Consider the following 114,520-nt stretch of genomic DNA (forward strand, 5'->3'; position numbering starts at 1 on the left):
CCGTCTACGGCGCGCTGTCCTGGCTGCAGGAGTCGCTGCTGGCTGTGATGCTCGCCGCACCCGACGGTGGCGGAGCGGGCCGGGGTCGGTCCGGCGGCTAGTCTCGGTCGGGTGAGCGACGCGCCCATCGGCATCTTCGACTCCGGTGTCGGCGGCCTGACCGTGGCGCGGTCGATCCTCGACCAGCTGCCGCACGAGTCCACGCTGTACATCGGGGACACCCTCAACGCGCCGTACGGCCCCAAGCCGCTGGCGGCCGTCCGCGCCCACGCGCTCGAGATCATGGACGACCTCGTCGACGCGGGCGTGAAGATGCTGGTCATCGCCTGCAACAGCGCGTCGGCCGCGGTGCTGCGCGACGCGCGCGAGCGGTACACGCTGCGCCGCGGGCTGCCGGTCGTCGAGGTCGTGCTCCCGGCGGCCCGCCGGGCCGTCGCGGCGACGCGCAACGGGCGCATCGGCGTCATCGGGACGCGCGCCACGATCGACTCCCGCGCCTACGACGACGCGTTCGCGGTCGCCGGCGTGGACCTGACGTCGCGCGCGTGCCCGCGGTTCGTCGAGCTCGTGGAGGCGGGCGTGACCTCCGGGCCCGACGCGCTGGCCACCGCCCACGAGTACCTCGACCCCGTCCGCGCCGCGGGTGTCGACACGCTCGTCCTGGGCTGCACGCACTACCCGTTGCTCACGGGTGTCATCTCCTACGTCATGGGGGAGCAGGTCACGCTCGTGTCGAGCGCCGAGGAGACCGCCAAGGACGTGTACCGGACGCTGGTGGCGCACGACCTCGAGCGTGACCCGGCGGCCGGCCCGGCGGCGCACCGGTTCCTGGCGACAGGGGACCCGGGGTCGTTCGCCACGCTGGCGCGGCGCTTCCTCGGGCCGGAGGTCGAGTCGGTCGAGACGCGGGGGGCGTTGCGATGAGGGTGGTCGTGCTGGGGTGTGCAGGGTCGTTCCCGGGGCCGGGGTCGGCCGCGTCGTCCTACCTCGTGCAGGCCGACGACGCGGACGGGCGCACCTGGTCCGCGCTGCTGGACCTGGGCAACGGGGCGCTCGGGGCGCTGCAGCGCTGGGGCGACCCGGCGGCGCTGGACGTCGTCGCCCTGTCGCACCTGCACGCCGACCACGTCGCCGACATGGCGGTCCTCGGCGTCTACCGCCGGTACCGGCCCGGCGGTGCCCTGCCGCAGATCGCGGTCCACGGCCCGCAGGGCACCGCGGAGCGTCTGGCCCACCTGTCCGGCCACGACCCCGCCACGGACACCGGCGAGCAGTTCGACGTCCGCACGTGGCAGGTCGGACGGCCCGTGGTCGTCGGCCCGCTGACGATCGAGGCGGTGCCCGTCGAGCACCCCGTCCCGGCGTTCGGCCTGCGGGTCGTCGGGCCGTCGGAGCACGACCCGGGGCGTCGGACGACGCTGGCCTACAGCGGGGACACCGACGCGTGCGCGGGCCTGGACGACCTGGCCACCGGCGCCGACCTGCTGCTGGCCGAGGCCGCGTTCGTCGAGGGCCGCGACGACCACGTGCGCGGCGTCCACCTGACGGGCCGCCGAGCGGGTCAGGCCGCGGCCCGGGGCGGCAGCCGCGCCCTCGTCCTCACCCACGTCCCGGCGTGGAACGACCCGCAGGTCGCCCTCGCGGAGGCGCGCGACGTGTACGACGGCCCGATCACGCTCGCCATCCCGGGCGCCACGTACCCGCTGTAGCCCCGCGCGCCCCGGCCCGGGGACGGTTCGGCCCAGGGGTGGGTGCCCACGTAGGGTCGGGGGCATGGTGAGTGCCGGTGGGTCGGGTGCAGGTGCAGGTGGCGGAGCGACCGCGGGCGGTGCGTCCGCCGGGCCGCGGGTCGACGGGCGGCGGGTGGACGAGCTGCGGCCCGTGACGATCACCCGGCGCTTCCTCGATGCCGGCGAGGGCTCCGTCCTGGTCGAGTTCGGGGGGACGAAGGTGCTGTGCGTCGCCTCGTTCACCGAGGGCGTGCCGCGCTGGCGCAAGGGATCGGGCGAGGGCTGGGTCACGGCCGAGTACGCGATGCTGCCGCGCGCCACGGACAGCCGGTCGGACCGCGAGTCCGTCCGCGGCAAGATCGGCGGCAGGACGCACGAGATCTCGCGGCTCATCGGCCGTTCGCTGCGGGCCGTGATCGACGTCGCGGCGCTCGGGGAGAACACGATCGTGCTCGACTGCGACGTGCTGCAGGCCGACGGCGGCACGCGCACGGCCGCGATCACCGGGGCCTACGTCGCGCTGGCGGACGCGGTCGCGTGGGCGACCGCGAAGCGGCTGGTGAAGCCGGGACGCCAGGTCCTGCGCGACTCGGTGGCCGCCGTGAGCGTCGGCATCGTCGACGGCGTCGCCGTCCTCGACCTGCCGTACGAGGAGGACGTCCGCGCGCAGACCGACATGAACGTCGTCACCACCGGCGCGGGCACGTTCGTCGAGGTCCAGGGCACCGCGGAGCACGCACCCTTCGACCGGGCCGAGCTCGACGCGCTGCTCGACCTCGCCGTGGCCGGCACCGCGCGGCTCGCCGCGCTGCAGGCCGAGGTCCTGGCCGTGCCGGCCGGCGAGGGCCCGACGTCGCGGTCGACCGCCGCCGGCGAGGTGGGCGCGTGACCCCCTCGGGTCCCGGGTCCGGCGCGCGCGCCGTGGTGCCGGCGGGCGCCCGCCTCGTCCTGGCGACGCACAACGCCCGCAAGGTCGCCGAGCTGCGGGCGATCCTCGCCCCCGGGCTGCCCGGGCTGGACCCGGCCGCGGTGCTCGGCGCGCGGGACGTGCACGCGCCGGAGCCGGTCGAGGACGGGGTCACGTTCGAGGAGAACGCCCTGATCAAGGCCCGGGCGCTCGCGGCCGCGACGGGCCTGCCCGCCGTCGCCGACGACTCGGGGCTCAGCGTCGACGTGCTCGGCGGTGCGCCGGGGATCTTCTCGGCGCGGTGGGCGGGCCGCCACGGCGACGACGCCGCCAACCTGGACCTGCTGCTCGCCCAGCTCGCCGACATCGCGCCCGCCCACCGCGGAGCGCGGTTCGTGTGCGCGGCGGCACTCGTCACGCCCGACGGCGCCGAGCACGTCGAGGTCGGCACGCTCGAGGGCACCCTCGCCACCGCGCCGCGGGGCACCGGCGGCTTCGGCTACGACCCCGTCCTGGTGCCCCGGGGGGACTCGCGCACGTGCGCCGAGCTCACGCCGGAGCAGAAGAACGCGATCAGCCACCGCGGGCAGGCGTTCCGCGCGCTCGTGCCGCACCTCGTGGCGGCACTGCGGGCATGAGCACCCCCGGGACGCCCCGGCCCGGCGACGTGCAGCTGGTCGCGCAGGGTGTGACGTTCGGCTACCCGGGACGGCCCGTCGTGGACGGGCTCGACCTCGCCGTCGGACCGGGCGACCGGATCGGGCTCGTCGGGGAGAACGGCGCCGGCAAGTCGACCCTGCTCGGTCTGCTGGCGGGCCGGCTGCACCCGCGCAGCGGCAGCGTGCGGCGGCACGGCACGCTGGCCGTCGTCGAGCAGGACCTGGCGGTCACCGACGAGGACACCGTCGGCACGCTCGTCGCCGCGACCGGCAGCGCGACACGGGCGGCCGCGGACGACCTGCAGGCGGCGATCGACGGGTTCGACCACGCGGGCGGGGACGTGGCGGCGCTGTCGGCGGCGATCGCCCGCTACGAGCACCTCGCGGCCTGGGACGTCGACCGGCGCGTCGACGAGGGCCTGTCGCGGCTGCACGCCCCCCGCGACCTCGACCGTCGCCTCGCCGAGCTCAGCGTCGGGGAGCGGTACCGCGTGCGCCTGGCGTGCCGGCTCGCGGAGCGGGCCGACCTGCTGCTGCTCGACGAGCCGACGAACCACCTCGACGCCGGTGGCGTCGCGCACCTCACCGCGCAGCTGCGGGCGTGGGCGGGCGGGCTCGTCATCGTCACGCACGACCGGCGGCTGCTGGACGACGTCATGACGGCGGTCCTGGACCTGGACCCGTCCATGGACGGGCGCCCCGTGCTGTACGGAGCGGCGCGCTACACCGACTACCGGTTCGCGCGCGACCAGATGCTGCGCCGGTGGCGGGCGCGCTACCGCGCCGAGCGCAAGCGTGCCCGCGTCCTCGCGGAGCGGCTCGACGCGTCCTACGAGGGCCTGTCCGACGAGTGGCGCCCGCCGAAGGGGTCGGACCCGCACCGGCGCGCCACCCGCGCGCGGCAGCACGTCAAGGCCGCCGACCGGCTGATCGAGCGGCTCGAGGCGCAGGCGGTGGACGTGCCCGTGCCGCCGCCGGCCCTGCAGTTCCCCGACCTGCCGTCGGTGCCGCCGGGCTACGCCGGTGGCCCGCTCCTCGAGGTGCGCGGCCCGCGCGTCACCGGGCGCCTGGACCTGCCGGGTCGCCGGGTCGAGGTCATGCCGGCCGGACGGCTGCTCGTCACGGGGGCCAACGGCGCGGGCAAGTCCACGCTGCTGGCAGCCCTCGTGGGCGTCGTCGGGCTCGACCGCGGCACGCGGGACGTCGCCGCCGGCGTGCGGTGCGGCGTGCTGGCGCAGGAGGGCCCGGCGGAGCGGGTGCAGGCCCCCGACGGTGCGGCACCGACGGCCTTCGACGCGTACGCGCGCCATGCGCTGGACCTGCTCGCGGCCGGCGCGCTGGACCCGGACGCGCTCGTCCCGGTCGCCGCCCTGGGGCTGCTGTCCGAGGCGGACCTGGAACGTCCCCTGCGGGAGCTGTCGCTGGGGCAGCGTCGGCGGTTCGACCTGGCGTGCGCGCTGCTCGCGGCCCCGCACGTGCTGGTGCTCGACGAGCCGACCAACCACCTGTCGGTCGGGCTGGTCGACGAGCTCACGGCGGCGCTGCGCGCGACGTCGGCGGCCGTGGTCGTGGCGACGCACGACCGGCAGCTGCGCGCCGACCTCGCGGACTGGCCGCACCTCGACCTGGGCGGCAGCGACCGCCCGGCCTGAGCCGACGGTCCGGTCCCGACGGTCGCGACGGTCCCGACGGAGGGGTCAGGGCAGGCGGCCGGCCCAGGCCATCGCCTGGCGCAGGAGCAGCCCCTGCCCGCCGTTCATCTCGACCTGGACGGCCTCGGCGCACGCCTCCTCGGGGGTGAGCCACGCGAGGTCCAGCGCGTCCTGCTGGGGCCGGCAGTCGCCGGTGACGGGCACGACGTAGGCGAGCGAGACCGCGTGCTGGCGCGGGTCGTGGTACGGCGTGACGCCGGGTGTCGGGAAGTACTCGGCAACGGTGAACGGCTGCGGCGACGCGGGCACCTGCGGCAGGGCCACGGGCCCGAGGTCCTTCTCGATGTGCCGCAGCAGCGCGTCGCGGATGCGCTCGTGGTACATGACGCGCCCCGACACCAGGGCGCGCGACATCACGCCCTCGCGGGTCACGCGCAGCAGCAGGCCGACGGCCACCACGTCGCCCGACTCGTCGACCCGCACGGGGACCGCGTCCACGTAGAGGATCGGGAGCTGGGTGCGCGCGGTGGCGATCTGCTCGGCGGACAGCCAGCCTGCGGGGCGCTCGGGGCCTGGGGGGAACTCGGCGGACGCGGTCACCGTGCAGTTCTACCTCGTCTGCGCGCCTGGGGCCGCATCGCCTCGCGGGGACGGACGGGGTGCGAGGGAATAGTCGCGCGGGGGTGGGTGCTGTAGCGCTCGAACCCCTGCAGGATGGAGACAGACCATGGCCACCACCACGCTGACCGCCGACACCATCGCCGAGACGATCAAGGACAACGAGATCGTCCTGGTCGACTTCTGGGCCGCCTGGTGCGGTCCGTGCCGCCAGTTCGGCCCGGTGTTCGAGGCCTCGAGCGAGCAGCACCCGGACATCGTGCACGCGAAGGTCGACACGGAGGCCGAGCAGCAGCTCGCCGCCGAGCTGCAGATCACGTCGATCCCGACGCTCATGGCGTTCCGCGACGGCGTCCTGGTGTTCAACCAGGCCGGTGCCCTGCCGGCGCCGTCCCTCGAGCAGGTCGTCACGGCCGTCAAGGAGCTCGACATGGAGGACGTCCGCGCGAAGATCGCGGAGCGCCAGGCGTAGTCCCGCCCCACCGCGAGCAGGCGACGGGAGACCCGACGGGGTCTCCCGTCGTCCCTGAGTTGACGCGTGTCAACGCGGTGTTACCGTGGTGTTCAGATCGCACTCATCGCAGCGCGGCCAACGGGGGTCGTGCGGGGAGCGTCGCGGTGCGCGGCAATGGCGCAGTGCACCGTTCACACAGGGCAGCGGCCCACGTGCGCAACGCGCGGGCGCGCCGCCTGGGGGCATCACACCATGTCAACAACGTTCTGGACCCCTCGGGGGTCCCTGTCCCAGCCTGCCCGGGCAGCGGCAGCGGCACCACGGTCACGTGGTCGGGTGGCGGCAGGCGCCGCGCTCGCCCTGACCGTCGCGGCCGCGCTCGTCGTCGTCCCGGGCGACGACTCGATGGCCGCCGACGGCATCGTCGACGTCGGCGCCGGCAGCTACTCCGCGACGCCTGTCGGTCCCACGCCGGAGGGGTGCGCCTCGATCGAGGCGGACCCCCGTGCGCACGTGACCGCCGACGCGCCGCAGGGTCCGCTGCCGACCAACGACTGGTGGTCGTCGCTGCTGTACAAGCGGCTCGACTGCCGCATGAGCGAGCCGTTGCACGCCCACCCGGTGTCGTACCAGCCGACGCCCGCGGGTCTCGGCCTGTCGACACCCCGCGAGGCGACGCTGTTCGGGACCCCGGGCGGCATCGGTGAGTTCCACTTCGTCTACGTCCAGGACGTCGTCGTCGGCGTCGCCGGGCTCGACGCGCCGACCGTGCAGGTCGCCGACTGGACCGACTGGACGGTGACCCCCGCCTGGTCCGACGGCACCCGCAGCCTCCGCGCGACGATCGGCCACGGCCTGCCGACGTCCTGGTACCACCTCGAGGGGGGCGACGCGCTGCTGACCTCCACGCACGACGTGCGCGTGTGGGCGCAGGACGGCGGGACGCTCGGCTTCACCGCGAACGGTCACGACTACGCCGCGTTCGCGCCGACCGGCGCCACGTGGCAGGTCTCGGGGTCGACGCTGCGGTCCTCGCTCGCGGGTGCGGGCTACCTCGCCGTCACGGCGCTCGCGACGTCCGCCGACGCGACCGACAGCGACCGTGCCGCCGCGCTCGAGGCGGTCGCCGGCTCGGCGTTCGCCGAGGTCACGGGCACGACCGTCGACTACACCTACGACGCCGAGAACGCCGTCGTCCACACGACGTACCAGTTCGAGACGACACCGCTCGAGGGCTACGACGACGGCACAGTCGTCGCGCTGTACCCGCACCAGCAGCGGTACCTCGAGAGCGTCGAGGGCGACGAGCTCGACACGACCTACCCGAGCCCGCGCGGGGCGATGGCGGCGTACACCGACGCGACGTCGTTCACGACGACGACCCCGTTCACGGGCATCCTGCCGGAGATCCCTGCCGTCGCGACGTCGACGGGCTCCGAGCGGGAGACGCTCGACCGGCTGCTCGCCGAGGCGGCGGCGGACCCGCTGCCGATCCTGCGGGCCGACACCTACTGGACCGGCAAGGCCCTGGGCCGCGCCACCCGGATCGTCGAGATCGCCGACCAGCTCGGTGAGACCACGGTGCGCGACGAGACCCTCGCGCTCGTGCGCGACACCCTCACCGAGTGGTTCACCGCGACCCCGGGCAAGTCCGAGCAGGTCTTCGCGTACGACGAGCGCTGGGGCACCCTCATCGGGTACCCCGCGTCCTACGGCTCGGACACCGAGCTCAACGACCACCACTTCCACTACGGCTACTTCATCGCGGCCGCAGCCACGCTCGCCCGGTTCGACCCGCAGTGGGCGTCCGACGAGCAGTACGGCGGCATGGTCGACCTGCTGATCCGCGACGCCAACGGGTACGACCGGTCCGAGACCCGCTTCCCGTACCTGCGGGACTTCGACATCTACGCCGGCCACGACTGGGCGTCGGGGCACGGGGCGTTCGCCGCCGGCAACAACCAGGAGTCCAGCTCCGAGGGCCAGAACTTCGCCGGGGCGCTCGTCCAGTGGGGCGAGGCGACCGGTGACACCGCGGTGCGGGACGCCGGTGCGTACCTGTACGCGACCCAGGCCGCCGCGATCCAGGAGTACTGGTTCGACCAGGCCGAGGCGATCCCCGAGGGCTTCGGTCACACGACCCTCGGCATGGTCTGGGGCTCCGGCGGCACGTACTCGACGTGGTTCTCCGGGGAGCCGGAGATGATCCAGGGCATCAACACGCTGCCGATCACCGGCTCGCACCTGTACCTGGGGATGCGTCCGGACGACGTGGTGTCCAACTACGCCGAGCTCGTCCGGGCGAACAACGGACCGCCGACGGTGTGGCAGGACATCCTGTGGAGCTACCTCGCGCTCGGCGACGGTGAGGAGGCGCTGCGGCTGCTGCAGGCGGACCCGGACTACCCGGTGGAGGAGGGCGAGTCCCGGGCACACACGTACCACTGGATCGCCAACCTCGCGGCCCTGGGGACGTTGGACACGACCGTGCGCGGGTCGAGCCCGCTGTCGGCCGTGTTCGTCAAGGACGGCGAGCGCACCTACGTGGCCGCGAACGTGACGTCCACCGCACGCACCGTGCGGTTCAGCGACGGGACCACCGTCGAGGTGCCCGCCGGCAGGACCGTCACGACGGGGGCGCACACGTGGTCCGGCGGCGGCGCCGTCGGCGGACCGGGGGCCACTCCGACCCCGACGCCGACGGGGAGCCCGACGCCGACGCCGACGGTGACCCCGACGCCGACGCCGTCCCCGACGGTGACGCCGACGCCGACGCCGTCCCCGACGGTGACGCCGACGCCGACCCCGTCCCCGACGGTGACCCCGACGCCGACCCCGTCCCCGACGCCGACGACCACGCCGGACCCGTCGGCCGGCCTCGTGCTGGCCCTCGGGACGGACGGGTCCCTCGTCCGGGCGCCGGGCGCACCGGGCTCGATCGAGATCGCGCCGGCCCGCGGGGTCGACACGGCCTCCGAGCCGCACGACGCGGTGGTGCTGCTGGCCACCGGCGTGACGGCCGACGCGACGGGCGGGGCGACCGCCTTCGACCTGGGCCTCGACGCCGGTCAGCGCATCGGCAACGGGACGCGGGTGTCCGTCCAGTACGACCTGACGGGTGACGGGACGTGGGACCGGGTCGAGGTGTACCGGTACTTCGCGACGGACCCGGTCCCCGGCGCGGAGCGCTACACGCAGGCCGTCGGCCTGGACCGCGCGACGGGGGCGCTGGGTGACCTGCGCGGCGGGACCGTGCGCGTCGCGCTGTGGAACGCCATCGGCAGCGGACCGTCGACCGTGAGCACGGGCGACTCCGTGCTGGCGCTGCCGTTCCGCTGACAGGTGCCGCGCGACGGGGCCGGGACGTGCGCGTCCCGGCCCCGTCGTCGTGCGGGAGACGGGAGTCGAACCCGCACGCCCTTGCGGGCACCAGGACCTAAACCTGGCGTGGCTGCCGTTTCACCACTCCCGCGTGCGTCCCGAGTCTGGCACGCGAGCCGCGCCCGGGTCCCGCGGTCAGTCGATGCCGAGGTCGCGGCGCAGCTTGGCGACGTGGCCGGTGGCGCGCACGTTGTACTGGGCGAGGGTCACCGTGCCGTCGGGGCCGACCACGACCGTCGACCGGATGACCCCGGTCGTCGTGCGGCCGTACATCGTCTTCTCGCCCCACGCGCCCCAGGCCTCGAGGGTCCCGTGGTCCGGGTCGGACAGCAGGGGGAACGTCAGCGCCTCGTCCTGCGCGAACTTCGCGAGCGCGTCCACGGGGTCCGGCGAGACGCCGAGCACGGTGTACCCGGCGGCGGTCAACGACGCGAGGGAGTCGCGGAAGTCGCACGCCTGCTTGGTGCAGCCGGGGGTGCCGGCCGCCGGGTAGAAGTACACGACGACCGAGCGGCCGCGCAGGTCCTGCAGGGAGACCCGGTCCCCGGTGGTGCTCTCCAGGGCGAGCTCGGGTGCGGGGTCTCCGACGGCGAGGCGGGGCATGGTCACTCCTGCGGGTCGGGGGTGGGGACGACGTGCGCCAGCCTAGATCGCCGGGGGGTAGCGTCGGCGACGTGAGTGCACTCAGCGAGACCCCGCGGGCGGACGCGGGCCGGGACCTGCCCCTGCGCATGCTCAACGACCGGCTCCTGGTGGAGCTGGACGCCGACGCCGCCGAGCGTCGCACCGGCGGCGGGATCCTCATCCCGGCCACGGCGGCGATGGGCAAGCGGCTCGCCTGGGCGGCCGTCGTCGCGGCGGGCGAGCACGTGCGTCAGGTCCAGGTGGGCGATCGCGTGCTCTTCGACCCCGAGGACCGCGCCGAGGTCGAGCTGTCCGGCCGCACGTACCTGCTGCTGCGGGAGAAGGACGTGCACGGCGTCGCGGACCCGCGTGCCGCGGGCGAGGGGACCGGCCTGTACCTGTGACGGACGGCACGTCCGGGAGACCTCGTGCGAGGCACGTGTCGGCGTGTACGTCGCCCGTCGATGTGGTCCGATGTTCAGGTAGGTGCCGCGATCCGGATCCCGCGCGAGACGAGGTCGACGATGGACGAGCGCAACGTGCCGGACGACTCTGGTCAGCGGGCGCCGCAGGACCCGCCGGGTGCGGGCGGTGACCCGCCCGAGGACGGCGAGCCCGTGGTGGTGCTCGGCGTGGACGCCGCGCAGCACGCCCAGGAGCTGCTCGCGGAGCACGTGCCGCTGACCCTGCTGGCGGACCTCCTGAGCCCCACGGGTGAGACCTCGGCGGAGCTGCTGGACGAGGAGGGGCTGCCGGAGGAGGAGTGGTGGCGGCCGCCGGTCGACCCGGAGGCGCCCGGCGCGTGAGCGTCGTCACAGACGGCGTCGACGGGCCCGATCCGGTTCGACCCCTGCCCCGGGATCCTGCTAATCTCTTCGAGCCGCGCGCCTCTAGCTCAACTGGCAGAGCAGCTGACTCTTAATCAGCGGGTTCCGGGTTCGAGTCCCGGGGGGCGTACCAGCCACGCAGCCCCGTCAGGTCGCCCTGACGGGGCTGCGTCGTTCCCGCAGATCGGTTCTGGCGCGTTCGTCGCGCACGCGCTCCTCACCCGCGCCACGATGGGCGCAACGGACCCGGGTGAGCGGAGGCACGATGACCGAGGAGTCGGACGAGTTCGACGTGGTGGTGCTGGGCGCCGGTGCCGTCGGTGAGAACGTCGCCGACCGGGCGTCCCGGACCGGTCTGAGCGTCGCGGTCGTGGAGCACGCGCTGGTCGGGGGAGAGTGCTCGTACTGGGCGTGCATGCCGTCGAAGGCGCTGCTGCGCCCGGGTGACGCGCGCGCCGCGGCCCGCGCCGTCCCCGGCATCGGCGCCGTCGGGCAGCTCGACGTGGCCGCTGTGCTCGCGCGCCGCGACGAGGTCGCGGCGCACTGGGACGACGCCGGCCAGGTCGCGTGGGTCGAGGGCGCCGGTCTGACGCTGCTGCGGGGACGCGCGCGGTTCACCGGGCCGCGTGCGCTCGCCGTGGAGGCCGCCGACGGCACCGTGCGGGCCGTCACCGCCCGCCGTGCGGTGGTCGTGGCGACGGGGTCGGTCGCGGTCGTGCCCGAGGTGTTCGCCGGCGTGCGCGCGTGGACGAGCCGTGAGTCGACGTCCGCGCACCGCGTGCCCGCGCGGCTCGCGGTCGTCGGCGGTGGCGTGGTGGCCACCGAGCTCGCGACGGCGTTCTCCGACCTCGGCAGCGAGGTGACCGTCCTGGTGCGCGGCGATCGCCTGCTGGCGTCGGCGGAGCCGTTCGCGGGAGAGGCGGTCGCCCGCGGCCTGGCCGCCGCCGGCGTGCGCGTCGCGTTCGGGGCCTCGGTGACCTCGGCCTCGCGGGACGACGACGGGGTGCACCTCGTCGTGGAGCAGCGGCCCGTGTCGGGGCAGGGCGGGCAGGGGGAGACGGGCGTGGCCCTGCCGGGTCGGTTGACGGTCGACGAGGTGCTGGTCGCCACGGGACGTCGTCCAGCCACGGACGACCTCGGCCTCGAGGTGCTGGGGCTGCGGCCCGGGGACGCGCTCGAGGTCGACGACCGCCTCCAGGTGCAGGGGGTCGGCGGCGGGTGGTTGTTCGCGGCCGGTGACGTCACGGGCCGCACGGCGACCACGCACCAGGGCAAGTACGACGCCCGCGTCGTCGGGGACGTCCTCGCGGCCCGGTTCGACCCGCGCCCCGCGGCCGAGGCGGCGGACGGGGCTGTGCCGCACGGGTTGTCGCGGCAGGGTGAGGCGGACGCTGCGCCCTGGTCCCGCTACCGCGCGACGGCCGACTCGTCGGCCGTGCCGCAGGTGGTCTTCACCCGGCCGCAGGTCGCCTGGGTCGGGCCGACGGCGCAGGGGGCCCGCGACGGCGGGACGGCGGTCGAGGTGTACGCGTACGAGCTGGGCGACCTCGCGGCCGCGAGCGTCACCGCGGCGGACTACGCGGGGCGGGCGCAGATCGTCGTGGACACGTCGCGCGACGTCGTCGTCGGGGCGACGTTCGTCGGGCCCGACGTGGCCGACATGCTCCATGCCGCCACGGTGGCCGTGGTGGGCGAGGTGCCGCTGTCACGGCTGTGGCACGCGGTGCCGTCGTACCCCACGCTCAGCGAGGTGTGGCTGCGCCTGCTGGAGGCGGCGGGCCGCTGAGCCCGCCGCCTCCGCGAGGCGGTGCGTCGGTCAGTCGCCGGTGGACAGCGAGCCGTCCGAGGACGTCACCAGGCCGACGGCGGCGTCGCCCTGGCGCACCGCCTGACCGATGAGCGCGAAGTCGTAGGACTTGAACTCGCCGACCTCCAGACCGTAGGTCTCCTCGAGGCCGATCTGGCAGAACGGCCGCTCCGGGCACTCGGGCGGGCCGGCGAGAACGACGCCCCCGCAGCTGGCCGCCAGGTCCGAGAGCGTCGTCAGGTCGTGCTCGGCCGCGAACTCCGCGGTCACCGCGAAGGCGTTCTGGTCCTGCGCCGCGGACGCGACGCCCACGACGAGCCCGCTCTGCTCGGCGAGCGGGACGAGCGCGGCGACGGTCTCGTCGACGTCGCTGGACGCCACCGAGGGCGCGTCGGCCCCGTTGGCCTGGGCGTTGAGGTACGTCACGAGCGTGGCGGCGTACTCCGGGACGACCGCGATCTCGCCTGACTGCAGAGCCGGCAGGTACGTCTCGCGCGCGCCGATCGTCTGGGCCTGCGCGTCGAAGCCTGCGCTGCGCAGGACCTGCGCATAGATCTCGGCGAGCGTGATGCTCTCGGAGAAGTTGGCCGCGCCGACCGTCAGGCTGGTGCCCGTGCCCACCGCCGGGTCAGGGGACTCCAGCGACTCGTCGGTGACGAACTCCGCGGCCACCTCGCTGGAGGTGCGACGGTCGACGTCGACGGCCCGGTTGAGCTGGATGAGACGGTCGGTGTCGAGGGCCTCGGAGACGGCGTCGAGCAGCTCGACGACCTGGGGGTGGTCGGACGCGACCTGCGCGTTGACCGCGGGGATCACGTTGTCGGCGTTCTGCAGGCCCTGGTCGTCCTCGAGGACGACGAGGGTCTCGCCGGCCACGGGCTCGCAGGCGGGCAGGCCCGACGCGCTGGTGGGGTCGGACTCGGCCTGCCCGCCGCCGGACCCGGGCGTGCCGCACGCGCTGAGCGCGAGGACGGCGGCGGCCAGGACGCCGAGCGTGCGGGTGCGCGGGCTGGTGCGCATCAAGATCTCCTTCATCGGTGCGACGCGGGGTGCGACGTGGTCGTGCGGTGGGTCGGGTCGACCCGGCCGATCGGGGCGGGCCCGCCGGTCAGGGCGGCGTCGCGGGATCATTCGAACCGCGCGCGGCCGCGACGGCAACCGGAGCGGGACGCGTGCGGCGCGTGCGTGTGCGGCCCTCGCCCGCGGCGTCGCGGGACCGGCGACGCAGGCCGGGCGGCGTCACCACGCGCTCGAGCACCGCCAGCAGGCCCTCGACCAGCAGGCACAGGCCGGCCACCAGGATGCCGCCCGCGAGCGCCTTGCCGTACCGCTGGGTCGCAAACCCGCTCACGACGACCGTGCCGAGGCTGGTGCCACCGACGAGCGCGGCGAGCGGCACGGTGGCCAGGACCTGGACGGCCCCGGTACGGATCCCGGCGGCGATCAGGGGGATCGCGAGCGGCACCTCGACGCTCCACAGCACGCGCGCGCCGGACATCCCCAGACCGCGAGCTGCGTCGCGGGCGTCGGGGTCCACGCCGCCGACGCCCGTGACGGCGTTGGCGAGGATCGGGGGGACCGCGAAGACGGCGCACGCCAGGGCGGTGGCCGTGTTGCCGAACCAGCCGGTCGCGGCGAGGAGCGTCAGCAGGGCGAGCGTCGGCAGCGCGCGCGTGGTGTTGGCGACGACGACGCCGACGGTCGCACCGCGGCCGCGGTGGCCCAACCACAGCCCGAGGGGCAGGGCGACGACCAGCGCGATGGCGACGGCAGCGGCCGAGACCTCCAGGTGGGTGCGGGTCAGCGCGAGCACCCCCTGCCGGCCGGTCCAGTTGAGGGGGTCGTTGAGCCAGAGCAGCGCCTCGGTCAGGACGTCCACGCGGCCTCCCCGGGGTGGTCCGCGCCGGTGGTTCGGACGCGGGAGGACCGCCGCCACGGGGTCAGGAGGCGCCCGAGCAGCGCGAGCGCGAGGTCCGCGACCAGCGCGAGGACCAGGCACAGGACCGTGGCCGTCATGACCTCGGCGTGGTAGTTGCTGCGGAAGCCGCGGAACATCAGCTGTCCCAGCCCGCCGTAGCCCACGACGACCCCCACGGTGACGAGGGCGACCGTGCTGACGGTCGCCAGCCGCAGGCCCGCGACGATCGCCGGGACGGCCTGCGGGAGCTCGACGCGCACGAGCAGGCGCAGCCGTCCGTAGCCCATGCCCCGGGCGGCGTCCCGGACGGCCGGGTCGACGCCCTGCAGGCCGACCAGCACGTTGCGCACGAGCACGAGCAGCGCGTACACCACCAGCCCGATGAGGACGGTGGTGCGACCGATGCCGGTGACCGGTGCCAGGACCGCGAACAGGGCCAGGGACGGGATCGTGTACAGGACACCGGTCGTGGCCAGCACGGGGCCCGCCAGCCGCGGGCGGGCGTGCGCGAGCGCCGCGAGCGGCAGCGCGACCACGAACGCGATGAGCACCGCCTGGGCCGTGAGGGACGCGTGCTGCTGCGTGTGGCGCAGCACGTCGGCCCCGTTGCGCTCGAGGTAGTCCCACGAGAACCACGGGTTGGCGGCGGCCGCGACGACCGGACCGGACAGCATGGGCTCGAAACTACTGACGACCTCCGACACGCGCGCGGCGGACGGCGCCGCGCGCGCCGGCCCGGCCTCCGGCGCGCGGCTGTCGGCGGCTTTCGCTAGCGTCGCTGACCGTGACGAGGTCCGTGGCGGGAGCCGAGCAGACGACCACGGGTCGCGACGGCGGGGGAGCCGTCGCGATCCGCTTCGACGCCGTGCGCAAGGAGTACGCGGGCTCGGTCGCCGTCGACGACCTGTCGCTCGCGGTGCGTGAGCACGAGCTGCTGGTGCTGGTCGGGCCGTCGGGGTGCGGCAAGTCGACCACGCTGCGGATGGCCAACCGCCTGGTCGAGCCGACGGCCGGCCGCATCGTGCTGGGCGAGGAGGACGTCACCGACGTCGACCCCGTCGCGCTGCGCCGCCGCATCGGCTACGTCATCCAGAACGTCGGGCTGTTCCCGCACCGCACCGTCGCCCAGAACGTCGCCACCGTGCCCTCCCTGCTGGGGTGGGACCGTCGCCGGACCCGCGACCGCGTGGCCGAGCTGCTCACGCTCGTCGGCCTCGACCCGGCGCGGTACGCGACGCGCTGGCCGCACGAGCTCTCGGGCGGGGAGCGCCAGCGCGTCGGCGTCGCCCGTGCCCTGGCGACCGACCCGCCGGTCCTGCTGATGGACGAGCCGTTCGGCGCGGTGGACCCGGTGGGCCGCGCCCGGCTGCAGCAGGAGTTCATCCGCCTCCAGCGGGACCTGGGCACGACGGTGATGATGGTCACGCACGACATCGACGAGGCCGTGCGCATGGCCGACCGCGTCGTCGTGCTCAGCCACGGCGCGCGCGTCGAGCAGCTGGCCCCGCCGCTGGAGGTCGTCGCGCGCCCGGCGTCGCCGGCGGTCGCCGACCTCGTCGGACGGGGGCGTACCGCGCGCCTGCTCGCGCTCGGCCGGCTGGAGCGCGTCGACCTGGACGACGCGCCGTTCCGGTTCGACGCGTCGTCGCCCGCTGCCGGCCCGACCGTCCGCCTGGGCGCCGAGCTCGGCGACGTCGTCGCCGCGCTGACCGACGCCGTCGCCGGACCCGGCGACGGCAGCCTGGTGGTGCTCGACGAGACGGGCGGCGTCGTGGGCGCGGCGTCGGCCGGGAGCATCGTGCGTGCCCTGCACCGCCTCACCGCGGCGGACTCCGGGGCGGCCTGACCTCGTCGTCGCGGGGGCCTCGGCGCCGTCCACGGCCGCCCTCGCCGCGCCTGGGCGTCACACGCCCGGAGCGTGGACGTCACACGGCGTGGGTACAGTGCCTGACGTGAGCGAACCCACCGCACGCCTTGCCCTCGCCACGTGCGCCCAGCTGCCGCAGCTCGACCCCGACGACCTGCCGCTGCGGGCGGCGCTGTCCGAGCGCGGCGTGCCCACGGACGTCGTCGTGTGGGACGACCCGACCGTGGACTGGTCGGCGTACCCGCACGTGCTCATCCGCTCGACCTGGGACTACACGGACCGGCCCACGCAGTTCGCCGACTGGACCCGCCGCGTGGAGCGCACGTCGACCCTGCTCAACCCGGCCGACGTCGTGGCCTGGAACATCGACAAGACGTACCTGCGCGACCTCGAGCAGCGGGGCATCCCCATCGTCCCGACCATCTGGCTCGACCCGGAGCGCAACCTCAACGCGCGCGCCATCCACACGCGGTTCCCGGCGTTCGGCGACTTCGTCATCAAGCCGACCGTCAGCGCGGGCTCGCGGGACACCGGGCGGTACGACGCCGGGCAGACACCCTCGCGGTCCCTGGCGATCACGCACACCAAGAACCTGCTCGCCGTCGGGCGGCGCGTCATGCTGCAGCGCTACCTCACCCAGGTCGACACGCACGGCGAGAGCGCGCTCGTCTACGTCGACGGCCAGTTCAGCCACGCCGTGCGCAAGGAGCCGCTGCTCGAGGGCCCGTACCGCGCGGGGGAGACCGAGGGCGTGATGTTCCGCGAGCGCGTCCTGGCGGCGCGGGACGTCAGCGAGCAGGAGCGCGCCCTGGGGGACCTCGTCGTCGCCGAGCTCGCGCAGGTGTTCCCCGACCGGGCGCCGCTGCTGTACACCCGCGTCGACCTCATCCCCGACGACGAGGGACGCCCGGTCGTCCTGGAGGTCGAGCTCGCGGAGCCGTCGCTGTTCTTCGAGCACGCGCCGGGGGCCGCGGAGAGGTTCGCGGACGCGGTCGCCGCCCGGCTGTGACGCGTCTCGCACACCGACCACGGCCCGCGGGGGCCCTTGCGTGACGAAGGTCGGCGCAGCACCCGCTACACTCGTCGTCGGCCCGGCGCTCGCGTCGGTCCAGGTGCTGTGCGACCTGCTCCTCCGGGAGGCGGTCCTCCGGCACCGTGGTGGCTATAGCTCAGCCTGGTAGAGCACCTGGTTGTGGTCCAGGGGGTCGCGGGTTCAAGTCCCGTTAGCCACCCAGCAGCGCAGGGCGTCGACCTCACGGTCGGCGCCCTGCGGCGTTCCCGGCATCAGGAGCCGGGCAGCAGCCCCCGCTTGACGCTCGTCGCGACGACCTCGGCGGCGATCCTGCGCGCCTGGCCGGAGTCGGGGCCCGGGGCGGCCGGCAGCAGCGCCGCGCGGTAGTAGCGCAGCTCGTCGATGCTCTCGAGGATGTCGGCGAGCGCCCGGTGCCCGCCGTTCTTCTCCGGCGCGGCGAAGTACACGCGGGGGTACCAGCGGCGCGCGAGCTCCTTGATCGAGGAGACGTCGACGATCCGGTAGTGCAGGTGCCCGACCAGCTCGGGCATGTCGCGGTCGAGGAAGGCCTTGTCGGTGCCGACCGAGTTGCCCGCGAGCGGTGCCCTGCCCGGGTCGGGGACCCACGTGCGGATGTAGTCGAGCACCTGGGCCTGCGCGTCGGCGAGGCTGACGCCGTGCTCGAGCTCGGGCAGCAGCCCCGAGGTCGTGTGCATCGTGCGCACGTAGTCGCCCATCTGCGCCAGCGCCTCGGGCGGCGGTGCGACGACCACGTCGACCCCCTCGCCGAGCACGTTGAGCTCGGAGTCGGTGACCACGGCCGCGACCTCGACGAGGGCGTCGTGGACCAGGTCGAGCCCGGTCATCTCGCAGTCCACCCACACGATGCGGTCGGCGCTGGAGTGGCCACCACCGGAGGGGGCGGCAGGGGTCGGTGCGTCGTCGGCGGTGCTCGTCACGCCGACAGACTAGGACGCCGGTGCGTCAGCGGTCGTCGCGGGGCTCGGTGCGGCGCGTCCCCGGACCGTCCTGGACGGCGGGTGGTGCGGGCTCCGGGACCGCGGGCAGCGTCCCTGCGAGCGCGCTCGCCACGACGACGAGCACGGCGGCCGCGCCACCGAGCGCCCGGGCGGCCTCCCAGGAGGTCCCGGCCCAGAGCGTCGCCGCGAGCACCACGCCGCCGGCGAACGCGCCGAGGAGCAGGCGACCCGACCACCGCGCGACGGCCCGCCCGAGCCGTACGTACCCGCGGGCTGCCGGCTCCGCCGCCCGTCCGTCGTGGCGGCCCATCACGCGCGACGCCCGCCCGCAGCGGGGACGCGGCGGGCGGGCGTGAGCACGAGGTCATGGTGCCACGTGCCAGGCCGCGGGGGACCACGACGCCGCGACGGACGCGCGGGGACGGGGCCTGGCACGCCGCGGATCCGGTGGTCGACCGCGGGCGTCGTCACGTGGTCCGGCGACGCGCTCGCGCTCGCGCAGCAGGGCGGCCCGGCGCAGCAGGTCGGCCTGCTCCTGGCGGTGGACCTCGAAGGTGGTGAGGGGATGCATGGTGTGCTCCTCGGGGCATGACGGTGCGCACCCCGGGAAGGGGTGTGCGCCGTGGTGGGTGGGTGGTGCCAGCGCACCAGAACCGCGGGGGTGGTGTCACCACATTTCCGGCGTCGGGGCCCGCGTGGCAGGATTCCTGGCGTCCACCGGTGGGTCGCCCGCCGACGCATCCCGCTGGAGGTGACGTGACGACGCGAGAGCCTGCGCCCGCGGTCGAGGTGGACGACGAGGTCCCGCCGGCGGCTCCGGACGAGAGCGCGACCACCGCAGCGCCCGACGACGCAGCGCCCGACGACCGGCAGGCGACCCGCGGCGCGCGTGCCCGCGCGGTCGCGCAGGTCTGGGTGCTGCCTGCCGGGGTCGGGCTGCTGGTCGCGGGGCTCTTCACGGTCTACTCGGTCGCCCAGTGGCAGGCGTTCGTGGTGCGGTCGTGGGACCTGGGGATCTTCACGCAGCTGGCGTCGCGCTACGCCGCCCTCGAGGCGCCGATCGTCCACATCAAGGGCCCCGACTACCACCTGCTGGGCGACCACTTCCACCCCCTGCTCGTGCTCCTCGGCCCGGTGTACGCCGTCTTCCCGCACGCGCTCACGCTGCTCGTGGTGCAGAACGTGCTGTTCGGGATCACGGCCGCGGTCGTCGCGCGCGCCGCCGTGCCGCTGCTGGGGCGTGTGGTCGGTGGCCTCGTCGGCGTGGCGTGCGGCCTCAGCTGGGGCCTGCAGTACGCCGTCGAGGCGCAGTTCCACGAGATCGCGTTCGCCGTGCCGCTGCTGGCGGTCGCCCTGACGGCGACGCTGCGCGAGCGGTGGCGCACCGCCGTCGTCGCCGGCGCCCTGCTCGTGCTCGTCAAGGAGGACCTGGGGCTGACGACCGCGGTCCTGGGGCTCGTCCTCGCGTGGCGGGCGCGCCGGCCCGCGCTGCTGTGGCTGTCGGCGTGGGGTGTCGGGGGGTTCGTCCTGGCGACGCGCGTCGTCCTGCCGGCGCTCAACCCCGACGGTGCGTGGGCGTACGGGTCGCGGCTCGACCTGGCGGCCGCGCTGGCGGACCCGCTCGCGCTGTACGCCCCGGCGAAGGGCTACACGCTCTGGCTGCTCGTCGTCGTCACCGGGGCGATCGCGCTGCGCTCGCCGTTCGTGCTCGTCGCCGCCCCGACGCTGGGCTGGCGCTTCCTGTCGGCCGAGCCCGGGTACTGGGAGCCGACGTGGCACTACAGCGCCGTGCTCATGCCGATCGCCTTCGTGGCGATGCTCGACGGCATCGACCGCGCGCGGCGCGGACGGGTGCGGTGGCTGCGCAGGTACAGCAGGTACGCGCCCGTGGTGGGGCTGACGGCCTCCCTCATGCTGCTGCCGCAGCTGCCGCTGTGGCAGCTGACCGACCCGGGCACGCACTTCGCGGCGCCCCGCGCCCAGGCGGCCCGGGACACGCTGGCGGTGATCCCCGACGGCGTCGTCGTGGAGACGGACGTCGGGCTGATGTCGTACCTCGTGGACCGCACCGACGTGTACTACCTGGGCAACACCAACCCCGTGCCGGACTACCTGCTGATCGACCGGCAGGCGGGCGGCACGCCGCAGGAGTGGGGCGACGTGCTGCAGGTCGCCCAGCTGCTGCATCCCGGTGTGCCGTTCGAGGTGGTGCACGTGCAGGACGGCTACGAGGTGGCCCGCCACGTCGGCGATGGCTGACGACGACGCCGCCACGCGCGCGCCCGCCGTCGTGGTGCCCGCCGCGTGCGCGGTGTGGCTCGCGCTGTGGTGGCTGACGCCCGGGCTCCACGCCCGTGGGCTCGGGCGGCTCGTCACCGACGACGACGGGACGTCCGTGCTGGTCGAGAGCGCCGTGGCGCTCGTCGTCCTGGCGGTGCTCCTGGCTGCGCACCGTGACCTGGCGCGGTCGCTGGTGGCGCCCTCGCGCGCCTGCTGGGTCTACGTCCTGCCGGCCGCGCTCGCCGTGGCCCTGCCGTTCCACTACGGCCTGGGCCTGCCCGTGGGGGTCTACATGGCGTGGATGGCGGCGTCGGTGCTGTGGCAGGACGTCCTGACGTTCGGCCTCCTCCAGCACCACGTCGGACGGCGGCTGTCCACGCCGTGGGCGGTCGGGGTCGTGGCGGTGACGTTCTGGGCGGGTCACGCGTGGGTGCTGCCCGACAGGTTCGGCCTCGACCGGCCGGTCGCCTCGCTCGCGATGCTGGCGCTGGGAGCGGTGCTCGCGGTGGTGCGTGCCCGCCTGGGCACCCTGCACGTGCTGCTCGCGCTGCACCTGGCCTTCTACCTCGCGTTCGCGTGACGCGGTCGGCCCACGCGGTCGGCATATGCGGTCGGCGCCCCCGGCAGGACTCGAACCTGCAACCTACGGATTAGAAGGCCGTTGCTCTATCCATTGAGCTACGGAGGCCAGTGGCGTCCAGCGTAGTGGGACCCCGCCGGAGGGGCCGAGCACGGCCCGGGCGGGCCGTCCGTCGGCAGACCCGCGGCGTGTCACCCGCGCGCCGCGTTTGGCCTGGTCAGATGTGGCACCGACAATGGTCCTGTGAGTGCGCAGCCCGGAACCGTGCCTGCGCAGACGACCGTGCCTGCGCCGGGCCACCTCGACGAGCCGTCGGCGGCTGCCCAGATCCTGGCGCGGCCGCTCGCGCAGACGTCGCTCCTCGACGCCGTGCGCGACCTGCGGCGCGACGTGGAGGCGACGACCTTCCCGCTCGAGATCGCAGGCGTCGAGGAGGCGCGCGCGTCCCGCGCGCGGCTGGTCGACCAGCTCGACGAGCACCTCGTGCCGCGCCTGACGGAGCTGTCCGCGCCGGCCGTCGTCGTGGTCGCCGGGTCCACGGGCGCCGGCAAGTCGACCCTGGTGAACTCGCTCGTGGGACGCGAGGTGAGCGCGGCGGGCGTGCTGCGCCCGACGACGCGCGAGCCGGTGCTGGTGCACCACCCGCTCGACGCCGACCTGCTGTCGCACCACCCGGTGCTGGACGAGGTCGAGGCCGTCGCGGCGGACACGGTGCCGCGGGGGATCGCGATCCTCGACGCCCCCGACCTGGACTCCGTGCTGGACTCCAACCGCGACACCGCCCACCGCCTGCTCGAGGCCGCCGACCTGTGGCTGTTCGTCACCACGGCCTCCCGGTACGGCGACGCGCTGCCGTGGCAGGTGCTGCGGTCCGCGGTCGAGCGCAGCACGTCGGTCGCGATGGTGCTCAACCGGGTGCCCGCGGCCTCGATGACCACCGTGCGCGGGGACCTGCTCGACCGGCTGCGCACGCACGGGCTGGCGGGGTCGCCGCTGTTCGTCATCCCGGACGTCGGCCCGCACTCGGGCCCGCTGACCACGGCCGTCGTCGCCCCGGTCCTGCGCTGGCTGACGATGCTCGCCGGCCCGGACCGCGCCCGGACCGTCGTGGCCCGCACGCTGCGCGGCGCGCTCGCGGCGCTGCGACCGTGGGTCGACGAGCTCGCGGAGGCGGTGCAGGACCAGGCCGACGCGGCGGAGCGCATCGGGTCGGTGCTCGACGACGCGACGGGCGACCCGGGCGACGCGGCCGCGGCCACGATCCGGTCGGGCGCGGTGGCCGACGGCGCGGTGCGGGCCCGGTGGGCCGAGCTGGTCGCCAAGGGGGCGCCGTTCTCGCGTCTGGTGGGCCGGTCGGGCCGCGTGCGGGGGTCGGCGCGCACCGCCCGGGCGCGCGGTGCTGCGGTCGTGCCGCTCGTCGGCGACCTCACGGAGTCGACCACCGCGGTGCTCACGGCCGTCGGGCAGCGGGGGAGCGACGCGCTGCGCGGCGCCCTCACCGGGCCGTCGGCCCCGCCCGGGGCGGCCTCGGTGCTCGCGCGCTGGCCGGACGGCGACGCCTCGCGGGTCGCGGCGGCCGAACGGGCCGCGCGGGCGTGGACGGGTGAGGGAGCCCGCGTCGTGCGCGTCGCGCTCGCGGGCAGCGGCGCCGACGCCCGCCGCCGCGCGCAGGTCGGCAGGGCGGTCGGCGAGGAGGGTCTCGCCGCGCTCGCGCTGGCCGCCGCCGCCGGCGTCGACGAGGCGGCGGTCGCGATGCGGACGCTCCTCGGTGCGGCCGGCGACGACGTCGTGACGACGTTGCGCGACGACCTGGAGCGTCGTGCGCGGGCCCAGGTGGACCTGGAGCGGACCATCGCCGGTCGCACGCTGGACGACCCCGACCTCGCGGCCGACGCGTCGTCGCGGCTCCGCCTGCGCCTGGCCGTCCTCAAGGGGCTGACGTGAGCGACGACCCGACGAGCACGTCGACCCTGCCCGCCGTCCCGGACGACGCGGGCGCGGCACGGCCCGCCCCGGTCGCGGCACCGGCGCCCGGCGACGGTGCGGTGCGCGGCGCCACCACGGCCGCGCTCGACGAGCGGGTCGACGCCCTCGACGGCGCGCTGGCCGTCGGCGGGACCCGGTTCGACCCGGCCGTCGTGCAGCGCGTGGGGGCCACCATCGACCGCGTCCGCGAGCGGCTCGCGCTGGGGGTCGACCACACCGTCGTCGCCCTGGCCGGGGGGACCGGCTCGGGCAAGTCGAGCCTGTTCAACGCCGTCAGCGGCCTGCAGTTCGCCGACGTGGGGGTGCGCCGGCCCACCACGTCGCGGGTGACCGCGTGCGTGTGGGGCGCCGACGGCGGCCCGCTGCTCGACTGGATCGGTGTGGAGCCGGAGCACCGCATCGAGCGCGAGAGCCTGCTCGACGGCGACCGCGAGGCGTCCCTGCGGGGTCTGGTGCTGCTGGACCTTCCGGACCACGACTCGATCGCGCCCGAGCACCGCGAGGTGGTGGACCGGGTGCTGCCGCAGGTCGACCTCCTCGTCTGGGTCGTCGACCCGCAGAAGTACGCCGACGACGCGCTGCACTCCGGCTACCTGCGCCGCATGACCGGGCGGGACGCGTCGATGCTGCTCGTCCTCAACCAGGTCGACACCGTCCCGCCCGCGGTGCGTGGCGACCTCGCGGCGGACGTCCGTCGCCTCCTCGTGGAGGACGGCCTGCCGGACGTCCTCGTCCACGAGGTCTCGGCCGTGACCGGCGAGGGGGTCACCGGGTTGCGCGACGCGCTGTCCGACGCGGTCGCGCGCCGGTCGGTCGCGGCCGTGCACGCGGACGCCGAGATCGCGGACGCCGCCCGGCTGGTGCAGGCGCAGGTCGCGCCGCGCGAGCCCGCGCCGAGCGCGCTCGCGATCGGCGTGGTCGTCGACCGGCTGTCCGCGGCCGCCGGCCTGTCCGCCGTCGGGGCCGCTGTCGCGGCGGCCGTCCGCGGGGGCGCCGGGTCGCCGCCGCAGCTCGGTGAGGTGCACGCGGACGGCGTCGGCCTGGCGCGGGCGTCGTGGGTCGCGAGCGTGACCCAGGGGCTCCCGCAGCGCTGGGCCGCGGACCTGCGCGAGCGCATCGCCACGACCGGCGAGCTGCGACTGGCCGTGACGGACGCGCTCGCCCACGTGCCCGTGGCCGCGCGCCGCTCGCGCGCCGCGACGGTGCTGCTGGCGCTCGCGGCCGTCGCCGGGGTCGGTGGACTGGCCGGTGCGGGCGTGCTGCTGGCGGACCGCCTGGGGGCGTCGGCCCCGTGGCTGCCGTCGACGGTCCTCGTGGCCGGCGTGCTCGCGCTGAGCCTGCTGCTCCTGGGGGTGTCGACGGGTGTGCGTCGTCGAGCGGCCCGCGTGCGCGGCGCACGGGTCGTCGCCGACGGGCGGGCGGCGATCGAGTCGGCCGCGCGCGGCCGGCTGCTCGCGCCGACGCAGGACGTCCTGGCGGAGCACCGGCACGCGCGCGAGCTGGCGCTGCGTGCCCTCGGCGACGCCTGAGACCTCGTCAGCGGTCCCGGTCGGGCGTCGCCGAGCCGACCACAGCCCCCGACCTCCGTACGCCGGTCCACCGACGTGCGCTCCCGCCCCCGTCCCGGTACCGCGGCCGTCGACGATGGCGGCTCGTCGCCCTGCGGACGTGGGGCACTGGAGACAGGGGACCACGATGGGAACGCACACCCAGGACGTCACGGTCGTCGGATGGGTCGGCTCCGACCTGCGCACCTACCACCTCGACGGGGTCGGCGGGGTGCCGTACACGCAGTTCCGCCTCGCCTCGACGCGGCGCGTGCTCGACCGGCAGTCGGGCGCCTTCCGTGACGGGCCGACGCTGTGGTTCACGGTCAAGGCGTGGCGCACCGCGGCGGTGAACCTCGAGGCGTCGCTCGCCAAGGGGGACCCCGTCGTGGTCGTCGGCAGGCTCGGGCAGTCCGAGTGGGTCGCGCAGGACGGGTCACCGCGCTCGGAGCTGGTCCTCGAGGCGCTGGCCGTCGGCCACGACCTGGGGTACGGCACGACCAAGTTCCGTCGCACGCTGGCCGGTCCGCGCCGCGGACGTGAGGAGGTCCCGGCAGCGGCCGCGCCGACAGCGGCGCCCGGGTCGCAGACGTCGGTGCCGCCGGTCGGCGCCTTCGCCGACGACCCGTGGGCGTCGGTGCCGGACGAGCCGGGCCCGGGCGACGAGCCCGCGGCGGACGAGCCGGACGTCCTGGACGGCGAGGTGCCCGGTACCGACGAGCACGGGATCACCGACGAGGTGGACCCGGGCGCCGAGGCGACGCGTGCCGGCCTGGCGATGGCCGGACGCGGGTGATCGCCTAGGCTGGTGGATCGGCACCCGGCGCCGGTGGCCGGGCGGTGACGGACCGACCCCCTGCACGCACCTCGGGTGCGTCCGGGGGCCGCGTCCCCGCCCTGCGGCGCCACCAGAACCTACGAGGAGCGGACGAGCACTCAGTGGCTGAGTTCATCTACACCATGTACAAGGCGCGCAAGGCGCACGGCGACAAGGTCATCCTCGACGACGTCTCCCTCAACTTCCTGCCCGGCGCGAAGATCGGCGTCGTCGGCCCCAACGGCGCCGGCAAGTCGACGATCCTCAAGATCATGGCCGGTCTGGACCAGCCGTCGAACGGCGAGGCGCGGCTGTCCCCGGGGTTCACCGTGGGCATCCTCCAGCAGGAGCCCCCGCTGAACGAGGAGAAGACGGTCCTCGGCAACGTCGAGGAGGGCGTCGCCGAGATCAAGGGCAAGCTCGACCGCTACAACGAGATCTCCGAGCTGATGGCCCAGCCGGACGCGGACTTCGACGCGCTCCTGGCCGAGATGGGCGTGCTGCAGGAGGCCATCGACGCGGCCGACGCGTGGGACCTCGACACCCAGCTCGACCAGGCGATGGACGCGCTGCGCTGCCCGCCGCCGGACGCCGACGTGAGCGTCCTGTCGGGCGGTGAGCGCCGCCGCGTCGCCCTGTGCAAGCTGCTCCTGGAGAAGCCGGACCTGCTGCTCCTGGACGAGCCCACCAACCACCTCGACGCCGAGAGCGTGCTGTGGCTCGAGGCGCACCTCAAGGACTACCCGGGCGCGATCCTCGCCGTCACCCACGACCGGTACTTCCTCGACCACGTCGCGGAGTGGATCTGCGAGGTCGACCGCGGCCGCCTGTACCCCTACGAGGGCAACTACTCGACGTACCTGGAGAAGAAGGGCGAGCGTCTGGCGATCCAGGGCAAGAAGGACGCCAAGCTCGCCAAGCGCCTCAAGGACGAGCTCGAGTGGGTGCGGTCCAACGCCAAGGGCCGTCAGACCAAGTCGAAGTCGCGCCTGGCGCGCTACGAGGAGATGGCCGCCGAGGCGGACCGCACGAGGAAGCTGGACTTCGAGGAGATCCAGATCCCGCCGGGCCCGCGTCTGGGCTCGATCGTGCTCGAGGCGAAGAACCTGCAGAAGGGCTTCGACGGTCGCACCCTCATCGACGGACTGAGCTTCACGCTGCCGCGCAACGGCATCGTCGGCGTCATCGGCCCCAACGGTGTCGGCAAGACGACGCTGTTCAAGTCGATCGTCGGGCTCGAGCCGCTCGACGGGGGCGACCTGAAGATCGGGGAGACCGTCTCGATCTCCTACGTCGACCAGTCGCGCGGCGGCATCGACCCGAAGAAGACGCTGTTCGAGGTCGTGTCCGACGGGCTCGACTTCCTCAAGGTCGGCAACGTCGAGATGCCGTCGCGGGCCTACGTGGCGGCGTTCGGGTTCAAGGGGCCGGACCAGCAGAAGCCTGCCGGCGTGCTGTCCGGCGGTGAGCGCAACCGCCTCAACCTGGCGCTGACCCTCAAGCAGGGCGGCAACCTGCTGCTGCTCGACGAGCCCACCAACGACCTGGACGTCGAGACGCTCGGCTCGCTGGAGAACGCGCTCCTGGAGTTCCCGGGCTGCGCCGTCGTCGTGTCCCACGACCGGTGGTTCCTCGACCGCGTGGCCACGCACATCCTGGCCTACGAGGGCACCGAGGAGAACCCGGCGAACTGGTACTGGTTCGAGGGCAACTTCGCCTCCTACGAGGAGAACAAGGTGCAGCGCCTCGGTGCGGACGCCGCGCGCCCGCACCGCGTGACCTACCGCAAGCTGCGCCGCGACTGACAGCGACGCCGCACCTGCCCACGACGGCCCGGACGACCTCGTCCGGGCCGTCGTGCGTCACACCCGGGACGGTCGACGGGTGGTCCGCGGGGGTCTCGGGCAGACTGACCGCATGACGGAGCCCGAGGTCAGCGGCCCCGCCGCGTCCGCCGACCGGGCAGCGGGCGGCCTGCTCGACGCGCTCGAGCACCTCCAGCAGCGGCTCGCCACGCTCGCGCTGCCGCTCGACGCACCCGGTGCCGACGCGGCACGCCGCGACCGTGCCGCCGCGCTCGCGCAGCTGGACGACTACCTCCTGCCGCGGCTGCGGGCACGGTCCGCGCCGCTGCTCGTGGTCGTCGGCGGGTCGACGGGCGCCGGCAAGTCCACCCTGGTGAACTCGCTGCTGGGGCAGCAGGTCTCGGCACCCGGGGTGCTGCGCCCGACGACCCGCGCCCCCGTCCTGGTGCACCACCCCCTCGACGAGCGCTGGTACTCGACCGACCGCGTGCTGCCCGGCCTGGCGCGTCTCAGCGCCGGCCACGGGTCGCCCGCCGCACCCGCGGAGGCCACCGCGGATCCCGCACGGGCACTGCGGCTCGTCGCCTCGGACTCCCTGCCCCGCGGGCTGGCGCTGCTCGACGCCCCCGACGTCGACTCCGTCGACGTCGGCAACCGGCGCCTCGCCGTGCAGCTGCTGGACGCGGCCGACCTGTGGCTGTTCGTCACGACCGCGGCGCGGTACGCCGACGCCGTGCCGTGGGACCTGCTGCACCGCGCCGCGCAGCGGCACGCGCAGGTCGCGCTCGTCGTCGACCGCGTCGACCCGGGCACCGAGGAGGTCGCGGCGGACCTGCGGCGCATGATGGACGAGAACGGCCTGCCCGACGCCCGGCTGTTCCTCGTGCCCGAGTCGCCCCTCGTCGAGGGCCTGCTGCCGGAGACGGCGGTCGCCGACGTCGCGACGTGGCTCACCGCCCTGGGCGCCGACGCCCCGGCGCGGGAGGCGGTCGCGCTCGCGACCCGCGACGGGGTCGTCGACGACCTGGGACGCCGGGCACAGGTGCTCGCCGACGCCGCGGAGGCGCAGGTCGCGACCGACGCGCGGCTCCGGCGCGTCGTGGCCGCCGCGTACGCCGACGCCGGGGCCCACGTGCGGCTCGCGACGTCGGACGGCGCGATGCTCCGCGGGGAGGTCCTGGCCCGGTGGCAGGAGTTCGTCGGCACCGGTGAGCTGCTGCGCTCGGTCGAGCAGGGCGTGGGACGGGTGCGCGACGCCGTCACCGCGTTCTTCCGTGGCACCCCGGTGCAGGCGCCGCGGGTCGAGCAGGCGATCGCCCACGGGCTCACGGCCGTCGTGCTCGACGCCGCGGACGCCGCGGCCGAGCGCACGCACGCCGCGTGGCGGGACGACGCCGCAGGGGCCGCCCTGCTGACCGGGCTCGACCTCGCGCGGGCGTCGACGACGCTGCGTGCCGAGGTCGACGCGCAGGTCCGCGGGTGGCAGGGCGACGTGCTGGAGCTGGTGCGCGAGCAGGGCGCGTCGCGGCGGGGGACCGCGCGCTACCTGTCGTTCGGCGTCAACGCGGCCGGCGTGAGCCTCATGGTGCTGGCGTTCGCGTCCACCGGTGGCCTGACGGGCGTCGAGGTCGGCATCGCCGGCGGCACGGCCGTGGTGGCGCAGAAGCTCCTGGAGGCGGTGTTCGGCGACGACGCGGTCCGGCGGCTGACGGCCGACGCGCGGGACCGGCTCGACACCCGGGTGGCCGGGGTGCTGGCCCGTGAGGCCGAGCGCTACACCGCGCAGCTCGACGCGCTCGGCGCCGCCGACGTCGACGGTGCCGCGCTGCGCGCCGCCGGCCGCGACGTGGAGCGCGCTGCCGGCACCGAGCGGTCGGCGCGACCGGCCGTCACGCCGGCCCGGGCAGCACCCGCGGCAGCGGGCCACGCGCTGCGCGGTGCCGGGGTGCGGTCGTCGGGACCGTCCCGCCGGGAGCGCGGGGACGCGCCCGGCAGCGCCGACCCCGACCTCGCGGACCGGCCCCGGCCCGGCTTCTGGCGACGCCTCCTCGGCGGAGCCGGGCGGGACGGCGCATGAGCCTGCGTCTGGACGAGCGCCTCGCGGCGCTCGACGCCGCGCTGGACGCGGGCGACGGTCGGCTGCCCGGGCCGCTGGTCGCCGACGCGCGCACGGTGCTCGCCCGGGTGCGGGAGCGCGCGGGCCTGTCCGCCGAGCACACCGTGGTCGCGCTCGCGGGGGCCACCGGCTCCGGCAAGTCCTCGCTGTTCAACGCCCTCGTCGGTGCGGACCTCGCCGCCACCGGGGTCCAGCGGCCCACGACGTCGCACCCCCTGGCCGTCGTCGTCGGCGCGGACCCCGACGCGGACGGCCCGACGCGGCTGCTCGACTGGCTCGAGGTGGGGCGGCGCCACGCCCTGCCCGCCGGTCCCGTGGGCCCGCCGGAGGCGCGCGCGGGCTCCCCGGGGCGTAGGGCGCTCCTCGCCGACGGGCTGGTGCTCCTCGACCTGCCCGACCACGACTCCGTCGTCACCGAGCACCGCGGACGGGCGGAGCGTCTCGTCGCCCGTGCCGACCTGCTCGTGTGGGTCGTCGACCCGCAGAAGTACGCCGACGCGGCCCTGCACGAGCGCTACCTGGTCCCCCTGGCGGGGCACGACGACGTCGTCGTGCTCGTCCTCAACCAGGCCGACCGGCTGGCCGCGGGGGAGGTCGACGCCGTCCTGCAGGACCTGCGCCGGCTCGCGCGCTCCGACGGTCTCGACCGCGCCCGCGTCGTCGCGGCCTCGGCACGCACCGGCGCGGGCGTGGACGACCTGCGCGACCTCGTCGGGCGAGCCGTCCAGCGGCGCGAGGCGACCAACCAGCGGTTCGGCGCCGACCTGCGCACGGTGGCGCGGGACGTCGTCGAGACCTGCGGCCCCGCGCCGCAGGGGCGTCGGCGGGACGTCGACGCCGACCGGCTGATCGACGCCCTCGAGGACGCCGCCGGGGTGCCCACGGTCGTCCAGGCCGTGCGCCGCTCGGCGGTGCGTCGCGCCGGCGCGCACACGGGTTGGCCGCCCGTCCGGTGGATCTCCCGGCTGCGACCCGACCCGCTGCGGCGCCTGCACCTCGCACCGGGTCCCGCCGCCGCGGCCGACGTCACGCGCACCTCACTGCCGCCGGCCGGTCCCGCGCAGCGGGCGACCGCCGTGACCGCCGTGCGCGACCACACGGACGCCGCGCTCGCGGGCGCGCCCGACGCCTGGGTCCTGGCAGCGCGCTCACGCCTCGACACCGCAGCCCTGCCGGACGCGCTCGACCACGCGGTCGCGCGCACCCACCTGCTGCCGGAGCGGCCGGTGTGGTGGTGGCGGGCCGTCGGCGCCCTGCAGTGGCTGCTGCTCGCGGCCGCCGTGACCGGAGGGCTGTGGCTCGCCGGGATCGCGGTGCTCGCGTACCTGCAGCTGCCCGACCCGGTCACCCCGGTGTGGGGGCCCGCGCCCGCGCCGACGGTCCTGCTGGTCGGTGGCGTGCTCGCCGGTCTGCTCGTGGCGACCGTCGGTGCGCTCGCCGGCCGGCTGGGTGCCCGCGCGCGGGCCCGGGCTGCGCGGCGGCGCCTGCGGGCGTCCGTCGCCGAGGTGGCCGGGCGCCTCGTGCTGACCCCGCTGGCCGCGGAGACCGACGCGTGGGCCACGTGCCGGGCGCAGGCGGCACGCGCCGCCGGTCGGTGAGCGCCGGCGGCACCTGCCGCGGGGTCAGTCCGCGCGCCGCTGCCAGCCGGCGCCGATGCCGGCGGGCCGGTACCCGAGCGCCACGTTGACGGCGAGCATGTGCGCGTTCTCCTGGGCGTTCCAGGTGTGCAGCCGCCGCACTCCCGGCCGCCGGGCGGCGTAGGCGTCGAGGTTGATCGCCTTGACGAGCATGCCGAGGCGGCGCCCGCGGTGGTCGCGCAGCACGAGCGTGTCCTCCTGGAAGGCGAAGGGCACGTCGGTCGCGGGAACGACCAGTACCGTGAACGCCGCCAGCGTGCCCGTCGGCACGTGCTCGGCGGCGGTCAGCAGCGCCCGCAGGTGCTGCTGCTGGTGCTGTCGGAGGTGGTGGCGCACGCGGGCGGCGTCCCACCGGTCCTCGCCGATGTCGTAGTCCGCGCTGGGCGCGTCGGTGCTCATGCGCGTCCACAGCACGGCCAGGGCATCGAGCCACCCGTCGGGGACGTCGTCCCACCAGGTGTGCGTGCGGTAGTCCGGACCGGCGTGCGCCCGTGCGTCGGCGAGCAGGTCCGCGCGCGCGGCCGGGTCGCCCGGCAGCGCCAGGACGGAGTGCCGGGCGACCTGCTCCAGGCGGAACCCGTGCCGGAGCGCGAACCGCACGGCGGGCGCGTCGGCGGGCACCCGACCGGCCCCCGTGGGGGCGTCCAGCACTCCGGGACCGGGCGGCGGCTCCGGTGCGTGCCCGGACCACGCGGCGGCGGTGTGCCGCCCGTGGCGGACCATCACCTGCTCGGCACGTCGCAGCAGCGCCGTCCCGATGCCCTGACGCTCGTGCCCGGGCCGCACCTGCAGCTGGACGTACGCGAGGTGCGTGTTGTCGTGGCGGGGCATCACGACCGTGACGGCACCCAGGACGTCGTCCGCGCCGGGGGAGTCGGGGCCGTCGTCCGCGAGGGCGACCGCGAGGTGCTGGACCGCGTACTCCTGGTCGACGTAGCGGGGGAGCCGCACCGGCAGCGGCGCCCACAGGTCCGTCCAGCCGTACCGCGCGAGCTCGTGCGCGTGGTCGATGTCGCAGACCGCCTGGTAGGCCCAGACGTCGGGATGGTCGAGGTCGGTGGGTGCGGGTGGGGCGTCGACCACCCGCCAGTCCGTCGTGGTGCCCATCGCCCCACCGTGGCCCTGCCGGGTCGTCGTGCGCGAGCGGATTTCGCCGCACGCGCGTGCCGCGCGAGGATGCTGCGGGCGCCGGGACGGGGCGTCCACCCCGGGACGGAGGACGCATGGCCAGGATCGTGGTGCCGGTGCAGCTGCGCTGGTCCGACATGGACGCGTACGCGCACGTCAACAACGTCGAGATGCTCCGGCTCCTGGAGGAGGCGCGCATCGAGGTGTTCTGGCGCCACCCCGAGGCGCCGGACGGGACGGCTCCCGACGGCGCACGCCCCACGGCCGTGCTCGACGCCGGCCCGGGCGCGCTCACCTCCACGCTGGTCGCCCGCCAGGAGATCCAGTACGTGCGGCCGCTGCCGTACCGGCGCGCACCGGTCGTCGTCGAGCTCTGGATCGGGCACCTCGGCGGGGCGAGCCTCGACGTCTGCTACGAGGTACGCGACGCGCCGTCGACGGTGGAGGGCTCGGTCGCGTTCGCCGTCGCGACGACGACGATCGTGCTGGTCGACACCGCGACCGGGGCGCCGCGCCGCCTGACCGCGGACGAGCGCGCCGTGTGGACGCCGTTCGTGGAGGCTCCGGTCGTCATCCGCCGTCGCGCCTGAGGTCGGAGCGGGCGCGCTCGGCGCGCTCGGCGGCGCGGGCGACGTTGCGCTGCATGCCACCGAACACGACGCCGTGGAACGGGTACACCGCCCACCAGTAGAGCTGCCCCGCGAGCCCGTGGGGGTGGAACAGCGCGCGCTGGGCGAAGACCACGGGCGCTCGCCGCCACGCGGCGGGGTCCCACGTCGCGTCGTCGCCGCTGCCCACCCGGTCGTCCCTCGTGTCCGCGTCGACGTCCTCGACGGGCTCGACGCGCAGCTCGAGCCACGCCAGGCCGGGCAGCCGCATCTCGGCGCGCAGCCGCAGGACCCGTCCGGGCTCGATCTGCTCGACCCGCCAGAAGTCCACGGCGTCGTCGATGAGCAGGCGTGCGGGGTCCCGGCGGCCCCGCCGCAGGCCGGGCCCGCCCACGACGCGGTCGACCAGCCCACGCGCCCGCCAGGCCAGCTCCCAGGAGTACCAGCCGCGCTCACCGCCCACGGCCTCGACGACGCGCCACAGCGCAGCGGGCGAGGCGTCGACCAGGACCCGCCGCTCGTCGACGTACAGCGAGCCGCCCGCCCACTCCGGGTCCGACGGCAGGGGGTCGCTGGGTGCGCCCGGGGCGGCGGCGGACGACCAGCGGGTGCTGACGCTGGCGCCCTGGACGCGGGCCAGCGCGAGCCGGACCGCACGGTCGAACCCGACGAGGCCGCCGGGCGGGTCGGGCACGAGGGCGGCCACGTCGTGCTCGTCGCAGACGACCTCGTGGACGAGGGACTCGACCAGCGGCCGCGCGAGCCCGCCGGGGACCGGCGTCACCAGCGAGACCCACAGGCTCGACAGGCGGGGCGAGAGCACCGGCACGGGCACGATGATCCGCCGCGGCAGGCCGGCGATGCGGGCGTAGCGCTGCATCATCTCCCGGTACGTCAGGACGTCGGGGCCGCCGATGTCGAAGGCGCGGGACACGTCCGGCGGCATGGCGGCCGAGCCGACGAGGTAGCGCAGCACGTCCCGGATCGCGATCGGCTGGATGCGGTTGGACACCCACTTCGGCACGGTCATGGCCGGCAGCCGCTCGGTGAGGTAGCGCATCATCTCGAACGACGCCGACCCGGACCCGAGGATCACCGCCGCGCGCAGCACCGTGGTCGGCACGCCCGACGCGAGCAGGATCTCGCCGACCTCGGTGCGTGAGGCCAGGTGCGGCGAGAGCGTCTCACCCTGCGGGGAGAGCCCGCCCAGGTAGACGATCCGCCCGACGCCCGTCGCGCGCGCGGCGTCCGCGAAGGTCTGCGCGGTGTGCCGGTCACGCTCCTCGAAGGTGCGGCCCGTGCCGAGCGAGTGGATGAGGTAGTACGCGACGTCGGTCCCGGCGAGCGCCGCACGGATCTGCTCGGGCTCGGCGGCGTCGGCCGCGACCACCTCGACGTCGTCGTACCAGGGCCGGCCGCGCAGCCGGTCGGGGTGACGCGCCAGGGCCCGCACGCGGTACCCCGCGGCGAGCAGCTCGGGCACCAGCCGACCCCCGACGTAGCCGGTGACTCCGGTGACGGCGACGAGCGGGGCGTCCGGTCGCGGCCGGCCGTCGGGTCCGAGCCCCGGCACGAGGCCGTCGAGGGTGCGGGCGACGGGCTCGGGGGCCAGGTCCGGCTCCGGCGCGGTGCCCGGCGGCACGTCGGTGCTGTCGCTCATCCGGGAAGTCTGCGGCCGCCACGGGCGGGCCGCACGTCGTGGCGGGATCAGGACGTCAGCAGGGCCAGGGTGCGCTTCTCGGCGACCTGCTGGGAGCGGGTCGGGGCGATGGTCTCGCCGCGTTCCCACAGGTCGATCACCCGGGGGTCGATGTAGGAGCCGCGCGCGACGGTCGGGGTGTTGCCGAGCTCCTCGGCGACGTCCTTGACGACGGCCGTGAGCACGCGGCGCCGTGCCCGCTCGCTGCGTGGGGCGGGACCGGCCGCGGCCAGACCGCGTGCGGCCAGGACGGTGGCGTGCCACGTGCGGAAGTCCTTGGGCGTCGCCTCCCCGAGGCGGTCGCGCACGTAGCGGCCGACGTCCGCGCTCGTGACGTCGTGCCAGCCCGCCGCGTCCCGCCACGCGAGCAGCTCGGGGCTGTCGTCGCGGCGGCGCAGCAGCACCCGGACGAGCTCGGCGACGACCTCGTCGTCGACGACCGTGTCCCGCACCTGCCCGGACTTGGCGGGGAAGAGCAGGTGCACGGCCCCCGGTGCGCCGTCCGCGTCGGGCAGCACCCGCACGTGCTCGCGCCGCAGGGTCGCGAGCCCGAACGACCCGTGGCGGCGGGTGTAGCCCTCGGTGCCGACGCGCAGGTAGGCGCGGTCGAGCAGGCGGAACGCGAGCGCCAGCGCCTTGTCCCGCGGCATCCCGTCGAGCGCCAGGTCGGCCCGGACGCGCCGGCGGGCGGCGGGCAGCCGGCGGGCCACGTCCAGCACGTGCTCGTGCTTCAGCCGCGCGCGCCGCGCGTGCCACTGCAGGTGGTAGAGGTACTGGCGGCGCTCGGCGTCGTCCAGCCCGGCCGCCTGGATGTGACCGTGGGGCCACGGGCTGATCCACACCTCGCGCCAGGCCGGGGGGATCGCCAGACCCCGGATGCGCTCGAGGTGCTCGATCTCCTCGATGCGACGACGGTCGTGGTCGAGGTACACGAATCCCGCACCCGCGCGGCGCCGGGTCCACCCGGGCTGGTCGATGCGTACCCTGCGGAGCCGAGCCATGCCGGAATCCTCACCCGGGGTGCCGCGCCGCGCACGGCGGGTGCGGGTGAGGCGGCGGCGTCAGTCCGGGACCCGGACCATGCCCTCCTGGGCGATGGAGGCGACGAGCGCGCCGGCGCGGTCGAACACGCGCGCGGCACCGAGCCCGCGACCGCCCTGCGCGCTCGGCGTCGACTGGGAGAACAGCAGCCACTCGTCGACGCGCACGTCGCGGTGCCACCACATCGCGTGGTCGAGGCTCGCCATGGACAGCCCCGGGGTCGCCCACGGGCGGCCCGCGCGGCGCAGCACCGGCTCGAGCATGATCTGGTCGCACGCGTAGGCGAGCAGCGCGCGGTGCAGCAGCTGGTCGTCCGGCACGGGTCCGCGGGCGCGGGCCCACACGCACTGGCGCCCCAGCGGGGACTCGGCGTCCGCACGCAGGTAGATCGGCCCGTCGACGTGCCGCAGGTCGAACGCCGACTCCTGCGCCCAGAAGCGGGCCATGGGGTGGTCGACGTCCCCGAGGGCGTCCAGCGCCGAGCCCACGTCCTCGGGGTCCGGCACCTCGGGCGCGTCCTCGGCGTACTCGATGCCGGGTTGCTGCTCCTGGAACGACGCGATCATCGACAGGATCGGTGACCCTCCCTGCTGCGCGTGGGTGCGCCGGGCGGAGAAGGACCGGCCGTCGCGCAGCCGCTCGACGGCGAACCCGATGGGCGCGGCGTCGTCGCCGGGTCGCAGGAAGTACCCGTGCAGCGAGTGCGGCAGGCGCCCGTCCGGGACGGTGCGTCCCGCGGCGAGCAGCGCCTGCGCGAGCACCTGACCGCCGAACACGCGGCCCTGCGGCTGCGGCAGGCTCAGGCCCTCGAACGTGTCGGGCTGCTGCGGGTCGGGCGTCAGGTCGAGGGCGCGCAGGACGGCCCGGACGGGGTCGTGGCTCGCGGCGGGCAGCGTCATCGTCAGTCCTCGAAGGTGTTGAGCATCGAGTGGGCCGCGCGTTCCAGGTAGTCCCAGAGCTCGGCGCGGTGCAGGGGGGCGAGGTCCAGGGAGTCGACGGCGGTGCGCATGTGGCGCAGCCACCGGTCCCGGGCGTCGGGGTTCACCTTGTACGGGGCGTGCCGCATGCGCAGCCGCGGGTGCCCGCGCTGCTCCGAGTAGGTCGTGGGGCCGCCCCAGTACTGCTCGAGGAAGAGCGTGAGCCGCTCCGCTGCGGGGCCGAGGTCCTCCTCGGGGTACATCGGCTGGAGCACCGGGTCCGCCGCGACGCCCCGGTAGAACTCGTCGACCAGCCGCACGAACGTCTCGTGCCCACCCACGGCGGCGTAGAACGAGTCGTCTCTCACGCCGTCCATCCTCACACGCAGGGACGTGCGGTCCCGCGGGCCGCGGGTGTGGGCCGCGCCACGCCGCCGACCGGCGCGACGCGGCTCACAGGCCCAGCTCCTCCAGGACCGGCAGGCCGGCGCGGACCGCGGCGCGCGCGTCGGCGGCGCTCGAGGAGTCGGCGGCGCGGCGTGCGAGCACGCGGCACGTCGCGAGGTCGGTGGCCGCGAGGACGGCGGCGACGTCCGGCAGGGCGCGCGGCGTCATCGACAGCGAGGTCACGCCCAGGCCGACGAGCACGACGGCCAGCGCCGGGTCGGCCGCGGCCTCGCCGCACACCCCGACCGGTCGCGCCTGCGCGGCGCCGCCCAGCGCCGTCGCCTCGACCAGGCGCAGCACCGCCGGCTGCCACGCGTCCGACAGCCCGGCCACCGCCCCGAGCAGCCGGTCGGCCGCCATCGTGTACTGCGTGAGGTCGTTGGTGCCGATGCTCGCGAACTGCGCGTGCGCCAGCAGCGGGCCGGCGAGCAGGGCCGCGCTCGGCACCTCCACCATGATCCCCGCCGTCGTCAGGCCGTGCCGGGCGCACGCGGCGACGAACCGCTCGGTCTCGTCGACGGTCGCGACCATCGGCGCCATCACCCAGGTGGTCGTGCCGGGGTGCGCGGCGGCGGCGCGTGCGATGGCCGTGAGCTGGTCCTCGAGGACCTCGGGCCGCTCCTGCGCGACGCGCAGTCCGCGCACGCCGAGCGCGGGGTTGGTCTCGGGGGCCGCGTGCAGGAACGGCAGCGGCTTGTCGGCCCCCGCGTCGAGCGTGCGCACGACGACCTTGCGGCCCGTGAACGCGGACAGGACCCGGCCGTACGCGGCGGTCTGCTCGTCGACGTCGGGCGCCTGCGTGCGGTCGAGGAAGGCGAACTCGGTCCGGAACAGGCCCACGCCCTGCGCGCCGGCGTCCGCGGCGGCCTGGGCGTCGGACGGGTCGCCGACGTTCGCGAGCAGCTCGACGCGGTGCCCGTCGGCGGTGCGCCCGTCGCCGTCGAACGTCCGGGTCGCGCCCGCCAGCGCGCGCACGCGGCGCACCGCGTCGTCCGACGGGTCGGGGGTGACGGTGCCCGTCGCGCCGTCGACCAGCAGCAGGGTGCCCTCGGCGAGGTCGAGGACGCCCCCGGCCGCCACGACCGCGGGGATGCCGCGCGACCGCGCGAGGATCGCGGTGTGCGACGTCGGTCCGCCGGCGGCCGTGACGACGGCCACCACGCGCTGGGGGTCGAGCGTCGCGGTGAGCGCCGGGGCGAGGTCGTGCGCGACGAGCACGTAGGGGTGCGCCCGCACGGGGATCCCGGGCGCCTGCTGACCGGTGAGGTGGGCGACCAGCCGGTCGCGGACGTCGACGACGTCGCGCACGCGCTCGGCCATGTAGCCCCCGAGTGCCTCGAGCTGTGCCGAGACCGCCTCGGCGGCCTCCCAGACGGCGCGCTCGGGCACCAGGTGCTCGTCGTGCACGCGCTGCTGCGCGTCGGCGACGAGGGAGGGGTCGGCCGCCATCGCGGCGGCGGCGTGCAGCAGCGCCGCGCTGTCGCCCTCCGCGGCGAGCGCGGCGGCCTCGAGCTCGTCCTGCACGGCCTGCGCCGAGCGGGCGACGCGTTCCGCGGCGGCCTGCCGGTCGGCACCCGGTGGCAGGCGTCGCCCGGCGGGCGGCTCGGCGACGGCGTCGGGCAGGCGGACGGCAGGGCCGACCGCACGCCCCGGGCTCACGCCGATGCCGACGACGCGCGTGGTGCCCACCCGGACCTCCTCGGTGACCGCCGGCGGGAGGAGCGGGTGCGGGTGCCTCCGCCGTCGTCGCCGTGCCCCCGCAGTCTGTCGCGTGCGCTCACGCCGGGCCAACGACGACACGCGCGCGTGGCGCGCGGCGCCACCCCGGCGGGGCGCGGGGGCGCCGCCCGCCGGGACGGCGGTAGCCTGGGACCGAGACGACGACACCCGGGGAGAGCCATTGAGCAAGGCACAGCAGATCCTGGCCGCACTGGGTGGGGAGGCGAACGTCGTCGACCTCGAGCCGTGCATCACGCGGCTGCGGGTCGAGGTCGGTGACGCGCAGCTCGTGGACGAGGCGGCGCTGAAGGCGAGCGGGGCGTTCGGCGTCGTGCGCTCGGGCCGCATCGTGCAGGTCATCGTCGGCCCCGAGGCCGACAACCTGGCCGCCGAGCTCGACCACCTGCGCTGATCGCGACGCCCGCGTGAGCGTGCTGCGGCTCACGAGCCCCGTGCCCGGCGTCGTGCGCCCGCTGGCGGACGTCCCGGACCCCGTGTTCGCCGAGCAGATGGTCGGCCCGGGGGTCGCGGTGGAGCCGGACCGCACGGGCCGGCAGGACGTCCTCGCTCCCTGCGACGGCGTCGTGGGTGCGCTGCACCCCCACGCGTTCGCCCTCGAGCTCGACGACGGCCGGGCGGTGCTCGTGCACGTCGGGATCGACACCGTCACCCTCGCCGGCCTCGGGTTCGACCTGCACGTCGAGCGCGGTCGACGCGTGCGGGCGGGCGACCGCGTCCTCAGCTGGTCGCCGGTCGACGTCGCCGCTGCCGGCCTGTCGACGGTGTGCCCGGTGATCGCGCTGCAGGCGGACGCCGCGGACCTGACGTCCCTGGTCGCCCACGGTGCGCACGTCGCGGCCGGGCACGACCTCCTGGGGTGGGCCGGGCCCTGACGACCGGTCAGGCCGACGTGGTCCGCGGCGGGTCGCCCGGCTCGACGGCCTCGTGGACGGGGGTGTCGTGGGGGTCCCGCGGCGGCGCGGAATCGGTGGGCTCGTCGGTGGGGACCGCGGCGTCGTCCGCCGAGGGTGCGGCGTCCGCGTCTGCGTCCGTGGGTGAGTCCGCGGTCGTCGTCGGCCCGCCCCCCGTGCGCTCGCGGTGCGCCGTGAGCGCGTCGCGCTGACCCGCCAGGGGCACCCCGGCGCGCTCCAGCGTGCGGCGCACGGCGACCCGCAGGTGCCGGGCGACCTCCCACTGCATCGCCGGCGCGGTGCGCACGGACAGCCGCAGGCCGACGGCGTCCGCCGCCAGCTTCTCCGCGCCCGTGACCGTCGGTTCGCCCTGCAGGTAGGCGCCGACCAGCGGGTCGCCGGCCACGTCGCGGGCGGCCTCCTCCAGCAGGCCGCGCGCCTCGTCCAGGTCGACGAAGTAGTCGACGTCGACCTCGACCACGGCCGTGCTGAAGCCCTGCGTCTTGTTGCCCACGCGGATCATCGAGCCGTTCGGCACGTACCAGAGGGTGCCGTCGCCGTCGCGCAGCTTGGTCACGCGCAGCCCGACGGCCTCGACGGTGCCCGTCGCCGGGCCCACGTCGACCACGTCGCCGACGCCGTACTGGTCCTCGAGCAGCATGAACAGCCCGGACAGGAAGTCCTTGACCAGGCTCTGCGCGCCGAAGCCGACGGCGACGCCGACGATGCCGGCGGACGCGATGAACGGCGCGAGGTTCACCCCGAGCGCGTCGAGCACGAGGATCGCGGCGATCGACCCGACCACGATCGAGGAGGTCGAGCGCAGCACCGAGCCGATGGTGCGGGCGCGCTGCGCGCGCCGCGCACTGGCCAGCGGGTTCGCCTTGAGCAGCACGGAGCCGACCTCGGAGCGGCCCAGCGGGCGCAGCACGCCGCGCTCCGTGACCGGGTCGCCCTCCGCCACGTGCTTGGTGATGCCCGCGATGGCGCGGCGCAGCACGAGCAGCACGATCGCGCTGACGACGACGATGAGGACGATGCGCAGGGGGACGCCGACGAACCACTCGCCCCAGGAACCGGCCCAGTCTCCCCAGCTCTCCCCCTTCTCCGGGCTGACTCCCGGCGGTGTCGGGGAGCTCGTGGCCACCGCCGGGTCCGTCGCGAGGAAGGCCGTGAGCAGCGCCGCGGTGCTCACCGCGCCACCGCCGCGAGCAGCCCCGTCCGGTCGGCGACGAACTGCAGCTGCTCGACCGACAGCCCGATCGTGCGCGACAGCGCGCGCGCCCCGTGCCCGACGCCGATCTCCCGCCGGACCAGCACAGGTCGCTCGTCGGGGTCCGACGTGGTCGCGGCCTGCAGGGCCGCCGCCAGCTTGCGGGCGTGCAGCGGGTCGACGCGCGAGTCGCCCTCGAACACCGTGAACAGCACGGCGGGGTACGCGGTGCCGTCGACGACCCGGTGGTAGGGGGAGTAGCCGAGCAGCCAGCCCAGCTCCTCGGGGTCGTCCGCGTCCCCGTACTCCTCGGTCCACGTCACACCGAGCCCGAAGCGCTGGTAGCGGACCATGTCCAGCAGCGGCGCGGAGCACACGGCCGCCGCCCACAGGTCGGGTCGCTGCGTCACGGCCGCACCGACGAGCAGGCCGCCGTTGGACCCGCCCCAGCACGCGAGCATGTCCGTGGTCGTCCAGCCCTCGGCCACGAGGTGCTCGGCGACCGCGTGGAAGTCGTCGAACACGTTCTGCTTGTGCGCGCGCATGCCCGCGCGGTGCCAGTCCTCGCCCTCCTCGCCGCCGCCGCGCAGGTTCGCCACGACGTACACGCCACCGGCCGCGACCCACGCCAGGGCCGTGGCGGAGAACGCCGGGTCGAGGCTGATCTGGAAGCCGCCGTAGCCGTACAGCACGGTCGGGGACGCGGCCAGCGGCCGTCCCGCGGCGTCGACCAGGTCGGCGCGCGCGAGCACGAAGGCGCGCACGGTCGTGCCGTCGGTGCTCGTGACCTCGATCTGCTGCGTGCGGACGGCCGGCAGGTCGGGCAGCGCCCCGGGGGGCGCGGCCCACAGGGTGACCGCGCCCGTCGTCGCGTCGTACCGGTGCACGTGCGGCACCGTCACGTGGTCCGTGTAGGAGAACCAGACGTCCGGGCCGCCCTCGGGGCGGGTGACCAGCCCGGACACCGAGCCCAGCCCGGGCAGCGGCACCTCGCCCGTGCGGGCGCCGGTGCGCGGGTCGTGGACGGTGACCTCGCTGACCGTGTGGCGGCGCCACGCCGCGAGCAGGGCTGTCGGGCGCGTCGGGTCGCCGTCGTCGACCAGGGCGACGTCCTCGAGCACCGCGACGTCGTCCTGGGCGAGCAGCGTCACCCAGTGCTCGACACCCGGTGCCGCGGGGTCCGTCACGGCGAGCCGACCGCGGGGCGCGTCGAGGTCGGTGTGCACGTACAGCCGGCCGTCGCGGCCCACCCACGCGCCGACCTCGGCGTCCAGCCCCACCGCGACCTCGACGAACGCCGGCGCCTCGTGCGCGCCGGGGGCGGTGAGGTCCGCGATCCAGACGTCCGTGCGGGGCGCGGTGCCGGCGGCGGCGGACACGAGCAGCCAGCGCCCGTCGCGGCTCACCTGCACGCCGTAGTAGTTCGTCATCGCGAGCCCGGCGCCGAACACCTCGACGTCCTGCTCCGCCGGGGTGCCGACGCGGTGCAGCCACACCCGGCGGTGGTACTGCTGCTCGTCGGCCGGCACCAGGTCCGCCGCGAGGCGGCGCACGTAGTAGAACGCCTCGCCGCCCGGCAGCCAGGCCACGGGGGAGTAGCGCGCGCGGTCGATCGGCCCGTCGACGAGCGCACCGGTCGCGACGTCCAGCACGTGCAGGACGCTCTCCTCGGTGCCGCCGTGCGACACCTGGTACGCGAGCAGGTCGCCCTCCTTGGAGGGCTGCCAGGCGTCCAGCGTCGTCGTGCCCGTCGCGTCGAGGCCGAGCGGGTCGATCAGCACCCGCTCGTGCGGCGTCCCGTCGTCACCCGGCTCGGCGACGACGACGACCGCGTGCTCCTGGTCGCCGGTGCGCCGGGAGAAGAACCGCCGGTCGCCGCGCCACGCGGGGGCCCCGACGAACCCCGCACCGAGCAGCGCCCGCAGGTGGGCGGGCAGCGCGTCGTCGGCGAGCGGGGTGCCGGCGACCCGTGCGGACAGGCCGGTGCGGTACGCGGCGTACAGGTCGTCCTGCGCGGCCGACCAGCGGCGGGTGCGCTCGTCGTCGGAGTCCTCGAGGGCCCGGTACGGGTCGGCCACGCGGTGGCCGTGCAGGTCCTCGACGAGGTCGGTGCGCGGTGCCGGGGGGTAGGCGGCGGCCGTCGGTACAGGACTCGGGGTGGTACGGGGAGCAGGCTCGGTCGTCACGACGCCCCAGGCTACGTGGATCCGCGGTGCCGCAGCGCGCGCACCCGCGGCGTGCTCCCTCGACGCGGCGCGTCAGCGGGAGATCGGGACGGGCAGGTCCGTGACCTCGTCCTGGGCGACGTCCTGCAGGGCGCCGGTCGCGCTCACCGCGACCGTGTGCCGCCGGATCGTCCCGCCGTCCTGGACCCAGGCGACCACGTCGAAGCCGTCGGCCGTGGGCGTGGCCGTCGTCGCGGCGATCCGGCCCTCGAGCGTGGCACGGGCGGCGTCGACCGCTGCCTGCGCGTCGGTGTCGAGCCGGGGGCGCAGCTGCACGTCATCGAAGGACGCGATGCGCTGCGACCACTGCCGGAACGACCGCGTCGCGTCCAGGTACGTGTCGACGACCGCGACCGCGGTCGTGGCGTCCTCGACGCGCACGTCGGCCTGCGCGAGGAGGTCGCGGAACGCCTCCGGTGCCCCTGCGAGCACCAGGGCCTCGTCCTCGTCCGACAGCGCGACGTACGCCCGGGACCCGTGCGACCCGTCGCGTGCCAGCACGTCCAGCACCTGCCAGCCCGCCAGCCACGGGGTGTCGAGCGGCGTGAGGGTCGTCCCCGCGGCCGCCACCAGGTCCGCGAGGGCGGGGTCGTCCGTGCGCAACGCGTCGGCCAGTCGGGTGCTCACATCGCCCTCCGGGGGGCCGTCGGTGGTGGGGGAGGCGCCGGTGGACGCGGCGGTCGTCGGTGTCGCCGTCGGTGCCGTGGCGCCCGCGTCGCACGCGCCCAGCGCCAGCAGCGCGCCGAGCGCGACGGCCGTCCCGGCCGTCGCACGGTGGTGGATGGTGCGTCGCACGCCTGCTCCTCGTCCCGTCGTCCGTCGCGTCACGCTAGTCCCTGCCTCAGTGCCTGTCGTCCCACGCGGAGCCGTAGTAGTCCTCGTAGGTGTCGCCGGTGGTGGACGTGACGAACGTGCCGTCGGTGAACAGGTCGCGGACCGCGGCGAACGCCGCGTCACGGGCCTGCTGCTCGCTGCGACCGGCCGTCACCGCCGCGTCGTACGCGTCCCAGTAGGTGTCGTCCGAGATGTCGGTGGGCATGCTCACGCCCTGGTCCTCGAGCTCGCGTGCCGCGACGATCTCGTCGACCACGCCTCGCGTCTCCTCGTCGAGCATGCCGTTGACGTAGTCGTCCCGGCTGTCGCCGTGGACGTCCGGGCTGCTGCCGTCGGCGTCGCTGCGCGCGTGGTTCGCCTCGTGGACGAGGGTGCGCACCGTCTCCAGCGGCGTGTTGCCCGTGTCGACGTACACGTGCTGCCCGTCCCAGTAGGACCCGCTGCTGCTGTCGCGGACCTCGATGCCGTTGTCCGCGAGCCACTGCAGCATCTCCCGGCCGCGCTCGGTCAGCAGCAGGGTCCGCACCGTCTCCGAGTCGGGGTCCAGACCCTCGGGGATCGTGACGCCGTCCACGACGGGCAGGCCGTTGGCGGGGTCCGTCGGGTGCCCCGTCGGGGTGGCCGTGGGGGTGGACGTGGGCTCCTCGGTGGGCTCGTCGGGGCAGAACCAGCCGAGCGTGGAGCACCACCAGCCCGGCTCGTCGTCCTGCTCCTGCTCGTCCTCGTCCTCGTCCTCGTCGTCCGAGCAGAACCACCCGACGTTCGTGCACCACCAGCCGGGCTCGTCGCCGTCGGGGGCCCGGCCGTCGGGGGCGCCCGGAGTCCCGGCGCCGCAGTCGGCCTGCCCCATCGAGGTGATCTCGCAGACGAGTCGGGCCACGAGCGCGCGCCCCACGGGGCTCACGGCCAGCACCAGGGCCGCGACCAGCGCGACGACGACGAGCACGACGCCGAGGTACTCCGTCGTCGCCTGCCCGAGGTCGCGCGGCGGCACGCCGTCCGGCCGGCCGGCGGCAGGGCGTTCCCTCCGCGCCCCGTCCGCCGGCCGTCCGGACGCCCCCGGGGCGCTCCTCACCGTCATGGCACCAGCCTGCGCGCCACCGACGCGCGCGCCCAGGGTCCGGGGGCACGCGTCCGCCCGGCACGACGTGGGCCCCCGGGCCCTGCGTCCAGCCGCGCGGCGCACCCTCTGGCAGGATCGAGCCGTGCCCCAGACGACCACTCACGATGACCTGTGGCGGCTCGCCGCTGCCTACGACGTCGTGCCCGGGTACCGGGGGCACGACGGGCAGGACCACGAGGCCAGCGACGAGACGGTCGTGCGCGTGCTCGCGGCCCTCGGTGTCGACGCCTCGTCGCCGCAGCGGATCGCGCTGGCGCTCGCGAACGTCGAGCACATGCCGTGGCGCCGCGTGCTGCCGCCGGTCGTCGTGGTGCGGCAGGGCGCGTCGGCGCACGTGCCGGTGCACGTGACGCACGGCGACCCCGTCGACGTGTGGGTCGAGCTCGACCCGGAGGCGGGCGGGGGTCGGCGCGACCTCACGCAGGTCGACGTCGTCGTGGAGCCGCGCACCGTCGACGGCCGCCTCGTGGGTCGCGCCACGTTCGCCCTGCCGGACGACCTGCCGCTCGGGTGGCACGAGGTCCGGGCGGACGGACCCAGCGCGCACGCCCACAGCCCGCTGGTGGTCACCCCGCAGCGGCTCGAGCTGCCCGAGCGCGTGCGCCGGGGCGGCGTCTGGGGGCTCATGGCGCAGCTGTACTCGGTGCGCTCGCGCACGTCGTGGGGCGTGGGGGACCTCGCCGACCTCGCCGAGCTCGGCTGGCTCGCGGCCCACCGCTGGGGCGCGGACTTCGTGCTCGTCAACCCCCTGCACGCGGCCGAGCCCGTCGAGCCGCTGACGCCCAGCCCGTACCTGCCGACGACGCGGCGCTTCGTCAACCCGCTGTACGTGCGGGTGGAGGACGTGCGCGAGACCGCGTACCTGTCGGCGGCGGACCGCGCGCTCGTCGAGTGGGCGGCGGAGCCGGTGCTCGCCCTCGACGCCGATCCCGGCCCCCTCGACCGCGACGCCGTCTGGGCTGCCAAGCGGGCGGCGCTCGAGGTCGTGCACGCGCATCCCCGCTCGGCGGCCCGGCAGGCGGCGTTCGACGCGTTCGTCGAGGAGGAGGGCGAAGGGCTGCGCGAGTTCGCGCTGTGGTGCGCGCTCGTGGAGCGCCACGGCCCCGCGGACGGCTGGCCCGCGGACCTGCACGACCCGCTGTCCGACGCGGTCGCCGCCGCCGCTGTCGAGCTGGCCGACCGGGTGGTCTTCTGGTCGTGGCTGCAGTGGGTCGCCGACGAGCAGCTCGAGCGTGCCCAGCGCGTCGTGCGCGAGGGCGGCATGGCGCTGGGGATCATGCACGACCTGGCCGTGGGGGTGCACCCCGAGGGCGCGGACGCGTGGGCGCTGCGCGACGTCCTGGCGACCGGGGCGTCGGTGGGCGCGCCGCCCGACATGTACAACCAGCAGGGCCAGGACTGGTCGCAGCCGCCGTGGCACCCCGAGGCCCTGGCCCGTGCGGCCTACCGTCCGTACCGGGACATGCTCCGCACGGTGCTGCGGCACGCGGGGGCCATCCGCATCGACCACGTCATCGGCCTGTTCCGGCTGTGGTGGGTGCCCGTGGGCAACAGCGCCAAGGACGGCGCCTACGTGCGGTACGACCACGACGCGCTCATCGGGATCCTCGCGCTGGAGGCCCACCGGGCGGGTGCCGTCGTCATCGGGGAGGACCTGGGCACGGTCGAGCCGTGGGTGCGGGACTACCTGTCCGAGCGGGGGATCCTCGGGACGTCCGTGCTGTGGTTCGAGCAGGAGCACGACGGCCGTCCCCGCCCGCCGGAGACGTACCGCGAGCTGACGCTGGCGACGGTGACGACGCACGACCTGCCCCCGACTGCCGGGTACCTCGCGGGGGAGCACGTCACCCTGCGCGACCGGCTGGGTCTGCTGTCCGAGCCGGTGGCCACCGTCCGTGCGCACGCCGCCGCCGAGCGCGACCGCATGCTCGACGCGCTGCGCGAGCGTGGGCTGCTGGGCCACGACCCCTCGGAGCGCGAGGTGGTGGAGGCCCTGCACCGCTGGATCCGTGCCACGCCGTCCGTGCTGCTGGGTGTCTCGCTGGTCGACGCGGTCGGGGAGCGCCGCGCGCAGAACCAGCCCGGCACCGACCAGGAGTACCCCAACTGGAAGGTGCCGCTCGCCGACGGCACCGGACGGCTGGTGCTCCTCGACGACCTGTTCACCCACGCGCGCGCACAGTCGCTCGCCGACGCGATGGGCGAGTGAGCCGGCCCCTGCACCGCGTGCGGGTGGTCGGGACGTCCGGCGCGGGCAAGACGACGTTCGCACGTCGCCTGGCACGTGCGCTGGACGCCCCGCACGTCGAGCTCGACGAGGTGTTCTGGGGACCCGGCTGGGTCAAGCGCGACGCCGAAGAGGCGCGTGCCGAGCTGCGGGCACGGACCGCCGGGCCCCGCTGGGTCGTCGACGGCAACTGGGACTCCCGCCTCGACGGCGCGCTGGACCACGCGGACACGATCGTCTGGCTGGACCACCCGCGGCGCACCGTCATGGCCCGTGTCGTGCGCCGCACGCTCTGGCGCGGTCTGACGCGGCGCGAGCTGTGGCACGGCAACCGGGAGACGCTCGCGAACCTGCGCAGTGCCGACCCGCACCGCAACATCGTCCTGTGGGCGTGGCACCACCACCCGGTCGTCACGGAGCGGTACGCGGCCCGGGCGCAGGCCCCGGGGTCGGACGTCGTCCGGCTGCGTGGCCCGCGCGCGGCGGAACGGTGGCTGCGCGCGCTGGAGACGGGCGCCCGCCGGCGCTCCTGAGGGCCCGGGCCCGCCGCCGGCACCCACCGACCGTGCCCGCCGGCCGGAGGGACGACGACGGCCGGGCGCGAGCGCACCCGGCCGTCGTGACCCGTCAGGCGCGGCGGCGGTCGGCCTCCTGCGCGGCGAGCGCCCGGCGCACGCCGTCGCGGGACTCCACCACGAGGCGGCGCAGCGCCGCGGGTGCGTCCGGGTGCGACGCGAGCCAGGCGTCGGTGGCCCCCAGGACGTCGACGCGCGGGTCGTCCGCCAGGGGCGTCGGGTAGAGCCCGAGCACCACGTTCTGCGCCATCTCGTTCGTCTTGTCGGCCCAGACCCGCTCGAGGTCCGCGAAGTACGCCTCGACCCACGGCACGAGCAGCGTCGTGTCGTGCACGCGCGTGAACCCGCCGATCGTCGCGGCCTGCAGCGCGTTCGGCAGGTCGTCGCCCGTGACGACGGCAGCCCAGGCGCGCTCCTTGGCCTCGGCCGTCGGGACGGCGGCACGCGCGGCCGCCGCGGCGCGCTGCCCCGTGGCCGTCGGGTCGGCGGCCTGCTGGGCCGCGACGTCGGCGTCGCCGGCGCGTCCGCCCGCGACGAGCGCCGTCAGCAGCTCCCAGCGCAGGTCGGTGTCGACCGTCAGGCCCTCGAGGGTGCGCCGGCCGTCGAGGAGCTCGGTGACCGCGTCGAGCTGGGCGGCGGTGCGCGACCGGGCCGCGAACGCCTTGACGAGCTGCAGCTGCTGGTCGGAGCCGGCCGTGGCCGCCTGCGCCAGCTCGAGCAGCCGGTCGGCCGCCGCGGTCACGGTGGCCTCGCGGTGCTCGGGCGCCACGTACAGGTCCAGCGTCGTCGCGAGCTGGCGCAGCAGCACCAGGATCACGGACGAGTCGGTCTCGTGGGCGATGTTGCCGAGGACGAGGTCCACGAAGTCGCGGCCGGGTGTCTCCCCGTCCCGCGTGGCGTCCCACGCCGCGTTCCAGACCAGCGTCCGCGGCAGCGAGTCGGTGAACCGGTCGAGGTGGGCCACGGCCGTCGCCAGCGAGCGGGGGTCGAGGCGGACCTTGGCGTACGCGAGGTCGTCGTCGTTCACCAGCAGCAGCGCGGGGCGCCGCACACCGACCAGCTCGGGGACCTCGGTGCGAGGGCCGTCGACGTCGAGCTCGACGTGCACCGTGCGGACCAGCCGCGCGTCGTCGCCGTCCCCGACCAGGTCGTAGCCGCCGACCGCGAGCCGGTGCGGGCGCTGCACCGGGTGCTCGTCCGGGACCTCCTGCAGGACGGCGAAGGACGTGACGACGTCGTCCGCGTCGACCTCGACGTCCGGGCGCAGCAGGGTGACGCCCGCCTGCTCGAGCCACAGGGCCGACCACGCGGACAGGTCGCGGCCGCTCGTGGTCTCCAGCTCGGTCAGGAGGTCGTGCAGCTGGGTGTTGCCCCAGGCGTGACGCGCGAAGTAGGCGCGCACCCCCGCGAAGAACTGCTCCTGGCCGACCCACGCGACCAGCTGCTTGAGCACCGACGCGCCCTTGGCGTACGTGATGCCGTCGAAGTTGACCTCCACGTCCTCCAGGTCGCGCATGTCCGCCACGATGGGGTGCGTCGAGGGCAGCTGGTCCTGGCGGTAGGCCCAGGACTTCTCGAGCGAGGAGAACGTGGTCCACGCGCTGGTCCACGGCGTGGCCTCGGCCGTCGCGAGCGTCGAGACGTACTCGGCGAACGACTCGTTGAGCCACAGGTCGTCCCACCAGCGCATCGTCACGAGGTCGCCGAACCACATGTGCGCCAGCTCGTGCAGGATCGTCACCGCGCGCCGCTCGACCGTGGCGTCGGGCACCTTGGAACGGAACACGTACGACTCGAGGAACGTGACCGCGCCGGCGTTCTCCATCGCACCCGCGTTGAACTCCGGCACGAACAGCTGGTCGTACTTGGCGAACGGGTACGGGTGACCGAAGCGCTCCTCGTAGAACGCGAAGCCCGCCCGGGTGATGTCGAGGATGTTGTCGGTGTCCAGGTGCTGGGCGAGCGACGACCGGCAGTAGACCCCGAGCGGGATCGTGCGCCCGTCGCTGCTCGTCAGCTCGCCGTGCTCGCCGTGGTACGGGCCCGCGACGACCGCGGTGATGTACGACGAGATGCGCGGGGTCGTCTCGAAGCGCCAGGTCGCGGTGCCCTCGTCGCGGCCGCCGTTGAGGTTGCGCCCGCCCTCCACGCGCTGCGGCATGCCGAGCTGCGGGTAGTTCGAGACCACGGTCCAGTGCGCGGGCGCGGTCACCGTGAACGTGAAGGTCGCCTTGAGGTCCGGCTGCTCGAAGACCGCGAACACCCGGCGGGAGTCGGCGACCTCGAACTGGCTGTACAGGTACACCTCGTCGTCGACGGGGTCGACGAACCGGTGCAGGCCCTCACCGGTGTTCATGTACGCGCACTGCGCGACGACCGTCAGCTCGTTCTCGTCCGCGAGCCCGGCCAGCTCGATCCGGGAGTCTGCCACCACCTGCGCGGGGTCCAGGCTCCGGCCGTTGAGGACCACCTCGTGCACCGTGGGCGCGATCAGGTCGATGAACGTGCTCGACCCGGCCGTCGCCGAGAACCGCACCGTGGTGCGCGACGCGAACGTCGTGGGCCCGGTGCTGAGGTCGAGCTCGACGTCGTACGCGTGGGTGCGCACGAGCGCGGCGCGCTCGGCCGCCTCGGCACGGGTGAGGTTCTCTCCGGGCACGGATGCTCTCCGATCGTTCAGCGGCGGTGGCCACGGTGGGCGGTGGCGGCACCCGGGCGGTCGGCGACGACCGGGGGTCGGGTCGGCCGTGGCGGGGCGCTGCCGTGTCGCACGTGCGCGACCGCACGATCATGCCACGGGGGTCCTCGGCGGCGCGTGGACCTGGGGAGATGTGCGCGGCCGCGTCGGACCAGGCACACTCGGGCTCGTCCTGACAGCGAGAGGAGACCGGTGTGCCCGTCGTCGACTTCTGGTTCGACCCCGCCTGCCCGTGGGCGTGGATGACGTCCCGCTGGATGCTCGAGGTCGAGGCCGTCCGCGACGTCGAGGTCCGGTGGCACGTCATGAGCCTGTCCGTCCTCAACGAGGGCCGCGACCTCGACGACGACTACCGCCGCCTCATGGACGGGGCGTGGGGCCCGGTGCGGGTGCTGGTCGCCGCGGCACGCGACCACGGGGACGAGGTCCTCGAGCCGCTGTACACCGCGATGGGCACGCGACGGCACCCGGGCGGGCGCACCGACACCGACGCGATCGTCGCGGAGTCGCTGGCCGAGGTCGGGCTGCCGGCCGCGCTCGCGGACGTGGCCGCCGGGCAGGAGGTCGACGACCTGCTGCGCGCCTCGCACGCCCGCGCGATGGACCTGGTGGGTGACGAGGTCGGCACGCCGGTCGTCGCGATCGACGGTGTCGGCTTCTTCGGTCCCGTGATCACGCCGGCACCGCGTGGTGACGCGGCCGGTCGGCTGTTCGACGGGCTGGCGCTGGTGACGGGCGTGCCGGGGTTCTACGAGCTCAAGCGCACACGGACGCAGGGACCGGTGTTCGACACCGCAGCCCTGCCGCACGCGTGAGCGGGGCGGGGCCCCTGCAGGGCCTGAGCAGGGGCATGCAGGTCTTCGTGCTCGTCGACGTGCTGCTCCTGGTGATCCTCGTCGTCCTCGTGGCCCAGCTGCCCTCGCGGATGCGGGCGGACGCGGGACCGGTGTCGACGCCCGCCCCGTCCGCGCCCGCCGCGACCGCGACTGCCGGGGGCGGCGACGGGACGGATCCCGTCGCGTTCTCGCTGCCCAGCGGCAACATCACGTGCGAGATGAGCGCCGAGGGCGTCCTGTGCACGATCGGCAGCTTCACCTACGCAGCGCCGCAGGTCACCGGGTGCGAGGCCGAGACCGGGCACGTCGTGCGCCTCGACGACGACGGCTTCCGGTTCGAGTGCGAGGACGACGGCGTGCCGTCCGTGCCGCAGGGCGCCGAGCTCGCCTACGGCTCGCGCGAGAGCGTCGGGGCGTACACCTGCGCGTCGGGGACCGACGGCGTGACGTGCCTCGACGACGCCGGTGTCGGGTTCCGGCTCGCCCGCGCGCAGTGGACCACGCTGCCCTGAGGCGCCACGGGCGCGGCTCTCGAACCGGCAAGCCGCGGCCTCACTCCGGCTCCGCAACGACCGGGCCTGTGGATCGGAGCCCGGATCAGCGACTGCCAGACGTCTAGGTTATCTCCGGCGTCCCAGCACTGGGTCTTTGCTTGACATTGGCGCTGCCAGGATGTGCCGGACCCGCTGCTGAGAGCGCTTTGCCGGCAGCCATATCGTTTCTCGACCTGATCGTGAGGGAATCAAGAGGCCTTCGCTCTGCAGGTGCGTCAAGGCGGGCCCAACGAGTTGCTGCAATTGCGTTGGCAGGCCACGGACTAAAGCACTTTCTCGACGTCCACGGCCGCGCTGCAGGTACACCTTTTTTAGAATAGTCAAGTAAACGCGAGTCTCGTCGGGAAGGCGAAGTTCAAGAATCGCTGAAGTGGTAGAGGCGCTGTCGCCGTACTCACCTACGGAACACTTCTCGAAACGTCCTCCCGGAAGGTCCGTGTAGGCTGTCGCGCCATCGACGGTCTCAAAGTGGACCCGAGTAAACAAGGGGACGCTCGACGCAGAGTAGTCCTCTTCCAACTCTAGTCGTTGCACGATGCAATCTCTCAGAACGGTGGCGCCCGCGTCCGCATGAGACGAGACTCGAATACTCGGTATCACGAAGTCAGCGATGTCTGGTGCCGCCCGTCCCACCGAACATCCCGTCGCGAGTACAGCACGCACGAGCTCGACCACGAGGCCCGAGTTGGCATGCTGCCGGGTGGCCAACTCCAGAGAAGCGGAGACGGCTGCCTGTCCGACTCCGCTCTGATCGATGCGATGCAGCAAGACTTCAATTCCGAGATCCTCAAGGAGAAAATCCCAGTCGCGAAGATCCTCTCCTGCAATACTGGACGTTCTGGGAGATATCACATACTCAAACACGTCGCCAGCGCGCGCCGTGTCGGTGAGGTCCTCATCGACAAACTCCCGTGGAAGGTTGGACGACTGATCGTCGGTAGACTCCGAGACGCCCAGGCCCGGAAGCCGGTCGAGGATGACACGCGAGCCCTCATCCGGCTGGTAGCCGCAAACTTCACGAAACGCGTCGCTCAGATCGTCAAATCGAAGTGGGCCTCGTCCAGAGGTTGTTCGACGTGCCCGCGATGCGAGCCGCTCAACTATTCGCCGGATAGTAGGCCCGTCTAGGCCGACGTCGATCTGCGCCTCCCTCTCGCAGATTCGCGAGAGAAGGAGATCCCATCCGGCTGCAGGGCTCTCCGTGTTCCCTGAGGCTTGAGCCGAGAGAAGTCCCATGCTTGCTAGGTAACCTACGAGAAGAGGACGACTCGGTATCCAGTACGGTAGAACACCCTCGAGACCATTAGTTCGCAGGTAGTCGGCAATCTGCTTATCGGAAAAGTCGCTCGCACTGAGGTGGGTGTAGGCGGCCGAGAGGCCGAGCGAACGTGCCATCTCAGCCTCGGTGTCAAAGAAATGCGATCGACCTGCAACAAGAATTCCAGTATCTAAGGGACTCTCTTCGCAAAACTTGCGAATGAGGGCAACGTTTCTCCGTCGTACATCCGGGAGGCCCTTCGCATTTCCAGTCCAACCCGGGAAGGTGATCTCGTCGAATCCATCTAGGATCAGGACCGTCTGATCGGACCTCCAAGCTCGAACAAGATCTGCCGAGTTTGCGAAGCCGATTCGTTTCGCGTGCCGATGCAGTGCCTCAGACGGGTCGTCCTGGCCCTGGTGGTCACGTAAATTTAGGTGGATTGGTATGCGGCTGGTCGAGTCTTTCTGCCATTTGGTACCTAAGGTCAACCATGCCTCTCGGAGTGACATGGACTTGCCAATTCCATAATCGCCTGTGAGTGCGAGGGTGTGACCATCGGAAAGTGCGTCGCTAATTCTCTGTATCGCCCATGCCTCGGTGAGCAACGGACGCTCCAGCAGATCAAGACCTATATATTTCGTGCTTACGTTCGAACTATTTGTTCTCGGGTCTCGCGCGCTCCCGAACGCGTAGTCACTCCGTGCAGCGATGTATGCTGCCGCGTCAAAAAGCTCTTTCCTCAGGGCCCTGATGCTCAGTGGTGTGACAAATGGGCCCCCGTGACGTCGCACCGCATCGCGCTGGTCTGCACCAGGCTCTTCTGCTGTGATAAAGAACCCTCGAACGGCCTTTGTCGGGTGCTCGCGAGCCAATCTTTCTGTCAACCTAGACAGCTTCTTCGCGTCCTTTTCTGCTTTATCCATCTTTCGCGAACGGGTTGCCTCTATGGCAACGACGACCTCGCGTCCGACAAGCACGGCGTCTCGTTCCAAGCCGTCGATCTTGGTAGGCCCTCCGAGGCTCCCTGGATAGATCATCCGGGCAATTCGGAGGACCTCTTCTTCGAAGAGTCGATCTTGCTCGAAATCGTCGTTGCTCCGCCCAGGCATGCTTCACCCTAGCGATGAAACGGATCCCTGACGAGAGCGTCCTGCGACCAGCGCATCCCGGGTATTGGTCGGCCGGGTGGAACTGAAGGCCCGGCGACCCCCGGCGGCGTCACCAGATCCGCACGCGCTCCTGCGGGTCCAGCCAGAGCGCGTCGGACGGCTGCACGTCCCACGCCGTGTAGAACTCGTCGATGTTGCGCACCACGCCGTTGCACCGGAACTCGTCCGGGGAGTGCGGGTCCACCGCGAGGCGCCGGATGACCTCCTCGTCACGGCCCTTGGTCCGCCACGAGTGCGCCCACCCCACGAAGAGGCGCTGCAGACCGGTGTGCCCGTCGAGCACGGGTGTCTGGTCGAGCGGGTGGCCGAGCGCGATCTCGTAGGCGCGGACCGCGATGGCCAGGCCCCCCAGGTCGCCGATGTTCTCGCCGATCGTCAGCTCGCCGTTGACCTTGTGGCTGCCACCGAGCTGGCGCGGCGAGTACTGCGAGTACTGCGCGACGAGCGAGGCCGTCCGGCGCTCGAACTCGGTCCGGTCCTCGGCCGTCCACCAGTCGACGAGCCGCCCGTCACCGTCGTACTTCGACCCCTGGTCGTCGAACCCGTGCCCGATCTCGTGGCCGATCACCGCGCCGATACCGCCGTAGTTCACGGCGTCGTCGGCCTCGGCGTCGAAGAACGGCGGCTGCAGGATCGCCGCAGGGAAGACGATCTCGTTCATGCCCGGGTTGTAGTAGGCGTTGACCGTCTGCGGCGTCATGAACCACTCGTCGCGGTCGATCGGCCGGCCGATCTTGCGCAGCTCACGGTCCAGCTCGAACGCGCTCGACCGGCGCACGTTGCCGAGCAGGTCGTCCGCCCGCACCTCGAGCGCCGTGTAGTCGCGCCAGCGCACCGGGTACCCGATCTTCGGCGTGAACTTCTCGAGCTTGTCCAGCGCCCGCTTGCGGGTCTCCTCGCCCATCCACTCCAGGGTCGTGATCGACTCGCGGTACGCCTGCACCAGGTGGGCGACGAGCGTGTCCATGCGCTCCTTGTGCGACGGCGGGAAGTGCCGCTCGACGTACACCTTGCCGACGGCCTCCCCGAGCGCCCCCTGGACCAGGGACACGCCGCGCTTCCACCGCTCGCGCACCTGCGGCGCGCCCGACAGCGTCCGACCGTAGAAGTCGAAGTTCGCCTCGACCAGCTCGTCGGTCAGGTACGGCGCCCGTGCGGTGACCACGTGGTAGGTCGCCCACGCCTGCCAGTCGCCCAGCGGCACCTCGCCCCACAGCGCGGCGAGCCCGTGCGCGAAGGGTGGTTCGCGCACCACGAGGTGGTCGAACGTGCCCTGCGGCGCCCCGAGCGCGACGGCCCACGCGCGCCAGTCGAACCCCGGTGCGGACTCGGCGAGCTCCTCGAGCGTCATCGCGTTGTAGGTCAGCTCCGCGTCGCGGTCCGTGACGACGTCCCAGTGGTGCGCTGCCAGCCGGGACTCCAGCGCGACGACCCGTGCCGCCAGGTCGTCGACGTCACCCGCGGCGACGACGCCCGAGACGGGTGCGGCCAGCCGCAGCATCCGCGCCACGTGCGGCAGGTACTTCTCGCGGACGCCGGCGTGCTGCTCCTCGCGGTAGTACGCCTCGTCCGGCAGCCCCAGGCCGCCCTGCACGAGGTGCACGACGTAGGTGTCGGGGGCCTTCGCGTCGTTGTCGACGTACAGGTCGACCACCGACGCGGCCCCGGAGCGCTGCAGCGCGCCCAGCGCCGCGGTCAGGTCGGCGAGCGAGGCCGCCGCGTCCACGGCCGCCAGGTCCGCGCGCAGCGGCTCGACACCGGCCGCAGCGACCGCGTCGGCGTCCATGAAGCTCGCGTACAGTGCGCCGATCTTGGCCTCGACGCCGTGCGCGTCCCCGTCGGTCGCGGCCGCCGCGGCGTCGGTGATGATCGCCAGGACCTGGCGCTCGGCCTCGTCGTACAGCGCGCGGAAGGGCCCGTCCATCGACCGGTCCGGTGGGATGACGTAGCTCGCCGCCCACCGTCCGTTGACGTAGGCGTCGAGGTCGTCCTGGGGCCGGACGGCCGGGTCGAGGTCGTCCAGGGGGAGTCCGCTGCGCGTCATGCGCGACAGCCTACGAACTCGCGGGGACATCCGGGTGACGGACCGCGCTGCGGACCGCGTCGCGGACTGCGGCAGGATGTGCGCATGCGCATCCACGTCGCCGCCGACCACGCCGGGTACGAGCTCAAGGTCGCGCTCGCGGAGCACCTGCGGGCCGCCGACCACGAGGTCGTCGACCACGGGGCCTTCGAGTACGACGCCCAGGACGACTACCCGTCGTTCTGCTTCGCCGCGGGACAGGCCGTCGTGGCCGAGCCCGGATCGCTGGGCGTCGTCATCGGCGGCTCCGGCAACGGGGAGCAGATCGCGGCGAACAAGGTCACCGGGGTACGCGCCGCGCTCGCGTGGAACGTCGAGACCGCGCGCCTCGGGCGCCAGCACAACGACGCGAACGTCATCGCGATCGGGGCGCGTCAGCACTCGGTGGCCGAGGCGCTGGCCCTGGTCGACGCGTTCGTCGCCGAGGCCTTCAGCGGCGACCCGCGCCACCAGCGCCGCATCGACCAGCTCGCCGCGTACGAGGCCGCGCGCCCCTGAGGCTGAGACGGCGACGGCCCGGCCGCCGCGCGGCCGGACCGTCCCCGTCGTCGAGCCCGGGGTCAGAACACCCAGGGGCACACCGGCGCGAGCGGCGATGCGAGCGCGGTCGTGAGCCGGTCGAGGGCGGCCGCCTCACCCTGCACGAGCCCGGCGGCACCGAACGCGGTCGCCGAGCGCCCACCCAGGTAGAGCGCGCCGAGCTCGCGCACGTCGAGGCGCACGTCGGCCGGCTCCGAGGTCCGTGACACCTCGAGCACGCCGTCGTCGTCCGCGACCAGGCGCCAGGTGCCGGCGTTGGCGGGCAGCAGCGTGTCCGTCACGTCGAGCACGACGTCCAGCGCGCGGGCGGTCCGCCGTGCCGTCAGGGCGGCCGGCAGGTCGAGCAGCCGGACCCAGACGTTGTCGCTCACGCGTCGCCGCGTCGGGCGCAGGTCGACCAGGAGGTGCAGCAGCGGGTCGTCGACCGCCAGCATCGGCGACTCGACCTTGGTGGTCAGGTCCAGGTCGAGCAGGAAGGACCACAGCCGGTGCGCCGCCGGTGCGTCGAGCGCCGACGCCCAGCGCACCTTGGCCGTGTACTCGGGTCCGGCCTCCCCCCAGGCGTCCTTGCGCGCGAACGCCGCGATCGCGCGGACGTCGTCGCCGTCGCGCACCGTGACCAGCAGCGCCGCCTCGTAGCCCTGCCGCCACGCCGGCGGGTCGCCGACGAGGCGCGCGCGCAGCTCGGGCGTCGTGCGGGGCATCCACCCCGGACGTCGGCGCCCCGCGCGGCGGTGCAGGTCCTCGACGAGGTCGGCGTAGGACGCCTCGAGCCGCTCGACGTGCACCGTGAGCGCGTCGGAGCCGGCCACGGGCCGCAGCGCCGCCCGCCGCGGCAGGGTGAGCCGGACGTCGTCCGCCGCGGAGCCGTAGCCGAACCGCCCGTAGATCGCGGGCTCGGCGGCGAACAGCGCGGACACCGGCTCGCCGCGCTCGAGGCAGCGCTCGACGTGCGTGCGGACCATCGAGGTGAGCAGCCCGCGGCGGCGCTGGTCCGGACGGACGCCGACCCACGTCAACCCGCCGCACGGCACCTGGCCGCCGGGGACCGGCAGGTCGAGCTGGTACGAACCGTGGACGGCAGCCAGGCGCCCGTCGGGGCCCTCGACCGCCACCATGCGCCCGTCGGGCACGGGGAACGGCATGACCTTCTCGACCTCGGGATCGTGGGTCACGGCGAACGCGAGGTCGTCGACCTCACGGAACTCGTCGCGGCGTTCGGGCGGGACGACGACGGTGCGGTACCCGTCGGGCAGGGTGCTCATGCACGACATCCTGCTGCCGCGCGGCGCCAGGACGCACGCCCATTGCGCTCGGGACTCGGGTGGGGCTGGATCGACCTCTGGCGGTGAGGGGGCGATCGAGCACGGGGTGGGGTGGGGCTGGATCGACCTCTGGCGGTGAGGGGGCGATCGAGCACGGGGGGGTGGGGAGGCGTCGGTGGGTGGGTGCGAGCGGGTCGCGCGTCGGGCAGGCCCGCCGGCCCTACGCTCGGATGGTGAGCACCTCCCCGTTCGGCCCGCGCGGTGGGTGGGCGTGGCGTCTGCTGGCGGGCTGGGCAGTGGGTCCGCAGCCGCGGGCCGCGGGCGTGCTCGCCGTGCTCGTCGGCCTGTACGCCGTCGGAGCGGTGCGGCAGCCCGACTGGTTCGCCCTCACGGGTTTCGTGCTGCTGCTGCTCGTCGGGGCGTTCGTCCTGCGGTGGCGCTACCTGGTCGCGCTCGTCGTCCTCGTCGCGGCGCTCACGGTGGTGTGCGCCGCGATCCGCCCCACGGTCCCCACACCGGGCCCGCTGGCGGTGGTCGCCCTGGCCTGCGGCGCGGTCCTGGTGTTCGGGCGCGAGCGCGACCAGCTGGGCCTGCAGGGTGCTCCCGGGGCGCTCATGCTCGTCGACCTGCGCGACCGGCTCGCGGTCGGCGGTCGGCTGCCCACCCTGCCGGTGGGGTGGCAGGTCGACGCGGTGGTCCGCTCGGCGCACGGTGCCGGGTTCTCCGGCGACTTCCTGGTGTCCGCGGTGTCCGACGACCTGCTCGAGATCGTCCTGGTCGACGTGTCCGGCAAGGGACAGGCCGCGGGGGTGCGTGCGCTGCAGCTGCAGGGTGCGCTCGGCGGCCTGCTGGGCGCCCTGCCCGCGGACCGGTTCCTGCCCGCGGCGAACTCCTACCTGCTGGGGCAGGTGTGGGACGAGGGCTTCGCGACGGCCGTGCACCTGGCGGTCGACCTGCGTACCGGGCGGTACCGCGTGGCGACGGCGGGCCACCCGCCGCCCGCGGTGCTGCACGCCGGGTCCGGCCGGGTGGAGGCGCTGGGAGCCGTCGGCGGGGTCGCACTCGGCGTGCTGCCGGACGTGCCGCCCGGTGTCGACAGCGGGGTGCTGGGCCACGGGGACGCGATCGTGCTGTACACCGACGGGCTCGTGGACGCACCGGGACGCGACGTCGACCAGGGCATCGACCGGTTGCTGGGCGTCGTCGAGGTGGCCGTGGCGGCCGGGGCCGGGAGCGCGCGCGAGGTGCTGGCGGGCGTGCGCGCGGCGGACGACGACGACCGCGGCGTCGTGGTCCTGCGGCGACGCTGAGCGTGGCGACCGCGGCGGACGACGCCTACGTCGAGCAGGTGCACGACCTGGTCGGGCAGATCCCGCCCGGGCGGGTGATGACGTACGGGCTGATCGCCGAGGTCCTGGCGGACCGCGCCCGGGCCGCGGGACGTGCGCCGCAGGGCGGGCCGCGCCAGGTGGGACGGGCCATGGCCGCCGGTGGGGACGTGCCGTGGTGGCGGGTGGTCGACGCGGCCGGCAACCCGCCCGCGCAGCACCGCACGCGTGCGCTGACCGACCTGCGGGCGGAGGGCGCGCCGCTGACCCCCGACGGCGGGCGGGTGCGCGTCCGCGCGGCGGTGTGGTTCCCGGAGCAGTGAGACGTGCGGGCCACCCGCCCCCGGGTGACCCGCACGTCGGCTCGTGGGGTCGGGCCGTCAGCCCAGCGCGCGCCGCGAGGAGATCACGCCCGTGTCGAACCCGGCCAGGTGCAGGCCGCCGTGGAACCGCGCGTGCTCGATCTTCACGCACCGGTCCATGACGACGTCCAGCTCGGCCTCCTCTCCGCGGCGGGCGACGTCCTCGTGCCACGAGCCGAGCTGCAGCCACAGGGTCCTCGCCCCGACCGCGAGCGTCTCGTCGAGGACGGTCGGCAGGTCGTCGTGGCGGCGGAAGACGTCGACCAGGTCCGGGACGACGGGCAGCGCGTCGAGCGAGGGGTAGACCGGCCGGCCGAGGATCTCGTCGGCGCGCGGGTTGACGAAGTACACGTCGTACGGGGAGCTCGACAGCAGGTACGTCGCGACGAAGTACGACGCGCGCGCGGGGTTGGTCGACGCGCCGACGATCGCGATCGAGCGTGTCGCGCGCAGGATCGCCAGCCGCTCCGGTGCGCTCGGGCCGAGCCAGGTGCGGGCGCTCATCGTGCCTCCTCGCGGGTCGTGCCGGTCGCAGTGGTGAGCGCCTGGTCGAGGTCCCACAGGATGTCCACGGCGTCCTCGATGCCGACGCTGAGGCGCACCAGGTCCTCGGGGACGCCGGCAGCCTGCAGCTGCTCGGCCGAGAGCTGCTGGTGCGTCGTCGAGGCGGGGTGGATGACCAGCGTGCGGGCGTCCCCGACGTTGGCGAGGTGGCTCGCGAGCTGCAGGGCCTCGATGAAGCGGCGGCCGATCTCCCGGCCGGTCAGCCCCGGCGCGTCGGCGAGCCGGAACGCGAACACCGACCCCGGACCCAGCGGCAGGTACCGCTGCGCGCGCTCGTGGTGCGGGTGCGACTCCAGGCCCGCCCAGAGCACCGAGGCGATGCGGGGGTCGGACTCGAGCCACGTCGCGACCTCGCGCGCGTTCGCCAGGTGCGCGTCGAGCCGCTGGGGGAGCGTCTCGACGCCCTGCAGCAGCTGGAACGCCGACATCGGGGACAGCGCGGGCCCGATGTCGCGCAGCTGCTCGGAGCGCAGCTTGGTGAGGAACCCGTACTCGCCGAAGTTCTCCCACCAGCGCACCCCGCCGTACGACGCGACCGGCTCGGTCATCGTCGGGAAGCGGCCGTTGCCCCAGTCGAACCGGCCGGACTCGACGACCACGCCGCCGAGGGTCGTGCCGTGCCCGCCCAGGAACTTGGTCGCGGAGTGGATCACGATGTCCGCGCCGTGCTCGATGGGCCGCACCAGGTACGGCGTCGAGAGGGTGGAGTCGACGACGAGCGGCACGCCGGCGGCGTGCGCGACCTCGGCCAGCCCGGCCAGGTCGGCGATCTCGCCCGACGGGTTCGCGATCACCTCGGTGTAGACGGCCTTGGTCTCGGGGCGGATCGCCGCCGCGTAGTCGGCGGGGTCGGTCCCGGGCACGAACGTCGTCTCGACGCCGAAGCGCCGCAGCGTGACGTCGAGCTGCGTGACCGTGCCGCCGTACAGCTGCGCCGAGGCCACCAGGTGGTCGCCCGCGCCGGCCAGCGCGGCGAACACGAGGAACTCCGCGCTCATGCCCGACGCCGTGGCGACCGCGCCGATGCCGCCCTCGAGGGACGCGAGACGCTCCTCGAACGCAGCGACCGTCGGGTTGCCGATGCGCGAGTAGATGTTGCCGTACTTCTGCAGCGCGAAGAGGTTGGCGGCGTCGGCGGTGTCGTCGAAGACGAACGACGTCGTCTGGTAGATCGGCACGGCACGTGCGCCCGTGGTGGCGTCGGGGATGCCACCGGCGTGCAGCGCACGGGTGCGGAAGCCGAAGCGGTGCTCGCTCACGGTGCTCCTGTCGGGGACTCGGTCGGTCGGGGGAGGGGTGTGACGGTCAGGAGGTCGGCCGCGGCAGGCCCGCGGCGACCAGGACGCCCACCTGCTCGACCGCCCACGGGTTCTGCAGGGACGTCGTGTCACCGAGCGTGGTGCCCTCGACGAGCTGCGCGAGCAGCCTGCGCATGATCTTGCCCGACCGCGTCTTGGGGACCTCGGGGACGACCAGCACGTGGCGCGGGCGGGCGACGGGGCCGATCTCGCGGGTGACGTGCGCGCGCAGCTCGTCGCGCAGGGCGTGGGTCGCGGCCAGCCACGCCTCGACGTCCTCGACAGGTCCGGGTGCGGTGCTCGGCACGACGAACGCCGCGATGGCCTGCCCGGTCACCGGGTCGGCGACCCCCGCGACACCGGCCTCGCCGACCGCGGGGTGCGCGACGAGCGCCGACTCGACCTCGATGGTCGACAGCCGGTGCCCGGACACGTTGATGACGTCGTCGATGCGCCCGAGCAGCCAGATGTCCCGGTCCTCGTCGTACGACGCACCGTCGCCGGCGAGGAAGTACCCCCCGGCCGGGCCGTGCCCGGCGAACCGGCGCCAGTACGCGTCGAGGTACCGCTGGGGGTCACGCCACACCGTGCGCGCCATGCCCGGCCACGGGCGCTCGACGACGAGGAACCCGCCCTGGCCGGGCTGCACCTCGACCCCGTCGTCGCCGACGACCTTCGCGGCGATCCCGGGCAGCGGACGAGTCGCCGAGCCGGGCTTGAGGGTCGTGACGCCGGGGACGGGTGCGATCATCGCCGCCCCGGTCTCGGACTGCCACCACGTGTCCACGACGGGTACCTCGTCGCGCCCGAACGTGCGGCGGAACCACACCCACGCCTCGGGGTTGATGGCCTCGCCGACCGTGCCCAGCAGCCGGATGCTCGACAGGTCGTGCCCGCCGGGCAGCGCGTCGCCGAACCAGGTCATGAACGTCCGGATGAGCGTGGGCGCCGTGTAGTACGTCGTGACGCCGTAGCGCTCGATGACCTCGAGGTGGCGCTCGCGGTGCGGGGTGTCCGGCGTGCCCTCGTAGATGACCTGCGTGAGGCCGTTGGCGAGCGGCCCGTAGATCTCGTAGGTGTGGGCCGTGACCCACGCCAGGTCGGCGGTGCACCAGTGGACGTCGTCGTCCTTGACGTCGAACACGGCCCAGTGCGACCACGCGGCGTGCGTGAGGTACCCGCCGGAGGTGTGGACCAGGCCCTTGGGCTTGCCCGTGGTGCCGGAGGTGTAGATGACGAACAGCGGGTGCTCGGCGTCGAACGCCTGCGCCTCGTGCACGTCGGGCTGGGTGTCGACCACGTCGTGCCACCAGACGTCCCGCCCGGGCGTCCACGCGACGTCCTGGCCGGTGCGGCGCACGACGAGGACGTGCTCGACGTGCTCGAGCCCGGCGACCGCCTCGTCCGCCGCGGACTTGACCTCGACGGCCTGCCCGCGGCGGAACTGCCCGTCGCTGGTGACCAGCACCTTCGCCTCGGTGTCCTGCACACGGAACCGGACGGCCTCGGCCGAGAACCCGCCGAACACCAGCGAGTGCACGGCACCGATGCGGGCGATCGCGAGCGTCACGACGACGGTCTCGGCGATCACCGGCAGGTACACCACGACGCGGTCGCCGGGGCCCACCCCGAGCGCGGTGAGCGCGTGCGCGGCCTGCGCGACCTCGCGCTGCAGCTGGGCGTAGGTGATCGAGCGGCGGTCCCCGCGCTCGCCCTCGACGTGCAGCGCGACCTTGTCGCCGCGGCCGGCCGCGACGTGCCGGTCGACGCAGTTCACGGCCACGTTGAGCCGCCCGCCGACGAACCACTGCGCCGCGGGGACGGTGAGCTCGTCCGGCTCGCCGTCGGCGACGGGCGCCGGCGGGGACCACGTGTGCGCGGTGTGCCACGGCGTGTCCCACTCCAGGCGCCGCGCGGCCTCCTCCCAGAACGCGACGGGGTCGGCGGCGGCCCGCGCCCAGTCCTGCGGGCGGACGTTGGACGTCGCCGCGAGGTCGGCCGGTGCCGGGTAGGTGCGGGTCTCGGACTGCAGGGTGTCGAGCGTGGTCATGCGAACCTCCGCAGCAGCTGCTTCTCGGCCAGGGCGACGACCGAGTCGGTGAGCTTGGCGATGAGCGCGAGCAGCACGATCGCCAGCAGGATGCGGTCGACCCGGCCGTTGTTCTGCGAGTCGGTGAGCAGGAACCCCAGACCCATCGACGACGCGATGAGCTCGGCGGCCACGAGGAAGAGCCACGCCTGCGCGAGCCCCAGCCGCAGGCCCGACATGACGGTGGGCAGCACGGCCGGCAGCTGCACGGACTGGAACAGCCGCGCGCCGCGCAGGCCGAAGGCGCGCCCCGCCTCGACCAGGTGCGGGTCGACGTGCCGCAGCGCGGCGGCGACCGTCGTGTAGACGGGGAAGAACGCGCCGATCGCGACGAGCGTGATCTTGGAGTCCTCGCCGATCTTCATCCACAGGATGAGCAGCGGCACCCAGGCGAGCGACGGCACGGCGCGCACGGCGGCGAGCGTGGGGGCCAGCAGGACGTCGCCGGCGCGCGACAGGCCGACCACGGCGGCGACCACGAGGGCGATCGCCGCACCGGTCGCGAACCCGAGCAGGACCCGCTGCACCGAGATCGCGATGTACGGGACCAGCACGCCGCGCTGCTGCAGGTCGACGCCGGCCTCCCAGACGGAGGCCGGGGTGGGCAGCTGGTACGGCGGCACCAGGCCGCCGGTCGTGACGAGGTGCCAGGCGCCGAGCAGCAGCAGCGGCAGCAGCGCACCGCCGATCACGCGCGTGCTGCGGCGTGCCCAGAACGACGACGACGGGGGCCGGGCCGGGCCGGCGTCGTGCGGGTTCAGCGCACGCAGCGGGCGGCCGTCGGCGTCGGTCACGGGACCGGTGCCGGGGGTGCCGAGGACGTCGGCCATGGCGGTCTCTCCTGGGGGCGGGGGAGGGGGGCGGGTCGGTGCCCCGCCACGGGGGCGGCGGGGCACCGGGTGATCAGTCCGCGACGTTCGCGGCGTCGGCCTGCTCGGCGAACGTCGGCTCGAACAGCTCGGCCAGCGCCTTGTCGATCGCCGCCTGGTCCGTCACGTCACCGGACTCGACGAAGATCGGGCCGACGACCTCGAGGACCTCGCGCTGCGCGTCGCCGGGGACCGGGTCGACGCCGAGGTTGGTGCGCTCGACGATGACCTTCTCCGCCACGGCGGCGTCGATGCCGGCGACCTCGGCGAGGATCGCGACGACCTCCTCGGGGTTCTCCTGCGCCCACGCGCGTGCCTTCTCGTACGCGTCGACGACGACCTGCGCCAGGTCGGGGCTCTGCTCGAGGAAGTCCTCGGTGGCGTTGAGGAACCCGTACGTGTTGAAGTCGATGTTGCGGTAGACCAGCTCGAGGCCGGACTCGGCCTCGCCCGCGGCCATGATCGGGTCGAGACCCGACCACGCGGCCACCGACCCCTGCTCGAGGGCCGTGCGGCCGTCGGCGTGCTGCAGGTTCTGGACCTCGACGTCCGTGAGCGGGACGCCGGCCTCCTCGAGCGACTGCAGGAGGAAGAAGTACGGGTCGGTGCCCTTGGTCGCGGCGACGGACTTCCCGGCGAGGTCGGCCACCGAGGTGATGTCCGACCCGGAGGGCACGACGATCGCGGCCCACTCGGGCTGGGAGTAGATGCCGATCGTGCGGATCGGGGACCCGTTGGCACGGGCGAGCAGCGCGGCGGAGCCCGCCGTGGAGCCCACGTCGATCGCGCCGGCGCGCAGCGCCTCGTTGGCCTTGTTGGAGCCCGCCGACTGCACCCAGGTGACGGCGACGTCGTCGCCGAGGGTCTCCTCGAGCCACCCCTGGTCCTTGATGACCAGGCTCAGCGGGTTGTAGGTCGCGAAGTCGAGCTCGAGGGTGTCGGCGCTCCACGTGACCTCGCCGTCGGCGGCGGCCGAGGGGTCGGCCGCGGCGGGCGGGGCGTCCTCACCGGCGGCGCAGCCGGTCAGCGCCAGGGCGGTCACGAGGGCCAGCGCGGTGGCGGACACGGCGGTGCGGATCGTCATCGTCGGTTCTCATCTCAGGGGAACGGGGCCTGCGGCCCGGGGTGGGTGCGGGCGCGGGTGTGCGCCGGGGAGGGGGTGGTCAGATGGAGTGGTGCAGGTCCGGGTCGAGCGCCGGGACGTGGTGCGTCGCGACCCCGAGCCCCTCGAGCAGCTCGGCGCGCAGCTCCGCGAGCTGGTGGTCGGCGCGGTCGCGCGGCCGTGCACCGGGGACGTCGATGACGCGGGCGACGGTCGGTGTGCCCTCCGGGCAGCGCGCGAGGTTGCGCAGCAGCAGGACGCGGTCGGCGAGGTACAGCGCCTCCTCGACGTCGTGCGTCACGAGCAGCACGGTCGTCGGCTCGGCCGCGTGCACGTCGAGCAGCAGGTCCTGCATGCGCAGCCGGGTGAGTGCGTCGAGCGCGCCGAACGGCTCGTCGAGCAGGAGCACGCCGGGGTTGCGGGCCAGGGCCCGGGCCAGGGAGGCGCGCTGCGCCATGCCGCCCGACACCTGGCGGGGGCGCAGGCCCGCGGACTCCTCGAGGCCGACGAGGTGCAGGAGCTCGGCGACGCGGTCGCGTCCCGCCTGGCGGTCCGTGCCGCGGGGCAGGCCGAGGGCGACGTTGGCGGTCAGGGTGCGCCACGGCAGCAGCCGCGGCTCCTGGAAGGCGACGGCGGTGCGGCGGTCGACGCCGGTCACCGGGGTGCCGTCGAGCAGGATGCGTCCCGCGTCGGGGGTGTCCAAGCCGCTGACCTGCCGCAGCAGGGTCGACTTGCCGCAGCCGGACGGGCCGACGAGCGCGACGATCTCCCCGGCGCGCAGCTCGAGGTCGACGCCGTGCAGCACCGTGCGGGGACCGGTGGGGGTCGCGAAGGTGCGTCGCACGGCGTCGAGGGTGACCGTGTGGGCGCGGCGGTCGAGCGTGGTGCTCTGGGTCATGGGGACGTCCGGGGGGTCAGGCGTGGGCGTCCGGCGTGCCGGGCGGGCCACGGGGGCGGGCACCGGCGGGGCGACCCGGGAGGGTCGGCGTGCTGAGGGTCAGCGAGGGCCGGTGCAGGGCTGCATCAAGCAGCACGGGCAACAGCGGCACATGGGGGAGGGGACGCGGACAGCGCGGCGGGCGACGGGCATCGCGGGCCTCCTGTCGTGTCGTCGCGATCGGCCGTCCATCTCACTTCGTGAGACTCGGTGACCACGTTTCAGACAGACTGTAGCGGCACGCCGCGCGTCGCGGCAACGCCGGTCAGCCCGCGGGCTGGATCTGCTGGGCGACCCAGTCCGCGTAGCCCTCGCGGCCGGCGCCCTCGCGCAGGTGGATCCCGTCGTCGTACAGCCAGTCGGGGTGCGCGTCCGCGAGCGACTTCCACCCGAGCAGCCGTGCGTGGGGGTACTCGGGGACGACCCGCGCGAAGAGCTCGTTGTCGTACTGCTCCCAGGGGCGCGGCACGCGCACGTCGACGACGAAGACCCGGTGGCCGGAGGTGCCGGCCAGCAGCCGGCGCAGGTCGTCCTCGGCGACCGGCCCGTTGGTGCCGCCGTGCACCACGACCGTGTGCCCGAGCCCTCCGGCCGCCGCGGCCCCGAGGACCAGGTCGGCCATCTCGCCGAACTGCCGGGACACGACCGCGTCGACCGCGACCCCGCGCGCCGCGAGCTCGGCCGCCGCGCCGAGCATCACGGAGTCGCCGAACGCCGACACCGTCCCGACCACCTCGACCGGGCTGGGCGCGGGCGTCGTCGGGCCCGGCGCCCGGTCCTGCTGCGGCACGGGCGCGGCTCCCGGGGCGGTGGTCCGCGACGCGGTCGGACCCGCCCCGGCGACGTCCGCCGGGCGCTCGGCGACCCCCGGAGCCCGTGCGACGCCCACGGCCAACGTGCCCACCACCGCCACGACCGCCACCGCGGCCACCGCCGACCGCAGCGCGGTCCTCGGGCGGTCGGGTCCGGGCCTGCGCAGCCGGGCCACCACGCGGCGCAGGGCCCCGCGTCGCACCGGGCCCTCGACCCACCGGTACGACGCCTCGGCCAGCGCGAGCGTCACCCCCACCCGCACGAGGACCGACGCCCACCCCGGCAGCGCGAGGTCCTGGCCGGGGCGCGTCAGCATCAGCACCGGCCAGTGCCACAGGTAGATCCCGTACGACCGCTCGCCGAGCCAGCGCAGCGGCTGCCGTGCCAGCGCGCGCCCCAGCAGCCCCGCCGGGTCGGCCGCCGCGCCGACGAGCACCACCGCCAGCACGGCGAACGCCAGGAACCCGCCCCGGTACAGGCCGGCGTCGAACTCGTCGACCAGCAGCACGCAGGCGACGACGCCCCCGAGCGCCGCGGCCCCCAGCACGTCGGTCACGCCGGCCTCGAAGCGACGCACGGGGTCCCCGCGCTCGACGACCCATGACCCGGCGCGGCGCCACGTGCGCCACGGCTGCCAGACGGTCGCGGCCGCGACGCCGAGCAGCAGGCCCATGGCGTGGGTGTCGGTGCCGACGTAGGCGCGGGTGGCGTCGTACGGCACGGGCATGCCCCCGCGGGTCGCGACGACGCCCATCGCGACGGTCGAGGCGACCGCGAGCACCGCCGCGACCTGCCCCAGGCGCGCCCGACCGGCGCGCAGCGCCAGCACCGCGGCGAGCGGCACGACGAGGTAGAACTGCGCCTCGACCGCGAGCGTCCACAGGTGCTGCAGCAGCGGCGGGCGACCCGTGAGCTCGAAGTACGAGCGCTCCGCCGCGACCTGCCACCAGTTCGAGGTGTACGTGACGGCGGCGAGCAGGTCGCCGCGCACCGCCGGCAGCGCGTCCCGCACGACGAGCGCGGCGGCGGCGGCGGCCGCCAGCACGACGAGCAGCGCGGGCACCAGGCGTCGTACGCGCCGGGCGAGGAACCGCCGGGTGCGGAACCTCCCGGTCGACTCCACCTCGTCGAGCACGAGGGAGGCGACGAGGTAGCCGGACAGCACGAAGAAGACGTCGACGCCGAGGAACCCGCCCCGCGCCCAGGGTGCGCCCAGGTGGTAGAGCAGGACGGCGACGACGGCGAGCGCGCGCACCCCGTCCAGGCCGCGCAGGTGGGGCAGGGCGGCCGGGCGGTCCGTCGCCCCGGGTGCCTGGCGGACGGTCTGCACCGCCACCTGCTCGACGACTGCCACGGCGACCTCTCGCGACGTTCCGGGTCCTGCGCGACGCTGCCGGTCCGTGCGTCGCGCGGACCAGGCTAGGCCGGGTCGGCCGGTGGTCCGTCGCCGTGTCGCTCGCCGTGTCCGTCGGGGTGACCGGACTCACCCCACAGGGCCGCGATCTGCGCCAGGGTGCGGGGGTCGGCCTGGGCGAGCACGGTCGTCACCGCGGTGGCACGCCATGCCGGCAGCTGCGCCCGCACGTCGTCGGGGGTGCCGACCATCGCGACGTCACGGACGAGCTCGGTGGGCACGGCGGCGGCGGCGCGCGCCCGGTCGCCGGCCAGGTAGTGCGCCTGGATCTCGTCGCACGCCTCGGCGTAGCCGAGCCGGTCGAGCACGTCACGGTGGAAGTTCGCGCCCTTGGCACCCATGCCCCCGGCGTACAGCGCGATGAAGGGCCGCACGACGTCGGCGGCGCTCTCGACGTCGTCGCCGAGCACGACGGGCACGGTCGCGACGACCTCGAACCCCTCGACGGGGCTGCGGGTGGCCGCCCGGCGCGCGAAGCCCTCCGCGAGCAGCTCGCGGTACGTCGCGTCCATCCGGGGCGAGTAGAACAGCGGCAGCCAGCCGTCGGCGATCTCCGCGGTCATCGCGATGTTGCGCGGCCCCTCGGCGGCCAGGTGGATCGGCAGGTCGGTGCGCAGGGGGTGCACGGTCGAGCGCAGCGCCTTGCCGAGCCCTGCCCCCTCGTCGGCGGGCAGCGGCAGGCGGTAGAACGCGCCGTCGTACGTCACGGGCCGCTCGCGCGCGATCACCTGGCGCACGACGTCGACGTACTCCCGGGTGCGGGCCAGCGGCCGCGGGTACGGCTGGCCGTACCAGCCCTCGACGACCTGCGGCCCGGAGGCGCCGAGGCCGAGGACGAACCGTCCGCCGGACAGGTGGTCGAGGGTGATCGCCGCCATCGCCGCGGCTGTGGGAGTCCGCGCCGAGATCTGGGCGATCGCCGTGCCCAGACGCACGCTCCGGGTGCCCGCACCCCACCAGGCCAGCGGCGTGAGCGCGTCGGACCCGTACGCCTCGGCGGTCCAGACGGAGTCGAGCCCGAGGTCGTCGGCCGCGCGCACGGCCTGCGCCGCCCCCGGCGGGGGACCGGCCGACCAGTAGCCCGTGTGGTACCCGAGACGCATGCGCTGCTCCCTGTCGTCGCCGTCGACGTGCGCCCGACGGCGCCGGGGTGACGTTACCGGGCGGTAGCCCCACCCCGCGCGCGGTCCGCCAGGGAGTTGAGCAGGGCGGCGCCCGTCGCGGCGTCGTCGACGGTCACGACGTGCAGGCGCCCGCCGGTGCGCTCGACCTCGATGCCCTCGCCCGTGCGCATGACGAACCCGACGCGTCCGCCCCGGCCGATGCGGTAGCCCCACCCGCCGAAGTCGCCGAACGGGTCGACCTGCGTGACGCGGGCGGCGAGCACCTCGTCGAGCGGGACGCGGATCGCGGGCCACCCCAGGGCCGAGCGGGCGACCAGGCCACGGGCGTCGACGCGCACGCGCAGCACGAGCATCGACGCGAGCAGCACGCCGAGGCCGGCCGCGAGGACCAGGAGCGCCGGCGTCCGCAGCGCCGCGGCGAGCCCCACGTTCAGCAGCACCACGGACCCGCCGAACCACGCGCCGGCCCGGCTGGTCACCGACCTGCTCCAGGACGCCTCCGTGCCCGGGGTGAGCGCCGTGCGCGGCGCGGCGGGGTCCACCGGCGCCTCGGTCGGCATCGGGTCGTCGCGCGGCACGACGAGCGCGACGAGGACGCCGGCGAGGATGCCGCCCGCGAACGCCCCCACGAGCACCAGGTCGATCCCGCGCGCGTCGGCGGCGTCGGGCAGGTCGAGCTGCACCACGAGGGACCCCAGCACGACGACGGACATGAGCACCGCCAGGCCGGTCGCGAGCCCCGCGGCCATGCGTCGCGTCGAGGTGTCCTGACCCGGCCGCACGGCCAGCGCCCACATGCCGAGGGCGAACACCGGGACGAACAGCAACGGGACCGCGATGGCGTCCTTCAGCGAGCCGAAGGCGTCGGGGGCCTGCGAGGCCGACCAGTGCACGGCCAGAGGGTCGGGCAGGCGGGGCGTCCAGGCCACCGCGACGGCCACGGTCGCCACGAGCACGACGAGGGGCACCACGAGCGTCGTCACCGTGGTGGCGCGCCGGTGCGCCGGTGCCGGTCGGGGGGAGGTCATCCTCGGGTCCGGTCCTCAGATGTAGATGGCGGGGTCGTCGACCTCGACGTCGAACGGGATCTCGGTGCCCCGGCGCCGGATCCTGGCCGGCACGCCCACGGCGACCGCACCCGCCGGGACGTCCGTGATCACGACCGCGTTCGCGCCGACCTGCACGTCGTGCCCGAGCCACACCGGCCCGAGGATCTTCGCCCCGGCGCCCACCACCACCCGGTCGCCCAGCGTGGGGTGCCGCTTGCCGCGCTTCATCGAGCGCCCGCCCAGGGTCGCGCCGTGGAAGAGGACGACGTCGTCCCCGACCTCCGCGGTCTCGCCGATGACCACACCCATGCCGTGGTCGATGAAGAGGCGCTCGCCGAGCCGTGCGCCCGGGTGGATCTCGATGCCCGTCGCGGCGCGCGCCACCTGCGAGACCAGGCGTGCCGGCAGCCGCAGCACCGGGACCGCCCACATGAGGTGCGCGAGCCGGTACACCCAGATCGCGTGGACCCCCGGGTAGGCCAGGGCGACCTCGAGCAGGGTCCGTGCCGCGGGGTCGTGCCGGTGCGCCGCGTCGAGGTCGTCGCGCAGCGTGCGCAGGAAGTGGTGCAGGGGGCGCATGGCGGGCTCCGGGTCACGGGTGGGTCGTCGGCCGGGTGGGCGGACGGATCGGGCCCGGCCGTCGTCGGCGAGGACGACGACCGGGCCCGGTCGCTCAGTCGAGGAGGTCGGCGTACAGCACCGACGTGAGGTACCGCTCGCCGAAGGACGGGATGATCACCACGATGAGCTTGCCCGCGTTCTCGGGGCGGTGGGCGAGCTGCGTCGCCGCGTGCAGCGCCGCACCCGAGGAGATGCCGACGAGCAGGCCCTCCTCGCGGGCCGCGCGCCGCGCGACGGCCACGGCGGTCTCGGCGTCCACGTCGATGACCTCGTCGTAGACGCTCGTGTCGAGGATCTCGGGGACGAAGTTGGCGCCGATGCCCTGGATCTTGTGCGGGCCGGGCGCGCCGCCGTTGAGGATCGGCGACTCGGCGGGCTCGACCGCGACGATCTTGACGCCGGGCTTGCGCTCCTTGAGCACCTGGCCGACCCCGGTGATGGTGCCGCCGGTGCCGATGCCGGCGACGAGGATGTCGATCTCGCCGTCCGTGTCGGCCCAGATCTCCTCGGCCGTCGTGCGGCGGTGGATCTCGGGGTTCGCGTCGTTGGCGAACTGCCGGGCGAGGATCGCCCCCGGGCGCTCACCGACGATCTCGTTGGCACGGTTGACCGCGCCCTTCATGCCCTCGGAGCCCGGCGTGAGGATCAGCTCGGCGCCGAACGCCCGCAGCAGCGCACGCCGCTCCTTGGACATGGTCTCCGGCATCGTCAGCACGACCTTGTAGCCGCGCGCCGCGCCGACGAACGCCAGCGCGATGCCGGTGTTGCCGCTGGTGGCCTCGACGATCGTGCCCCCGGGCACCAGGTCGCCGGACTTCTCGGCCGCGTCGATGATCGCGACGCCGATGCGGTCCTTGACCGAGCTGGCCGGGTTGTAGAACTCCAGCTTGCCGACGACCTGGGCAGGCGCGCCGTCGGTGATCTTGTTGATGCGGACGAGCGGGGTGTTGCCGATGAGCGCGGTGGCGTCGTCGTAGATGCGGGCCATGGTTCCTCTTCGGTCGGTGCCGTGCCCGTGGGCCGGCAGGGCGGGGGATCTGCGAGGGTGCGCCGGTGCGACGCGGGTGGAGCCGGGGAGGCGCGCGGCGGCGGGTCCTCCGGGGCGAGCGCTGGGCGGGGTGCACCCGAAGGTGCGCGGCACGTCAGACGTGCGGCAGCGGCCAGCGCTCTACCGACACCGACAACAGGCGCACGCCACGCAGGCGCGCAGGACGGGGGCAACGGCGGCGGCGGGCACGCGCATCGCTCTCCTCGTCCGGGGGCCTCGCCCTGAGCGGGCCCGGGTGCAGCGGTGTCGATCCGTGGTCGAGCCGACGCTAGCGTCAACACGGTAGCGGGCGCAAAGGTTCCCGTGAGACGGATGTCTCGCGATGCGGACGCGTGCGCGTCCGGAGGTGGTGCGCGTCAGGCGGCCGGCAGCCCGACGGCGTCGAGCCACGCCTCGGCGAGCAGCCCGTGGCCCGCGGGCGTGGGGTGGACGCCGTCGAACGCCCAGCGCTCGGGCGAGGTGCGCGCCGCCGCGGCGGCGAACAGGCCGTCGGCGGGGACCAGCACCGCCCCGACCTCGGCAGCGAGCCGGCGCACGACGTGGATCCGCGGGTCGAGGTCGGCGCGCCACCCCTCGTGCACCGGCGGGACGGGCAGCGCGAAGGGCTCGACGAGCACGAACCGGGGGTCGAGTCGCTCCCGCGTCACGTCGAGGACGGCGCGGTAGTGCTCCTCGAACTCGGCCGTGCTGGTCACCGCGCCGGAGTCGAAGCGCCGCCACGTGTCGTTGACCCCGACGAAGACCGACACCACCGTCGGCTCGAGGTCCAGGGCGTCGGTCTGCCAGCGCTCCCGCAGCATGCGCGCCGTGTCACCGCCGACCCCCCGGTTGTGGAACGTCAGCCCCAGGTCGGGCCGTCGCGCCCCGGCGAGGGCCGCGACGATCCCGGCGTACCCGTGCCCCAGGCCCCACGGCGAGTCCGGCTGCTCGCGGTCGCGCCCCCAGTCCGTGATGGAGTCGCCGGTGAGCAGCACGCGGTCGCCCGGCCGCAGGAACGTCGTCGTCACGGGCACATCCCACCACGACGCGCGCCGGTAGGGTGAGCGCGTGCCGGGCGCTCTCGCGGGCGGCGGCGCACCACGGGGTGTGGCGCAGGTTGGTAGCGCGTCCGCTTTGGGAGCGGAAGGTCGTGGGTTCGAATCCCGCCACCCCGACCGGCCGACGACGCGGCCCCGGGACCGGTCAGGTTCCGAGAAGCGCCGCGTCGTCCGCGGTCCCTAGCATCGGCGACGTCCGCACGGAGCGATGCGAGGAGCGACATGGGAAGCACGTCGGAGTCGGGCGCCGGAGGTTTCACCGCGCAGGAGCGCGCGGCGATGAAGGACCGCGCAGCCGAGCTGCGGGAGCAGGCCGGGCAGCGCGGCAAGGGCGCCGCGGCCGCGAAGCAGGAGGCGGCCGTGCTGGCGACGATCGCGGAGATGCCCGACGTCGACCGGGTGCTGGCCGAGCAGGTGCACGCGATCGTGCGCGAGCACGCGCCGCAGCTGGCCCCGCGCACCTGGTACGGGCAGCCCGCCTACGCGCGGGACGGCAGGGTCGTGTGCTTCTTCCAGGCCGCCTCCAAGTTCGACACCCGGTTCGCGACGCTGGGCTTCAACGACGTCGCCGAGCTCGAGGACGGTCCGATGTGGCCGACGGCGTTCTCGCTGACGTCCGTCACCCCGGAGGTCGAGCGGACGGTCGCCGCGCTGGTGCGTCGCGCCGCGGGCTGAGCGTCGTCACACCGCCTGCCGTCCGGCCGCCGGGTCGAGGCCCGCCCTCCGCACCGGCGTCCAGCAGCCGCGCGCCAGCATGACCTCGCGCAGCGTGTCGGCGCGGTCGCCGATGAGGCCGTCGACGCCCGCGTCCAGCAGGGCGTGCATCGCCGTGGCGTCCTCGACACCCCAGACCACCGGCCGCAGATCCCACGCGCGCGAGCGCCGCACCACCCACGCCGGCCCGCGGCGGCGCACCAGGGCCCACGGCAGGTGCACGAAGGTCGGTGCGTGGGACGTCGGGCGCCAGGGTGCACCGGCGAGCAGGCGGGCCGTCGACGCCCAGCCGAGCGCCGTGCGCACGTCCGCCCCGAGCTGCGCGCGGGCCACGTCCAGCCACCGGTCCCACGTCCCGGCCAGGCACACCCGCGGAGCCGCACCGGTGGAGCGCAGCGTCGCGAGGAGGGCGGGGAGGGTCGCCGGGTCCTTGACGTCGACGGCCCACCGCACGTGCGGCCAGGTCGTCAGGAGGTCGTCGAGCCGGGCCACGCGCCCGCCGCCCGGCAGCTCCAGCGTGCGCAGGTCGGCCCAGGTGAGGTCGGCCAGCGTGCCCGGGACGCCGGCCACGCGGTCGAGCGTCCGGTCGTGGAACGCGACGACCACCCCGTCCCGCGTCGTGCGGGCGTCGGTCTCCAGCCACCGGTGCCCGAGCGCGACGGACGCGGCGGCGGCGTCCGCCGTGTTCTCGGTCGCCATGCCCGCCCCGGCGCGGTGCGGCACGACGAACGGCCCGTCCGCGTCGTCGTAGCGCGCGGTCACCGCGACCCCGCCACGGCCACGGGCGCGCCGTGCAGCGCGAGCATGTCGCGGACCGTCGCGTGCCACCCGAGCCGCTCGGCGCGGGCGCGGGCCGCCTGCCGCGCCGTCGGGCCCCGGCCCACCAGGTCCAGCACGTGCGCGGCGAACTGGTGGGGACCGGCCGCCGACGCGCCCAGCGCGGCGACCGCGGAGCCCCGGGCGGCCACGACGGGCGTCCCGCACGCCAACGACTCCAGCGCTGCGAGGCCGAACGTCTCCAGCGGCCCGGGTGCGAGCGTGACGTCGGCGTCGGCGAGCGTCCGCGCGACGACGGCCCGGTCCTCGACGTGGCCCAGGAACGTCACCGGCAGGTCCCGTGCCGCGCGGGCCAGCCGGGACGCCTCGGGGCCGTCGCCGAGCACGACGAGCCGCGCGTCCACGCCGTCCGCCCGCAGCAGGCCGAGGGTCGCCAGGGCCGTGCCGGGCGACTTCTCCGGGGATAGCCGGCTGCACAGCGCGAGCACCACCGCGCCGTCGCCGGCGGCGCGCGTGCGCAGCGCCGGGTGGAAGGCGTCGAGGTCGACGCCCAGCGGCACCCGGGTGGTCGGCACCCCGATCCGGTCGAACTCCTGGGCGCCGTAGGGCGTGGTGACGACGACCCGGTCGAACACGCCGGACCAGCGGCGGTTCGTCGCGTCGGCCAGCGCGCGTGCGGCCGGCGCGGGGACGCGGCCCAGGCTGCGGGCGAGCCCGTCGAGCCGCTCGTGCGCGAACAGCACGCACGGGACCCCGCGGTCCCGGGCCCAGACCCCGACGTGCCGCAGCGTGAAGCGGTCGGAGACCTCGACGCGGTCGGGGGCGAGCCGGTCCAGCTCGCCGCGCACCGCCGCGGCGTCCAGCAGGACGCGGTAGCCGGCGGTGCCCGGCACGACGGGCCCGGGAAGACGCACGCGCGTGCCCCACGGCTCGTCGTCCGCACCGGCCGTACCGGCGGGCACGACGGCCGTGAAGCGGTGCCCGTGCCCGCGGTACCCCGCGCCGAGCGCGTGGACCATGGTCCGGACGCCTCCGGACGCGGGTGCGTACGCGTTGGTCAGGTGGACGACGTGCACGGCGCCCTCAGCCGACCTGCGCGGCGGCACGGTGCCCGGTCGCCGCCGCCGCGTAGTACGCGAGCAGCTGCTCGCCGACGACCTGCCACGTGCGGCCCTCGACCTGACGGCGCCCGGCCGCACCCATGGCCCGGCACTTCGCCGGGTCCCCGGTCAGGTCGACGACGGCGGCGCGCAGCGCCGCGAGGTCGCCCGGCGGGTACAGCCAGCCGGTGCGGCTCGGGTCGACCAGCTCGGCGACGGCACCTGCGCCGACCGCCACCAGCGGGACACCCGCCGCGAGCGCCTCCTGGGCCGACTGGCAGAACGTCTCGTGCGGTCCGGTCTGCACGGCGACGTCGAGGCTCGCCACCACGCGGGACAGCGCGTCACCCGTCACCTGGCCGAGGAACACGGCGCGCGGCAGGGCGCGCCGCAGGTCCGCGGCCTGCGGTCCGTCGCCGACCACGACCACGCGGACCCCGGGCACGTCCTGCAGCACGGCGAGGTCCTCGACCTGCTTCTCGGCGGCCAGCCGCCCCACGAACCCGACCAGCGCCTCGCCGCCCGGTGCCACGCGCCGGCGCCAGGCCTCGTCGCGGTGCCGCGGGTCGAAGCGCACGGTGTCGACACCACGCGGCCACACCGCCACGCGCGGGACGTCGTGCGCCGCCAGCGCACGGGCCGACGTCAGGGACGGTGCGAGCGTCAGGTCGACCTGCTCGTGGATCGCCCGCACGACGCGCCACGCGGCGTCCGTCGCCGCGCCGAGGCCGTAGCGGCCCGCGTAGCCGGCGACGTCCGTCTGGTAGACGGCCACCGTCGGCAGGTCGAGCGCCGCGGCGGCGCGGACCGTCGGGCGCCCGGTCGCGAAGGGGGACGCGAGGTGCACCACGTCGGGCCCGAACGCCGCCAGCTCCCGCGTGACCGTGCGCGTCGAGGGCACCGCGACCCGCACCTCCGCGTAGCCCGGCATCGGCACGGAGCGCAGCGGCACGACGCGCGCGCCGTGCACCCGGGACGGCGGGTCGCCGGGGGCGAGCACGAGCGCCTCGTGCCCCGCGGCCCGCAGCTGCTCGAGGGTCCGGAGCACCGAGTTGGTGACGCCGTTGACGTGGGGGAGGAACGACTCGGTGACGATCGCGACGCGCACGGCCGCAGCCCACCAGCGCCAGGGGACCGGTGGTCGACGCGCGGGCGTCGTGTCGGTGACCACCCGGCGGACATGCGGGCTCCAGGGAGCGGACGACGGGAATCGAACCCGCGTAGCCAGTTTGGAAGACTGGGGCTCTACCATTGAGCTACGTCCGCGCGCGCCCGGCTGTCGGTCCCGTTCGTCGGTGACGACGTCATCGGTGACGACCCGGCGGCGCAGCAAGGGTACCGGGTCACCGGACGTGCGGCTGCCTTGGCGGGCGGTCCCGCTCGTGGCGTAGCATCGAGGGTCGCGCGTACGCGCCGTCGGGTGCTCGCACGTCGCCCCACCGTGGCTGGACCACGGGGAGGTCACGACGTCGCCCGGGCCGCAGCGTGCAGCGCCTCCCAGAGCGTGCAGACCGAAGCGAGCCACCTCGTCGGAACCTCCGGCGCCCGGCCATGACCAAGTGGAGACCATCGAAGTGAAGAGCGCCGTCGAGACCCTGGACCCGACCAAGGTCAAGCTGTCCGTCGAGGTGACGTACGACGAGCTCAAGCCGAGCATCGAACACGCCTACCAGCACATCGCGGAGCAGGTGACGGTGCCGGGCTTCCGCAAGGGCAAGGTGCCGCCGCGCATCATCGACCAGCGCGTGGGGCGGCCCGCGGTCATCGAGCACGCCGTGAACGAGGGCCTGTCCTCCTTCTACGCCGAGGCCGTGCGCGAGAACAAGCTGCGGCCCATGGGCCAGCCCGAGGTCGAGGTCACGCAGGTCCCGGGCCTGGTCCCCGCCGCCGCGGGCGAGGAGGGCGAGCTGCACTTCACCGCCGAGGTCGAGGTGCGTCCCGAGATCACGCTCCCGGACCTCGACGGCCTGAGCGTCACGGTCGACGACGTGGAGGTCGCGGACGAGGACGTCGACGCGCGCCTCGACGCGCTGCGCGAGCGCTTCGGCTCCCTCGTCGGTGTCGACCGCCCCGCGGCAGCCGGCGACTTCGTCGTCATCGACCTCGTCGCGACGATCGGCGACGAGCAGGTCGACCAGGTCTCCGGCACCAGCTACCAGATCGGCTCGGGCAACATGCTCGAGGGCCTGGACGAGGCGCTGACCGGCCTGTCCTCGGGCGAGACCACGACGTTCGAGACCGTGCTCGTCGGCGGCGACCGCAAGGGCGAGACGGCCGAGGTTTCCGTCACGGCGACCGCGGTCAAGGAGCGCCAGCTGCCCGAGGTGGACGACGAGTTCGCGCAGCTCGCGAGCGAGTTCGACACGATCGACGAGCTCAAGGCCGACCTGCGCGAGCAGGCGGGGCGCATCAAGGCGTCGAACCAGGCCGTGCAGGCGCGCGACCTCCTCGTCGAGAAGCTCACCACCGAGACCGAGATCCCCGTCCCGGCCGGCGTCGTCGAGGCCGAGGTCGTCCGCCACCTGGAGTCCGAGGGGCGCCTCGAGGACGACGAGCACCGCGCCGAGGTGACGGAGCAGGCGCAGACCGCGCTGCGCAACCAGATCCTGCTCGACACGCTGGCCGAGAAGCTCGACATCAAGGTCAGCCAGAGCGAGCTCCTCGACTACCTCGTCAGCGCGTCGCGCCAGTACGGCATGGACCCGAACACGTTCATCACGACGCTGGACCAGCAGGGTCAGATCCCCGCGATGGTGGCCGAGGTCGCGCGCTCCAAGGCCCTCGCGGTCTCGCTGCGCAAGGTCTCCGTCGTCGACGGCTCGGGTGCGGCCGTCGACCTGTCGGAGTTCATCGGCACGGACGAGGAGGACGCCGAGCTGGAGCAGGCCGAGGCCGAGCCCACGCAGCCCACCGACGCGGCGACCGACTTCTCCTCCGTCGCCTTCGGCGAGGACAGCGCCGACGAGAAGGCCTGACGCGCCACCCCACCGGGTGCACGCCGAGACGGCCCCGTCACGCCCCTGCGGGCGCGGCGGGGCCGTCGTCGTCCCCGGGGCGGCCGACCGGGCGTCGCCGCTGCGCCGTCAGCGAAACGGCGCGTCGGCAGGACATGGCGGGGCGCGCGCGGGCGTTAGGGTCGCTGCAACGCGCGACCGGCCGCAGCCCCGGACGACGAGGTGTGCAGCAGCGCGCAGGTAGGACGCAGCCAGACGAGGGAGCCTTCGTGAACGAGCAGGTGCCGGCCCTGGCCCGGGCAGATTCTCCGGGCCTCGGCCTCAACGATTCCATCTACAACCGACTGCTCCGCGAGCGGATCATCTGGCTCGGCTCGGAGGTCCGTGACGAGAACGCCAACGCCATCTGCGCGCAGATGATGCTGCTGGCCGCGGAGGACCCCGACAAGGACATCTGGCTGTACATCAACTCGCCGGGCGGGTCGATCACGGCCGGCATGGCGATCTACGACACGATGCAGTACATCAAGCCGGACGTCGCGACGATCGCGATGGGCATGGCGGCCTCGATGGGCCAGTTCCTGCTCTCGTCGGGCACCAAGGGCAAGCGGTACGCCACGCCCCACGCCCGGGTGATGATGCACCAGCCGTCGGGCGGCATCGGGGGCACCGCCACCGACGTGCGCATCAACGCCCAGCTCATCCTGCACATGAAGCGGGTGCTCGCCGAGCTGATCGCCGAGCAGACGGGCAAGAGCGTCGACCAGATCCACGCCGACTCGGACCGCGACCGCTGGTTCACGGCGCCCGAGGCCCTGGAGTACGGCTTCATCGACCACGTCGTCTCCAGCTCCAACTCCGTCGCCGGTGGCGGCGGGACGCAGTCCTGACGGCCACCGCGAACGCATCAGCGAGGAGAACCTTCGTGAGCATGGAGTCCCAGTTCATCGCCCGGGCCGACCGGTTGGCCGGCGGCACGGCGCCCGCGTCCCCGAGCGGCCGCTACGTGCTGCCGCAGTTCGAGGAGCGCACCGCCTACGGCTTCAAGCGCCAGGACCCGTACACCAAGCTGTTCGAGGACCGCATCATCTTCCTCGGCGTGCAGGTGGACGACGCCTCGGCCGACGACGTCATGGCGCAGCTGCTCGTGCTGGAGTCCACGGACCCGGACCGCGACATCACGCTGTACATCAACTCGCCCGGTGGCTCGTTCACCGCGCTGACGGCGATCTACGACACGATGCAGTACATCAAGCCGCACATCCAGACCGTCTGCCTCGGGCAGGCGGCCTCGGCGGCGGCGATCCTGCTCGCGGCCGGCTCGCCCGGCAAGCGCCTGGCGCTGCCCAACGCGCGCGTGCTCATCCACCAGCCGGCGATGGAGGGCGGCGGCTACGCGCAGGCCTCCGACATCGAGATCCAGGCCAACGAGCTCATCCGGATCCGCGAGTGGCTCGAGGCGGCGCTGGCGCAGCACACGGGGCGGCCCATCGAGCAGGTGCGCCAGGACATCGAGCGCGACAAGATCCTCACCGCGGCCCAGGCCAAGGACTACGGGATCGTCGACCAGGTGCTCGAGAGCCGCAAGGGCGTTCACCCTGCGGTGGTGCAGCCCGCCTGACGCTGTGACCCCCGGTCCGCGCCCGACGCGCGCGGACCGGGGTCGCGCGGCGCGCGAGGTTGGGCCATCCGTGCGAATCGGGACGCATCGGGCGGCGCGTCGCACCCGACACGCCGCGACCCACCCGCAGGGTTCGGCTGACAGGTGGCCGTGCGTGGTGTGCAATGGGGGAACGTGACTCGCGGACCGCGAGGTCACGACGACGGCGCACCGCCATGACGGCGGAGGGCGACACGAAGGAAGGGGACGCACGTGGCGCGTATCGGAGACGGTGCGGACCTTCTCAAGTGCTCGTTCTGCGGCAAGTCCCAGAAGCAGGTGAAGAAGCTCATCGCGGGGCCCGGGGTGTACATCTGCGACGAGTGCATCGACCTGTGCAACGAGATCATCGAGGAAGAGCTCGCCGAGGCCACCGAGGTCGGCATGGTCGAGCTGCCCAAGCCGAAGGAGATCTTCGAGTTCCTCGAGCAGTACATCGTCGGGCAGGAGCCCGCCAAGCGGTCGCTGGCCGTCGCGGTGTACAACCACTACAAGCGCATCCAGGCCGGTGAGGGCGCCCGTGCGACCGCCGGCGAGGAGGCCGTCGAGATCGCCAAGTCGAACATCCTGCTGATCGGCCCCACGGGCTGCGGCAAGACGTACCTGGCGCAGACGCTGGCCAAGATGCTCAACGTCCCGTTCGCCATCGCGGACGCCACGGCCCTCACCGAGGCGGGCTACGTCGGCGAGGACGTCGAGAACATCCTCCTCAAGCTCATCCAGGCCGCCGACTACGACGTCAAGAAGGCCGAGACGGGCATCATCTACATCGACGAGATCGACAAGATCGCCCGCAAGAGCGAGAACCCGTCGATCACGCGCGACGTCTCGGGAGAGGGCGTCCAGCAGGCGCTCCTGAAGATCCTCGAGGGCACGACCGCGTCGGTGCCCCCGCAGGGCGGGCGCAAGCACCCGCACCAGGAGTTCATCCAGATCGACACGACCAACGTGCTGTTCATCGTCGCGGGGGCGTTCGCCGGTCTCGACGAGATCATCACCTCCCGCGCCGGTCGTCGCGGCATCGGGTTCGGCTCGCCGATCCACTCGGCCGACGACACCGACGTGTACGGCGAGGTCATGCCGGAGGACCTGCTGAAGTTCGGCCTCATCCCCGAGTTCATCGGCCGCGTGCCGATCATCACGACCGTCTCGCCGCTGGACCGCGTCGCCCTCGTGCGCATCCTCACCGAGCCGCGCAACGCGCTGGTCAAGCAGTACCAGCGCATGTTCCAGATCGACGGTGTGGAGCTGGAGTTCGAGGAGGACGCCGTCGGCGCTATCGCCGAGCAGGCGCTGCTGCGGGGCACGGGCGCACGTGGCCTGCGCGCGATCCTCGAGGAGGTCCTCCAGCAGGTGATGTTCGAGGTGCCGTCACGCGACGACGTGGCCCGGGTGGTCATCACCAAGGACGTCGTGCTCGACAACGTCAACCCCACGCTGGTCCCGCGGGACGTGTCCCGCGACAAGCGGACCCCGCGCGAGAAGAGCGCGTGACCGCACCCGGGGGCGTCGTCCCGGCCGAGCTGGCGCGGCTGCGGGGCAGCATCGACAACATCGACGCCGCCCTCGTCCACATCCTCGCCGAGCGGTTCAAGGCGACGCAGCGCGTGGGCGTGCTCAAGGCCGAGATCGGGCTGCCCGCGTCGGACCCCGGCCGGGAGGCCCAGCAGGTCGCACGGTTGCGCCGGTTGGCGCAGGAGGCCGACCTCGACCCGGTCTTCGCCGAGAAGTTCCTGGAGTTCATCGTCGCCGAGGTGATCCGGCACCACGAGGCGATCGCGCAGGACCACGCGCAGCGCGTCTGACCCGGCGCGCCCGCGCCCCACCTCACCCCCTGCACCCGTTGGCGGACGCCCTCGACGTGACCGAAGGTAGAGGGGTCAGCCGCGGTGGGGGCACCGGTAGCGCCGTCGCCGAGGACGTGCACCCGCCCGAGGAGTCGACCCCTATGCACCTGCACTGGCTCAAGCCGCTGCTCGGCCGCCCGGCCCCGTTCGTCACCGTGCACCTCGACGCCTCGCCCGCGGAGGTGGCCGGGGAGTCCGGCCCCGTGGACCGGTGGCGGTCCGTGCGCCGGGGCCTGGAGCGCGACGGCGCACCGGCGGCCCTGCTCGACGAGATCGGCGAGCGCGTCGCGTCCCCCGACGGGCGGCGCGACGCCCACGGCCGCGTGGTGGTCGCGGACGCGCACGGCGTGGTCCTGGACCGGGTGCTGCGTGCCGCACCCGCGGCGTCGCGCGGCAACTTCGGGCCCGTGCCGGCACTGGCTCCCGTGGTGCGGGCCAGCGAGGAGACCGTGTGCGTGCTCGTCGTGGCGGTGGACCGCACGGGTGCCGACCTGCGGTGGGTCGACGCGGACGACGGTGGCGACCGCGGGCCGGTGACGGAGACGGTCGACGGCGGGCACGACGACGTCCACAAGACCCGCGAGGCCGGGCTGGAGCGGCGGGGGCAGACCCGGGCCGAGGACTCCTGGCAGCGCAACGCCGAGGCCGTGGCCGCGGTCGTCGACAAGCGGGTGCGTGACAAGCGGCCCGGGCTGGTCGTCCTCACGGGCGACGTGCGCTCCGTCCCGCTGGTGCGTGACGCGCTCGGTCAGCACGTGCGTGAGCTCGCGGTGGAGGTGCCCGGGGGAGGCCGGGGGGACGGCATCCATGAGGAGGCCTTCGCCGAGCGGGTCGCCCAGGCGGTCGTCGACTTCCGCCGTCGACGGCGCGCGGAGCACCTGGACCGGTACCGCGAGGCCCGCGGGCGTGGCGAGGGGGCCGTGGCCGGGCTGGACGACGTCGTCGAGGTGCTGCGCCGCGGGCAGGTCGACGAGCTGCTGCTCTCGGTGAGCGCGGTGGCGGGGGCGCTCGCGGACGACCACCTGTGGGTGGGGCTGTCGCCGCTGCAGCTCGCGACGTCCCGCTCCGACCTGGCCGCGATCGGCGTGGTCGACGGCGAGACCCGCGAGCTGCCCGCGGACGTCGCGCTGCTGCGCGCCGTCGTCGGCCAGGACGCCGGCGTCACGTTCGTCGAGGACGGGGACGTCGAGGTCGTCGACGGCGTCGGCGCACTGCTGCGCTGGGCAGACGACTCCACGCCGAGCGAGTCGGTGCCCTCCCAGTCGGGCGACGCGGCGCGGCTGCGGACGGTCTGAGCGGTCGGCGGGGTCAGTCCCCGCTGCGCGTGTCGACGTACAGGCCGTCGACCTCGTGCGCGAAGTCCTGCAGGACCGCCGCCCGCTTCACCTTCATCGACGGTGTGAGGTAGCCGTTCGCCTCCGTGAAGTCGGTGGTGAGCACGGCGATCTTGCGGATCGACTCGGCGCGCGAGACCACCTCGTTGGCGCGGTCCACGGCACGGTCGAGCGCCTCGAGCACCTGCGGGTGCGCGGCGGCCGCGGCGACGTCCATGGCGGGTAGCCCGTGCATGGCGAGCCAGCCGGGCAGCATCTCGGCGTCCAGGGTGACCAGCGCGCCGATGAACGGACGCTGGTCGCCCACGACGACGACCTGGCTGACGACCGGGTGGCCGCGCAGCCGGTCCTCGAGGACCGCGGGGGCGACGTTCTTGCCGCCGGCGGTCACGATGATCTCCTTGCTGCGGCCCGTGATGCGCAGGTACCCGTCCTCGTCGAGCGTCCCGATGTCGCCGGTGCGCAGCCAGCCGTCGACCAGCGTCTGCGCGGTCTCCTCGGGCATGTGCCGGTAACCGCGGAAGACGTGCGGGCCGGCGACCCAGATGTGGCCCTCGTCGTCGACGCGCAGGGACGTGCCGGGCATCGGGGGGCCGACCGTGCCGATCTTGGTCAGGCCAGGGCGGTTCACGGCGGTGGCGGCGGACGTCTCGGTCAGGCCGTAGCCCTCGAGCACGTGGACCCCGATGCCGCGGTAGAAGTGCCCGAGGCGCTCGCCGAGCGGCGCCCCGCCGGAGACCGCGAACTCGGCCCGTCCGCCCAGCGCGGCGCGCAGCTTGCGGTGCACCAGGCGGTCGGCGACGCGGTGCTGGGCCCGGAGCGCGGCGCCCGGCCCGCCGGGTGTCTCCAGCGCGCGGGAGTAGGTGATGGCGACCTTGGCCGCCCAGCGGAAGATGCGCAGGGTCGTGCCCGACCCGGCCTTCTGCTCGGCCGAGTTGTAGACCTTCTCGAACACGCGCGGCACCGCGAGCAGGTAGGTGGGCCGGAACGACGCGAGGTCCGGCAGGAGGTTGCGGGTGTCGGGGGCGTGGCCCATCACAGCGCCGGACTCCACGCAGAGGACCTGGATGAAGCGTGCGAAGACGTGGGCCAGCGGCATGAAGAGCAGCGTGCGGGACGTCGGCTTCGAGACGACCTCGGCCAGACCGACCGCGCCGTTGCGGCACAGCTCGACGAAGTTGCCGTGCGTGAGCTCGACGCCCTTGGGTCGGCCCGTGGTGCCGGACGTGTAGATCACCGTGGCAAGGTCGTCGCCGCGCGCGAGCGTGCTGCGGCGGTCGATCTCGGAGTCCGGGACGTCGGCGCCGCGCGCCTCGAGCGTGCCGACGGCGTCGTCGTCGATGACCAGGACCTCGGTCAGCCCGGGCAGGTCGTCACGCACCTGCCCGACGACGGCGGCGTGCGCGGGCGTCTCGACGACGGCCAGCCGGACCCCGGAGTCGGACGCGATCCAGCGCACCTGCTCGGCCGACGAGGTCTCGTAGACCGGCACGCCGACCCCTCCCGCCGCCCAGACGGCGAAGTCGACGAGGGTCCACTCGTACCGGGTGCGGGACATGATCGCGACCCGGTCGCCCGGCTCGAGCCCGCTCGCCACCAGACCCTTGGCGATCGCACGGACCTGGGACACGAACGCCGCCACCGTGACGGGCTGCCACGCGCCCCCGGGCCCGTCCGGTCGCTCGGCGAACACGTCGTCGGGGTCGCGGGCGAGCCGGGCCGCGAGCATCGTGCAGATCGACGCCGCCGGGTCGGGCTCGACGAGGGCGGGGGAGGTCGTGTCGGGCACTGGTGCTCCTGGTCGTGGCTCGGTACGGGCCCTGCGGAGGTTCGGGCGTGACGTCAGTCCTGCGGGTGGCGGTGCGTCGGGTCGAGGACCCGCTGCAGGAAGGTGCGGGTGCGCTCCTCGAGCGGCGCCCCGATGACCTGGTCCGGGGGTCCGGACTCCACCACGACGCCGTCGTCCATGAAGACGACGCGGTCGGCGACCTCGCGTGCGAACGCCATCTCGTGGGTGACGACGAGCATCGTCATCCCGGCGTCGGCGAGGTCGCGCATGACGCCCAGGACGTCGCCGACGAGCTCGGGGTCGAGCGCGGAGGTCGGCTCGTCGAAGAGCATGAGCCGGGGGTCCATCGACAGCGCGCGGGCGATCGCGACCCGCTGCTGCTGGCCGCCGGACAGCTGGCCGGGCATCGCGGCAGCACGGTCGGCCAGCCCGACGCGCTCGAGATTGGCGGTCGCGACCCGCTCCGCCTCGGCCCGCGAGCGACGCAGGACGCCGCGCTGGGCGAGGGTGCAGTTCTCGAGCACGGTCAGGTGGGCGAAGAGGTTGAACTGCTGGAACACCATGCCGACGTGCGTACGGACGCGGTCGATGTCGACGTCGGCGTCCGTCACCTCGGCACCGAGCACCTCGATGCTGCCGGCCGTCGGCTCCTCGAGGAGGTTGACGCAGCGCAGGAGCGTGGACTTGCCGGACCCGGACGGTCCGATGACGCAGACGACCTCACCGGGCGCGACGGTGAGGTCGATCCCGCGCAGGACCTCGCGGTCCCCGAACGACTTGTGCAGGTCGTGGATCCGTACGACGGGCTGGGTGGTGGCGGGGGTCATGCGCGGCCTCCGGTGCGCCGCTCGAGCCGGCGGGCGACGATGCCGAGCGGGATGGTGATGACGAGGTAGCAGGCGCCGACGACGAACAGGCCGGTGAGCCCGCCGGAGGCCGTGGACAGCGCGTCCCGGCCGACCTTCGTCAGCTCGAAGAACGCGGGCGTCTGGCCGAGCACGAACAGCAGCGACGTGTCCTTCGTCAGCAGGAGCACCTCGTTGGTGAGCGGCGGCAGGACGGTGCGGAACGCCTGGGGCAGCACGACCTGCGCCATCGTGCGGGTGTGCGACATGCCCAGGGACCGTGCCGCCTCGACCTGGCCGCGGGGGACGGCCTGGATGCCGGCGCGGATGGTCTCGGAGATGTAGGCGGCGGACACGGCACCGAGCGCGATCGCGGCGATCGCCAGGATCGACGTCAGGGCGACGCCGAACGCGATGGGGACGGCGTACCCCACGGCGATGACGACGAGCAGGGCGGGGATGCCGCGGAAGAACTCGACGTAGCCGGTCGAGATCCACCGGTAGGGCGCCACCGACGACAGCCGCATGAGGGCCAGGACCGTCCCGAGGCTGAGCCCGACGGCGAACGCGGCGAGGGTGTACCGGACGGTGTTGTAGAACGCGCGGGGGAGCCGGTCGAGCATGTCGGCCGCCGCGGCGGGGTTGAAGATCGTCTCGCCGACGTTGCTCCAGTCGGCCGCGACCACGACGACGGCGACCACGACGAGGAGCACCACGTACTGGACGCCCCGCGACAGCCGCGCCCTGCGGCGCGGGCTCATCCGCGCCCGGCCGGCGGGTGCGGTCAGGTCGACGGTCATCAGTCCACGGGCTCGCCGGTACCGAAGTACTCGGCGACGAGCTCGTCGTACGTGCCGTCCTGCGTGATCCGCGCGAGCGTGGCGTTCGCCGCGTCGAGCAGGGCGGTGTTGCCGGTGCGGACGGCGAAGCCGTACTGCTCACCGGTCGGGACGACGAACGCGACCTCGAGCCCTCCGCCGGCGAACGGCTCGAGCACTGTGACGTCGTTGACGACGACGTCGACCTGGCCGTTGCGCAGGGCCTGGATCTGCAGACCGAGGTCCTCGAACTGGACGCCCTCGAGCCCCTGCTCCTCGACCCAGCCCGCTCCCGTGGTGGCCTGCTGGACCCCGATCGTGAGGCCCTCGAGGTCGGACTCGGCGGCGACCGGCGAGCCGCTCGCGACCAGGACGCCCTGGTCGGCGTCGAAGTACGCGTCGGTGAAGTCGACGTTCTCCTCGCGCTCCGGCGTGATGGTGATCGCCGAGGCGGCCATGTCGCACTGGCGCGCGTTGAGCGCCGCGCCGGACTCGATGGCGTCGAACCCGGTGTTGAGCGGGCGCAGCTCGACGCCGAGGTCCGCGGCGATCTCCCCGGTGAGCGCCATGTCGAGGCCGACGATCACCCCGTCCTCCTCGTACTCGAACGGCTCGTAGGGCGGGTTGGTGCACACGGTGAGCGAGCCGGCGCGCACGAGCGCGAGCTCGCCGTCCGCGCCCGCGTCGTCGCCGGAGCCGGAGCAGGCGGTGAGGGTGAGCAGGGTCGCGGCGGCGAGGGCGGCGACGGGCAGGGGGTGGCGCATGAGGGGTCCTTCCGAGCGGAGCTGTGCGCGCATAAGTATACGCGTCACATCATTCCTATTCGTGACGGGGTCGCCAGGGACCTCGGTCCCGACACTGCCACGGCACGCGGGCGCACGCCCGCGCACGCCCGCGTCCCGGTCGCGGCGGCCGCGCGGCGGTGCCCCGGTCGTCAGCGGGCGACGGCCTCGCCGAGCCGCGCGTCGCGGGCGACGACGGTCTCGCCGTCGCCGACCGCCAGCTCCAGCGTGCCCGTCGCGCGGCCCGCGTTGCGGACGTCGTCCAGCGCGGCCTCCACGCCGGCGCGCAGGGCTGGCGGCACCTCCAGCACGGCGTGCTCGACGGGCGTGCGCATCGAGACCTTGGCCTCCGACTTGACCTTGCGCAACGCCGCCAGCGCTGCGCCGGCGCCCGCCACGAGGCCCGCGTCGGCGTCACCGGCCGCGGTGCGCAGCGTGCCGCTCGTCGGCCACGGGGCGCGGTGCACCGTGCCCTCGCGCCACCACGACCAGACCTCCTCGGTCGCGTACGGCAGCACGGGGGCGAACAGGCGCAGCAGCGTGTCCAGCGCCAGGCCCAGCGCGGCGCGCGCCGACGCGGTCGCGGGCGTGACCTCGGCTGCCGAGGCGCCGGCGCCGTAGGCGCGGTCCTTGACGAGCTCGAGGTAGTCGTCGCAGAACGTCCAGAAGAACGTCTCGGTCAGCTCGAGGGCCCGGGTGTGGTCGTAGGCCTCGAGCGCCGCCGTCGCCTGGTCCACGACGGTCGCCAGGCCCGCGAGCATCGCCCGGTCCAGCGGCTCGGTGACCTGCGACGCGTCGAGCGGCACGGGCTCGTCCGCTGCGCCGAAGGAGAGCACGAACTTGCTCGCGTTGAGCACCTTGATCGCCAGCCGGCGCCCGATCTTCATCTGGCCGACCTCGAACGCCGCGTCGGTGCCGAGGCGCGCGCTGGCCGCCCAGTACCGGACGGCGTCCGACCCGTGCTCCTCCAGCAGCCCCATGGGGGTGACGACGTTGCCCTTGGACTTGCTCATCTTCTTGCGGTCGGGGTCGAGGATCCAGCCGCTGATCGCGGCGTGCTTCCACGGCAGCGTGCCCTCCTCGAGGTGCGCGCGCACGACGCTCGAGAACAGCCAGGTGCGGATGATGTCCTGGCCCTGGGGGCGCAGGTCCATCGGGAACGTCCGCGAGAACAGGTCCGGGTCGTCGAGCCAGCCGCACACGATCTGCGGCGTCAGCGAGCTCGTCGCCCAGGTGTCCATGATGTCGGGGTCGCCGACGAACCCGCCGGGCACGCCGCGCTGGTCGGCCGTGTAGCCGGCCGGCACGTCGCTCGACGGGTCGACGGGCAGCGCGGCCTCGTCCGGCACCAGCGGGGAGTCGTAGAGCGGCTCGCCGGCCTCGTCGATCGGGTACCACACGGGGATCGGCACGCCGAAGAACCGCTGGCGCGACACCAGCCAGTCGCCGTTGAGCCCGCCGACCCAGTTGTCGTACCGCACGCGCATGAAGTCGGGGTGGAAGGCCAGCTCGCGGCCCCGGGCCAGCAGGTCGGCCCGCAGGTCCTCGTCGCGCCCGCCGTTGCGGATGTACCACTGGCGGCTCGTGACGATCTCGAGGGGCTTGTCGCCCTTCTCGTAGAAGTTCGCCTTGCGCTGCGTCGCCACCGGGTCGCCCAGCAGGTCCCCGGACCCGCGCAGGGCCGCGACGACGGCCTCCCGCGCGCTGAACGTCGTCTTGCCGGCGAGCTCGCCGTAGACGGCGCGGCCGTCCGGCGACGTGATCCACTCCGGGGTGTCCCGCAGCACGCGGCCGTCGCGGCCCACGACCGAGCGCGTGGGCAGGCGCAGCTCGCGCCACCACTGCACGTCGGTGAGGTCGCCGAAGGTGCAGCACATCGCGATGCCGGCGCCCTTGTCCGGCTCGGCGGCCGGGTGCGCGAGCACGGGCAGCGCGACGCCGAAGAGCGGGCTGGTCACCGTGGTCCCGAACAGGTGCTGGTACCGCTCGTCGTCCGGGTGGGCGATGAGCGCCACGCACGCGGGCAGCAGCTCGGGGCGCGTGGTCTCGATGACGACCTGGCCGCCGTCGGCGCGGTGGAACGCGACCTTGTGGAACGCTCCGGGGTAGTCGCGCGCCTCGAGCTCGGCCTGCGCGACCGCCGTCTGGAACGTCACGTCCCACAGCCCGGGCGCCTCGGCCTGGTAGGCCTCCCCGCGGCCGAGGTTGCGCAGGAACGCGCGCTGGGAGACGGCACGGGCCGTCGCGCCGATGGTCTGGTAGGTCATCGACCAGTCGACCGACAGACCGAGCCGGCGCCAGAGCGCCTCGAACTGCAGCTCGTCCTCGGCAGAGAGCCGCTCGCACAGCTCGATGAAGTTGCGGCGCGAGACCGGCACCTGGTCGCCCGGCTTGATCGACTTGCCCTCGCCGCCCTCGTGCGGGGGCACGAAGCCCTCGACGTAGGGGAGCGACGGGTCGCAGCGCACCCCGTAGTAGTTCTGCACCCGGCGCTCGGTCGGCAGGCCGTTGTCGTCCCAGCCCATGGGGTACATGACCTCGCGGCCGCGCATGCGCCAGAACCGGGCGACGACGTCGGTGTGCGTGTAGGAGAAGACGTGGCCGACGTGCAGCGAGCCGGAGACCGTCGGCGGCGGCGTGTCGATCGAGTAGACCTGCTCGCGCTCGGCGGTGCGGTCGAAGGTGTACGTGCCCTCGTCGGCCCATGCGCGCGACCAGCGGTCCTCGAGCCCGTCGACCGTCACCCTGTCCGGTACCTGGCGGGCGGCGCGTGCGCTCGTCGGGGTCGCGGTCGGGGGGGTCTGCTCGCTCATGGTCACCCATCCTCCCAGATCGCGGCCGTCCCCCGTGCACCCGCGACCGGTCCGCGGGGCACCTGCGGAGCGGTCGGCGCGCCTGCCCGCGGTCAGCCCGCGAGAGGCCCGCCGCGTGCGTCCAGCAGGTCCTGCAGGACGACCTGCTCGCGGGTCTGGGAGTCCACGACGCCCTGCGCCAGTCGCAGCACCTCGGGGTGCCGGCCGTGCTCGACGGCGTAGCGCGCCATCTCCACGCCCCCGGCGTGGTGCTCGATCATGAGGGTGAGGAAGAGGCGCTCGGCGGTCACGCCGTCGGCCGCGCGCAGCTCGGCCATGGCGTCGGCCGGCACCCAGCCCGGCATCGACTCCAGGCTCCCGGTGCCGGGGGTGGAGCCGTGGCCGTGACCGGGCCCGGTCATCCAGGCCATCGGCCCGGCGGGCGAGGCCGCGGGCAGCCCCCACAGGCGCAACCAGGCGGCCATCTGGCCGATCTGCTGCTGCTGGATCGTGAGGATGTCCAGGGCGATGGCGCGCAGCGTCTCGTCGTCCGAGCGGTCGCGCACCAGGACGGCGAGCTCGACCGCCTGCGCGTGGTGCGCCTGCATGTCGCGCGCGAAGCCGGCGTCCACGGACGTGTCCGAGGGCCGGGCCGCATCGGGCCGGGCCACCAGTGTCGCGCCTGCCGCGGCCCCGACCAGGAGCGCGAGGGCGACCAGCACGGCGACCACGACCCGTGCCGTCCCCGTCAGGGACGACACGGCCTGGCCCAGGGCCGAGCGTGCGCCGGCAGGTGCGGCGGGCAGGCCCGCCGCAGGGTCGCTCACGCGGGCGTGCCCACGCCGTTGCTGCACAGCGCACCGGCCTCGGGCAGCTCGGGGTTGAGCAGGTACTTGCGCAGGAACACCGGCAGGCGCTCGTCGTCGGCGTCGTCCAGCTGCAGCTGGTAGCCCCAGGCGGAGGCGACCACCGGCGACGGCACGCCCGGGTAGGGCGAGACGAGCACGTACGGCTGGCCCTCGGCGAAGGCGCGCAGCGTGGCGACCTGGTCCGCGGGGAGCTCGGGGTCGTAGGTGATCCAGACGGCGCCGTGCTCGAGGGAGTGGACGGCGTGCTCGTCGACGACCGGGTCGCTGTACACACCGCAGTTCTGCCAGACGGCGTTGTGCTCGCCGCCCACGGGCGGCGTCTGCGGGTAGTCGACCTCGGTCGAGACGTGGTCGAAGGAGAGGTCCTCGAAGCTCTCGACGCCCTCGATCTCCGCGGCGGCCTGCGCCTCGAGCTGCGACGCGCGGCGCGCCTCGCCCACGAGGACCACGGACGTCACCGCCACGAGCGCGACGACGAGGGTGCCGACGACGCCCACCACGATCGCGGTGCGGCGTCGGGCGGTGCGGCGCTGCTCGGCCTGGACCGCGGCGAGCCGGGCGGCCCGCTCGTCGCGCTGGGACGTCTTGCTCATGCGTGGCTCCGGATCTCGGGCGGTCGGCGTCCGGTCCAGGCTACGCGGAGTTGAAGCGTCAACCAAGTGGAGGGTCAGGCGCTGGTCGCGCGCCGGGCGCGGTACGCGGCCACGTGGGCGCGGTTGCCGCAGCTGTTGACCTCGCAGAAGCGACGGGAGCGGTTGCGGGAGAGGTCCACCAGCACGGCGGAGCAGCCCTCGCCCTCGCACACCTTCATGCGGGCGTACTCGTCGGACCGCACCAGGTCGACGACGCCCATCGCGGTCTCCACGACGATCACCGTCGCGAGCGCCGCCCCCGGGGCCGTGGCGTGCAGGTGCCAGTCGAGCGCGTCGTGGCGGACCAGGAAGGGCACGGCGTCCGCCTCGAGCAGCATCGCGTTCACCAGCTCGGCGGCGGTGTCGCGGTCGACCGTCCACAGGTGCGCGACGCGGTCGCGCGTCGCACGCACGGCGGCGACCTCGGCCTCGTCGCGATCGTGCCGACCCGTGTACCCCCAGCGCGTGAAGTAGTCGTGGACGTCCTCGACGGTGGTCATGGCGTCGTGCCCGTCACGCCGGCGGGCGGTGTTGACGAGCTCGGCGGCAGCCAGCAGGTTCATCTCCGTGTCACGAGCAAAGACCACATTGACTCCTGTCGGTGCGGGCGGCTACCGTCACGAGCATAGGTGCAGGTGACTGCTGACAACCGGGAGACGACGTGCAGGGTACGGGGACGCGCGGCGTCGGGATCGTCGCGGGGCTGATCGCCGCCCTCGCCTTCGCCACCAGCGGGCCGGTCGTCAAGCCGCTGCTCGCGGCCGGGTGGAGCCCGGGCGCGGCCATCGTGGTCCGCCTGGCGATCGGCGCCCTGCTGCTCGCCGGCCCGGCCCTGTGGTCGCTGCGCGGACGCTGGGCCGCGCTGCGCACCGACTGGTCGACCGTGGTCGGGCTCGGCCTGCTCGGCGTCGCCGGCGCGTCCACGATGTACTTCTTCGCCGTCGAGCGGCTGCCCGTGGCGGTCGCCCTGCTGGTCGAGTACACCGGGCCCCTGCTCCTGCTGCTGTGGGCGTGGGCGCGCACGGGCCGGGTGCCCGCACGCGCCACCCTCGTCGGCGCGTCCCTGGCCATGGGCGGCCTCGTGCTCGTGCTCGACGTCACCGGCAGCGTGCGGCTCGACCCGGTCGGCCTGCTCTTCGCCGGTGCGGCGGCCATCGGCAACGCCGCCTACTTCGCGTTCACCGGGCGACCCATCGCGCTGCCACCGGTCAGCCTGGCCGGCGCGGCCATGGCCGTGGGGGCCGTCGTCGTCGGGCTGCTCGCGCTCGTGGGCGCGCTGCCGGTGGAGGCCCCGGACGTGCGCGTCGACCTGATGGGCGCGCAGGTCCACTGGATCGTGCCGCTGCTGGTCGTCGGGGCGGTCCCGACGGCCTTCGCCTACGGGATCTCGGCGGTCTCCGTGCGGCTGCTCGGCGAGCGGCTCGCGTCCTTCCTGGCGCTGTCGGAGGTGCTGCTCGCCGTCGCGCTCGCGTGGGTGCTGCTCGGTGAGCAGCCGCTGGTCGTGCAGGGGGTGGGCGCGCTGCTCGTGGTCGGGGGCGTCGCGCTGGTGCGCACCGGGTCCGAGCGCGACGTCGTGCGCGGTGCCGCGCCGCCGCCGGCGGTCGAGGTTCCCGTCGACGCCGCACGCGCCCCCGAGCCTGTCTGACCCGCACGGGCACCGCGTGCGGCGCGACGACGGCGCGGGTGTGGTGGGGTGGCGCCGTGCAGGTGCTCCCGACCACGCCGTCCGCGCTCGTCGCGCACCTCGTCGACCTCGCGGCCGCCGCACCCGGCCGGCGGCGCGTGCTCGTCGACGGGGCCGCCGCGCTGGAGCCGACCGCGCTGGCCGACGCGCTCGTCGTGCCGCTGCGCGCCGCGGGGCGCGCGGTCGTGCGCGTGCACGCCGACGACTTCCTGCGGCCCGCGTCGGTGCGCTACGAGCACGGACGCCAGGACCCCGACGCGTACCTCGAGGACCGGCTCGACGTCGGTGGCCTCGCGCGCGAGGTGCTCGACCCGTTCGCGGTCGACGGCACGTACCTGCCCTCGCTGTGGGACGCGCGGCGCGACCGGGCGACCCGTGCCGCCCGGACGCGGGCACCCGAGGGCGCAGTCCTCGTCGTCGACGGCGAGCTGCTGCTCGGGCGGTGGTTCGACGTCGACCTGACCGTCCACCTCACCGTGCGTCCCGCGACGCTCGCGCGACGGCTCGGCGACGAGCGCGCCTGGCTGCTGCCGGCGTTCGCGCGGTACGACCAGGAGGTCGCGCCGCAGGACGTCGCCGACGTCGTGGTGCGCCTCGACGACCCCCGCCGCCCCGCGCTCGTCGTGCGCTGAGCCGGGCGCAACCTGCCGTTCACGCGGACCGGGCTAGGCTCGACGGGCAGGGACGAGCAGCCAGGAGGCGCACCAGGTGGCAGGTCTGACGGTCGGGTACGCGGCGATGCTGGAGCAGTTCCACCCGCGCGAGGCGGTGGAGCTGTCGGCCTACGCCGAGCAGCACGGGTTCTCCGGGGTCATGGCCGCCGACCACTTCGCGCCGTGGGTCCCCGCGCAGGGGCAGTCGTCGTTCGTGTGGAACGTGCTCACGGCGATCGGCGAGAACACGACGGGCGACCTCGGGCCCGGGGTGACGGCCCCGACGTTCCGCTGGCACCCCGCGATGGTCGCGCAGGCGTCGGCCACCCTCGCCGCGATGTACCCCGGTCGGCACTGGCTCGGCCTGGGGTCCGGCGAGGCGCTCAACGAGCACATCGTGGCCGGATACTGGCCCGAGGCGCCCGAGCGCATCAACCGCATGTTCGAGGCCATCGACCTCATCAAGAAGCTGTTCTCGGCCTCGCTGGCCGGCAAGGACGTCAAGCACTCCGGCACGTTCTACAAGCTCGAGTCGACCCGCCTGTGGACCATGCCCGAGGTCGCCCCGGAGATCCTGGTCGCGACCGCCGGGCCTGTCACCGCGAAGCGCACGGGCCGGCACGCCGACGGGATCATCACCGTCGGGGCGCCGCTGGAGAAGATCACCGGGCTGTTCGGCAAGTTCGCCGAGGGCGCGCGCGAGGCAGGCAAGGACCCCGACGCGATGCCCAAGGTGCTGCAGCTGCACCTGTCGTGGGCGCAGACGGACGAGGTGGCCCTCGCCAACGCGATGCACGAGTGGCCCAACGGCGGCATGAAGTTCCCCAAGGCCGACATCCGCTCGCCGTTCGACTTCGAGCAGATGGCCAAGCTCGTGCGGCCCGAGGACTTCGAGGGCCGCATGGTCATCTCCTCGGACCCCGACGTGCACCGCACCGAGATCCAGAAGTACGTCGACCTCGGGTTCGACCGCATCTACCTGCACAACGTCGGCCGCAACCAGCGCGAGTGGATCGAGGTCTTCGGCCGCGACGTGCTGCCGAAGCTCGGGCGCTGAGCGTGGGGGAGCTGCGGGTCTGGGCGCCCGACGGCATCCCCGAGGTCGTGCCGGGCGACGACCTCGTCGCCCTGCTGGTCGCGGCGCTGCGGGCCGACGCGCGCGTCGACGCGGACCACGCGCTCGTCGACGGTGACGTCGTGGTCGTCACGAGCAAGGTGGTGTCCAAGGCCGAGGGTCGCGTGGTCGCCGCCGACGACCGGGAGCAGGCGATCACGGACGAGACCGTGCGCGTCGTCGCGACGCGGGAGCACCCCGGCGGCGTGACGCGGATCGTGGAGAACCACCTCGGCCTGGTGATGGCGGCCGCCGGGGTCGACGCCTCGAACACCCCCGAGGGCACCGTGCTGCTGCTGCCGGTCGATCCCGACGCCTCGGCGCGGGCGCTGCGGGCCGGGCTGGCCGCGGCGTTCGGCGTGCGCCTCGGCGTGCTGGTCACCGACACCGCCGGCCGCCCGTGGCGGCAGGGCGTCACCGACCTGGCCATCGGGGCGGCAGGCGTCGACGTGCTCGACGACCTGCGCGGACAGCTCGACACGTTCGGCCGCCCGCTGACCATGACCGTGGCCGCCGTGGCGGACGAGATCGCGAGCGCCGCCGAGCTGGTCAAGGGCAAGGCCGCGGGACGGCCCGTCGCGGTCGTCCGCGGTGTCGGTCACGTCGTCACCGACGCCGACGGCCCCGGCGCGCGGGTGCTGGTGCGCACGGGGCCGGACGACATGTTCCACCAGGGCTCCGCCGAGGCGTACGCGCAGGGGTGGAAGGACGCGCTCGAGCGTCCGGGGCGGTAGGACGAGCCCGGTGGCGACGGGACCGGACGTGTCGGACGGGGCGCGGACCGCGCATCCCCCGGTCGTGCTCGTCGTCGACGCCGCCAACGTCGTCGGGTCCCGGCCGGACGGCTGGTGGCGCGACCGTGCCGGGGCGGCGACACGCCTGCTGGGTCGGCTCGGGGGTGTCGTCGGAGCGACCGTCATCCTGCCCGGCGGTCCGACGGCCCGGGTGGCTCGCGTCGAGGTCGTGCTCGAGGGTGCGGCGCGCGCGGCCGTCGACCCTGGGGTCGTGGGCCTCGCCGTGCACCTCGCCCCGCGCGACGGCGACACCGAGGTGGTCGCGGTGGCGTCGTCCGTCGGCTCGGGCGCGGTGGTCGTGACCGCCGACCGAGGGCTGCGCGCACGCCTCGGCCCGGCTGCGGTGGCGGGACCCGGCTGGCTGCTCGAGGTCCTCGACGACGTCGCTCAGGCCGCTGCGGCAGGACGTGGGTAGACGAGGCGCCGGTACAGCCACTCCGCGGGACCGCGGCGCCCCGCCGCCTCGAGCGTCACCGCCACCACGAGGGTGACCAGCCACACGCCCACGGCCCACGCGACGACCTGCGCCGAGCCCAGGTGCTCCCCGAGCCCGCCCGCCCACGGAGCGAGGGGCAGGACGAACAGCACCGACTGCAGCAGGTAGCAGCTCAGCGACCGGCTGCCGACGGCGCGCAGCGCGCGACCCGCCGGCCCGAGCGTGGTGAGGGTGGTGCCGCGGGCAGCCACGACCCAGCCGACCAGGGCGGCGAACGCGACGCCCCCGGCGGCCCCCGTCATCTCGTGCAGCATCGCCGACCCGAACGCGTCGAGCGCGGAGGGGTCGCGCAGCCGGGCCACGGCGGAGGCGAACGGCACCGCACCGACGACGCTGACCGCCAGGCCGCCGACGGCCGTCCGCCGCAGCAGGGGCAGGTGGTCGGCGGGCCGCTCGAGGACCTCGCGGCGCGCCGCCCAGATCCCGACCAGCACGAGCGGCAGCGCGACGACGACCCCGAGGGGCGCGCCGACGAGGCCGCTCAGCGCGCGCGTCGCCATCGCCATCAGCGCCGACTCCTCGACGGGGACCTCGAAGGGCTCCACGCCGAAGAGGTCGGTGAGCACCATCGCGGCGCTCATGAACCCGCCCAGCACCCCGGCGACGGGCAGCACGAGGGCGGCGGTGACCAGCAGGGTGCGGTCGGACGCCCGGACGAACGCGACGGCGAGCAGACCCGCCAGGCCGTAGGCGCCGAGGATGTCGCCCTCGAAGAGCAGGACGACGTGCACGGCGCCGAACGCGACGAGCACGGCGGCCCGCCGCAGCAGGTCCGTGCGGCACGCCGGCCACGGCACCCACGCCGCGGCGCGCCGCCGGACGACGACGCCGATGCCGTACCCGTACAGCAGCGCGAACATCGGCATCGTGCGGCGGTCGACGAACAGGGACACGACGCCGTCGACCGCCCGGTCGAGCGCGGACGAGTCCACCGGGCGCAGCCCGAGCCCGACGGCACCACCCGAGAGGTGGATGACCGCGTTGGCGATCGCGATCCCCAGCAGCGCCAGGCCGCGCGCGACGTCGGGTGCCACGGCCCGGCTGCGGGCGGCGAGCGGCTCGATCGGCGGGTGCGCCGCCGGGATCGGCACCGGTGCGGCCTGCGGCAACGAGGGGTGCGGAGTCGTCATGCGCCCATCGTCCCGGCTGCCCCGGTGCCCGCGCCTCCGTCGCGCGGATGGTCCCGGTGTCGGTCGTGCGGTGGACCCGCGGCCGGTGGTCAGGCGGCTGCGCGTCAGCGAGCCGCCTTCGCCGCTGCCTTGGCGGCGCGCTTCGTCTCGCGGACCTTGCCGAGGGACGCGGCGTCGCGGACGTCGGCGATCGAGCGGAACTCGTCGTCGCCGTACGCACCGGCAGCCTCCCGCCACCCGGCGGGCTGCACGCCGCGCTGCTTGGCGAGCAGCGCGAGGAAGATCCGGGCCTTCTGGTCACCGAAGCCCGGCAGGGCCTTGAGCCGGCGCAGCACGGTCGGCCCGTCGGGGTCGCCGTCCGTCCAGATCCGGGTCACGTCGCCGTCGTGCTCGTCGACGACGGCCCGCGCGACCGCCTGGATGCGCCCCGCCATCGAGCCCGGGTAACGGTGCACCGCCGGCGGCGTCGCGCACAGCGCGGAGAACTCCTCGGGGTCGGCCTCCGCGATGCGGTGCACGTCCCAGCCGCCCATGCGGTCCGCGATCTTCGCCGGCCCGGCGAAGGCGGTCTCCATCGGCACCTGCTGGTCGAGGAGCATGCCGACGAGGAGCGCGAACGGGTCGGTGTCGAGCAGGCGGTCGGCGGCGTCGTCGCCGGTCATCCACAGCGGGTCGGTCATGACCCCATTCTGACGCAGCACCCGTCCCGCGAGCAGGTGCGCCGCCCGCTCAGATCCGACGTGCGGCGAACGCCAGCATCGTGGGGATCGTCGCGAACCAGCGCTCGTCGTCGGTCCACGCGTCCTGCGGCGCGCGGTGGTGCGGCAGGGACGGCGGCTCGTCCAGGTCGACGACCGCGAGCCCGGCATCGCGCAGGCGCCCGACGTACCAGGCCAGCGGCCGGTGGTAGTGGCGGTGACCGCCGAAGGTGTCGATCCACCACTCCTCGTGCGCGAGGTAGCCCGTGACGCGCCGGTGCCGCCCACCGTCGTCGGCCGGCTGCTGGTGGAAGAACGCCGGGTGCAGGATCGACGCGACGAGGACCCCGTCGTCCGCGAGGTGCGCGGCGACGTCGGCCAGCAGCCGGTCGAGCTGCGGCAGGTCCATGAGCACCATGTGGCTGACGACCGCGTGGAACGGGCCGGGCAGGCCGTCGGGGAGGCCCGCGGTCAGGTCGCCCACCTCGAACCGCAGCGTCGGGTGGTCGCGGCGGGCCCGGGCGACGAGCGCGGTGCTGCCGTCCACGCCGACGACCGAGGCGCCGCGCGCGGCGAGCAGGGCGGTGAGCCAGCCGTGGCCGCACCCCAGGTCCAGCACGCTCCGGCTGCCCTGCGGGACCCAGCGGCCGAGGAACGGCTCGAACCTCCGACGGAACGAGTCGTCGGGTCCACCGGCGACCGCGACGTAGCCGTCGGCGGAGCGGTCCCAGGCGGCGAGGTCGGCGGTCGAGCCCGTCATGCGGCCATCGTCGCGCACGGGCGCCCACCGGCGCGAGAGCCGCACGCCACGAGCGGCTGTGGACGAACCGGACATCCGGGCCTCCGGACTCGCTACCCTCGGCCCGCTCCGGCGAGCACCGCCGAGCGACGAGCAGGGGAGCGACGTGCGGACACGCCTGACCTACCGCCGCCCGGTACCGGACCGGGTCGTCGAGGTGGACGTCGTCGTCACCACCGACGCGGGTGCGACCGTCGCGGACGTCGCCGACGCGCTCGTGCGGGCGGAGGCCGTCGCCGGGCGCGCGGTCCCCGGGCCCGTCACGCTGGCGCTCGCCCCGCCCGACGGCGGGGCCCCGCGGACCCTGCCGCGTCGTGCCGGACTGGCCGACGCCGGCCTGCGTGCCGGGTCCACCGTGGGCCTGACGGTCGCCGCCGACGAACCTGCCGGCACCGGTGTCGCGCCGCACGACGCGCACGCGCGCCTCACCGTCGTCAGCGGCCCGCAGGCCGGGCTCGAGGTGCACCTGCCGCTGGGCACGACCACCGTCGGGCGCGGGCCCCACTGCGACGTGCGGCTCACCGACCCGCTGGTCTCCACGACGCACGCGCGCATCGTGGTCGGCGACGCCGTCGAGGTGGTGGACGCCGGGTCGTCCAACGGGGTGGTCATCGGCTGGGGCCGGGTCGACCGCGCCGCCGTCGGGCCGCGGGACTACGTCGTGCTCGGCGACACGATCCTCACGCTCACGCGTGTCCGACCCGCGGACGGTTCAGGCGACGGGGCCGCCGTCGTGGCGTTCAACCGGTCGCCGCGCGTCGTGCCGGTGCACCCCGAGCGGACCGTCGAGGCACCCGCGCCGCCCGAGCCCGCCCGGCCCGGCCGCTTCCCCCTGGTCGCGCTCGCCGCCCCCGTCGTCATGGGGGCGGTGCTGTACGCGGTGATGCCCCGCCCGGCGACGCTGGCCTTCCTCGCGCTGAGCCCGCTGCTGCTCGTCGCGGGCTGGGTCGACAAGCGGTTCTCGGAGCGACGGCGGCTGAAGGAGGAGACGGCGACCTTCCGGGCGTCGCTGGACGCGCTCGAGCAGGACCTCACCGCGGGGGCCGAGGAGGAGCGGCGCGTGCGGCTGGGCGAGCTGGCGTCGACCGCGCAGGCGGTCCGTGCCGCACGCGACCTCGGTCCGGTGCTGTGGTCGCGCCGCCCGCAGGCCCCGGCGTTCCTCGCGCTGCGGGTCGGCGTGGGCACGTCCGCGTCGCGCACGACCGTGCGGCTGCCTGCGCGCGGACGGGCAGGTGCCGAGCACTGGGCGCTGGTCGAGAGCCTGCGGGACCGGTTCGCGGACCTCGAGGGCGTGCCCGCCGAGGTCGGGCTGCGCGACGTCGGGGCCGTGGGTGTGGCCGGTCCGCGTGCGCACGTCGACGACGTCGCACGCGCGCTCGTCGCGCAGCTCGTCTGCCTGCACGCCCCCTCGGAGCTCGTCGTGACGGGCGTCGCGTCGTCGTCGAGCCGCGACCGCTGGGACTGGCTCAAGTGGCTGCCGCACGTCGCCTCCCCGCACAGCCCGCTCCCGGGGCCCCACCTCGCCGCCGACCCCGTGACGGCCACCGGGGTGGTCACGGCGCTCGAGGAGCTCGTCGCCGCGCGGCAGGCGCTCGGCCGGCACGCGGAGGCGGCCGAGCCCGCCGTGCTGCTGGTCGTCGAGGACGACGCGCAGGCCGAGCGCGGCCGCCTGGTGCGGCTCGCGGAGGACGGTCCCGGCGTCGGTGTGCACGTGCTGTGGTGCGCGGCGCAGGTCGAGGCGCTGCCGGCCGCGTGCCGCGCCTTCCTCGCGGCCGACGAGCACGGGGTGCGCCTGGGGCGCACGCGCGACGGGCGCTGGGACGACGTCGCGTGCGAGCGGCTCGAGGTACCGGCGGCGACCGACCTCGCGCGGCGGCTGGCGGCCGTGGTCGACGACGGCACACCCGTCGTCGACGAGTCCGACCTGCCGCGCAGCGTCGGGCAGCTGAGCCTGCTCGGGCCGGAGGTGGCCGACGACCCGGAGGCGGTCGTCGAGCGGTGGCACGAGACCGGGTCGGTGCTCGCCCGCACCGGCTCACCCGTGCGGCGCCGCGGGGACGCGGGACTGCGCGCGGTCGTCGGGCAGGGCTCGACCGGTCAGTTCGTGCTCGACCTGCGCACGCAGGGGCCGCACGCGCTGGTCGGGGGCACGACCGGCTCGGGCAAGAGCGAGTTCCTGCAGTCGTGGGTGCTGGGCCTGGCCACCGCGCACAGCCCGGACCGGGTGACGTTCCTGTTCGTGGACTACAAGGGCGGCGCGGCGTTCGCCGACTGCGTGGACCTGCCGCACGCCGTCGGGCTCGTGACCGACCTGTCGCCGCACCTCGTGCGGCGTGCCCTGGTCTCGCTGCGGGCCGAGCTGCGACGCCGTGAGCACCTGCTGCAGCGCAAGGGCGTCAAGGACCTGCTCACCCTCGAGCGCACGGGGGACCCGCAGACCCCGCCGTCGCTCGTCATCGTGGTCGACGAGTTCGCGGCCCTGGCCGCCGACGTGCCGGAGTTCGTCGACGGGGTGGTCGACGTCGCGCAGCGCGGCCGGTCGCTCGGCCTGCACCTGGTGCTGGCGACCCAGCGGCCCGCGGGCGTCATCAAGGACAACCTGCGCGCCAACACCAACCTGCGGGTCGCGCTGCGGATGGCCGACGAGGCGGACTCGGTCGACGTGCTCGGCACGCCGCTGGCCGCCGGCTTCGACCCCGCGGTGCCGGGCCGTGGCGCCGTCCGCACGGGACCGGGCCGGCTCGCGCTGTTCCAGGCGGGGTACGCCGGGGGCCGCTCGAGCACGGCGCCGCCGCGCGCCGGCGTCGCGCTCGAGAGCCTCGAGTTCGGGCCGGGGGAGCCGTGGGACCTGCCGGCGCCCGTCGACGTGCCGGGCACCGACGACGACGAGGGGCCGACGGACCTCGCGCGCACCGTGCGCACCGTGCGCGCCGCCGCCCGTGCCGAGGCGATCCCCCCGCCGCGACGGCCCTGGCTGCCCGAGCTCGCCGCCGTGCACGCCCTCGAGGAGGTGGTCGACCCCACCCGGTCGGGGGTGGTGCTGGGCGTCGTCGACCGGCCGGCGCGGCAGGAGCAGCACCCGTGGGCGTGGGACCCCGACGCGGAGGGGTCCCTCGTGGTCCTCGGGACGAGCGGCTCCGGCAAGTCCACGACGCTGCGCACGCTCGCGGTGAGCGCGGCCCTCGGGACCCTCGGCGCCGGCGGGCCGGTGCACGTCCACGGCCTGGACCTCGGCTCGGGCGGGCTGGCGATGCTCGACGAGCTGCCCGTCGTGGGCTCGGTCGTCGACGGGTCCGACACCGAGCGCCTCCAGCGGCTGATGGGGATGCTGCGGGCCGCGCTCGACGACAGAGCGACCCGGTACGCCGCGGTACGCGCCGGGTCGTTGAGCGAGTACCGGACCCTCGCCGGGCGGCCGGACGAGCCGCGGCTGCTGCTCCTGCTCGACGGGCTGGCGGCGTTCCGGGAGGCGCACGAGGCCGACGCGGGGCGCACCGGCGCGTGGTCGGTGCTGCAGCGGCTCGTCGCGGAGGGGCGCCCGCTGGGCGTGCACGTCGCGATGTCCGCCGAGCGGCCCGGTGCGCTGCCCACCTCGCTCGCCGGGAGCGTGGCGCGCCGGCTCGTCCTGCGGCAGGCCGACGAGAGCGCGTACGGCGTGCTCGACGTGCCCAAGGACGTGCTGGGGCCGGCCTCGCCGGCCGGCCGCGGCGTCTTCGCCGGGGAGGGCGACGAGCTGCAGGTCGCGGTCCCCGGGGGCCGCACGGCGCCGGCGGAGCAGGCGCTGGCGATCACCGCGGTCGCCCGGCGGCTGCGCGACGCGGGGGTCCCTCCGACCCCGCCGGTGCGACGGCTGCCGACCGTCGTGGCCGCGTCGAGCCTGCCCGCCACCGTCGACGGCCTGCCGGTGCTCGGCGTCGCGGACGACACGCTCACCCCGTGCGGGTTCGCCCCGCGTGGCACCTTCCTGCTGGCCGGGATGCCGGGATCGGGTCGGACCACCGCGCTCGTCGCGCTCGGCACCTCCCTGCGGCGGGCGCTGCCCGCGGCCGGCCTGTACTACGTCGGGTCGCGTCGCTCACCGGTCCGCGAACGCGTCGCCTGGACCGGCGCCGCGAGCACGCCGGAGGAGATCGCGACGCTCGCGCGCGACCTGCTGCCCGAGCTCGCCTCCGCGCCGGCCGACGGGGCGCCGGTCGTCCTCGTCGTCGAGGCGATCGCGGACCTGCTCGGCGGCCCCGCCGAGCAGGCCCTCACCGAGGCGGTCCGCACCGCGCGCCGCAACGACCACTTCGTCCTCGCCGAGTCCGAGACGAGCACGTGGGGGTCGTCGTGGCCGCTCGTCGCCGAGGTGCGCAACGGCCGGCGGGGGCTCGTGCTGCAGCCCGACCACCTCGACGGTGACGCGCTGTTCCGCACGACGTTCCCGCGCATGTCCCGCGCCGAGTTCCCGCCGGGCAGGGGCGTGCTCGTCGAGCAGGGCCGCCTGCGGCGGGTGCAGCTACCCGTCGCCGACTGACCGGCCCCCACGGGCCTGTGGACGAACCGGGACGAGTCATGACGAAACTCGCTAGCGTCGGCGCCGGTGCACCGCACCGCGGCGGGGACGGACCCCGTCGCCACGAGCAGGGGAGTGCCAGATGGCGAACATCGACGTCAGCTACCAGGAGATGCGGGACGCCGCGACGCGCCTGACGGCGGGGCAGGACGAGATCACCGGCCGGCTGGGCGAGCTGCGGGCGTTCATCGAGTCCCTCGTCTCGTCGGGCTTCGTGACGGACCAGGCCTCGGTCGCGTTCGGCGAGTCGTACCGTCAGTTCACGCAGGGTGCGACGGACACCGTCTCGGCGCTGACGTCGCTCGGCGAGTACCTGCGCGCCGCAGCGGCCACGCTGGAGGACGCCGACGCGCAGCTCGCGGCGGGTCTGCGCCGCTGAGCACGGCGACCCGTCGCGGCCTTGTCGTCGGCCCCCGCGGGTCCGAGCGGGTCACGTCGGTCGGGGTGGGTGCGAACGTCGCTCACCCCGGCCGCACCAGCTCGGCGAAGACCACGACGTTCGCCCGGTAGTGCAGCACCTCGGGGTCCCACTCGCCCCCGCACGTGATGAGCCGCAGACCCGCGTGCTCGATGTCCCCGTAGACCGCGGCGCTCGGGAACAGGTCCTTCGGGTGCTCCTCGACGGCGGTCACCACGAACACCGGTGCGGTGCCGTCGGTGCGCACGACGCGGATCTCGTCGCCGGCGGACACCTGCGCGAGCTCGGCGAACACGCCCGGTCCGGCCCAGTCGACGTGCCCGGCGATCACGGCCGGCCCCAGCTCGCCCGGCGTGGGAGCCCCGTCGAACCACCCGGCCGGGAACCCACCCGGCGGGACCTCCATGGTCCCGTCCGCCTGCAACCCCAGGCGCATCAGCTCCGCGTCGACACCGATCGCCGGGATCTGCACCCGCACCGGGACGGACGCAGCCATCCGCAGGGGACCCTGTGCGAGGGCGGCCGACGGCAGGTCCCTGGCCGAGGTGTGGGTGGTATCGACGGCGGACGGCACGGAGGACGCGGTCGGCGCCCCGGCGCACGACGCCACCACCAGGACGAGCAGCCCTGCGCCCAGCGACACGCCCGGCCACCGCCGCGCGCCCGGGCCTGTCACGTCGTCGGCGTCGCGCGCCGCGCACGTCGTCGGACCACGCCGACCGCGAGCGCCCCGCCCACCAGAGCGAGTGCGAGAGGGACGGTGCCGGCGGGGGCCGCCCGCAAGGTGCTGCCGTCTCCCGTGGCCACGCCGCCCGCGGGGACCTGCCGGACCTGGGCGGCGCCGCCCGGACCTGAGCCCGTGCCCGGCGCCGCGCCGGTGCCGGAACCCGGCCCTCGCGCCACGTCGGCGCCCGCAGCACCGCCGGTGCCCGCACCGCCACCGGTTCCGGTGCCGGACCCGGTGCCGCCACCGGTCCCGGGCGGTGCCGCGCTGGCGTCCGGTGCCGGGCTGGTGGTGGGCCCGTCACCGGCCGACGCGCTGGGCGAGGGGGTCGGGGGCGCGCAGAACGGACGGATGATGGTGTTCGAGTCCAGCGTGACCGCGCCGTTGCGGGCGAGGACCCGGCCGTCGACGGTCGCCCCGGTGGTGAGCGTGATGGACGTCAGCGCCATGACCGTCCCGCGGAGCACGGACCGCACCCCGAGGGTCGCCGAGCTGCCCACCTGCCAGTACACGTTGCAGGCCTGCGCCCCGCCGGTGAGCACGACGGTGCTGTCGGTCGCGGTGATCAGCGTGGAGGGGGTCTGGAAGACGAACACCGCGTTCGGGTCGCCCTCGCCGTCGAGCGTGAGGGCGCCCGTGAGTCCGAGCGCACCGCCCGAGGAGTAGACACCGGACGTGAGCGTCAGGCCGCCGAGCTCGACGGGCACCGCGAGCACCGGGCCCTGGCCCGCTGCCTGGTCGTACGCGGTCACGAGGTCTGTCTTGGCCTGGTCGGCGACGCCGTCCGCGGCATGAGTCGAGCCCGTCTGGGTGATCGAGCCCGCCCCGCTGATGCTCGGCGTGGGCGACGTGCCGATGTCACCGCTGACGGTCGTCGGCCCGGTGTTGGTGATGCCGCTGCCCGCGAGGATCGCGAAGCTCTCGGCCGTCGCGAGCGGCACCGGCACCGGGGCCGCCTGCGCGCTCGTCGCCAGGACGGCGGCCAGCACGGCCGCCACGGCGATCGTCGCGGCCGCTGCGGTGTGGGGGCGGGCGTGGGTCCGTGCGCGGGTCGTGGCCTTCATGGTGACGCCCTCCGGTGGCAGGAGGGCAGACGTGATGCGAGCCCCCTGCTGCGACAGTACGCCTGGTGGTCCACCGGAGCCCCGGCCGGCGGGCGGGAGGGTCGCCTCAGGGGCTCCGCAGCCGGCCGGGCAGCAACGGGCGGGGCAGCAACGGGCCGTCCAGCAACGGGCCGTCCAGCAACGGGCCGGGCAGCAGCGCTGCCAGCTTTTGGACGTCGGCCGGGACGTCGACGTCCCGACGCGCGCCGGACGTCGCCGGGACGTCGAGGCGCAGGTGCCCCGCCGCCGCGTGCCGGGCCGAGGACCCCGGCCCGAACGCCGGACGCAGCTCGTGGGGCCACGTGGCCGTCAGCAGGGTCGTCCCGGTCCCGGCGGCGTCGGGCACGTGCGCGCGCGGTCGCAGGCTCGCGGCGGTCAGCACGGCGTCCACCTCGGCCGCCACGAGGGACGGCAGGTCCCCGAGCACCACGACGACGGGCGCGCGGGGCGCGGCCGTGCGGACGTGCGCGGCGCCGGCGAGCACCGCCGCGTCCAGGCCGCGTCGCGACGAGGAGGTCCCGCCCGCCGCGCCCGTCGGCTCGTCCAGCACGGTGACCGACGCTCCCCACGGGTGCGCGGCGAGGACCGGGTCCGGGGTGACCAGGACGACGGCCTCGACGCGGTCGGCCGCGAGCAGCGCCTTGACGGTCGCGGTCGCCATCCACCGGACGAGGCGCGCACGGGCGTCGTCGTCGAACGCGCCGGTCAGGCGGGACTTGCCGACGCGCGCGTCCTTCACGGGGACCACGGCCCACCACCGGCGGGCGGCCGCGCCGTGGGCCGGCCGCGACCGGCTCACGGCGCGACGCCGACGAGGTCGAGCGCCGCCGCGGCCATGCGGGCGGTCGCCGCCACGTCGGTCATGAGCGTGGGCGCGGCGGCGGCCCGCCACCCGGCGGCCCGCAGCGGCGCGACGGCGTGCGCGTCGGCGTCGTCGACGAGCCACGCGTCGAGCACCCCGCCGTCGGCCCGCAGCCCCAGGTGCCGGGCCACGGCCGCGGCGTCGGTGGCCACGCCGATCGCGGTCAGGCACGCGTCCGCCATGCCGCGCACGGGAGCGCCGGCGATCACCGGGCTCACCCCCACGACGGGTGCGGGCGTCGCGCGCACCGCCTCGCGGATCCCGGGCACCCCCAGGATCGTCCCGACCGAGACGACCGGGTTCGACGGCGGGACGACCACGACGTCCGCTGACGCGAGGGCCTCCAGGACGCCCGGTGCAGGTGCCGCGTCCGCCACCCCGACCTGCACGAACGCGCGCGCCGGGACGGCGGCGCGGTGCCGCACCCACCACTCCTCGAAGTGCAGCGTGCCGCCGTCGGTGACGACGTGGGTCTCGACCTCGTCGTCCGACATCGGCAGCAGGCGGACGCCGGGTGACCAGCGCGCGCAGAGCCGCTGCGTCACCTCGGACAGCGGCAGCCCGGAGCGCAGCAGCGCGGTCCGCGCCAGGTGCGTGGCCAGGTCCAGGTCGCCGAGCGTGAACCACTCCCCGCCCAGCCCGTACGCGGCCAGGTCGTCCGCGACCCGGGTCGACTCGTCGCGCCGGCCCCACCCCTGCTGCTCGTGCACGGACCCGCCGAGCGTGTACATCAGGGTGTCGAGGTCGGGGCACACCCGGACCCCGTGCAGCCACATGTCGTCGCCGGTGTTGGCCACGACCGTGACCTGCGCGGTCGTGCCGCCCGAGCCGTCCGGCAGCCGCTCGCGCAGCAGCGCGAGCAGCCCGCGTGTGAAGCGCGCGCCGCCGACGCCTCCGGACAGCACCGTGACCCTCACGCGTCCTCCGTCCCGGGCGGGCTGTACGCGATGACCGGACGGCCGGTCACCGGGTGGCTCAGGACGTGCGCGTCCACGCCGTACACGTCGCGGACCAGCGCGGGGGTCAGCACCTCGGCGGGTGGGCCGGCTGTGGCCAGACGACCGTCGGACAGGACCAGCACGTGCTCGCAGTACGCCGCCGCGAGGTTGAGGTCGTGCAGCGCGGCCACGGTCGTCACCCCGAGCCCGCGGACGAACCCCAGGAGCGCGAGCTGCGCGCTGACGTCCAGGTGGTTCGTGGGCTCGTCGAGGAGCAGCAGGGACGGCTCCTGGGCGAGGGCGCGCGCGATGTGGACGCGCTGGCGCTCCCCGCCGGACAGGGTCGACCACGGGCGGTCTGCGAGGTGCGCGGCGGACGCGGCCACCAGCGCGCGGTCGACGGCGCCCGCTCCCGTGTCCGTGCCCCACAGCGTGCGGTACGGGATGCGGCCGAGCGCGACCACCTCGCGCACGCTCAGCGGCACCGCGGCGTCGGACGACTGCTCGAGCAGGGCGACGTGGCGGGCCCGGTCGCGGCGGGCCAGGGTGTGCACCGGCAGGGTGGGCGCGGCGTCGTCGGCGCCCGGGTCGCTCACGAGGACGGCGCCGGCTCCTGGCTGCAGGATCCCGGCGACGAGGCGCAGCAGCGTGGTCTTGCCGGCACCGTTGGGCCCCAGCAGGCCGGTGAGGGCGCCGGGGGGCGGGGTCGCGTCGATGCCGTCGACGACCCACCGGCCCCCGAGCCGGGCGCCCGCACCCGCGATGCTCAGCTCCACGCGGCACCCCGCCCCCGCCGCAGCAGCACCGCGAACACGGGGACCCCGATGAGCGCGGTGACGATCCCCACGGGCAGCTCGCGCGGGTCGAACACGGTGCGGGCGAGGGTGTCCGCCCACACCAGCAGCACGGCGCCGGCGAGCGCCGCGACCGGCAGCAGGCGCCGGTGCGCGGGCCCCGTCACCACGGACACCGCGTGGGGCAGCACGAGCCCGACGAACCCGATCGCCCCGGAGACCGCGACCATCGCACCGGTGAGCAGGGCGACGAGCGTCATCATCGCCCAGCGGGTGCGGTCGACGTCCACACCGAGCGCCGCGGCGGCCGTGTCCCCGAACGCGAAGGCGTCGAGCCGCCCGGAGGCCAGCAGCACCACGGTGCCGACGACGGCCAGGGCCACCCCGGCGATCGTCGCCGAGGTCCACGTCGCGCCGGCCAGCGAACCCATGAGCCAGGACAGGATCTCCCGGTACGAGTCGCCCGTCGCCGTCCAGAAGATGACGAACGACGTCGCGGCGGCCGCGAGCTGCGAGACCGCGAGCCCGGCCAGCACGGCACGCGTGGGGGTCAGCGTGCCGCCCGTGCGGGCGAGGGTGAGCGTCGCGACCAGGGCGAGCAGCGCGCCCGCGAAGGCCGCGACGGGCAGCAGCAGCCCGACGCCCAGGACGAGCACCGCGACCGCACCGAGCGACGCACCCGACGACAGGCCCAGCAGGTACGGGTCCGCGAGGGGGTTGCGCGTCAAGGACTGCATGACGGCGCCCGCCACGGCGAGACCCGCACCGACCGCGGCGGCCGTCACGACGCGGGGGAGCCGCAGGTCCCACACGATCGCGTCGTGCAGGCGGGGCACGTCCGGCTCCCGCAGGCCCAGGTGCGCGAGCACCGAGCGGACCACCTCGCCGACCGCGAGGTCCGCGGGGCCGATCGTCACGGCCACCAGCAGCGTGAGGACCAGCGCCGCGACCCCGGTCCCGACCAGCAGCGCCAGCGGCGGGCGCAGGGGAGCCCGGGGTCCGGTCGCCGCGCCGGGTGCCGTCGGCACGCCGGGCGCCGCGGCCGGTGCCGGCGGCGCGTCGCTGGTCGGCATCGCGGCTCAGCCCTCGGTGGTCGCGGGGGCGGGGGTCCCCGCGTCGAGCGCGCGGACGGCGTCCGCCACGTCGGACGCGGCCTGCGCGTTGCGGACGCCGGCCTCCGTCGCGGCGAACGGCACGACGACGTAGCGCTGCTCGCGGACCGCTGCGAGCTGGGACGCGGCCGGGTGCGCGGCGAGGAACTCCATCTTCTTCTGCGCCGGGTTCCACGCGGCGTCGACGAGGACGATCACGTCGGGGTCGGCGGCGACCACCTGCTCCCAGCCGACCGACGTCCAGGTGTCGTGCACGTCCGCGAAGACGTTGCGCAGCCCGGCTGCCTCGAGCAGCATCTGGGGCGCCCCGATCCCGGCGCCGACGTACGGCGTGTCCGTCCCGGAGGACCACCACACCGCCGTCTGCCCGTCGACGGGCTCGATCGCGTCCAGCGTCGCCTGCTGCTCCGCGACGACGTCGGCGGCGGCCTCCGGGACGCCGAAGACCTCCCCGACCTCGCGGATCTCCTCGAGGACCTCGTCGAACGTCAGGGGGTCCGGCTGGTACCCCGGCGCCTTGCAGGCGGCGGGCGAGACGTACGTCGCGATGCCGAGCGTCGCCAGCGACGCCCGCTCGCCGGCGCCGTCGGCGCTGAGGTTGGACTCCCACCCGGCGTACACGAGGTCGGGCTCGACCTCGAGCAGCGCCTCCTGGCCGGGCACCTTGTCCGACAGCACGGGGACGTCGGCGACGTCGTCCGCCCACCGCTCGGGCACCGGACCGTCGGCGAAGGCGGTGCCGACGAGCCTGTCGGCCAGGCCGAGCGCCAGCAGCATCTCGGTCGTGGAGGACTTGATGGTGACCACGCGCTGCGGCGGCGCGTCGAACGTGACCTCGGTGCCGCAGTTGTCGAGGGTGACCTGCTCGTAGCCCTCGGGCGTCGCGGCCGGGGCGCTCGTCGTGGCGACGCCGGGTGCACCCGACGCGCACGCCGTCAGCAGCAGGGCTCCGGCCGCGGCGGCCGCGAGCGGCATCGTGCGTCGGGCGGGTCGCGGCCGGGCGGCGACGGAGGCGGCGGGGTGACGGCGGGCGCGGGGCATGGTCTCTCCGGGGGTCGCTGCCGCGCACGCCGTCGGGCGCGGGAGGAATGGGGACGGGCGCACGTCGCGCCGCGGAGGACCGTCCCAGACCAGGGCGGTGCGACCCGGCCAAGGCGGCGGCCGGGTTCCGACCCGTCACCCTAGGCGCTGACCCCCGTCGCCGTGCAAGCGCGCACCGCGCGTGCACGACGACGGACGAGCGGCGCGCACGGGCCCGGCCCGCGCGCGCCGCTCGTCGTCGGCGTCCGTCAGCGTGCGTCGGGCGTCACGACGCCGTGCACGTCACGGTCGCGCCGGCACCGTTCCCGGTGCCCTGGAAGCCGAAGGTGGTGCTCCGCCCGGCGTCCACCCGCCCGTTCCAGGGGGCGTTCGTCACGGTGGGCGCGGAGCCACCGGTCGACTGGCCGTTCCACACCTGCGTCGCCGTCGCGCCGGCGGGCAGCGTCACCGTGACGCGCCACGCGGTGATGGTCGCGCTGCCGGCCGTGACCGTCACGTCCGCGACGAACCCGTTGGGCCAGCTGTTCACCAGCTGGTACGACGCCGTGCAGCCGGTCCCCGGGCCCTGCGTGGGCTGCGGGGTGGGGCTCGGCGTGGGGGAGACCGAGGGCGCGGGCGACACCGACGGCGTGGGCGACACCGACGGCGTCGGCGACACGGACGGCGTGGGCGAGGCGGACGGCGTGGGCGAGGCGGTGGGGGTCGGGGTGGGCTGGGGCCCGGCCGTGGCCCAAGCGTCCTTGAGGAACGACGCGATGGTGTCCCAGCTCGGGTTCGGCGTGCCCTGCGTGACCGTCTCGCGGCAGCCCACGGTGGTGCGCACCGTCTGCTGGCCGTACCGGGACGCGCTGGTGACGTCGGCGTGGCTGTGACCGGCGCCGGGCACGGAGAAGAACCGGGTGTCGACGCACGCGGCCTTCAGCGCCTCGTAGAAGATCTCGGTCTGGGCGTGGGGCACGACGTTGTCGCTGCGGCCGTGCAGCAGCATCATCGGCGGGTCGTCGCGGTCCACGTACGCCAACGGGTTGGCCTGGCGCACCTTGTCCGGGCAGGTCGGGGTCGCGCAGCCGAGGAGCTGCCCCTCGGGCGCGCTGATGCTGTCGTGGTCGATCCAGCCGCCGGGGTTCTGCTCCTTGAGTCGGGAGAAGTCCGTCGGGCCGAAGAAGTCGACGCCCGCCTGCACGGCGCTGGACACGCCCGTGGTGCCGACCTGCCCCTCGAGGTAGGCGTCACCGCCGGTGACCGCCGCCATCGCGGCGACCCAGCCGCCGGAGGAGTCGCCCATGCTGGCGAACCGGGCCGGGTCCAGCCGGTAGCGGTCGGCGTTGCTGCGCAGGAAGCGGATGGCCGCCTTGATGTCGTGCACCTGCGCGGGGAACTTCGCCTGCGAGCTGGACCGCACGCTGACGCCGGCCACGGCGATCCCGCGGGGGTTGAGCTGCTGGGCGATGGCGCTCGCGCCGGTCTTGCCGTCGTCCGACGTCCAGGCCGAGCCGGTCGACCAGACGACGAGCGGCCACGGGCCCGTGCCGTCGGGGACGTACAGGTCGAGCAGGTGGCCGCGGCTGCCGGGCGGGTCGGCCGGCGCGTACGCGACGTTGGTGATGGTCTGGACGGCGTGGGCCGGCGTGCTCGCGGCGGCGACCGCGCCGGCCGCGACCAGCGCGACCGTCGCGACCCAGGCCGCTGTCCTGCTGCGTGTCCTCGACATGGCCATCGTTCCCCTCGACGTTGGGATCACGACCCACACTGTGGTGCGCGGAGCACTGTCGGGGCGACGGGCGAAACCATTCGGTTGGTATACCAACCGCTTGACGGCGTCGCCGCTCAGGGGGCGGCGGCCGCGGCGAGCGCGGCGGCCACCGTCTCGACGTCGTCGGCGCGCAGCACCCCGACGGTGACGCGCACGAACCCGTCCGCCTCGGCGGGCCGGCAGAAGAAGGGCCGTCCGCGCGCGACGCGCACCCCTGCGGCCTCGAGCCGCACCAGGGCCGTGGCCTCGTCGTGCACGGGGACCCACATGTTGATGCCGTCGCCCGGGGGCACGTCGATCCCGCGCCGGGAGAGCGCCGCGCTCAGGGCCCGCCGGCGCCCGTGGTAGACGCGACGGGCGTGGGCCACCGCCTCGACGGCCTGCGCGTCGGTCAGGAGGTCCGCGAGCACGCGCTGCAGCAGCCGGCTCGTCCACCCGGGTCCGAGCATGCGCCGGGCGACGAGCCCGTCGAGCACGATCGCCGGCCCGCCGACCGCGGCGATGCGCAGGTCCGGCCCGTGCGACTTGGAGTACGAGCGCACGTGCACGACGCGGTCGGGCAGCAGCGGGCCGAGGCTGACGTCGCGCGACGACGCGATCTCACCCGAGTGGTCGTCCTCGACCACCCACACCTGCCCGGCCACGGGGCGCAGGACGCCCGCCAGCTCGCGCGCCCGCGTCGGGGTGGTGCTGACGCCCGTCGGGTTCTGCGCGCGGGGCTGCAGCAGCACCACGCGCACACCGGAGCCGACGGCCTCGGCCAGCGCGTCGGGCCGGGGCCCCGCGCCGTCCAGCGGCACCGGGACCCGCTCGAGGCCGAGGTGGTCGAGCAGGTCGAGGACGGGCGGGAAGCCGGGATCCTCCACGGCGACGCGCCCGCCGAACCCGACGACCTGCTCCAGGACACGGCTCAGGGCGTCGACCGCGCCGTCGACGACCGTCAGGCGCTGCGGGAGGAACGGCCAGGAGGAGCGCAGCAGCCGCTCGAGCTCGGGCACCACCGGGTC

Annotated in this window: 102 protein-coding genes and 6 tRNA genes (2 of these 108 running past the window's edge); 48 read left to right on the plus strand and 60 right to left on the minus strand. The window is 74.9% G+C overall.

What is annotated here, in order from left to right; genetic code table 11:
• From Cph01nite_RS00295 to Cph01nite_RS00320, 6 genes are all read left to right on the plus strand, one after another.
• Positions 1-101, plus strand: partial view of a DUF2017 domain-containing protein gene (locus Cph01nite_RS00295; RefSeq protein ID WP_203670366.1) — the end only. 541 nt of this gene lie to the left of the window's left edge; only the last 101 of its 642 coding nucleotides appear in the window; the start codon falls outside the window, past its left edge; the stop codon is at positions 99-101.
• Positions 102-111: 10 nt separating this feature from the next.
• Positions 112-924, plus strand: a complete 813-nt coding sequence (murI, locus tag Cph01nite_RS00300) for a glutamate racemase (RefSeq protein WP_203670367.1) — start codon at positions 112-114, stop codon at positions 922-924.
• A complete protein-coding gene (locus Cph01nite_RS00305; RefSeq protein WP_203670368.1) occupies positions 921-1,709 on the plus strand; it encodes an MBL fold metallo-hydrolase in 789 nt (262 codons plus the stop codon). Before murI ends, Cph01nite_RS00305 begins: the two co-directional genes overlap by 4 nt.
• 64 nt (positions 1,710-1,773) lie before the next feature.
• Positions 1,774-2,619 (plus strand): ribonuclease PH, encoded by an 846-nt coding sequence (gene rph / locus Cph01nite_RS00310; protein ID WP_203670369.1) that lies wholly within the window; start codon positions 1,774-1,776, stop codon positions 2,617-2,619.
• Positions 2,616-3,275 carry an RdgB/HAM1 family non-canonical purine NTP pyrophosphatase gene (rdgB, locus tag Cph01nite_RS00315; RefSeq protein ID WP_239068931.1) on the plus strand — a complete coding sequence of 220 codons (660 nt, stop codon included), beginning with the start codon at positions 2,616-2,618 and terminating at the stop codon, positions 3,273-3,275. Before rph ends, rdgB begins: the two co-directional genes overlap by 4 nt.
• Entirely contained in the window at positions 3,272-4,948 is a 1,677-nt protein-coding gene (locus Cph01nite_RS00320) for an ABC-F family ATP-binding cassette domain-containing protein (RefSeq protein WP_203670370.1), read from the plus strand. The genes rdgB and Cph01nite_RS00320 overlap by 4 nt, the downstream gene beginning before the upstream one ends.
• A gap of 45 nt (positions 4,949-4,993) precedes the next feature.
• Here the strand turns inward: Cph01nite_RS00320 and Cph01nite_RS00325 are convergent, their stop codons facing one another.
• Complete coding sequence (locus tag Cph01nite_RS00325) at positions 4,994-5,548, minus strand: NUDIX hydrolase family protein (RefSeq protein WP_203670371.1); 555 nt, start codon at positions 5,546-5,548, stop codon at positions 4,994-4,996.
• A 127-nt stretch (positions 5,549-5,675) separates the two neighbouring features.
• On the opposite strand from Cph01nite_RS00325, the gene trxA reads away from it, so the two are divergent.
• Together trxA and Cph01nite_RS00335 are read left to right on the plus strand one after the other, a co-directional pair.
• Positions 5,676-6,038, plus strand: a complete 363-nt coding sequence (trxA, locus tag Cph01nite_RS00330; RefSeq protein WP_203670372.1) for a thioredoxin — start codon at positions 5,676-5,678, stop codon at positions 6,036-6,038.
• Between the two features lie 318 nt (positions 6,039-6,356).
• Positions 6,357-9,359, plus strand: coding sequence for a glycosyl hydrolase (locus Cph01nite_RS00335; protein ID WP_239068932.1), 3,003 nt, complete (start codon positions 6,357-6,359; stop codon positions 9,357-9,359).
• A 50-nt stretch (positions 9,360-9,409) separates the two neighbouring features.
• On the opposite strand, the gene Cph01nite_RS00340 is transcribed toward Cph01nite_RS00335, so the two are convergent.
• Both Cph01nite_RS00340 and bcp read right to left on the minus strand, forming a co-directional pair.
• Positions 9,410-9,492, minus strand: a tRNA-Leu gene (locus Cph01nite_RS00340).
• Between the two features lie 44 nt (positions 9,493-9,536).
• The gene (gene bcp / locus Cph01nite_RS00345) at positions 9,537-10,004 is read right to left on the minus strand and encodes a thioredoxin-dependent thiol peroxidase (protein ID WP_203670374.1); all 468 of its coding nucleotides are present in this window, start codon (positions 10,002-10,004) and stop codon (positions 9,537-9,539) included.
• Positions 10,005-10,132: 128 nt separating this feature from the next.
• Here bcp and Cph01nite_RS00350 point away from each other — a divergent pair, with 128 nt between their 5' ends.
• From Cph01nite_RS00350 to Cph01nite_RS00365, 4 genes are all read left to right on the plus strand, one after another.
• Positions 10,133-10,429, plus strand: a complete 297-nt coding sequence (locus Cph01nite_RS00350) for a GroES family chaperonin (protein ID WP_239068967.1) — start codon at positions 10,133-10,135, stop codon at positions 10,427-10,429.
• A 120-nt stretch (positions 10,430-10,549) separates the two neighbouring features.
• Positions 10,550-10,831: a hypothetical protein gene (locus Cph01nite_RS00355; protein WP_203670376.1), complete on the plus strand. Its 282-nt coding sequence runs from the start codon at positions 10,550-10,552 to the stop codon at positions 10,829-10,831.
• 78 nt (positions 10,832-10,909) lie between these two features.
• Positions 10,910-10,985, plus strand: a tRNA-Lys gene (locus tag Cph01nite_RS00360).
• Between the two features lie 132 nt (positions 10,986-11,117).
• Complete coding sequence (locus tag Cph01nite_RS00365) at positions 11,118-12,638, plus strand: dihydrolipoyl dehydrogenase family protein (protein ID WP_203670377.1); 1,521 nt, start codon at positions 11,118-11,120, stop codon at positions 12,636-12,638.
• Positions 12,639-12,668: 30 nt separating this feature from the next.
• Here the strand turns inward: Cph01nite_RS00365 and Cph01nite_RS00370 are convergent, their stop codons facing one another.
• The 3 genes from Cph01nite_RS00370 to Cph01nite_RS00380 form a co-directional block, all read right to left on the minus strand.
• Positions 12,669-13,679, minus strand: coding sequence for a glycine betaine ABC transporter substrate-binding protein (locus tag Cph01nite_RS00370; RefSeq protein ID WP_203670378.1), 1,011 nt, complete (start codon positions 13,677-13,679; stop codon positions 12,669-12,671).
• Between the two features lie 88 nt (positions 13,680-13,767).
• The gene (locus Cph01nite_RS00375; protein WP_203670379.1) at positions 13,768-14,538 is read right to left on the minus strand and encodes an ABC transporter permease; all 771 of its coding nucleotides are present in this window, start codon (positions 14,536-14,538) and stop codon (positions 13,768-13,770) included.
• Entirely contained in the window at positions 14,526-15,251 is a 726-nt protein-coding gene (locus Cph01nite_RS00380; protein WP_203670380.1) for an ABC transporter permease, read from the minus strand. Before Cph01nite_RS00380 ends, Cph01nite_RS00375 begins: the two co-directional genes overlap by 13 nt.
• 110 nt (positions 15,252-15,361) lie before the next feature.
• Between Cph01nite_RS00380 and Cph01nite_RS00385 the strand changes: the two genes are divergently transcribed.
• The 3 genes from Cph01nite_RS00385 to Cph01nite_RS00395 all read left to right on the plus strand — a co-directional run bounded on the left by Cph01nite_RS00385 (position 15,362) and on the right by Cph01nite_RS00395 (position 17,676).
• Positions 15,362-16,423 carry an ABC transporter ATP-binding protein gene (locus tag Cph01nite_RS00385; RefSeq protein ID WP_373307526.1) on the plus strand — a complete coding sequence of 354 codons (1,062 nt, stop codon included), beginning with the start codon at positions 15,362-15,364 and terminating at the stop codon, positions 16,421-16,423.
• A 106-nt stretch (positions 16,424-16,529) separates the two neighbouring features.
• Positions 16,530-17,453, plus strand: coding sequence for an ATP-grasp domain-containing protein (locus tag Cph01nite_RS00390; protein WP_203670381.1), 924 nt, complete (start codon positions 16,530-16,532; stop codon positions 17,451-17,453).
• 149 nt (positions 17,454-17,602) lie between these two features.
• Positions 17,603-17,676 (plus strand) — tRNA-His (locus Cph01nite_RS00395).
• A gap of 52 nt (positions 17,677-17,728) precedes the next feature.
• Here Cph01nite_RS00395 and orn read toward each other — a convergent pair.
• From orn to Cph01nite_RS00410, 3 genes are read right to left on the minus strand one after another with little or no spacing between them, the layout of a single operon-like run.
• Complete coding sequence (orn, locus tag Cph01nite_RS00400) at positions 17,729-18,415, minus strand: oligoribonuclease (RefSeq protein WP_203670382.1); 687 nt, start codon at positions 18,413-18,415, stop codon at positions 17,729-17,731.
• Positions 18,416-18,440: 25 nt separating this feature from the next.
• Positions 18,441-18,746: a hypothetical protein gene (locus tag Cph01nite_RS00405; RefSeq protein WP_203670383.1), complete on the minus strand. Its 306-nt coding sequence runs from the start codon at positions 18,744-18,746 to the stop codon at positions 18,441-18,443.
• A gap of 54 nt (positions 18,747-18,800) precedes the next feature.
• The gene (locus Cph01nite_RS00410; protein ID WP_203670384.1) at positions 18,801-19,007 is read right to left on the minus strand and encodes a hypothetical protein; all 207 of its coding nucleotides are present in this window, start codon (positions 19,005-19,007) and stop codon (positions 18,801-18,803) included.
• A gap of 185 nt (positions 19,008-19,192) precedes the next feature.
• On the opposite strand from Cph01nite_RS00410, the gene Cph01nite_RS00415 reads away from it, so the two are divergent.
• Together Cph01nite_RS00415 and Cph01nite_RS00420 are read left to right on the plus strand one after the other, a co-directional pair.
• Complete coding sequence (locus tag Cph01nite_RS00415; RefSeq protein WP_203670385.1) at positions 19,193-20,695, plus strand: DUF2079 domain-containing protein; 1,503 nt, start codon at positions 19,193-19,195, stop codon at positions 20,693-20,695.
• Entirely contained in the window at positions 20,688-21,296 is a 609-nt protein-coding gene (locus Cph01nite_RS00420; protein ID WP_203670386.1) for a hypothetical protein, read from the plus strand. The genes Cph01nite_RS00415 and Cph01nite_RS00420 overlap by 8 nt, the downstream gene beginning before the upstream one ends.
• Positions 21,297-21,331: 35 nt before the next feature.
• Here Cph01nite_RS00420 and Cph01nite_RS00425 read toward each other — a convergent pair.
• Positions 21,332-21,404, minus strand: a tRNA-Arg gene (locus Cph01nite_RS00425).
• A 135-nt stretch (positions 21,405-21,539) separates the two neighbouring features.
• Here Cph01nite_RS00425 and Cph01nite_RS00430 point away from each other — a divergent pair.
• From Cph01nite_RS00430 to Cph01nite_RS00455, 6 genes are all read left to right on the plus strand, one after another.
• Positions 21,540-23,240, plus strand: a complete 1,701-nt coding sequence (locus tag Cph01nite_RS00430; protein WP_203670387.1) for a GTPase domain-containing protein — start codon at positions 21,540-21,542, stop codon at positions 23,238-23,240.
• Positions 23,237-24,811 (plus strand): GTPase, encoded by a 1,575-nt coding sequence (locus Cph01nite_RS00435; protein ID WP_203670388.1) that lies wholly within the window; start codon positions 23,237-23,239, stop codon positions 24,809-24,811. The genes Cph01nite_RS00430 and Cph01nite_RS00435 overlap by 4 nt, the downstream gene beginning before the upstream one ends.
• A 166-nt stretch (positions 24,812-24,977) precedes the next feature.
• Positions 24,978-25,625 carry a single-stranded DNA-binding protein gene (locus Cph01nite_RS00440; protein ID WP_203670389.1) on the plus strand — a complete coding sequence of 216 codons (648 nt, stop codon included), beginning with the start codon at positions 24,978-24,980 and terminating at the stop codon, positions 25,623-25,625.
• A gap of 143 nt (positions 25,626-25,768) precedes the next feature.
• On the plus strand, positions 25,769-27,451 hold the full coding sequence (ettA, locus tag Cph01nite_RS00445; protein ID WP_203670390.1) for an energy-dependent translational throttle protein EttA: 1,683 nt from the start codon (positions 25,769-25,771) through the stop codon (positions 27,449-27,451).
• A 112-nt stretch (positions 27,452-27,563) separates the two neighbouring features.
• Positions 27,564-29,528, plus strand: coding sequence for a dynamin family protein (locus Cph01nite_RS00450; RefSeq protein ID WP_203670391.1), 1,965 nt, complete (start codon positions 27,564-27,566; stop codon positions 29,526-29,528).
• A complete protein-coding gene (locus Cph01nite_RS00455) occupies positions 29,525-31,165 on the plus strand; it encodes a GTPase (protein WP_203670392.1) in 1,641 nt (546 codons plus the stop codon). Before Cph01nite_RS00450 ends, Cph01nite_RS00455 begins: the two co-directional genes overlap by 4 nt.
• Positions 31,166-31,189: 24 nt before the next feature.
• Here the strand turns inward: Cph01nite_RS00455 and Cph01nite_RS00460 are convergent, their stop codons facing one another.
• Positions 31,190-32,311, minus strand: a complete 1,122-nt coding sequence (locus Cph01nite_RS00460) for a GNAT family N-acetyltransferase (RefSeq protein ID WP_203670393.1) — start codon at positions 32,309-32,311, stop codon at positions 31,190-31,192.
• A gap of 116 nt (positions 32,312-32,427) precedes the next feature.
• On the opposite strand from Cph01nite_RS00460, the gene Cph01nite_RS00465 reads away from it, so the two are divergent.
• The gene (locus Cph01nite_RS00465) at positions 32,428-32,922 is read left to right on the plus strand and encodes an acyl-CoA thioesterase (protein WP_203670394.1); all 495 of its coding nucleotides are present in this window, start codon (positions 32,428-32,430) and stop codon (positions 32,920-32,922) included.
• Here the strand turns inward: Cph01nite_RS00465 and Cph01nite_RS00470 are convergent.
• From Cph01nite_RS00470 to ptsP, 5 genes are all read right to left on the minus strand, one after another.
• On the minus strand, positions 32,903-34,600 hold the full coding sequence (locus Cph01nite_RS00470; RefSeq protein WP_203670395.1) for an SDR family oxidoreductase: 1,698 nt from the start codon (positions 34,598-34,600) through the stop codon (positions 32,903-32,905). The two genes, Cph01nite_RS00465 and Cph01nite_RS00470, sit on opposite strands and share 20 nt — an antisense overlap.
• 47 nt (positions 34,601-34,647) lie before the next feature.
• Complete coding sequence (locus tag Cph01nite_RS00475) at positions 34,648-35,640, minus strand: DNA topoisomerase IB (protein ID WP_203670396.1); 993 nt, start codon at positions 35,638-35,640, stop codon at positions 34,648-34,650.
• Between the two features lie 60 nt (positions 35,641-35,700).
• Positions 35,701-36,579 (minus strand): acyl-CoA thioesterase, encoded by an 879-nt coding sequence (locus tag Cph01nite_RS00480; RefSeq protein WP_203670397.1) that lies wholly within the window; start codon positions 36,577-36,579, stop codon positions 35,701-35,703.
• A gap of 2 nt (positions 36,580-36,581) precedes the next feature.
• Entirely contained in the window at positions 36,582-36,965 is a 384-nt protein-coding gene (locus tag Cph01nite_RS00485) for a globin (protein ID WP_239068933.1), read from the minus strand.
• 85 nt (positions 36,966-37,050) lie between these two features.
• Positions 37,051-38,733 carry a phosphoenolpyruvate--protein phosphotransferase gene (gene ptsP, locus Cph01nite_RS00490; protein ID WP_203670399.1) on the minus strand — a complete coding sequence of 561 codons (1,683 nt, stop codon included), beginning with the start codon at positions 38,731-38,733 and terminating at the stop codon, positions 37,051-37,053.
• A 211-nt stretch (positions 38,734-38,944) separates the two neighbouring features.
• Here ptsP and Cph01nite_RS00495 point away from each other — a divergent pair, with 211 nt between their 5' ends.
• Together Cph01nite_RS00495 and Cph01nite_RS00500 are read left to right on the plus strand one after the other, a co-directional pair.
• Positions 38,945-39,175, plus strand: a complete 231-nt coding sequence (locus Cph01nite_RS00495) for a PTS sugar transporter subunit IIB (RefSeq protein WP_203670400.1) — start codon at positions 38,945-38,947, stop codon at positions 39,173-39,175.
• Between the two features lie 13 nt (positions 39,176-39,188).
• Complete coding sequence (locus Cph01nite_RS00500; protein WP_203670401.1) at positions 39,189-39,656, plus strand: PTS sugar transporter subunit IIA; 468 nt, start codon at positions 39,189-39,191, stop codon at positions 39,654-39,656.
• A 7-nt stretch (positions 39,657-39,663) separates the two neighbouring features.
• Here Cph01nite_RS00500 and Cph01nite_RS00505 read toward each other — a convergent pair whose 3' ends face one another.
• The 4 genes from Cph01nite_RS00505 to Cph01nite_RS00520 form a co-directional block, all read right to left on the minus strand.
• A complete protein-coding gene (locus Cph01nite_RS00505; RefSeq protein ID WP_239068934.1) occupies positions 39,664-40,869 on the minus strand; it encodes a mechanosensitive ion channel family protein in 1,206 nt (401 codons plus the stop codon).
• Entirely contained in the window at positions 40,866-43,073 is a 2,208-nt protein-coding gene (locus Cph01nite_RS00510; RefSeq protein WP_239068935.1) for a prolyl oligopeptidase family serine peptidase, read from the minus strand. Before Cph01nite_RS00510 ends, Cph01nite_RS00505 begins: the two co-directional genes overlap by 4 nt.
• A 72-nt stretch (positions 43,074-43,145) precedes the next feature.
• Positions 43,146-43,907 carry a hypothetical protein gene (locus Cph01nite_RS00515; protein ID WP_203670402.1) on the minus strand — a complete coding sequence of 254 codons (762 nt, stop codon included), beginning with the start codon at positions 43,905-43,907 and terminating at the stop codon, positions 43,146-43,148.
• A 46-nt stretch (positions 43,908-43,953) separates the two neighbouring features.
• Positions 43,954-45,027 (minus strand): hypothetical protein, encoded by a 1,074-nt coding sequence (locus Cph01nite_RS00520; RefSeq protein WP_203670403.1) that lies wholly within the window; start codon positions 45,025-45,027, stop codon positions 43,954-43,956.
• A 124-nt stretch (positions 45,028-45,151) separates the two neighbouring features.
• Here Cph01nite_RS00520 and malQ point away from each other — a divergent pair, with 124 nt between their 5' ends.
• Both malQ and Cph01nite_RS00530 read left to right on the plus strand, forming a co-directional pair.
• Entirely contained in the window at positions 45,152-47,278 is a 2,127-nt protein-coding gene (gene malQ, locus Cph01nite_RS00525) for a 4-alpha-glucanotransferase (protein WP_203670404.1), read from the plus strand.
• Positions 47,275-47,829 (plus strand): AAA family ATPase, encoded by a 555-nt coding sequence (locus Cph01nite_RS00530; RefSeq protein WP_203670405.1) that lies wholly within the window; start codon positions 47,275-47,277, stop codon positions 47,827-47,829. Before malQ ends, Cph01nite_RS00530 begins: the two co-directional genes overlap by 4 nt.
• A gap of 94 nt (positions 47,830-47,923) precedes the next feature.
• Here Cph01nite_RS00530 and pepN read toward each other — a convergent pair whose 3' ends face one another.
• Complete coding sequence (pepN, locus tag Cph01nite_RS00535; RefSeq protein WP_203670406.1) at positions 47,924-50,530, minus strand: aminopeptidase N; 2,607 nt, start codon at positions 50,528-50,530, stop codon at positions 47,924-47,926.
• A gap of 233 nt (positions 50,531-50,763) precedes the next feature.
• Here pepN and Cph01nite_RS00540 point away from each other — a divergent pair, with 233 nt between their 5' ends.
• Positions 50,764-51,384 (plus strand): mycothiol-dependent nitroreductase Rv2466c family protein, encoded by a 621-nt coding sequence (locus tag Cph01nite_RS00540; RefSeq protein WP_203670407.1) that lies wholly within the window; start codon positions 50,764-50,766, stop codon positions 51,382-51,384.
• Positions 51,385-51,419: 35 nt separating this feature from the next.
• Complete coding sequence (locus tag Cph01nite_RS00545; RefSeq protein WP_203670408.1) at positions 51,420-51,917, plus strand: hypothetical protein; 498 nt, start codon at positions 51,420-51,422, stop codon at positions 51,915-51,917.
• A gap of 108 nt (positions 51,918-52,025) precedes the next feature.
• Here the strand turns inward: Cph01nite_RS00545 and Cph01nite_RS00550 are convergent, their stop codons facing one another.
• Together Cph01nite_RS00550 and Cph01nite_RS00555 are read right to left on the minus strand one after the other, a co-directional pair.
• On the minus strand, positions 52,026-54,329 hold the full coding sequence (locus tag Cph01nite_RS00550; protein ID WP_203670409.1) for an NACHT domain-containing protein: 2,304 nt from the start codon (positions 54,327-54,329) through the stop codon (positions 52,026-52,028).
• Positions 54,330-54,438: 109 nt separating this feature from the next.
• The gene (locus tag Cph01nite_RS00555) at positions 54,439-56,433 is read right to left on the minus strand and encodes a M13 family metallopeptidase (protein WP_203670410.1); all 1,995 of its coding nucleotides are present in this window, start codon (positions 56,431-56,433) and stop codon (positions 54,439-54,441) included.
• Positions 56,434-56,517: 84 nt separating this feature from the next.
• Between Cph01nite_RS00555 and Cph01nite_RS00560 the strand changes: the two genes are divergently transcribed.
• On the plus strand, positions 56,518-56,970 hold the full coding sequence (locus Cph01nite_RS00560; RefSeq protein WP_203670411.1) for a ribose-5-phosphate isomerase: 453 nt from the start codon (positions 56,518-56,520) through the stop codon (positions 56,968-56,970).
• A gap of 62 nt (positions 56,971-57,032) precedes the next feature.
• Here the strand turns inward: Cph01nite_RS00560 and Cph01nite_RS00565 are convergent, their stop codons facing one another.
• The gene (locus Cph01nite_RS00565) at positions 57,033-58,277 is read right to left on the minus strand and encodes a GNAT family N-acetyltransferase (protein WP_203670412.1); all 1,245 of its coding nucleotides are present in this window, start codon (positions 58,275-58,277) and stop codon (positions 57,033-57,035) included.
• Between the two features lie 233 nt (positions 58,278-58,510).
• On the opposite strand from Cph01nite_RS00565, the gene Cph01nite_RS00570 reads away from it, so the two are divergent.
• Together Cph01nite_RS00570 and Cph01nite_RS00575 are read left to right on the plus strand one after the other, a co-directional pair.
• The gene (locus Cph01nite_RS00570; protein WP_373307527.1) at positions 58,511-59,587 is read left to right on the plus strand and encodes a PP2C family protein-serine/threonine phosphatase; all 1,077 of its coding nucleotides are present in this window, start codon (positions 58,511-58,513) and stop codon (positions 59,585-59,587) included.
• Positions 59,588-59,589: 2 nt separating this feature from the next.
• Positions 59,590-59,928 carry an MGMT family protein gene (locus Cph01nite_RS00575; protein WP_275407374.1) on the plus strand — a complete coding sequence of 113 codons (339 nt, stop codon included), beginning with the start codon at positions 59,590-59,592 and terminating at the stop codon, positions 59,926-59,928.
• A 57-nt stretch (positions 59,929-59,985) separates the two neighbouring features.
• Here the strand turns inward: Cph01nite_RS00575 and Cph01nite_RS00580 are convergent, their stop codons facing one another.
• From Cph01nite_RS00580 to Cph01nite_RS00635, 12 genes are all read right to left on the minus strand, one after another.
• Positions 59,986-60,471, minus strand: a complete 486-nt coding sequence (locus Cph01nite_RS00580) for a CoA-binding protein (protein ID WP_203670414.1) — start codon at positions 60,469-60,471, stop codon at positions 59,986-59,988.
• A complete protein-coding gene (locus Cph01nite_RS00585) occupies positions 60,468-61,790 on the minus strand; it encodes an O-acetylhomoserine aminocarboxypropyltransferase/cysteine synthase family protein (protein WP_203670415.1) in 1,323 nt (440 codons plus the stop codon). Before Cph01nite_RS00585 ends, Cph01nite_RS00580 begins: the two co-directional genes overlap by 4 nt.
• Before the next feature lie 46 nt (positions 61,791-61,836).
• Entirely contained in the window at positions 61,837-63,879 is a 2,043-nt protein-coding gene (gene acs / locus Cph01nite_RS00590) for an acetate--CoA ligase (protein ID WP_203670416.1), read from the minus strand.
• Positions 63,876-64,748: an ABC transporter permease gene (locus Cph01nite_RS00595; protein ID WP_203670417.1), complete on the minus strand. Its 873-nt coding sequence runs from the start codon at positions 64,746-64,748 to the stop codon at positions 63,876-63,878. Before Cph01nite_RS00595 ends, acs begins: the two co-directional genes overlap by 4 nt.
• A gap of 73 nt (positions 64,749-64,821) precedes the next feature.
• Positions 64,822-65,871, minus strand: coding sequence for an aliphatic sulfonate ABC transporter substrate-binding protein (locus tag Cph01nite_RS00600; protein WP_203670418.1), 1,050 nt, complete (start codon positions 65,869-65,871; stop codon positions 64,822-64,824).
• Between the two features lie 79 nt (positions 65,872-65,950).
• On the minus strand, positions 65,951-66,787 hold the full coding sequence (locus tag Cph01nite_RS00605) for an ABC transporter ATP-binding protein (RefSeq protein WP_203670419.1): 837 nt from the start codon (positions 66,785-66,787) through the stop codon (positions 65,951-65,953).
• A gap of 304 nt (positions 66,788-67,091) precedes the next feature.
• On the minus strand, positions 67,092-68,993 hold the full coding sequence (locus Cph01nite_RS00610) for an acyltransferase family protein (RefSeq protein ID WP_203670420.1): 1,902 nt from the start codon (positions 68,991-68,993) through the stop codon (positions 67,092-67,094).
• A 65-nt stretch (positions 68,994-69,058) separates the two neighbouring features.
• On the minus strand, positions 69,059-70,156 hold the full coding sequence (locus tag Cph01nite_RS00615) for an LLM class F420-dependent oxidoreductase (RefSeq protein WP_203670421.1): 1,098 nt from the start codon (positions 70,154-70,156) through the stop codon (positions 69,059-69,061).
• 53 nt (positions 70,157-70,209) lie between these two features.
• A complete protein-coding gene (locus Cph01nite_RS00620; RefSeq protein ID WP_203670422.1) occupies positions 70,210-71,205 on the minus strand; it encodes a DUF1648 domain-containing protein in 996 nt (331 codons plus the stop codon).
• A 15-nt stretch (positions 71,206-71,220) separates the two neighbouring features.
• Positions 71,221-71,805, minus strand: coding sequence for a serine O-acetyltransferase EpsC (epsC, locus tag Cph01nite_RS00625; RefSeq protein ID WP_203670423.1), 585 nt, complete (start codon positions 71,803-71,805; stop codon positions 71,221-71,223).
• A gap of 94 nt (positions 71,806-71,899) precedes the next feature.
• The gene (gene cysK, locus Cph01nite_RS00630; protein WP_203670424.1) at positions 71,900-72,835 is read right to left on the minus strand and encodes a cysteine synthase A; all 936 of its coding nucleotides are present in this window, start codon (positions 72,833-72,835) and stop codon (positions 71,900-71,902) included.
• Between the two features lie 416 nt (positions 72,836-73,251).
• Complete coding sequence (locus Cph01nite_RS00635; protein WP_203670425.1) at positions 73,252-73,902, minus strand: SGNH/GDSL hydrolase family protein; 651 nt, start codon at positions 73,900-73,902, stop codon at positions 73,252-73,254.
• Between the two features lie 73 nt (positions 73,903-73,975).
• Here Cph01nite_RS00635 and Cph01nite_RS00640 point away from each other — a divergent pair.
• Together Cph01nite_RS00640 and Cph01nite_RS00645 are read left to right on the plus strand one after the other, a co-directional pair.
• Positions 73,976-74,049: transfer RNA gene (locus Cph01nite_RS00640), tRNA-Pro, on the plus strand.
• Between the two features lie 105 nt (positions 74,050-74,154).
• Positions 74,155-74,607: an iron chaperone gene (locus Cph01nite_RS00645; RefSeq protein ID WP_203670426.1), complete on the plus strand. Its 453-nt coding sequence runs from the start codon at positions 74,155-74,157 to the stop codon at positions 74,605-74,607.
• 6 nt (positions 74,608-74,613) lie between these two features.
• On the opposite strand, the gene Cph01nite_RS00650 is transcribed toward Cph01nite_RS00645, so the two are convergent.
• The 4 genes from Cph01nite_RS00650 to Cph01nite_RS00665 form a co-directional block, all read right to left on the minus strand.
• Positions 74,614-75,408: a glycerophosphodiester phosphodiesterase family protein gene (locus tag Cph01nite_RS00650; protein ID WP_203670427.1), complete on the minus strand. Its 795-nt coding sequence runs from the start codon at positions 75,406-75,408 to the stop codon at positions 74,614-74,616.
• Entirely contained in the window at positions 75,405-76,499 is a 1,095-nt protein-coding gene (locus Cph01nite_RS00655) for a glycosyltransferase (RefSeq protein WP_203670428.1), read from the minus strand. Before Cph01nite_RS00655 ends, Cph01nite_RS00650 begins: the two co-directional genes overlap by 4 nt.
• Before the next feature lie 7 nt (positions 76,500-76,506).
• Positions 76,507-77,631, minus strand: coding sequence for a glycosyltransferase family 4 protein (locus Cph01nite_RS00660; RefSeq protein ID WP_203670429.1), 1,125 nt, complete (start codon positions 77,629-77,631; stop codon positions 76,507-76,509).
• 87 nt (positions 77,632-77,718) lie between these two features.
• A tRNA-Gly gene (locus Cph01nite_RS00665) sits at positions 77,719-77,789 on the minus strand.
• A 308-nt stretch (positions 77,790-78,097) separates the two neighbouring features.
• Here Cph01nite_RS00665 and tig point away from each other — a divergent pair.
• From tig to Cph01nite_RS00695, 6 genes are all read left to right on the plus strand, one after another.
• The gene (gene tig / locus Cph01nite_RS00670; RefSeq protein WP_203670645.1) at positions 78,098-79,498 is read left to right on the plus strand and encodes a trigger factor; all 1,401 of its coding nucleotides are present in this window, start codon (positions 78,098-78,100) and stop codon (positions 79,496-79,498) included.
• 248 nt (positions 79,499-79,746) lie between these two features.
• Entirely contained in the window at positions 79,747-80,367 is a 621-nt protein-coding gene (locus tag Cph01nite_RS00675; protein WP_203670430.1) for an ATP-dependent Clp protease proteolytic subunit, read from the plus strand.
• Between the two features lie 35 nt (positions 80,368-80,402).
• Entirely contained in the window at positions 80,403-81,098 is a 696-nt protein-coding gene (locus tag Cph01nite_RS00680) for an ATP-dependent Clp protease proteolytic subunit (RefSeq protein ID WP_239068936.1), read from the plus strand.
• 252 nt (positions 81,099-81,350) lie between these two features.
• Positions 81,351-82,631 (plus strand): ATP-dependent Clp protease ATP-binding subunit ClpX, encoded by a 1,281-nt coding sequence (gene clpX / locus Cph01nite_RS00685; RefSeq protein WP_203670431.1) that lies wholly within the window; start codon positions 81,351-81,353, stop codon positions 82,629-82,631.
• Positions 82,628-82,942, plus strand: coding sequence for a chorismate mutase (locus Cph01nite_RS00690; RefSeq protein WP_203670432.1), 315 nt, complete (start codon positions 82,628-82,630; stop codon positions 82,940-82,942). The genes clpX and Cph01nite_RS00690 overlap by 4 nt, the downstream gene beginning before the upstream one ends.
• A 143-nt stretch (positions 82,943-83,085) precedes the next feature.
• On the plus strand, positions 83,086-84,279 hold the full coding sequence (locus tag Cph01nite_RS00695; RefSeq protein WP_203670433.1) for a baeRF2 domain-containing protein: 1,194 nt from the start codon (positions 83,086-83,088) through the stop codon (positions 84,277-84,279).
• Positions 84,280-84,292: 13 nt separating this feature from the next.
• On the opposite strand, the gene Cph01nite_RS00700 is transcribed toward Cph01nite_RS00695, so the two are convergent.
• From Cph01nite_RS00700 to Cph01nite_RS00735, 8 genes are all read right to left on the minus strand, one after another.
• Positions 84,293-86,107: an AMP-dependent synthetase/ligase gene (locus tag Cph01nite_RS00700; protein WP_203670434.1), complete on the minus strand. Its 1,815-nt coding sequence runs from the start codon at positions 86,105-86,107 to the stop codon at positions 84,293-84,295.
• Positions 86,108-86,160: 53 nt separating this feature from the next.
• Positions 86,161-86,934 (minus strand): amino acid ABC transporter ATP-binding protein, encoded by a 774-nt coding sequence (locus Cph01nite_RS00705; RefSeq protein ID WP_203670435.1) that lies wholly within the window; start codon positions 86,932-86,934, stop codon positions 86,161-86,163.
• Entirely contained in the window at positions 86,931-87,752 is an 822-nt protein-coding gene (locus tag Cph01nite_RS00710; RefSeq protein ID WP_203670436.1) for an amino acid ABC transporter permease, read from the minus strand. The genes Cph01nite_RS00705 and Cph01nite_RS00710 overlap by 4 nt, the downstream gene beginning before the upstream one ends.
• Entirely contained in the window at positions 87,752-88,534 is a 783-nt protein-coding gene (locus tag Cph01nite_RS00715) for a transporter substrate-binding domain-containing protein (RefSeq protein WP_203670437.1), read from the minus strand. The genes Cph01nite_RS00710 and Cph01nite_RS00715 overlap by 1 nt, the downstream gene beginning before the upstream one ends.
• A 170-nt stretch (positions 88,535-88,704) precedes the next feature.
• The gene (gene valS / locus Cph01nite_RS00720) at positions 88,705-91,365 is read right to left on the minus strand and encodes a valine--tRNA ligase (RefSeq protein WP_203670438.1); all 2,661 of its coding nucleotides are present in this window, start codon (positions 91,363-91,365) and stop codon (positions 88,705-88,707) included.
• A gap of 92 nt (positions 91,366-91,457) precedes the next feature.
• Positions 91,458-92,171 (minus strand): DUF305 domain-containing protein, encoded by a 714-nt coding sequence (locus Cph01nite_RS00725; RefSeq protein ID WP_239068937.1) that lies wholly within the window; start codon positions 92,169-92,171, stop codon positions 91,458-91,460.
• Complete coding sequence (locus tag Cph01nite_RS00730) at positions 92,168-92,806, minus strand: thioredoxin-like domain-containing protein (protein WP_203670439.1); 639 nt, start codon at positions 92,804-92,806, stop codon at positions 92,168-92,170. The genes Cph01nite_RS00725 and Cph01nite_RS00730 overlap by 4 nt, the downstream gene beginning before the upstream one ends.
• A gap of 74 nt (positions 92,807-92,880) precedes the next feature.
• Positions 92,881-93,432, minus strand: a complete 552-nt coding sequence (locus tag Cph01nite_RS00735; RefSeq protein ID WP_203670440.1) for a CGNR zinc finger domain-containing protein — start codon at positions 93,430-93,432, stop codon at positions 92,881-92,883.
• Positions 93,433-93,506: 74 nt separating this feature from the next.
• On the opposite strand from Cph01nite_RS00735, the gene Cph01nite_RS00740 reads away from it, so the two are divergent.
• From Cph01nite_RS00740 to Cph01nite_RS00760, 5 genes are all read left to right on the plus strand, one after another.
• Complete coding sequence (locus tag Cph01nite_RS00740; RefSeq protein WP_203670441.1) at positions 93,507-94,490, plus strand: EamA family transporter; 984 nt, start codon at positions 93,507-93,509, stop codon at positions 94,488-94,490.
• Positions 94,491-94,546: 56 nt separating this feature from the next.
• Positions 94,547-95,161 (plus strand): nucleoside/nucleotide kinase family protein, encoded by a 615-nt coding sequence (locus tag Cph01nite_RS00745; protein ID WP_239068938.1) that lies wholly within the window; start codon positions 94,547-94,549, stop codon positions 95,159-95,161.
• 106 nt (positions 95,162-95,267) lie between these two features.
• Complete coding sequence (locus Cph01nite_RS00750) at positions 95,268-96,239, plus strand: TIGR03557 family F420-dependent LLM class oxidoreductase (RefSeq protein WP_203670650.1); 972 nt, start codon at positions 95,268-95,270, stop codon at positions 96,237-96,239.
• Entirely contained in the window at positions 96,236-97,030 is a 795-nt protein-coding gene (locus Cph01nite_RS00755; RefSeq protein WP_203670649.1) for a coenzyme F420-0:L-glutamate ligase, read from the plus strand. The genes Cph01nite_RS00750 and Cph01nite_RS00755 overlap by 4 nt, the downstream gene beginning before the upstream one ends.
• 10 nt (positions 97,031-97,040) lie before the next feature.
• Complete coding sequence (locus Cph01nite_RS00760; protein WP_239068939.1) at positions 97,041-97,505, plus strand: hypothetical protein; 465 nt, start codon at positions 97,041-97,043, stop codon at positions 97,503-97,505.
• On the opposite strand, the gene Cph01nite_RS00765 is transcribed toward Cph01nite_RS00760, so the two are convergent.
• The 3 genes from Cph01nite_RS00765 to Cph01nite_RS00775 form a co-directional block, all read right to left on the minus strand.
• Positions 97,478-98,716, minus strand: a complete 1,239-nt coding sequence (locus Cph01nite_RS00765) for a DUF418 domain-containing protein (RefSeq protein WP_203670442.1) — start codon at positions 98,714-98,716, stop codon at positions 97,478-97,480. The two genes, Cph01nite_RS00760 and Cph01nite_RS00765, sit on opposite strands and share 28 nt — an antisense overlap.
• Before the next feature lie 104 nt (positions 98,717-98,820).
• A complete protein-coding gene (locus Cph01nite_RS00770) occupies positions 98,821-99,396 on the minus strand; it encodes an HhH-GPD-type base excision DNA repair protein (protein WP_203670443.1) in 576 nt (191 codons plus the stop codon).
• A gap of 49 nt (positions 99,397-99,445) precedes the next feature.
• Positions 99,446-100,174 (minus strand): class I SAM-dependent methyltransferase, encoded by a 729-nt coding sequence (locus Cph01nite_RS00775; protein WP_203670444.1) that lies wholly within the window; start codon positions 100,172-100,174, stop codon positions 99,446-99,448.
• Positions 100,175-100,319: 145 nt separating this feature from the next.
• On the opposite strand from Cph01nite_RS00775, the gene Cph01nite_RS00780 reads away from it, so the two are divergent.
• Positions 100,320-104,729, plus strand: a complete 4,410-nt coding sequence (locus Cph01nite_RS00780; protein ID WP_239068940.1) for a type VII secretion EssC family protein — start codon at positions 100,320-100,322, stop codon at positions 104,727-104,729.
• Between the two features lie 121 nt (positions 104,730-104,850).
• Positions 104,851-105,147: a WXG100 family type VII secretion target gene (locus Cph01nite_RS00785; RefSeq protein ID WP_203670446.1), complete on the plus strand. Its 297-nt coding sequence runs from the start codon at positions 104,851-104,853 to the stop codon at positions 105,145-105,147.
• Positions 105,148-105,229: 82 nt separating this feature from the next.
• Here Cph01nite_RS00785 and Cph01nite_RS00790 read toward each other — a convergent pair whose 3' ends face one another.
• The 9 genes from Cph01nite_RS00790 to Cph01nite_RS00830 form a co-directional block, all read right to left on the minus strand.
• On the minus strand, positions 105,230-105,682 hold the full coding sequence (locus tag Cph01nite_RS00790) for a class F sortase (RefSeq protein WP_203670447.1): 453 nt from the start codon (positions 105,680-105,682) through the stop codon (positions 105,230-105,232).
• Between the two features lie 176 nt (positions 105,683-105,858).
• Positions 105,859-106,974 (minus strand): ice-binding family protein, encoded by a 1,116-nt coding sequence (locus tag Cph01nite_RS00795; RefSeq protein ID WP_203670448.1) that lies wholly within the window; start codon positions 106,972-106,974, stop codon positions 105,859-105,861.
• Positions 106,975-107,080: 106 nt separating this feature from the next.
• Complete coding sequence (cofC, locus tag Cph01nite_RS00800) at positions 107,081-107,812, minus strand: 2-phospho-L-lactate guanylyltransferase (protein WP_239068941.1); 732 nt, start codon at positions 107,810-107,812, stop codon at positions 107,081-107,083.
• Positions 107,809-108,792: a 2-phospho-L-lactate transferase gene (gene cofD / locus Cph01nite_RS00805; protein ID WP_203670449.1), complete on the minus strand. Its 984-nt coding sequence runs from the start codon at positions 108,790-108,792 to the stop codon at positions 107,809-107,811. Before cofD ends, cofC begins: the two co-directional genes overlap by 4 nt.
• Positions 108,789-109,589, minus strand: coding sequence for a putative F420-0 ABC transporter ATP-binding protein (locus Cph01nite_RS00810; protein ID WP_203670450.1), 801 nt, complete (start codon positions 109,587-109,589; stop codon positions 108,789-108,791). Before Cph01nite_RS00810 ends, cofD begins: the two co-directional genes overlap by 4 nt.
• Positions 109,580-110,680, minus strand: coding sequence for a putative F420-0 ABC transporter permease subunit (locus Cph01nite_RS00815; protein ID WP_203670451.1), 1,101 nt, complete (start codon positions 110,678-110,680; stop codon positions 109,580-109,582). Before Cph01nite_RS00815 ends, Cph01nite_RS00810 begins: the two co-directional genes overlap by 10 nt.
• A gap of 6 nt (positions 110,681-110,686) precedes the next feature.
• Positions 110,687-111,760 carry a putative F420-0 ABC transporter substrate-binding protein gene (locus Cph01nite_RS00820; protein ID WP_203670452.1) on the minus strand — a complete coding sequence of 358 codons (1,074 nt, stop codon included), beginning with the start codon at positions 111,758-111,760 and terminating at the stop codon, positions 110,687-110,689.
• Positions 111,761-112,025: 265 nt separating this feature from the next.
• The gene (locus Cph01nite_RS18945) at positions 112,026-113,471 is read right to left on the minus strand and encodes a cellulose binding domain-containing protein (protein WP_239068942.1); all 1,446 of its coding nucleotides are present in this window, start codon (positions 113,469-113,471) and stop codon (positions 112,026-112,028) included.
• Between the two features lie 116 nt (positions 113,472-113,587).
• A protein-coding gene (locus tag Cph01nite_RS00830; RefSeq protein ID WP_203670453.1) for an aminotransferase class I/II-fold pyridoxal phosphate-dependent enzyme crosses the window boundary here: on the minus strand, positions 113,588-114,520 show its 3' portion. 408 nt of this gene lie beyond the right edge of the window; only the last 933 of its 1,341 coding nucleotides appear in the window; its start codon lies off the right edge, out of view; the stop codon is at positions 113,588-113,590.

Origin of the sequence: Cellulomonas phragmiteti (assembly GCF_016862775.1) — a bacterium.
GTDB classification, from domain to species: domain Bacteria; phylum Actinomycetota; class Actinomycetes; order Actinomycetales; family Cellulomonadaceae; genus Cellulomonas; species Cellulomonas phragmiteti.

Bases quoted from the DNA above. Each gene is read 5' to 3' on its own strand.
- Cph01nite_RS00305 (WP_203670368.1), top strand. From the start codon at position 921: ATGAGGGTGGTCGTGCTGGGGTGTGCAGGGTCGTTCCCGGGGCCGGGG.
- rph (WP_203670369.1), top strand. From the start codon at position 1,774: ATGGTGAGTGCCGGTGGGTCGGGTGCAGGTGCAGGTGGCGGAGCGACC.
- Cph01nite_RS00320 (WP_203670370.1), top strand. From the start codon at position 3,272: ATGAGCACCCCCGGGACGCCCCGGCCCGGCGACGTGCAGCTGGTCGCG.
- trxA (WP_203670372.1), top strand. From the start codon at position 5,676: ATGGCCACCACCACGCTGACCGCCGACACCATCGCCGAGACGATCAAG.
- bcp (WP_203670374.1), bottom strand. From the start codon at position 10,004: ATGCCCCGCCTCGCCGTCGGAGACCCCGCACCCGAGCTCGCCCTGGAG.
- Cph01nite_RS00350 (WP_239068967.1), top strand. From the start codon at position 10,133: ATGCTCAACGACCGGCTCCTGGTGGAGCTGGACGCCGACGCCGCCGAG.
- Cph01nite_RS00355 (WP_203670376.1), top strand. From the start codon at position 10,550: ATGGACGAGCGCAACGTGCCGGACGACTCTGGTCAGCGGGCGCCGCAG.
- Cph01nite_RS00365 (WP_203670377.1), top strand. From the start codon at position 11,118: ATGACCGAGGAGTCGGACGAGTTCGACGTGGTGGTGCTGGGCGCCGGT.
- Cph01nite_RS00370 (WP_203670378.1), bottom strand. From the start codon at position 13,679: ATGCGCACCAGCCCGCGCACCCGCACGCTCGGCGTCCTGGCCGCCGCC.
- Cph01nite_RS00380 (WP_203670380.1), bottom strand. From the start codon at position 15,251: ATGCTGTCCGGTCCGGTCGTCGCGGCCGCCGCCAACCCGTGGTTCTCG.
- Cph01nite_RS00405 (WP_203670383.1), bottom strand. From the start codon at position 18,746: ATGGGCCGCCACGACGGACGGGCGGCGGAGCCGGCAGCCCGCGGGTAC.
- Cph01nite_RS00410 (WP_203670384.1), bottom strand. From the start codon at position 19,007: ATGCATCCCCTCACCACCTTCGAGGTCCACCGCCAGGAGCAGGCCGAC.
- Cph01nite_RS00420 (WP_203670386.1), top strand. From the start codon at position 20,688: ATGGCTGACGACGACGCCGCCACGCGCGCGCCCGCCGTCGTGGTGCCC.
- Cph01nite_RS00440 (WP_203670389.1), top strand. From the start codon at position 24,978: ATGGGAACGCACACCCAGGACGTCACGGTCGTCGGATGGGTCGGCTCC.
- Cph01nite_RS00450 (WP_203670391.1), top strand. From the start codon at position 27,564: ATGACGGAGCCCGAGGTCAGCGGCCCCGCCGCGTCCGCCGACCGGGCA.
- Cph01nite_RS00455 (WP_203670392.1), top strand. From the start codon at position 29,525: ATGAGCCTGCGTCTGGACGAGCGCCTCGCGGCGCTCGACGCCGCGCTG.
- Cph01nite_RS00460 (WP_203670393.1), bottom strand. From the start codon at position 32,311: ATGGGCACCACGACGGACTGGCGGGTGGTCGACGCCCCACCCGCACCC.
- Cph01nite_RS00465 (WP_203670394.1), top strand. From the start codon at position 32,428: ATGGCCAGGATCGTGGTGCCGGTGCAGCTGCGCTGGTCCGACATGGAC.
- Cph01nite_RS00470 (WP_203670395.1), bottom strand. From the start codon at position 34,600: ATGAGCGACAGCACCGACGTGCCGCCGGGCACCGCGCCGGAGCCGGAC.
- Cph01nite_RS00475 (WP_203670396.1), bottom strand. From the start codon at position 35,640: ATGGCTCGGCTCCGCAGGGTACGCATCGACCAGCCCGGGTGGACCCGG.
- Cph01nite_RS00480 (WP_203670397.1), bottom strand. From the start codon at position 36,579: ATGACGCTGCCCGCCGCGAGCCACGACCCCGTCCGGGCCGTCCTGCGC.
- Cph01nite_RS00520 (WP_203670403.1), bottom strand. From the start codon at position 45,027: ATGACGGTGAGGAGCGCCCCGGGGGCGTCCGGACGGCCGGCGGACGGG.
- Cph01nite_RS00545 (WP_203670408.1), top strand. From the start codon at position 51,420: ATGCAGGTCTTCGTGCTCGTCGACGTGCTGCTCCTGGTGATCCTCGTC.
- Cph01nite_RS00550 (WP_203670409.1), bottom strand. From the start codon at position 54,329: ATGCCTGGGCGGAGCAACGACGATTTCGAGCAAGATCGACTCTTCGAA.
- Cph01nite_RS00555 (WP_203670410.1), bottom strand. From the start codon at position 56,433: ATGACGCGCAGCGGACTCCCCCTGGACGACCTCGACCCGGCCGTCCGG.
- Cph01nite_RS00560 (WP_203670411.1), top strand. From the start codon at position 56,518: ATGCGCATCCACGTCGCCGCCGACCACGCCGGGTACGAGCTCAAGGTC.
- Cph01nite_RS00565 (WP_203670412.1), bottom strand. From the start codon at position 58,277: ATGAGCACCCTGCCCGACGGGTACCGCACCGTCGTCGTCCCGCCCGAA.
- Cph01nite_RS00580 (WP_203670414.1), bottom strand. From the start codon at position 60,471: ATGAGCGCCCGCACCTGGCTCGGCCCGAGCGCACCGGAGCGGCTGGCG.
- acs (WP_203670416.1), bottom strand. From the start codon at position 63,879: ATGACCACGCTCGACACCCTGCAGTCCGAGACCCGCACCTACCCGGCA.
- Cph01nite_RS00595 (WP_203670417.1), bottom strand. From the start codon at position 64,748: ATGGCCGACGTCCTCGGCACCCCCGGCACCGGTCCCGTGACCGACGCC.
- Cph01nite_RS00600 (WP_203670418.1), bottom strand. From the start codon at position 65,871: ATGACGATCCGCACCGCCGTGTCCGCCACCGCGCTGGCCCTCGTGACC.
- Cph01nite_RS00605 (WP_203670419.1), bottom strand. From the start codon at position 66,787: ATGACCCAGAGCACCACGCTCGACCGCCGCGCCCACACGGTCACCCTC.
- Cph01nite_RS00615 (WP_203670421.1), bottom strand. From the start codon at position 70,156: ATGCGTCTCGGGTACCACACGGGCTACTGGTCGGCCGGTCCCCCGCCG.
- Cph01nite_RS00620 (WP_203670422.1), bottom strand. From the start codon at position 71,205: ATGACCTCCCCCCGACCGGCACCGGCGCACCGGCGCGCCACCACGGTG.
- epsC (WP_203670423.1), bottom strand. From the start codon at position 71,805: ATGCGCCCCCTGCACCACTTCCTGCGCACGCTGCGCGACGACCTCGAC.
- cysK (WP_203670424.1), bottom strand. From the start codon at position 72,835: ATGGCCCGCATCTACGACGACGCCACCGCGCTCATCGGCAACACCCCG.
- Cph01nite_RS00645 (WP_203670426.1), top strand. From the start codon at position 74,155: ATGGGAAGCACGTCGGAGTCGGGCGCCGGAGGTTTCACCGCGCAGGAG.
- Cph01nite_RS00695 (WP_203670433.1), top strand. From the start codon at position 83,086: ATGCACCTGCACTGGCTCAAGCCGCTGCTCGGCCGCCCGGCCCCGTTC.
- Cph01nite_RS00705 (WP_203670435.1), bottom strand. From the start codon at position 86,934: ATGACCCCCGCCACCACCCAGCCCGTCGTACGGATCCACGACCTGCAC.
- Cph01nite_RS00710 (WP_203670436.1), bottom strand. From the start codon at position 87,752: ATGACCGTCGACCTGACCGCACCCGCCGGCCGGGCGCGGATGAGCCCG.
- Cph01nite_RS00715 (WP_203670437.1), bottom strand. From the start codon at position 88,534: ATGCGCCACCCCCTGCCCGTCGCCGCCCTCGCCGCCGCGACCCTGCTC.
- valS (WP_203670438.1), bottom strand. From the start codon at position 91,365: ATGAGCGAGCAGACCCCCCCGACCGCGACCCCGACGAGCGCACGCGCC.
- Cph01nite_RS00730 (WP_203670439.1), bottom strand. From the start codon at position 92,806: ATGAGCAAGACGTCCCAGCGCGACGAGCGGGCCGCCCGGCTCGCCGCG.
- Cph01nite_RS00750 (WP_203670650.1), top strand. From the start codon at position 95,268: ATGCTGGAGCAGTTCCACCCGCGCGAGGCGGTGGAGCTGTCGGCCTAC.
- Cph01nite_RS00765 (WP_203670442.1), bottom strand. From the start codon at position 98,716: ATGACGACTCCGCACCCCTCGTTGCCGCAGGCCGCACCGGTGCCGATC.
- Cph01nite_RS00770 (WP_203670443.1), bottom strand. From the start codon at position 99,396: ATGACCGACCCGCTGTGGATGACCGGCGACGACGCCGCCGACCGCCTG.
- Cph01nite_RS00775 (WP_203670444.1), bottom strand. From the start codon at position 100,174: ATGACGGGCTCGACCGCCGACCTCGCCGCCTGGGACCGCTCCGCCGAC.
- Cph01nite_RS00785 (WP_203670446.1), top strand. From the start codon at position 104,851: ATGGCGAACATCGACGTCAGCTACCAGGAGATGCGGGACGCCGCGACG.
- Cph01nite_RS00790 (WP_203670447.1), bottom strand. From the start codon at position 105,682: ATGGCTGCGTCCGTCCCGGTGCGGGTGCAGATCCCGGCGATCGGTGTC.
- Cph01nite_RS00795 (WP_203670448.1), bottom strand. From the start codon at position 106,974: ATGAAGGCCACGACCCGCGCACGGACCCACGCCCGCCCCCACACCGCA.
- Cph01nite_RS00815 (WP_203670451.1), bottom strand. From the start codon at position 110,680: ATGCCGACCAGCGACGCGCCGCCGGCACCGGCCGCGGCGCCCGGCGTG.
- Cph01nite_RS00820 (WP_203670452.1), bottom strand. From the start codon at position 111,760: ATGCCCCGCGCCCGCCGTCACCCCGCCGCCTCCGTCGCCGCCCGGCCG.
- Cph01nite_RS18945 (WP_239068942.1), bottom strand. From the start codon at position 113,471: ATGTCGAGGACACGCAGCAGGACAGCGGCCTGGGTCGCGACGGTCGCG.